At 72.1% G+C, this 112616-nt stretch carries 112 protein-coding genes and 1 pseudogene (2 of these 113 running past the window's edge); 70 read left to right on the top strand and 43 right to left on the bottom strand.

The annotated features are described in order from the left end of the window. The 16 genes from rsmH to ACFY04_RS01270 all read left to right on the top strand — a co-directional run. Nucleotides 1–354, top strand: partial view of a 16S rRNA (cytosine(1402)-N(4))-methyltransferase RsmH gene (gene rsmH, locus ACFY04_RS01345; protein WP_053702208.1) — the 3' portion only. The gene continues 576 nt to the left of window position 1, outside the view; the window shows 354 of its 930 coding nt (coding positions 577–930); its start codon lies beyond the left edge, outside the window; the stop codon is at nt 352–354. Beyond that, complete coding sequence (locus tag ACFY04_RS01340; protein ID WP_389113659.1) at nt 351–902, top strand: hypothetical protein; 552 nt, start codon at nt 351–353, stop codon at nt 900–902. Before rsmH ends, ACFY04_RS01340 begins: the two co-directional genes overlap by 4 nt. Nucleotides 903–1115: 213 nt before the next feature. Continuing rightward, entirely contained in the window at nt 1116–3137 is a 2022-nt protein-coding gene (locus ACFY04_RS01335; RefSeq protein ID WP_389113658.1) for a peptidoglycan D,D-transpeptidase FtsI family protein, read from the top strand. Nucleotides 3138–3181: 44 nt separating this feature from the next. Beyond that, nucleotides 3182–4906 carry a UDP-N-acetylmuramoyl-L-alanyl-D-glutamate--2,6-diaminopimelate ligase gene (locus ACFY04_RS01330; RefSeq protein WP_389113657.1) on the top strand — a complete coding sequence of 575 codons (1725 nt, stop codon included), beginning with the start codon at nt 3182–3184 and terminating at the stop codon, nt 4904–4906. Beyond that, nucleotides 4903–6333 carry a UDP-N-acetylmuramoyl-tripeptide--D-alanyl-D-alanine ligase gene (murF, locus tag ACFY04_RS01325; protein ID WP_389113656.1) on the top strand — a complete coding sequence of 477 codons (1431 nt, stop codon included), beginning with the start codon at nt 4903–4905 and terminating at the stop codon, nt 6331–6333. The genes ACFY04_RS01330 and murF overlap by 4 nt, the downstream gene beginning before the upstream one ends. After that, the gene (gene mraY / locus ACFY04_RS01320) at nt 6330–7400 is read left to right on the top strand and encodes a phospho-N-acetylmuramoyl-pentapeptide-transferase (protein ID WP_030012327.1); all 1071 of its coding nucleotides are present in this window, start codon (nt 6330–6332) and stop codon (nt 7398–7400) included. The genes murF and mraY overlap by 4 nt, the downstream gene beginning before the upstream one ends. Continuing rightward, complete coding sequence (gene murD / locus ACFY04_RS01315; protein WP_389113655.1) at nt 7382–8899, top strand: UDP-N-acetylmuramoyl-L-alanine--D-glutamate ligase; 1518 nt, start codon at nt 7382–7384, stop codon at nt 8897–8899. Before mraY ends, murD begins: the two co-directional genes overlap by 19 nt. 69 nt (nt 8900–8968) lie before the next feature. Continuing rightward, nucleotides 8969–10330 (top strand): putative lipid II flippase FtsW, encoded by a 1362-nt coding sequence (gene ftsW, locus ACFY04_RS01310; RefSeq protein ID WP_389113654.1) that lies wholly within the window; start codon nt 8969–8971, stop codon nt 10328–10330. 6 nt (nt 10331–10336) lie between these two features. Beyond that, nucleotides 10337–11431, top strand: a complete 1095-nt coding sequence (murG, locus tag ACFY04_RS01305) for an undecaprenyldiphospho-muramoylpentapeptide beta-N-acetylglucosaminyltransferase (RefSeq protein WP_314248798.1) — start codon at nt 10337–10339, stop codon at nt 11429–11431. Between the two features lie 31 nt (nt 11432–11462). Further along, nucleotides 11463–12335: a cell division protein FtsQ/DivIB gene (locus ACFY04_RS01300; RefSeq protein WP_389113653.1), complete on the top strand. Its 873-nt coding sequence runs from the start codon at nt 11463–11465 to the stop codon at nt 12333–12335. Between the two features lie 279 nt (nt 12336–12614). After that, entirely contained in the window at nt 12615–13820 is a 1206-nt protein-coding gene (gene ftsZ / locus ACFY04_RS01295; protein ID WP_389113652.1) for a cell division protein FtsZ, read from the top strand. Further along, the gene (gene pgeF / locus ACFY04_RS01290) at nt 13817–14605 is read left to right on the top strand and encodes a peptidoglycan editing factor PgeF (RefSeq protein ID WP_389113651.1); all 789 of its coding nucleotides are present in this window, start codon (nt 13817–13819) and stop codon (nt 14603–14605) included. The genes ftsZ and pgeF overlap by 4 nt, the downstream gene beginning before the upstream one ends. Beyond that, nucleotides 14592–15311, top strand: a complete 720-nt coding sequence (locus ACFY04_RS01285) for a YggS family pyridoxal phosphate-dependent enzyme (protein ID WP_389113650.1) — start codon at nt 14592–14594, stop codon at nt 15309–15311. Before pgeF ends, ACFY04_RS01285 begins: the two co-directional genes overlap by 14 nt. Before the next feature lie 149 nt (nt 15312–15460). Continuing rightward, nucleotides 15461–16078 (top strand): cell division protein SepF, encoded by a 618-nt coding sequence (locus ACFY04_RS01280; RefSeq protein WP_189736204.1) that lies wholly within the window; start codon nt 15461–15463, stop codon nt 16076–16078. A 60-nt stretch (nt 16079–16138) separates the two neighbouring features. Continuing rightward, nucleotides 16139–16435, top strand: coding sequence for a YggT family protein (locus ACFY04_RS01275; RefSeq protein ID WP_030012625.1), 297 nt, complete (start codon nt 16139–16141; stop codon nt 16433–16435). An 82-nt stretch (nt 16436–16517) separates the two neighbouring features. Beyond that, on the top strand, nt 16518–17738 hold the full coding sequence (locus tag ACFY04_RS01270; RefSeq protein WP_389113649.1) for a DivIVA domain-containing protein: 1221 nt from the start codon (nt 16518–16520) through the stop codon (nt 17736–17738). Nucleotides 17739–18017: 279 nt separating this feature from the next. On the opposite strand, the gene ileS is transcribed toward ACFY04_RS01270, so the two are convergent. Continuing rightward, nucleotides 18018–21176, bottom strand: coding sequence for an isoleucine--tRNA ligase (gene ileS / locus ACFY04_RS01265; RefSeq protein WP_389113648.1), 3159 nt, complete (start codon nt 21174–21176; stop codon nt 18018–18020). Between the two features lie 600 nt (nt 21177–21776). On the opposite strand from ileS, the gene ACFY04_RS01260 reads away from it, so the two are divergent. The 5 genes from ACFY04_RS01260 to ACFY04_RS01240 all read left to right on the top strand — a co-directional run bounded on the left by ACFY04_RS01260 (nt 21777) and on the right by ACFY04_RS01240 (nt 26372). Then, nucleotides 21777–22526, top strand: coding sequence for a TraR/DksA family transcriptional regulator (locus ACFY04_RS01260; RefSeq protein ID WP_373038763.1), 750 nt, complete (start codon nt 21777–21779; stop codon nt 22524–22526). A gap of 123 nt (nt 22527–22649) precedes the next feature. Then, on the top strand, nt 22650–23192 hold the full coding sequence (lspA, locus tag ACFY04_RS01255; RefSeq protein ID WP_258309950.1) for a signal peptidase II: 543 nt from the start codon (nt 22650–22652) through the stop codon (nt 23190–23192). Nucleotides 23193–23233: 41 nt separating this feature from the next. Then, nucleotides 23234–24175, top strand: a complete 942-nt coding sequence (locus ACFY04_RS01250) for an RluA family pseudouridine synthase (protein WP_389113647.1) — start codon at nt 23234–23236, stop codon at nt 24173–24175. Continuing rightward, a complete protein-coding gene (locus ACFY04_RS01245; RefSeq protein WP_389113646.1) occupies nt 24172–24642 on the top strand; it encodes a GNAT family N-acetyltransferase in 471 nt (156 codons plus the stop codon). Before ACFY04_RS01250 ends, ACFY04_RS01245 begins: the two co-directional genes overlap by 4 nt. Nucleotides 24643–24779: 137 nt before the next feature. Beyond that, nucleotides 24780–26372, top strand: coding sequence for a Na+/H+ antiporter (locus ACFY04_RS01240; protein WP_389113645.1), 1593 nt, complete (start codon nt 24780–24782; stop codon nt 26370–26372). 15 nt (nt 26373–26387) lie between these two features. Here ACFY04_RS01240 and ACFY04_RS01235 read toward each other — a convergent pair whose 3' ends face one another. Then, the gene (locus tag ACFY04_RS01235) at nt 26388–26891 is read right to left on the bottom strand and encodes an SRPBCC family protein (protein ID WP_389113644.1); all 504 of its coding nucleotides are present in this window, start codon (nt 26889–26891) and stop codon (nt 26388–26390) included. A 66-nt stretch (nt 26892–26957) separates the two neighbouring features. On the opposite strand from ACFY04_RS01235, the gene ACFY04_RS01230 reads away from it, so the two are divergent. Then, entirely contained in the window at nt 26958–27548 is a 591-nt protein-coding gene (locus ACFY04_RS01230; RefSeq protein WP_389113643.1) for a TetR/AcrR family transcriptional regulator, read from the top strand. Between the two features lie 27 nt (nt 27549–27575). Here ACFY04_RS01230 and ACFY04_RS01225 read toward each other — a convergent pair whose 3' ends face one another. Next, nucleotides 27576–28613, bottom strand: coding sequence for a mechanosensitive ion channel family protein (locus ACFY04_RS01225; RefSeq protein ID WP_389113908.1), 1038 nt, complete (start codon nt 28611–28613; stop codon nt 27576–27578). A 71-nt stretch (nt 28614–28684) separates the two neighbouring features. Between ACFY04_RS01225 and ACFY04_RS01220 the strand changes: the two genes are divergently transcribed. After that, the gene (locus ACFY04_RS01220; protein ID WP_389113642.1) at nt 28685–29254 is read left to right on the top strand and encodes a dienelactone hydrolase family protein; all 570 of its coding nucleotides are present in this window, start codon (nt 28685–28687) and stop codon (nt 29252–29254) included. Between the two features lie 60 nt (nt 29255–29314). Here ACFY04_RS01220 and ACFY04_RS01215 read toward each other — a convergent pair whose 3' ends face one another. From ACFY04_RS01215 to ACFY04_RS01195, 5 genes are all read right to left on the bottom strand, one after another. Continuing rightward, nucleotides 29315–30268: a zinc metalloprotease gene (locus ACFY04_RS01215; RefSeq protein WP_389113641.1), complete on the bottom strand. Its 954-nt coding sequence runs from the start codon at nt 30266–30268 to the stop codon at nt 29315–29317. Between the two features lie 232 nt (nt 30269–30500). After that, nucleotides 30501–32162 (bottom strand): alkaline phosphatase D family protein, encoded by a 1662-nt coding sequence (locus ACFY04_RS01210; protein ID WP_389113640.1) that lies wholly within the window; start codon nt 32160–32162, stop codon nt 30501–30503. Between the two features lie 130 nt (nt 32163–32292). After that, nucleotides 32293–33087 carry a thioredoxin domain-containing protein gene (locus tag ACFY04_RS01205; RefSeq protein ID WP_389113639.1) on the bottom strand — a complete coding sequence of 265 codons (795 nt, stop codon included), beginning with the start codon at nt 33085–33087 and terminating at the stop codon, nt 32293–32295. A 48-nt stretch (nt 33088–33135) separates the two neighbouring features. Further along, nucleotides 33136–33822, bottom strand: a complete 687-nt coding sequence (locus ACFY04_RS01200) for a hypothetical protein (protein WP_389113638.1) — start codon at nt 33820–33822, stop codon at nt 33136–33138. Between the two features lie 38 nt (nt 33823–33860). Next, nucleotides 33861–35186 (bottom strand): DUF2252 domain-containing protein, encoded by a 1326-nt coding sequence (locus ACFY04_RS01195; protein WP_314248816.1) that lies wholly within the window; start codon nt 35184–35186, stop codon nt 33861–33863. A gap of 173 nt (nt 35187–35359) precedes the next feature. Here ACFY04_RS01195 and dnaE point away from each other — a divergent pair, with 173 nt between their 5' ends. Further along, nucleotides 35360–38902 (top strand): DNA polymerase III subunit alpha, encoded by a 3543-nt coding sequence (gene dnaE / locus ACFY04_RS01190; protein WP_389113637.1) that lies wholly within the window; start codon nt 35360–35362, stop codon nt 38900–38902. Nucleotides 38903–38974: 72 nt separating this feature from the next. On the opposite strand, the gene ACFY04_RS01185 is transcribed toward dnaE, so the two are convergent. Then, nucleotides 38975–39139 carry a hypothetical protein gene (locus tag ACFY04_RS01185; protein ID WP_389113636.1) on the bottom strand — a complete coding sequence of 55 codons (165 nt, stop codon included), beginning with the start codon at nt 39137–39139 and terminating at the stop codon, nt 38975–38977. A gap of 220 nt (nt 39140–39359) precedes the next feature. On the opposite strand from ACFY04_RS01185, the gene ACFY04_RS01180 reads away from it, so the two are divergent. From ACFY04_RS01180 to ACFY04_RS01165, 4 genes are read left to right on the top strand one after another with little or no spacing between them, the layout of a single operon-like run. Beyond that, nucleotides 39360–40667 carry an NYN domain-containing protein gene (locus ACFY04_RS01180; protein ID WP_389113635.1) on the top strand — a complete coding sequence of 436 codons (1308 nt, stop codon included), beginning with the start codon at nt 39360–39362 and terminating at the stop codon, nt 40665–40667. A 28-nt stretch (nt 40668–40695) separates the two neighbouring features. Beyond that, on the top strand, nt 40696–41733 hold the full coding sequence (locus tag ACFY04_RS01175) for an ABC transporter ATP-binding protein (protein WP_389113634.1): 1038 nt from the start codon (nt 40696–40698) through the stop codon (nt 41731–41733). After that, nucleotides 41730–42599 (top strand): ABC transporter permease, encoded by an 870-nt coding sequence (locus tag ACFY04_RS01170; RefSeq protein WP_389113633.1) that lies wholly within the window; start codon nt 41730–41732, stop codon nt 42597–42599. Before ACFY04_RS01175 ends, ACFY04_RS01170 begins: the two co-directional genes overlap by 4 nt. 47 nt (nt 42600–42646) lie before the next feature. After that, complete coding sequence (locus ACFY04_RS01165; RefSeq protein WP_389113632.1) at nt 42647–43318, top strand: hypothetical protein; 672 nt, start codon at nt 42647–42649, stop codon at nt 43316–43318. Between the two features lie 156 nt (nt 43319–43474). On the opposite strand, the gene ybaK is transcribed toward ACFY04_RS01165, so the two are convergent. The 3 genes from ybaK to ACFY04_RS01150 form a co-directional block, all read right to left on the bottom strand. Further along, nucleotides 43475–43972 (bottom strand): Cys-tRNA(Pro) deacylase, encoded by a 498-nt coding sequence (gene ybaK / locus ACFY04_RS01160; RefSeq protein ID WP_389113631.1) that lies wholly within the window; start codon nt 43970–43972, stop codon nt 43475–43477. 10 nt (nt 43973–43982) lie between these two features. Beyond that, the gene (locus ACFY04_RS01155) at nt 43983–44720 is read right to left on the bottom strand and encodes an LON peptidase substrate-binding domain-containing protein (RefSeq protein ID WP_030009959.1); all 738 of its coding nucleotides are present in this window, start codon (nt 44718–44720) and stop codon (nt 43983–43985) included. 96 nt (nt 44721–44816) lie between these two features. After that, a complete protein-coding gene (locus ACFY04_RS01150) occupies nt 44817–46412 on the bottom strand; it encodes an oxidoreductase (protein WP_389113630.1) in 1596 nt (531 codons plus the stop codon). A 135-nt stretch (nt 46413–46547) separates the two neighbouring features. Between ACFY04_RS01150 and hisD the strand changes: the two genes are divergently transcribed. Genes hisD through hisF form a run of 8 tightly spaced genes read left to right on the top strand, consistent with a single transcriptional unit; the run spans nt 46548 to nt 52258 of the window. Further along, nucleotides 46548–47870 carry a histidinol dehydrogenase gene (hisD, locus tag ACFY04_RS01145; RefSeq protein ID WP_389113629.1) on the top strand — a complete coding sequence of 441 codons (1323 nt, stop codon included), beginning with the start codon at nt 46548–46550 and terminating at the stop codon, nt 47868–47870. Next, nucleotides 47867–48976: a histidinol-phosphate transaminase gene (locus ACFY04_RS01140; RefSeq protein ID WP_389113628.1), complete on the top strand. Its 1110-nt coding sequence runs from the start codon at nt 47867–47869 to the stop codon at nt 48974–48976. The genes hisD and ACFY04_RS01140 overlap by 4 nt, the downstream gene beginning before the upstream one ends. Beyond that, nucleotides 48973–49566 (top strand): imidazoleglycerol-phosphate dehydratase HisB, encoded by a 594-nt coding sequence (hisB, locus tag ACFY04_RS01135; protein WP_030009963.1) that lies wholly within the window; start codon nt 48973–48975, stop codon nt 49564–49566. The genes ACFY04_RS01140 and hisB overlap by 4 nt, the downstream gene beginning before the upstream one ends. Nucleotides 49567–49568: 2 nt before the next feature. After that, entirely contained in the window at nt 49569–49736 is a 168-nt protein-coding gene (locus tag ACFY04_RS01130; protein WP_389113627.1) for a hypothetical protein, read from the top strand. Further along, complete coding sequence (hisH, locus tag ACFY04_RS01125) at nt 49733–50383, top strand: imidazole glycerol phosphate synthase subunit HisH (RefSeq protein ID WP_301371711.1); 651 nt, start codon at nt 49733–49735, stop codon at nt 50381–50383. The genes ACFY04_RS01130 and hisH overlap by 4 nt, the downstream gene beginning before the upstream one ends. Continuing rightward, nucleotides 50383–51114 carry a bifunctional 1-(5-phosphoribosyl)-5-((5-phosphoribosylamino)methylideneamino)imidazole-4-carboxamide isomerase/phosphoribosylanthranilate isomerase PriA gene (priA, locus tag ACFY04_RS01120; RefSeq protein ID WP_314248824.1) on the top strand — a complete coding sequence of 244 codons (732 nt, stop codon included), beginning with the start codon at nt 50383–50385 and terminating at the stop codon, nt 51112–51114. The genes hisH and priA overlap by 1 nt, the downstream gene beginning before the upstream one ends. Continuing rightward, nucleotides 51111–51506, top strand: coding sequence for a RidA family protein (locus ACFY04_RS01115; RefSeq protein ID WP_389113626.1), 396 nt, complete (start codon nt 51111–51113; stop codon nt 51504–51506). Before priA ends, ACFY04_RS01115 begins: the two co-directional genes overlap by 4 nt. Continuing rightward, complete coding sequence (gene hisF / locus ACFY04_RS01110; RefSeq protein WP_030724523.1) at nt 51503–52258, top strand: imidazole glycerol phosphate synthase subunit HisF; 756 nt, start codon at nt 51503–51505, stop codon at nt 52256–52258. Before ACFY04_RS01115 ends, hisF begins: the two co-directional genes overlap by 4 nt. Before the next feature lie 154 nt (nt 52259–52412). Here the strand turns inward: hisF and ACFY04_RS01105 are convergent, their stop codons facing one another. Then, nucleotides 52413–53045, bottom strand: a complete 633-nt coding sequence (locus ACFY04_RS01105; protein WP_389113625.1) for a TIGR03085 family metal-binding protein — start codon at nt 53043–53045, stop codon at nt 52413–52415. Between the two features lie 91 nt (nt 53046–53136). On the opposite strand from ACFY04_RS01105, the gene hisI reads away from it, so the two are divergent. The 11 genes and pseudogenes from hisI to lgt all read left to right on the top strand — a co-directional run bounded on the left by hisI (nt 53137) and on the right by lgt (nt 62329). After that, nucleotides 53137–53505 (top strand): phosphoribosyl-AMP cyclohydrolase, encoded by a 369-nt coding sequence (gene hisI, locus ACFY04_RS01100; protein WP_030012381.1) that lies wholly within the window; start codon nt 53137–53139, stop codon nt 53503–53505. Nucleotides 53506–53520: 15 nt separating this feature from the next. Further along, nucleotides 53521–55011, top strand: coding sequence for an anthranilate synthase component I (locus ACFY04_RS01095; RefSeq protein WP_351159577.1), 1491 nt, complete (start codon nt 53521–53523; stop codon nt 55009–55011). Nucleotides 55012–55025: 14 nt separating this feature from the next. Continuing rightward, on the top strand, nt 55026–55706 hold the full coding sequence (locus tag ACFY04_RS01090) for a TIGR02234 family membrane protein (protein ID WP_389113624.1): 681 nt from the start codon (nt 55026–55028) through the stop codon (nt 55704–55706). A 111-nt stretch (nt 55707–55817) separates the two neighbouring features. After that, the gene (locus ACFY04_RS01085; RefSeq protein ID WP_030724546.1) at nt 55818–56069 is read left to right on the top strand and encodes an HGxxPAAW family protein; all 252 of its coding nucleotides are present in this window, start codon (nt 55818–55820) and stop codon (nt 56067–56069) included. 84 nt (nt 56070–56153) lie between these two features. After that, nucleotides 56154–56660 carry a DUF2752 domain-containing protein gene (locus tag ACFY04_RS01080; protein ID WP_389113623.1) on the top strand — a complete coding sequence of 169 codons (507 nt, stop codon included), beginning with the start codon at nt 56154–56156 and terminating at the stop codon, nt 56658–56660. A 172-nt stretch (nt 56661–56832) separates the two neighbouring features. Next, the gene (gene trpC / locus ACFY04_RS01075) at nt 56833–57642 is read left to right on the top strand and encodes an indole-3-glycerol phosphate synthase TrpC (protein WP_030012837.1); all 810 of its coding nucleotides are present in this window, start codon (nt 56833–56835) and stop codon (nt 57640–57642) included. A 9-nt stretch (nt 57643–57651) separates the two neighbouring features. Next, nucleotides 57652–57861: a tryptophan biosynthesis modulator TrpM gene (trpM, locus tag ACFY04_RS01070; RefSeq protein ID WP_351159567.1), complete on the top strand. Its 210-nt coding sequence runs from the start codon at nt 57652–57654 to the stop codon at nt 57859–57861. 205 nt (nt 57862–58066) lie between these two features. Further along, nucleotides 58067–59308 carry a tryptophan synthase subunit beta gene (gene trpB / locus ACFY04_RS01065; protein ID WP_301371719.1) on the top strand — a complete coding sequence of 414 codons (1242 nt, stop codon included), beginning with the start codon at nt 58067–58069 and terminating at the stop codon, nt 59306–59308. Further along, nucleotides 59305–60120, top strand: a complete 816-nt coding sequence (gene trpA, locus ACFY04_RS01060) for a tryptophan synthase subunit alpha (RefSeq protein ID WP_389113622.1) — start codon at nt 59305–59307, stop codon at nt 60118–60120. Before trpB ends, trpA begins: the two co-directional genes overlap by 4 nt. Nucleotides 60121–60228: 108 nt before the next feature. After that, nucleotides 60229–61020: pseudogene (locus tag ACFY04_RS01055) on the top strand (DsbA family protein); the annotation flags it as partial. A gap of 331 nt (nt 61021–61351) precedes the next feature. Then, nucleotides 61352–62329 carry a prolipoprotein diacylglyceryl transferase gene (gene lgt / locus ACFY04_RS01050; RefSeq protein WP_389113907.1) on the top strand — a complete coding sequence of 326 codons (978 nt, stop codon included), beginning with the start codon at nt 61352–61354 and terminating at the stop codon, nt 62327–62329. Between the two features lie 310 nt (nt 62330–62639). Here the strand turns inward: lgt and ACFY04_RS01045 are convergent, their stop codons facing one another. The 7 genes from ACFY04_RS01045 to ACFY04_RS01015 form a co-directional block, all read right to left on the bottom strand. Beyond that, nucleotides 62640–63455 (bottom strand): HpcH/HpaI aldolase/citrate lyase family protein, encoded by an 816-nt coding sequence (locus ACFY04_RS01045; RefSeq protein WP_389113621.1) that lies wholly within the window; start codon nt 63453–63455, stop codon nt 62640–62642. Beyond that, the gene (locus tag ACFY04_RS01040; RefSeq protein WP_389113620.1) at nt 63452–64645 is read right to left on the bottom strand and encodes a CaiB/BaiF CoA transferase family protein; all 1194 of its coding nucleotides are present in this window, start codon (nt 64643–64645) and stop codon (nt 63452–63454) included. The genes ACFY04_RS01045 and ACFY04_RS01040 overlap by 4 nt, the downstream gene beginning before the upstream one ends. Next, nucleotides 64642–65553, bottom strand: coding sequence for a ribokinase (gene rbsK, locus ACFY04_RS01035; RefSeq protein ID WP_389113619.1), 912 nt, complete (start codon nt 65551–65553; stop codon nt 64642–64644). Before rbsK ends, ACFY04_RS01040 begins: the two co-directional genes overlap by 4 nt. Continuing rightward, nucleotides 65550–66851 (bottom strand): ADP-ribosylglycohydrolase family protein, encoded by a 1302-nt coding sequence (locus ACFY04_RS01030; RefSeq protein ID WP_389113906.1) that lies wholly within the window; start codon nt 66849–66851, stop codon nt 65550–65552. The genes rbsK and ACFY04_RS01030 overlap by 4 nt, the downstream gene beginning before the upstream one ends. An 860-nt stretch (nt 66852–67711) precedes the next feature. Continuing rightward, nucleotides 67712–68857: an ADP-ribosylglycohydrolase family protein gene (locus ACFY04_RS01025; protein ID WP_389113618.1), complete on the bottom strand. Its 1146-nt coding sequence runs from the start codon at nt 68855–68857 to the stop codon at nt 67712–67714. Between the two features lie 7 nt (nt 68858–68864). Continuing rightward, on the bottom strand, nt 68865–70346 hold the full coding sequence (locus tag ACFY04_RS01020) for an ADP-ribosylglycohydrolase family protein (protein WP_389113905.1): 1482 nt from the start codon (nt 70344–70346) through the stop codon (nt 68865–68867). Nucleotides 70347–70933: 587 nt separating this feature from the next. Continuing rightward, entirely contained in the window at nt 70934–71920 is a 987-nt protein-coding gene (locus ACFY04_RS01015) for an ADP-ribosylglycohydrolase family protein (protein WP_301371725.1), read from the bottom strand. 259 nt (nt 71921–72179) lie between these two features. On the opposite strand from ACFY04_RS01015, the gene ACFY04_RS01010 reads away from it, so the two are divergent. The 3 genes from ACFY04_RS01010 (at nt 72180) to ACFY04_RS01000 (ending at nt 79276) form a co-directional block, all read left to right on the top strand. Next, the gene (locus ACFY04_RS01010) at nt 72180–72911 is read left to right on the top strand and encodes a VIT1/CCC1 transporter family protein (RefSeq protein WP_314248841.1); all 732 of its coding nucleotides are present in this window, start codon (nt 72180–72182) and stop codon (nt 72909–72911) included. Between the two features lie 373 nt (nt 72912–73284). Continuing rightward, entirely contained in the window at nt 73285–77823 is a 4539-nt protein-coding gene (gene gltB / locus ACFY04_RS01005; protein ID WP_389113904.1) for a glutamate synthase large subunit, read from the top strand. After that, nucleotides 77816–79276, top strand: a complete 1461-nt coding sequence (locus ACFY04_RS01000) for a glutamate synthase subunit beta (RefSeq protein ID WP_389113617.1) — start codon at nt 77816–77818, stop codon at nt 79274–79276. Before gltB ends, ACFY04_RS01000 begins: the two co-directional genes overlap by 8 nt. Nucleotides 79277–79406: 130 nt before the next feature. On the opposite strand, the gene ACFY04_RS00995 is transcribed toward ACFY04_RS01000, so the two are convergent. Together ACFY04_RS00995 and ACFY04_RS00990 are read right to left on the bottom strand one after the other, a co-directional pair. Then, nucleotides 79407–79592, bottom strand: a complete 186-nt coding sequence (locus ACFY04_RS00995; protein WP_389113616.1) for a hypothetical protein — start codon at nt 79590–79592, stop codon at nt 79407–79409. A gap of 115 nt (nt 79593–79707) precedes the next feature. Further along, nucleotides 79708–79839, bottom strand: a complete 132-nt coding sequence (locus ACFY04_RS00990) for a hypothetical protein (protein ID WP_389113615.1) — start codon at nt 79837–79839, stop codon at nt 79708–79710. Nucleotides 79840–80013: 174 nt separating this feature from the next. On the opposite strand from ACFY04_RS00990, the gene ACFY04_RS00985 reads away from it, so the two are divergent. Together ACFY04_RS00985 and ACFY04_RS00980 are read left to right on the top strand one after the other, a co-directional pair. Then, on the top strand, nt 80014–80850 hold the full coding sequence (locus tag ACFY04_RS00985; RefSeq protein ID WP_389113614.1) for a helix-turn-helix domain-containing protein: 837 nt from the start codon (nt 80014–80016) through the stop codon (nt 80848–80850). Then, the gene (locus ACFY04_RS00980; protein WP_389113613.1) at nt 80835–81035 is read left to right on the top strand and encodes a DUF397 domain-containing protein; all 201 of its coding nucleotides are present in this window, start codon (nt 80835–80837) and stop codon (nt 81033–81035) included. Before ACFY04_RS00985 ends, ACFY04_RS00980 begins: the two co-directional genes overlap by 16 nt. On the opposite strand, the gene ACFY04_RS00975 is transcribed toward ACFY04_RS00980, so the two are convergent. From ACFY04_RS00975 to tnpA, 3 genes are all read right to left on the bottom strand, one after another. Further along, entirely contained in the window at nt 81007–81555 is a 549-nt protein-coding gene (locus tag ACFY04_RS00975; RefSeq protein WP_389113612.1) for a GntR family transcriptional regulator, read from the bottom strand. The genes ACFY04_RS00980 and ACFY04_RS00975 overlap by 29 nt on opposite strands. Further along, nucleotides 81539–82348 (bottom strand): alpha/beta fold hydrolase, encoded by an 810-nt coding sequence (locus ACFY04_RS00970; RefSeq protein ID WP_389113611.1) that lies wholly within the window; start codon nt 82346–82348, stop codon nt 81539–81541. Before ACFY04_RS00970 ends, ACFY04_RS00975 begins: the two co-directional genes overlap by 17 nt. Nucleotides 82349–82462: 114 nt before the next feature. Continuing rightward, entirely contained in the window at nt 82463–82891 is a 429-nt protein-coding gene (gene tnpA / locus ACFY04_RS00965) for an IS200/IS605 family transposase (RefSeq protein ID WP_389113610.1), read from the bottom strand. A 51-nt stretch (nt 82892–82942) separates the two neighbouring features. On the opposite strand from tnpA, the gene ACFY04_RS00960 reads away from it, so the two are divergent. Next, a complete protein-coding gene (locus ACFY04_RS00960) occupies nt 82943–84157 on the top strand; it encodes an RNA-guided endonuclease InsQ/TnpB family protein (RefSeq protein ID WP_389113609.1) in 1215 nt (404 codons plus the stop codon). 43 nt (nt 84158–84200) lie between these two features. Here ACFY04_RS00960 and ACFY04_RS00955 read toward each other — a convergent pair whose 3' ends face one another. Both ACFY04_RS00955 and ACFY04_RS00950 read right to left on the bottom strand, forming a co-directional pair. Next, the gene (locus tag ACFY04_RS00955; protein WP_389113608.1) at nt 84201–84593 is read right to left on the bottom strand and encodes a DUF1048 domain-containing protein; all 393 of its coding nucleotides are present in this window, start codon (nt 84591–84593) and stop codon (nt 84201–84203) included. A gap of 2 nt (nt 84594–84595) precedes the next feature. Further along, nucleotides 84596–84925 carry a PadR family transcriptional regulator gene (locus tag ACFY04_RS00950; RefSeq protein WP_389113607.1) on the bottom strand — a complete coding sequence of 110 codons (330 nt, stop codon included), beginning with the start codon at nt 84923–84925 and terminating at the stop codon, nt 84596–84598. A 186-nt stretch (nt 84926–85111) separates the two neighbouring features. On the opposite strand from ACFY04_RS00950, the gene ACFY04_RS00945 reads away from it, so the two are divergent. From ACFY04_RS00945 to ACFY04_RS00935, 3 genes are read left to right on the top strand one after another with little or no spacing between them, the layout of a single operon-like run. After that, the gene (locus tag ACFY04_RS00945) at nt 85112–85519 is read left to right on the top strand and encodes a GntR family transcriptional regulator (RefSeq protein ID WP_389113606.1); all 408 of its coding nucleotides are present in this window, start codon (nt 85112–85114) and stop codon (nt 85517–85519) included. After that, complete coding sequence (locus tag ACFY04_RS00940; protein ID WP_389113605.1) at nt 85516–86409, top strand: ABC transporter ATP-binding protein; 894 nt, start codon at nt 85516–85518, stop codon at nt 86407–86409. Before ACFY04_RS00945 ends, ACFY04_RS00940 begins: the two co-directional genes overlap by 4 nt. After that, entirely contained in the window at nt 86406–87440 is a 1035-nt protein-coding gene (locus ACFY04_RS00935) for an ABC transporter permease (protein WP_389113604.1), read from the top strand. Before ACFY04_RS00940 ends, ACFY04_RS00935 begins: the two co-directional genes overlap by 4 nt. A 70-nt stretch (nt 87441–87510) precedes the next feature. Here ACFY04_RS00935 and ACFY04_RS00930 read toward each other — a convergent pair whose 3' ends face one another. Beyond that, nucleotides 87511–88473 carry a GlxA family transcriptional regulator gene (locus ACFY04_RS00930; RefSeq protein WP_389113603.1) on the bottom strand — a complete coding sequence of 321 codons (963 nt, stop codon included), beginning with the start codon at nt 88471–88473 and terminating at the stop codon, nt 87511–87513. Between the two features lie 112 nt (nt 88474–88585). Here ACFY04_RS00930 and ACFY04_RS00925 point away from each other — a divergent pair, with 112 nt between their 5' ends. Both ACFY04_RS00925 and ACFY04_RS00920 read left to right on the top strand, forming a co-directional pair. Then, the gene (locus ACFY04_RS00925; RefSeq protein WP_389113602.1) at nt 88586–89521 is read left to right on the top strand and encodes an NAD-dependent epimerase/dehydratase family protein; all 936 of its coding nucleotides are present in this window, start codon (nt 88586–88588) and stop codon (nt 89519–89521) included. 256 nt (nt 89522–89777) lie between these two features. Next, nucleotides 89778–91058, top strand: a complete 1281-nt coding sequence (locus ACFY04_RS00920) for a DUF1906 domain-containing protein (protein WP_389113601.1) — start codon at nt 89778–89780, stop codon at nt 91056–91058. A gap of 24 nt (nt 91059–91082) precedes the next feature. On the opposite strand, the gene ACFY04_RS00915 is transcribed toward ACFY04_RS00920, so the two are convergent. The 5 genes from ACFY04_RS00915 to ACFY04_RS00895 form a co-directional block, all read right to left on the bottom strand. Continuing rightward, a complete protein-coding gene (locus ACFY04_RS00915) occupies nt 91083–91388 on the bottom strand; it encodes a hypothetical protein (RefSeq protein ID WP_389113600.1) in 306 nt (101 codons plus the stop codon). Continuing rightward, the gene (locus ACFY04_RS00910; RefSeq protein WP_389113599.1) at nt 91388–91912 is read right to left on the bottom strand and encodes a pyridoxamine 5'-phosphate oxidase family protein; all 525 of its coding nucleotides are present in this window, start codon (nt 91910–91912) and stop codon (nt 91388–91390) included. The genes ACFY04_RS00915 and ACFY04_RS00910 overlap by 1 nt, the downstream gene beginning before the upstream one ends. A 35-nt stretch (nt 91913–91947) precedes the next feature. Then, on the bottom strand, nt 91948–92676 hold the full coding sequence (locus tag ACFY04_RS00905; protein WP_389113598.1) for a VWA domain-containing protein: 729 nt from the start codon (nt 92674–92676) through the stop codon (nt 91948–91950). A gap of 30 nt (nt 92677–92706) precedes the next feature. Then, the gene (locus ACFY04_RS00900) at nt 92707–92856 is read right to left on the bottom strand and encodes a hypothetical protein (protein ID WP_389113597.1); all 150 of its coding nucleotides are present in this window, start codon (nt 92854–92856) and stop codon (nt 92707–92709) included. Between the two features lie 69 nt (nt 92857–92925). Then, nucleotides 92926–93510 (bottom strand): PadR family transcriptional regulator, encoded by a 585-nt coding sequence (locus ACFY04_RS00895; protein WP_389113596.1) that lies wholly within the window; start codon nt 93508–93510, stop codon nt 92926–92928. Nucleotides 93511–93632: 122 nt separating this feature from the next. On the opposite strand from ACFY04_RS00895, the gene ACFY04_RS00890 reads away from it, so the two are divergent. The 5 genes from ACFY04_RS00890 to ACFY04_RS00870 all read left to right on the top strand — a co-directional run bounded on the left by ACFY04_RS00890 (nt 93633) and on the right by ACFY04_RS00870 (nt 97682). Further along, nucleotides 93633–94754 carry an LLM class flavin-dependent oxidoreductase gene (locus tag ACFY04_RS00890; RefSeq protein ID WP_389113595.1) on the top strand — a complete coding sequence of 374 codons (1122 nt, stop codon included), beginning with the start codon at nt 93633–93635 and terminating at the stop codon, nt 94752–94754. 3 nt (nt 94755–94757) lie between these two features. Then, a complete protein-coding gene (locus ACFY04_RS00885; protein WP_389113594.1) occupies nt 94758–95489 on the top strand; it encodes an SDR family NAD(P)-dependent oxidoreductase in 732 nt (243 codons plus the stop codon). Then, nucleotides 95486–96409 (top strand): alpha/beta hydrolase, encoded by a 924-nt coding sequence (locus tag ACFY04_RS00880; protein WP_389113593.1) that lies wholly within the window; start codon nt 95486–95488, stop codon nt 96407–96409. Before ACFY04_RS00885 ends, ACFY04_RS00880 begins: the two co-directional genes overlap by 4 nt. Nucleotides 96410–96416: 7 nt before the next feature. Then, nucleotides 96417–96965, top strand: coding sequence for a hypothetical protein (locus ACFY04_RS00875; protein WP_389113592.1), 549 nt, complete (start codon nt 96417–96419; stop codon nt 96963–96965). A 450-nt stretch (nt 96966–97415) separates the two neighbouring features. Beyond that, nucleotides 97416–97682 carry a hypothetical protein gene (locus ACFY04_RS00870; protein ID WP_389113591.1) on the top strand — a complete coding sequence of 89 codons (267 nt, stop codon included), beginning with the start codon at nt 97416–97418 and terminating at the stop codon, nt 97680–97682. Between the two features lie 186 nt (nt 97683–97868). On the opposite strand, the gene ACFY04_RS00865 is transcribed toward ACFY04_RS00870, so the two are convergent. Beyond that, nucleotides 97869–98174, bottom strand: coding sequence for a hypothetical protein (locus ACFY04_RS00865; RefSeq protein ID WP_389113590.1), 306 nt, complete (start codon nt 98172–98174; stop codon nt 97869–97871). A 65-nt stretch (nt 98175–98239) separates the two neighbouring features. On the opposite strand from ACFY04_RS00865, the gene ACFY04_RS00860 reads away from it, so the two are divergent. Continuing rightward, entirely contained in the window at nt 98240–98965 is a 726-nt protein-coding gene (locus ACFY04_RS00860; protein WP_389113589.1) for a class I SAM-dependent methyltransferase, read from the top strand. Here the strand turns inward: ACFY04_RS00860 and ACFY04_RS00855 are convergent. From ACFY04_RS00855 to ACFY04_RS00845, 3 genes are read right to left on the bottom strand one after another with little or no spacing between them, the layout of a single operon-like run. Then, nucleotides 98946–99971, bottom strand: a complete 1026-nt coding sequence (locus ACFY04_RS00855) for an acyl-CoA dehydrogenase family protein (RefSeq protein WP_389113588.1) — start codon at nt 99969–99971, stop codon at nt 98946–98948. The genes ACFY04_RS00860 and ACFY04_RS00855 overlap by 20 nt on opposite strands. After that, the gene (locus tag ACFY04_RS00850) at nt 99971–101116 is read right to left on the bottom strand and encodes an acyl-CoA dehydrogenase family protein (protein WP_389113587.1); all 1146 of its coding nucleotides are present in this window, start codon (nt 101114–101116) and stop codon (nt 99971–99973) included. Before ACFY04_RS00850 ends, ACFY04_RS00855 begins: the two co-directional genes overlap by 1 nt. Continuing rightward, on the bottom strand, nt 101116–101610 hold the full coding sequence (locus ACFY04_RS00845) for an enoyl-CoA hydratase-related protein (RefSeq protein WP_389113586.1): 495 nt from the start codon (nt 101608–101610) through the stop codon (nt 101116–101118). The genes ACFY04_RS00850 and ACFY04_RS00845 overlap by 1 nt, the downstream gene beginning before the upstream one ends. Nucleotides 101611–101774: 164 nt before the next feature. On the opposite strand from ACFY04_RS00845, the gene ACFY04_RS00840 reads away from it, so the two are divergent. The 3 genes from ACFY04_RS00840 (at nt 101775) to ACFY04_RS00830 (ending at nt 104592) form a co-directional block, all read left to right on the top strand. Next, nucleotides 101775–102557, top strand: coding sequence for an SDR family oxidoreductase (locus ACFY04_RS00840; protein WP_389113585.1), 783 nt, complete (start codon nt 101775–101777; stop codon nt 102555–102557). Nucleotides 102558–102778: 221 nt separating this feature from the next. Continuing rightward, entirely contained in the window at nt 102779–103408 is a 630-nt protein-coding gene (locus ACFY04_RS00835) for a TetR/AcrR family transcriptional regulator (RefSeq protein ID WP_389113584.1), read from the top strand. A gap of 26 nt (nt 103409–103434) precedes the next feature. Next, entirely contained in the window at nt 103435–104592 is a 1158-nt protein-coding gene (locus tag ACFY04_RS00830; protein WP_389113583.1) for an acetyl-CoA C-acetyltransferase, read from the top strand. Nucleotides 104593–104762: 170 nt separating this feature from the next. Here ACFY04_RS00830 and ACFY04_RS00825 read toward each other — a convergent pair whose 3' ends face one another. Next, nucleotides 104763–105404 carry an SIMPL domain-containing protein gene (locus ACFY04_RS00825; protein ID WP_389113582.1) on the bottom strand — a complete coding sequence of 214 codons (642 nt, stop codon included), beginning with the start codon at nt 105402–105404 and terminating at the stop codon, nt 104763–104765. A 424-nt stretch (nt 105405–105828) separates the two neighbouring features. On the opposite strand from ACFY04_RS00825, the gene ACFY04_RS00820 reads away from it, so the two are divergent. Further along, on the top strand, nt 105829–106032 hold the full coding sequence (locus tag ACFY04_RS00820) for a cold-shock protein (protein WP_030010141.1): 204 nt from the start codon (nt 105829–105831) through the stop codon (nt 106030–106032). A gap of 101 nt (nt 106033–106133) precedes the next feature. Then, nucleotides 106134–107816 (top strand): DEAD/DEAH box helicase, encoded by a 1683-nt coding sequence (locus ACFY04_RS00815; protein WP_389113581.1) that lies wholly within the window; start codon nt 106134–106136, stop codon nt 107814–107816. An 84-nt stretch (nt 107817–107900) separates the two neighbouring features. On the opposite strand, the gene ACFY04_RS00810 is transcribed toward ACFY04_RS00815, so the two are convergent. From ACFY04_RS00810 to ACFY04_RS00790, 5 genes are read right to left on the bottom strand one after another with little or no spacing between them, the layout of a single operon-like run. Then, a complete protein-coding gene (locus ACFY04_RS00810) occupies nt 107901–108836 on the bottom strand; it encodes a tyrosine-protein phosphatase (RefSeq protein WP_389113580.1) in 936 nt (311 codons plus the stop codon). A gap of 30 nt (nt 108837–108866) precedes the next feature. Beyond that, on the bottom strand, nt 108867–109949 hold the full coding sequence (locus ACFY04_RS00805) for an NAD(P)H-dependent flavin oxidoreductase (protein ID WP_389113903.1): 1083 nt from the start codon (nt 109947–109949) through the stop codon (nt 108867–108869). Between the two features lie 22 nt (nt 109950–109971). Further along, nucleotides 109972–110730, bottom strand: a complete 759-nt coding sequence (locus ACFY04_RS00800) for a CoA-transferase subunit beta (protein WP_389113579.1) — start codon at nt 110728–110730, stop codon at nt 109972–109974. Further along, nucleotides 110727–111578 carry a CoA transferase subunit A gene (locus ACFY04_RS00795; RefSeq protein WP_389113578.1) on the bottom strand — a complete coding sequence of 284 codons (852 nt, stop codon included), beginning with the start codon at nt 111576–111578 and terminating at the stop codon, nt 110727–110729. Before ACFY04_RS00795 ends, ACFY04_RS00800 begins: the two co-directional genes overlap by 4 nt. Continuing rightward, on the bottom strand, nt 111575–112324 hold the full coding sequence (locus tag ACFY04_RS00790; protein WP_389113577.1) for an enoyl-CoA hydratase family protein: 750 nt from the start codon (nt 112322–112324) through the stop codon (nt 111575–111577). Before ACFY04_RS00790 ends, ACFY04_RS00795 begins: the two co-directional genes overlap by 4 nt. Before the next feature lie 56 nt (nt 112325–112380). On the opposite strand from ACFY04_RS00790, the gene ACFY04_RS00785 reads away from it, so the two are divergent. Further along, nucleotides 112381–112616 carry the 5' end (the start) of an SDR family oxidoreductase gene (locus ACFY04_RS00785; RefSeq protein ID WP_389113576.1) on the top strand. The gene runs 529 nt beyond the window's last position, so only the first 236 of its 765 coding nucleotides appear in the window; it begins with the start codon at nt 112381–112383; the stop codon falls past the right edge of the window.

The following is a 112616-nucleotide window of genomic DNA, read 5'->3' as shown; positions in this document are numbered from 1 at the left end:
GGCGGCAACCCGGCGAAGCGGACCTTCCAGGCGCTGCGCATCGAGGTCAACGGGGAGCTCTCCGGGCTGGAGCGTGCCATTCCGGCGGCGGTGGACCGGATCGCGGTCGGCGGCCGGATCGCGGTGCTCTCGTACCACTCGCTGGAGGACCGCCTGGTCAAGCAGGTCTTCGCGGCCGGTGCGACCTCGACGGCCCCGCCCGGCCTGCCGGTCGTGCCGGAGAAGTACCAGCCGAAGCTGAAACTGCTCACGCGCGGCGCCGAGCTGCCCACCGAGGAGGAGATCGCCGAGAACCGGCGGGCCGCCCCGGCCAGATTCCGCGGCGTCGAACGCATCCGGGAGGCGCGACTGTGACCAAGGCCGGGAAGGTCGCCACGCTGACCCGCGGGCAGGCGGTCCGCCTCGGCCGGGCGCTCGGCGGCCGCCCGGCCCGCCCGCGGCCCGGCGGGCAGGCGGCCCGGATGCCGTTCGTCCTGCTGGTCGTGGCCCTGCTCGGCGGCGGCCTGATCAGCCTGCTGCTGCTGAACTCGGCACTGAACGAAGGCTCCTTCCAGCTCAGCAGGCTGACGAAGGAGACCACCGCCCTCACCGACGAGGAGCAGGCGCTGCAGCGCGACGTCGACGCCTACTCCGCGCCCGACGCGCTCCAGCGCCGGGCGCACGAGCTGGGCCTGGTCCCCGGCGGCAGCCCGGTCTTCATCGGCCCGGACGGCAAGGTCGCCGGCAGCGCGGCACCGGCCGAAGCCCCGCCGTCGCCCACCCCGAGCCCCCCGGCCGCAGCGCCGGCGGCCCCGGGCGCCTCCCCGGCCGCACCCGCGGCGTCGGCTCCGGCCTCGCAGAGCCCGGCAGCCGCGTCCCCGGCCCAGCCTTTGCAGCAGCCCACTCCCAACCCAGGTCGGTGATGTCGTGACGCGGATCCCTGCGGGGCCGTTCCCCACCCCGCCCTTCCTCCCCCAGCCGCCGCTGGGAGGTGCCCCCGGTTCCCCCGGCCCTGCCCGGACCCGGTCCTCCGGCGCCGCACAGACCGCAGATCCGGCCTCGCCGGCGGTCGAGGCGCAGGGTCCCGGGCGGAACCCCGGGAGGCCGGGCACGGCCCTGCCAGGGGCGGTGGCCGCGTGAGCCCGCAGGAGCCGCCCCGCCGACGGGTGCCCGGACCGGCCAGGCCGCCCCGGGCCGGCGACCGGGCCAGGGCCACCGCCCGCCCGGCCTCGCGCCCGGCGACCCGGCGGCCCGCGGGCCCCCGTACCCCGCACACGATCCGGCTCGGCAGCCCGCGGCCCCGGCTGCGCCTGGTCAGCGTCGGCCTGACCCTCGTCATGCTGGCCTTCGTGGTCCGCCTGCTCCAGGTCCAGGCCGTCGACGCCGCGGCGTTCTCCGCCGAGGCCTCCAAGAACCGCTACACCAGCGTCAAGCTGGCCGCCGAGCGCGGTGAGATCACCGACCGCCGGGGCGTGGCCCTCGCCACCAGCGTCGACGCGTACGACATCACCGCCGACCCGAAGATGTTCACCCCGCAGGACAGCAAGGCCCCGGACGCCCCGCAGCAGGCCGCCGCCCTCCTCGCGCCCATCCTCGGCAAGGACGCCAAGGAGCTCACCGAGCGGCTGAGCAGCAAGAACTCCCGGTACGTCGTCCTCGCCCAGCGCCAGACCCCGCAGGTCTGGAACCAGATCAAGGACCTCAAGCGGGTCTTCGCGGACAAGGCGGCGGCCGACAAGCGGAGCAACGGCCCCGGGGCCAACGTCCTCGCCGGCGTGTTCAAGGAGATCAGCAGCAAGCGCGTGTACCCCAACGGCGACCTCGCCGCGGGGATACTGGGTTACGTCAACGCCGAGGGCAAGGGCGCCGGCGGCCTGGAGTCCTCCCTCGACAAGAAGCTGTCCGGCAAGGACGGCGAGATCACCTACGCCCAGTCCGGCGGCCGCCAGGTCCCCACCGCCGACTCCAACGAGAAGCCCGCCGTCCCCGGCGAGGACATCCAGCTGACCATCGACCGCGACATCCAGTGGGCGGCGCAGAGCGCCATCGCCGAGCAGGTCCAGAAGTCCGAGGCCGACCGCGGCTACGTCATCGTCCAGGACACCCGCACCGGCGAGGTACTGGCCATGGCCAACGCCCCGGGCTTCGACCCCAACGACCTGACCCGGGCCCGCTCCGCCGCCATGGGCAACGCCGCGCTCCAGGACGTGTACGAGCCCGGCTCCACCGCCAAGGTCATGTCGATGGCCGCCGTGCTGGAGGAGAAGAAGGCCACCCCGGAGACCCGTGTCGAGGTCCCCAACCGGCTGCACCGCGGCGACCGGCTGTTCAAGGACGACATCGACCACCCGACCTGGTACCTGACCCTCAACGGGGTCCTCGCCAAGTCCTCCAACATCGGGACCATCCTGGCCACCGGCCAGCTCGGACCCACCCAGCCCGAGGCCAACCAGGTCCTGCACTCCTACCTGACCAAGTTCGGCATCGGCCGGCCCACCGGCCTGAACTACCCCGGCGAGTCCCGCGGCATCCTCGCCGACCCCAAGGACTGGTCCACCTCCCAGCAGTACACGATCCCCTTCGGCCAGGGACTCTCCCTCAACGCCATGCAGGCGGCCTCCGTGTACTCGGCCATCGCCAACGGCGGGGTCCGCATCGAGCCGACGCTGGTACGCGGCACCAAGGGCCCCGACGGCCGCTTCACCCCGGCCCCGGCCCCCGAGCGCAGCCGCGTGATCAGTGCCGAGACCGCCAAGACCCTCGCCGAGATGCTCGAATCCGTGGTCGACGACCAGGAGGGCACCGGCACCAAGGCGCGGATCCCCGGCTACCGGGTCGGCGGCAAGACCGGCACCTCCAACCGGGTGGATCCGGCCACCGGGCGCTACAAGGGCTACACCGCCTCCTTCGCGGGATTCGCACCCGCGGACAACCCGCGCATCACCGTCTACTGCGCCATCCAGAACCCCACGAAGGGCAGCTACTTCGGCGGCCAGATCTGCGGCCCCATCTACAAGAAGGTCATGGAGTTCGCGCTCAAGACCCTCCAGGTGGCCCCCACGGGAACCGCCCCCGCCGGGCTTCCCGTCACCTATGACGCCGCACCTCAGCCCGCCGCGCAGCCCGCCCCGCAGCCCAGTCCGCAGCCCGGTCAGTGACCCACAGCCCGGCCGGCCCGCCAGAAAAGCGTGAGGCACCATCAGTGACAACCATCACCCCGAAACCCGGGAACCCGACGACCGCCGAGGCCGAGGCCGGGGCCTCACTTCGCGGGCGGCCCGCCGCGCCCGGTACGCTCACCGCCGTGCCCCACGCTGATCAGCCCAGAGAGACCCAGAAAGCCCCGGCAACGCCGCCGGGAGCGCCCCGGCCCGCGTCCGCCAGCCCGAGCCCGCTGGGCGAGCTGGCCACCCTGCTGGGCATCCCGGCGCCCGGCGCGGCGCAGATCACCGGCATCACGCACGACTCCCGTGCGGTCCGCCCCGGAGACCTGTACGCGGCCCTGCAGGGAGCCAGGACGCACGGCGCCGACTTCGCCGCCCAGGCCGCAGGCCTCGGTGCCGCCGCCGTGCTGACCGACCCCGCCGGCGCCGAGCGTGCCGCCGCGACCGGCCTGCCGGTCCTGGTCGTCGCCGACCCGCGCGGCCGGATGGGCGGGCTCGCCGCCGCGATCTACGGCCACCCCGGCGAGGACCTCCTCCAGATCGGCATCACCGGAACCTCCGGCAAGACCACCACGGCGTACCTCGTCGAAGGCGGCCTGCGCGCGGCGGGCCGCAGCACCGGACTGGTCGGCACCGTCGAGATGCGCATCGGCGACGAGCGCATCAAGTCCGAGCGGACCACCCCCGAGGCCACCGACCTCCAGGCCCTCTTCGCGGTCATGCGCGACCGCGGCGTCGAAGCCGTGGCCATGGAGGTCTCCAGCCACGCCCTGGTGCTCGGCCGGGTCGACGGCTGCGTCTTCGACGTCGCCGTCTTCAACAACCTGAGCCCCGAGCACATGGAGTTCCACACCGACATGGAGGACTACTTCCAGGCGAAGGCGGGGCTCTTCACCCCCCGCCGGTCCCGCCTGGGCGTGGTCAACCTCGACGACGAGTACGGCCGCCGCCTGGCCAAGGAGGCCACCGTCCCGGTCGTCACCTTCTCGGTCGCGGGCGACCCGGCCGCCGACTGGCGCGCCGAGGACGTGGTCTTCGGCCCGGCGAGCTCCACCCTGACCCTGCTGGGCCCCGAAGGACAGCGCGTCCGCGCCACCGCCCCGCTGCCCGGCCCGTTCAACGTCGCCAACACCGTCGCCGCGATCGTCACGCTCGCCGCCGCCGGCATCGACCCGCAGACCGCCGCGGACGGCGTCGCCGCGGTCCCCGGGGTCCCCGGCCGGCTGGAGCGGGTGGACGCGGGACAGCCGTACCTCGCCGTCGTCGACTACGCGCACAAGACGGACGCCGTGGAATCGGTGCTGCGCGCGCTGCGCGAGGTCACCGAGGGCAAGCTGCACATCGTGCTCGGCTGCGGCGGCGACCGTGACACCACCAAGCGCGGCCCGATGGGGGCCGCGGCCGCCCGGTTCGCCGACGTGGCCGTCCTGACCTCCGACAACCCGCGCTCCGAGGACCCGCTCGCGATCCTCGCCGCGATGTTCGAGGGCGCCGTGTCCGTGCCGCCCGCCGAGCGGGGCACCGTCCTGGTCGACGCCGACCGGGCCGCGGCCATCGCGGCCGCCGTCGCCCGCGCCCGGCCCGGTGACACCGTGCTGGTGGCCGGCAAGGGCCACGAGCAGGGCCAGGACACCGCCGGTGTCGTACGCCCCTTCGACGACCGCGAGGTGCTCCGCGCCGCGATCGAGCACCAGGCGGTGCCCGACCGGACGGCCGCGCTCGATCAAACGATTAAGGCCCGACAGGCCGAGGTGAACCAGTGATCGCCCTTTCCCTCGCCGAGATCGCCGACATCACCGGCGGGCGGCCCCACGACATACCGGATCCGTCCGTCCAGGTCACCGGCCCCGTGGTCTACGACTCCCGCGAGGTCGCCCCGGGCAGCCTGTTCGCCGCCTTCGTCGGCGAGCGGGTCGACGGCCACGACTACGCGCAGCGCGCGGTCTCCGCCGGAGCCGTGGGCGTCCTCGCGACCCGGCCCGTCGGCGTACCGGCCATCGTGGTCCCCGACGTGGTGGCCGCGCTCGGCGCACTCGCCCGGGCCGTGGTCACCCGCCTGGGCACCGACGTAGTGGCCCTCACCGGCTCCGCCGGCAAGACCTCCACCAAGGACCTGATCGCGCAGGTGCTGCAGCACCACGCGCCCACCGTGTGGACCCCCGGGAACCTCAACAACGAGATCGGCCTGCCGATCACGACGCTGCGCGTCACCGAGGACACCCAGCACCTGGTCCTGGAGATGGGCGCCCGCGGCATCGGCCACATCCGCTACCTCACCGGACTGACGCCCCCGCGGATCGGTCTGGTCCTCAACGTCGGCACCGCCCACATCGGCGAGTTCGGCGGCCGTGAGCAGATCGCGCAGGCCAAGGGGGAGCTGGTCGAGGCCCTGCCGGCCGAGGCGGAGGGCGGCGTCGCCGTCCTCAACGCCGATGACCTGCTGGTTCGTGAGATGGCCGGGCGCACGAAGGCCCGTACGGTCCTGTTCGGCGAGGCCGAGGACGCCGAAATCCGGGCCACCGAAGTCCGCATGACGGACCGGGGGCAGGCTTCCTTCACACTGCACACACCGACCGGGTGCAGCGACGTGACCTTGCGGCTGTACGGTGAGCACCACGTGTCGAACGCGCTCGCCGCGGCCGCCGTCGCCCATGTACTGGGCATGTCCGTACAGGAGATCGCCACGGCGCTCTCCGGGGCGGGCACGCTGTCCCGGTGGCGGATGGAGGTCACCGAGCGGGCGGACGGTGTGACGATCGTCAACGACGCCTACAACGCGAACCCCGAGTCCATGCGGGCCGCACTCCGCGCGCTCGCCGCGATGGGCGGTGCCGGCAGGGCGAACGGGGGACGCACGTGGGCGGTGCTCGGCCCGATGGCCGAGCTCGGAGACGACGCTCTCGCCGAGCACGACGCGGTCGGACGACTTGTCGTCCGGCTCAACGTGAGCAAGCTCGTCGCAGTCGGGGGCAGGGAAGCATCCTGGCTGCAACTGGGCGCATATAACGAGGGTTCGTGGGGTGAGGAGTCGGTGCTCGTGTCCGACGCGCAGGCGGCGGTCGACCTGTTGCGCAGTGAACTGCGCCCGGGTGACGTCGTGCTGGTGAAGGCTTCCAGGTCGGCCGGTCTGGAGCGGGTGGCCCAGGGCCTTCTCGACAGCACTGTCGAGGGCGAGGTCGCCGACCGATGAGGCAGATCCTGTTCGCCGGTGTCATCGGCATGTTCCTCACCGTCACCGGCACCCCGCTGCTGATCAAGCTGCTCGCCCGCAAGGGCTACGGCCAGTTCATCCGCGACGACGGCCCCCGCGGCCACGCCGGGAAGAAGGGCACGCCCACCATGGGCGGTATCTCCTTCATCCTGGCGACGCTCATCGCGTACGCCCTGACGAAGGTCCTCACCGGTGAGGAGCCGAGCTTCTCGGGCCTGCTCGTCCTGTTCCTGATGGCCGGCATGGGCCTCGTCGGGTACCTGGACGACTACATCAAGATCGTCAAGCGGCGTTCGCTGGGTCTGCGGGCCAAGGCGAAGATGTCCGGCCAGCTGATCGTCGGCATCGCCTTCGCGGTACTGGCCCTCCAGTTCAAGGACTCGCGCGGGCTGACCCCGGCCTCCACCAAGCTGTCGTTCGTCACGGACTTCGGCTGGTCGATAGGTCCGGTGCTGTTCGTGGTCTGGGCGCTGTTCATGATCCTGGCGATGTCCAACGGCGTGAACCTCACCGACGGTCTGGACGGTCTCGCGACCGGCGCCGCCGTGATGGTCTTCGGCGCCTACACCTTCATCGGTGTCTGGCAGTTCCAGGAGTCCTGCGCCAGGGCCGGTGACCTCACCAACCCGAACGCGTGCTTCGAGGTGCGCGACCCGCTCGACCTCGCGGTCGTCGCCTCCGCCCTCATGGGCGCCTGCTTCGGCTTCCTGTGGTGGAACACCTCGCCCGCCAAGATCTTCATGGGTGACACCGGCTCGCTCGCCCTCGGCGGCGCGCTCGCGGGCCTCGCCATCTGCTCCCGCACGGAGTTCCTGATGGCGCTCCTCGGCGGCCTCTTCGTGCTCATCACGATGTCGGTCGTCATCCAGGTCGGCTCCTTCAAGATGACCGGCAAGCGGGTCTTCCGGATGGCGCCACTGCAGCACCACTTCGAGCTCAAGGGCTGGTCCGAGGTACTGGTCGTGGTCCGCTTCTGGATCATCCAGGGCATGTGCGTGATCGTTGGTCTCGGTCTCTTCTACGCGGGATGGGCAGCCGACAAGTGACGTCCTGGCAGGACAAGAACATCACCGTCGCCGGTCTCGGCGTGAGCGGCATCAGTGCCGCCCGCGCCCTGGCCGGCCTCGGCGCAGTGGTGACCGTCGTCGACAACGGTGACGGTGACGCGCACCGTGCCCGGGCCGCCGAGCTCGCGGCGGAGGGCATCACCGTCCGCCTCGGCCGCCTGGCGGACGGCGGGCAGGCGGGCGAGGTACTGCCCGAGGACACCGAGCTGGTCGTCACCTCGCCGGGCTGGAAGCCCGACAGCCCGCTGTTCGAGGCCGCCGCCAAGGCCGGCGTGGACGTGGTCGGGGACGTGGAGATCGCCTGGCTGCTGCGCGAGGTCGGCCAGGAGCTGCGCGCCGCGCGCTCCGGCGAGGACGGGGCCGCAGCCCCCCGCAGGGCCCCGGCCCCCTGGCTCGCGATCACCGGCACCAACGGCAAGACCACCACCACCCAGATGCTGGCGTCGATCCTGAAGGCCGCGGGGCTGCGCACCGCCGCCGTCGGCAACATCGGCACCCCGATCATCGACGTGGTGCTCGGCGAGCAGGAGTACGACGTGCTCGCCGTCGAACTCTCCAGCTACCAGCTGCACTGGGCGCCCTCGCTGCGCGTCCACTCGGCGGCCGTGCTGAACCTGGCCCCCGACCACCTCGACTGGCACGGCTCGATGCAGGCGTACGCCGCCGACAAGGGCCGGATCTACGAGGGCAACACGGTCGCCTGCGTCTACAACGTCGCCGACCCGGCCACCGAGAACCTGGTCATGGAGGCCGACGTCGAAGAGGGCTGCCGCGCGATCGGCTTCACCCTCGGCGCCCCCGGCCCCTCCATGCTCGGCGTCGTCGACGGCATCCTCGTCGACCGGGCCTTCGTGGAGAACCGGCAGAAGAACGCCCAGGAGCTCGCCGAGGTCGCGGACGTCAACCCGCCGGCCCCGCACAACATCGCCAACGCGCTCGCCGCCGCGGCCCTGGCCCGCGCCTTCGGCGTGGAGCCGCGCGCAGTCCGCGACGGGCTGCGCGACTTCCGCCCGGACGCCCACCGCGTCGCGTACGTGGACGAGGTCGGCTCGGTCACCTACATCGACGACTCCAAGGCCACCAACACGCACGCGGCCGAGGCCTCGCTCGCGGCCTTCGAGCCGGTCGTCTGGATCGCCGGCGGCCTCGCCAAGGGCGCGACCTTCGACGAGCTCGTGAAGAACGCCGCGAAGCGGCTGCGCGGCGCCGTGCTGATCGGCGCCGACCGGGCGCTCATCGCCGAGGCGCTGGCGCGACACGCCCCCGAGGTCCCGGTCGTCGACCTCGACCGGACCGACACTGGGGCGATGCTCGCAGCGGTCCGGGAAGCCGCCGCGCTCGCCGAGCCCGGCGACACGGTCCTGCTGGCACCTGCCTGTGCCTCGATGGACATGTTCGCGAACTACAACAAGCGTGGGGACGCATTCGCCGACGCGGTGCGCGAACTGGCCGCCGAGAACGCTGCGGACACGGCCTAGGCCGGGGCTCCGGGACAGGTTCCCTCCGGCCGGCAGCTCGCCTCGTACGAGTGGAGGGGAAGATCACAGATGCCGGCCAAGCAGATGCTGCCGGGGCGGCGGCCGTCCGCCGTGAAGGCGCAGGGCCGCAAACGCCCTGCGGTGCGTTCGAAGCGGCCTGCCGGGCGCGGGCCGCTGGCCCGGTTCCGGCGTACGCAGCGGCAGTTGCAGAAGGCCTGGGATCGCCCGCTCACCGCCTATTACCTGATTTTCGGCAGTTCCCTGCTCATCACCGTGCTCGGTCTGGTGATGGTGTACTCGGCCTCGATGATCAAGGCCCTCCAGCTCGGCCTCGGCGACGCGTACTTCTTCAAGAAGCAGTTCCTGGCCGCCCTCATCGGTGGCGTGCTCCTGCTGGTCGCCTCCCGGATGCCGGTCAAACTGCACCGGGCGCTCTCGTATCCGGTGCTCGCCGGCACGCTCTTCCTGATGGTCCTGGTCCAGCTCCCGGGGATAGGCGTCTCGATCAACGGCAACCAGAATTGGATCTCCCTTGGCGGTCCGTTCATGCTGCAGCCCAGTGAGTTCGGCAAGCTGGCACTGATCCTGTGGGGCGCCGACCTGCTGGCACGCAAGGGCGACAAGGGGCTGCTGAGCCAGTGGAAGCACCTGCTGGTGCCGCTGGTCCCGGTGGCCTTCCTGCTGCTCGGGCTGATCATGCTGGGCGGCGACATGGGCACCGCGATGATTCTCGGCGCCATCCTGTTCGGTCTGCTCTGGCTGGCCGGAGCCCCGACCCGGTTGTTCGTCGCGGTGCTCGCCTTCGCGGGTGCGATCGTCGCACTGCTCATCAAGACGAGCCCGCACCGGATGGACCGGCTCGAATGCCTCGGTGCGACAGAACCGGGCAAGAACGACCTTTGCTGGCAGGCCGTTCACGGGATCTACGCCCTCGCCTCGGGCGGATGGTTCGGTTCCGGCCTCGGTGCAAGTGTGGAAAAATGGGGGCAACTACCCGAAGCCCACACCGACTTCATCTTCGCCATCACCGGGGAGGAATTGGGTCTCGCGGGGACACTGTCGGTTCTCGCCCTGTTCGCGGCTCTAGGCTATGCGGGTATCCGCGTGGCCGGACGCACGGAGGATTCCTTCGTACGGTTTGCCGCGGGAGGCGTGACCACCTGGATCACGGCCCAGGCCGTGATCAACATCGGTGCGGTGCTCGGCCTGCTGCCGATCGCCGGAGTCCCGCTCCCGCTGTTCTCCTACGGAGGATCAGCCCTGCTGCCGACCATGTTCGCGGTCGGACTGCTCATCGCCTTCGCGCGTGAGGAGCCGGCGGCGCGCGCGGCCCTCGCGATGCGACAGCCGAAGACCGGCTGGTGGCGGACCGGGGTGAGATGGAAGTCGATGAGACGGCGCGTCAAGAAGCGTCCGTCCGGAGAGCGGTGAATTTCGGTGCATGTCGTACTCGCCGGTGGGGGGACCGCCGGCCACATCGAGCCGGCGCTCGCCCTCGCGGACGCCCTGCGCAGGCAGGACCCTTCAGTGGGCATCACCGCCCTCGGCACGGAGCGCGGACTGGAAACCCGCCTGGTGCCGGAACGCGGCTACGAGCTGGGCCTGATCCCCGCCGTTCCGCTGCCCCGCAAGCCGACCCCGGAACTGATCACCGTCCCCGGACGGCTGCGCGGCACCATCAAGGCCGCGGAGGAGATCCTCCTGCGCACCAAGGCCGACTGCGTCGTCGGGTTCGGCGGCTACGTGGCCCTGCCCGGCTACCTCGCGGCCAAGCGCCTCGGGGTGCCGATCATCGTCCACGAGGCCAACGCCCGGCCCGGACTGGCCAATAAGATCGGCTCCCGGTACGCGCACGCCGTCGCGGTCTCCACCCCCGACAGCAAGCTGCGCGGGGCCCGCTACGTGGGCATCCCGCTGCGCCGCTCCATCTCCACCCTCGACCGGGCCGCGGTCCGCCCGGAGGCGCGTGCCGCCTTCGGCCTGGACCCCAACCTGCCCACGCTGCTGGTCTCCGGCGGCTCGCAGGGCGCCCGCCGCCTCAACGAGACGATCCAGCAGGTCGCGCCGACCCTCCAGCGCTCCGGGATCCAGATCCTGCACGCCGTCGGGCCGAAGAACGAACTGCCGCGTGTCGACAACATGCCCGGGATGCCGCCGTATGTGCCGGTACCGTACGTGGACCGGATGGATCTCGCGTACGCCGCCGCCGACATGATGCTGTGCCGTGCGGGAGCGATGACCGTCGCCGAACTCTCCGCCGTGGGGCTCCCCGCCGCCTACGTCCCGTTGCCGATCGGCAACGGTGAACAGCGGCTCAACGCCCAGCCGGTGGTCAAGGCCGGCGGCGGCCTGCTCGTGGACGACGCGGAGCTGACGCCCGACTGGGTGCTGAGCCAGATCCTCCCGGTGCTGTCCGACCCGCACCGCCTGTACGAGATGTCCCGCGCCGCCGGTGAGTTCGGCCGCCGGGACGCCGACGAGCTCCTGGTCGGCATGGTCTACGAGGCGATCGCGGCCCACAGGTCCCGCTGAGGCGGGTAGCGCAGACGCAGGAGGCACAGGAGTGGCCGGAGGGACGACCGCGCGGCGCGGAACACCGTTTTCTGATCGGTCCGGTCCGGATGCCCGCAAGGGCACCGGCGCTCCCACGCCCCCGAAGGCTCCCAAGGGCTCCAAGGCTCCCAAGGCCCCGAAGCCGGCGCAGAGGTCCGACCCCAAGGGCCCTGGCGCACGCCTGCGCCGGGGCCCCGTGCTGGCCTCGCTGGCCGCCGCGGTGCTCCTCGCCGCGAGCGGCACCTGGGTGCTCTACGGCTCGTCCTGGCTCCGCGTGGAGAAGGTCACCGCCACCGGCATGGACGTGCTCACCTCCGAGCAGGTCCTCGGCGCCGCGGCCGTCCCGGTCGGCGCACCCCTGGTGAGCGTCGACACCGAGGAGATCGAGGGCCGCGTCCGCGGCCGGCTGCCGCGCATCGATTCGGTCGACGTGGTGCGGGCCTGGCCGCACGGCATCGGTCTGAAGGTGACGGAACGCAAACCCGTCCTGCTCATCAAAAAGGACGCCAACTTCGTGGAAGTGGACGCATCGGGTGTGCGATTCGACACGGTTCCGAAAGCACCCGCGGGTGTTCCGGTCCTCGAATTGAACGCCGGTCGATCGCCGAGCGCCCGCCGCTTCGACGAGGACCGGCTGCTGCACGAGGCCGTACTCGTCGCGGGCGCCCTCCCGGAACCGATCGCCAGGGAAACGGTGCAGGTCAAGGTGGGTTCCTACGATTCGGTCGTACTGGAGCTCACCCGGGGCCGGTCCGTGACGTGGGGGAGCGGTGAACAGAGCGACGCGAAGGGACGTGCGTTGAACGCTTTGTTGAAAGCCGCCCCCAAGGCCGTTCACTTCGACGTGAGCGTCCCCACCGCCCCTGCTGCGTCCGGGAGTTGACGTCCGGTCCAACAGCGGCGCACCCTGGTTGGCCAGCGATACGGGTGATCACATAGGGTGAAAAGAAAAACGGGAGGTTCGGCGTGTTCGTTGAACACGCGCTACTTGTCGACTTAGTGTCCTGTTCGGAAGAGTCCGAGGAACAGGCACACCCCTAACCCTAAACTTCAGGGTGAGGGTTCGGGTCGGCGCGTTCGGACCATCCCTATTTCGGCATCAGTCGTCGCAACGCAGGCCCGCGAGGCGGCGACACGTAACTCGAGGCGAGAGGCCTTCGACGTGGCAGCACCGCAGAACTACCTCGCAGTCATCAAGGTCATCGGTGTCGGCGGCGGTGGTGTCAATGCCATCAACCGAATGATCGAGGTCGGTCTCAAGGGCGTCGAGTTCATCGCCATCAACACGGACGCCCAGGCGCTGTTGATGAGCGACGCCGACGTCAAGCTCGACGTCGGCCGTGAACTCACCCGTGGCCTCGGCGCCGGCGCCAACCCGGCCGTCGGTCGCAAGGCGGCAGAGGACCACCGCGAGGAGATCGAGGAGGTCCTCAAGGGGGCCGACATGGTCTTCGTCACCGCCGGTGAGGGCGGCGGCACCGGCACCGGCGGCGCACCTGTCGTCGCCAACATCGCGCGCTCGCTGGGCGCCCTGACGATCGGTGTGGTCACCCGGCCGTTCACCTTCGAGGGCCGGCGCCGCGCGAACCAGGCGGAGGACGGCATCGCCGAGCTCCGCGAAGAGGTCGACACCCTCATCGTCATCCCCAACGACCGACTGCTGTCCATCTCGGACCGCCAGGTCAGCGTGCTCGACGCCTTCAAGTCGGCCGACCAGGTCCTGCTCTCGGGCGTCCAGGGCATCACCGACCTCATCACGACCCCGGGTCTGATCAACCTCGACTTCGCCGACGTCAAGTCCGTGATGTCCGAGGCCGGCTCGGCCCTGATGGGCATCGGTTCCGCCCGCGGCGACGACCGCGCCGTGGCCGCCGCCGAGATGGCGATCTCCTCGCCGCTCCTGGAGGCGTCCATCGACGGCGCCCGTGGCGTGCTGCTCTCCATCTCCGGTGGCTCGGACCTCGGTCTCTTCGAGATCAACGAGGCCGCGCAGCTGGTCAGCGAGGCCGCGCACCCCGAGGCGAACATCATCTTCGGCGCCGTCATCGACGACGCGCTCGGCGACGAGGTACGGGTCACCGTCATCGCGGCCGGGTTCGACGGCGGACAGCCCCCGGCCCGCCGGGACAACGTCATCGGCGCCGCGTCCACCAAGCGCGAGGAGCCGGCCCCGGCTCCGGTCCGCGCCGCCGAGCCGGCCCGCCCGGCCTTCGGCGGACTCGGCTCGGTCACCCCGCGCGAGGAGCCCCCGGCCCCGGCCGAGGCGGCCCCGGCCGAGGTCCAGGCCCCCGCGCCGCAGGTCCCCACGGCCCGGCCGTACCAGGACAGCCCGGCCGAGGAGCTGGATGTTCCGGACTTCTTGAAGTGACACCGGAGCAGCATCACGTGGGCGGCGCCCACTTCGCCTTCACCGACCGGTGGGGCGGAGTGAGCGCCGTTCCGTACGAGGAGCTCAATCTCGGCGGCGCGGTCGGAGACGACCCTGCCGCCGTTCTCGCGAACCGGGCACGGGCGGCGAAGTCCCTGGGCCTGGCGCCGGACCGGGTGGTCTGGATGAACCAGGTGCACGGCCGGGACGTGGCCGTGGTGGACGGGCCCTGGGGCACGGACGACGAGGTCCCGGCGGTGGACGCGGTGGTGACCGCCCGTCGGGGACTCGCCCTCGCGGTGCTCACCGCCGACTGCACGCCGGTCCTGCTGGCGGACCCCGTCGCCGGGGTCGTGGCGGCCGCCCACGCCGGGCGGCCGGGGCTGGTCGCCGGGGTGGTGCCCGCCGCCGTCGAGGCGATGGTCGCCCTCGGGGCCGATCCCGGGCGGATCGTCGCCCGTACGGGACCCGCGGTCTGCGGTCACTGTTACGAGGTGCCCGCCGAGATGCGGGAGGCGGTGGCCCAGGTGGTGCCCGCCGCCCGGGCCGAGACGAGCTGGGGGACACCGGCCGTCGACGTGGTCGCCGGGGTGCACGCCCAGCTCGCCGAGGCGGGGGTGGTGCACAGCGGCCGCTCCCCGGTCTGCACACTGGAGTCGCGGGACCACTTCTCGTACCGTCGCGACCGGGTGACCGGACGCCTTGCCGGATATGTCTGGTTGACGGAGCTTTCCCGGGGGACGACCCCCGGACCGCCGGGGGAAAAGAAGAATGACGGATCGTAAGTCGGAGCTCGCCGGGAACCTGGCGCGGGTGGAGGAACGTATCTCGTCCGCCTGCGCGGCGGCGGGGCGGGGGCGGGATGAGGTGACGCTCATCGTGGTCACCAAGACCTACCCCGCGAGCGACGTACGACTGCTGGCGGACCTGGGCGTCCGTCATGTTGCGGAGAATCGTGACCAGGATGCCGCCCCCAAGGCTGCGGCCTGCGCGGATCTGCCGCTCAGCTGGCACTTCGTCGGCCAGTTGCAGACGAACAAAGTCCGTTCCGTGGCGGGATACGCGCAAGTCGTGCAGTCGGTCGACCGGCCGAAACTCGTGACCGCCCTCTCGGCGGCCGCGGTGAACGCCGGCCGGGAGCTCGGGTGCCTCGTGCAGATCGCCCTCGACGCGGAGTCGGGGGAGCGCGGGGCCCGTGGCGGCGCGGCGCCGGAGCAGCTCGCGGAGTTGGCGGACCTCGTCGCCGGGGCTCCGGGACTGCGCATCGACGGCCTGATGACGGTCGCTCCGCTGTCCGGCCCCTACGCGGGACGCGAACAGGCCGCCTTCGAGCGGCTGATGGAATTGTCATCCCGCATGCGCGTGGACCATCCGGCTGCCACGATGGTGTCGGCCGGGATGAGCGCAGACCTGGAACAGGCCGTGGCGGCCGGTGCGACACATGTACGCGTCGGCACTGCGGTACTCGGCGCGAGACCCCGGCTCGGGTAACGTCGCGAAGAAAGTCGGACCACAGCAGAAAATATGGTCATTCCCGCTGATGGGCGGGCAGGCCTAGTGGATCGCGGGCAGTTGGTGACATTCGTGACACGGCGGCACCTGCAACAGGGCGATCCACCACAGAGCGGAGGACTCGGAGAATGGCCGGCGCGATGCGCAAGATGGCGGTCTACCTCGGCCTCGTGGAGGACGACCGGTACGACAACCCGGGGTACGACCCCGACGACGAGTTCGAGCCCGAGCCGGAGATGGAGCGGGCTCGGGAACGGGATCGCCGACAGCAGCCCGTGCATCAATCGCCCGTATCGGACGAACCTGTACGAGCCGCACAGCCTCCGGCGCAGCGCGAACCTATCCCAATTCCGGTGGAAAGCGGACGTCCTGCGCGAATCGCCCCCGTGGCATCCATCACACCTGATCGTACGAACCTGGAGAAGAACGCCCCCGTGATCATGCCCAAGGTCGTCTCCGAGCGGGAGCCGTACCGCATCACGACGCTGCACCCCCGGACCTACAACGAGGCCCGTACCATCGGGGAACACTTCCGTGAGGGCACTCCGGTGATCATGAATCTCACGGAGATGGACGACACGGACGCGAAGCGTCTCGTGGACTTCGCCGCCGGACTCGTCTTCGGTCTGCACGGCAGCATTGAACGCGTGACACAGAAGGTGTTCCTGCTGTCGCCTGCTAACGTCGATGTCACGGCGGAGGACAAGGCCCGCATCGCGGAGGGCGGGTTCTTCAACCAAAGCTAGACCGATCCGTCAGACACGGGGCCGGGAACACAGCGGGAGCAGGGGAGAGGGAAGCACGGAATGGGTGTCGCACTGCAAGTGATCTACTTCGCCTTGGGGTGCTTCCTCGTCGTGCTGATCTTCCGCCTGGTCATGGACTACGTGTTCCAGTTCGCACGTTCCTGGACACCCGGCAAGGCGATGGTGGTCGTACTGGAGGCCACCTACAGCGTCACCGATCCACCGCTCAAGCTTCTTCGGCGGGTCATTCCGCCGTTGCGTCTCGGGGGCGTGGCACTCGACCTGTCCTTCTTCGTTCTGATGATCATCGTTTACATCCTCATCAGTTTCGTGCGCACCGCTGCGAGCGGCTTGTGAACGATGTGCTTCCCCGCGGGCGCGGGGACAGTCCCGATACGGTCTTGCCGACTGCCGACGACTACGTAGAGGTGAAGAAGACATGCCGCTGACTCCCGAGGACGTGCGGAACAAGCAGTTCACGACCGTCCGCCTCCGAGAAGGCTATGACGAGGACGAGGTCGATGCCTTCCTCGACGAGGTCGAGTCCGAACTGACGCGCCTGCTGCGCGAGAACGAGGACCTGCGCGCCAAGCTGGCCGCCGCCACGCGTGCCGCCGCGCAGAGCCAGCAGCAGCAGGGCATGCGCAAGCCGGAACCCCAGGACCAGCGCGGCCCCGGCGCCCCCGTGCCCGCGGCCATATCCGGCCCGCCGCAGCAGCAGCAGCAGCCGCAGATGGGCCCGCCGCAGCTCCAGGGTGGCCCGCCGCAGCTTCCGCCGGGCCCCGGCGGCCAGGGCCAGCAGGGCCCCGGCCCGATGGGCGGCCCCATGGGCGGTCCCATGCAGCAGCACCCCATGGGTGGACCCCAGGGCATGCAGCAGCAGCCCATGGGCGGCCCCCAGGGCATGCAGCAGCAGTCGATGGGCGGCCAGAACCCGCTCGGCCAGCAGATGCAGCCCATGGGCCAGCAGATGCAGCCGATGGGGCAGCAGATGCAGCCCATGGGTCAGCCGATGCACCAGCAGCAGCCGCAGCTTCCGCAGCAGGGCGCCGGTGGCGACAGCGCCGCCCGTGTCCTGTCGCTGGCGCAGCAGACCGCCGACCAGGCGATCGCGGAGGCCCGCTCCGAGGCCAACAAGATCGTCGGCGAGGCGCGGTCGCGCGCCGAGGGCCTGGAGCGGGACGCCCGTGCCAAGGCCGACGCGCTGGAGCGGGACGCGCAGGAGAAGCACCGCGTCGCGATGGGCTCCCTGGAGTCCGCCCGCGCCACGCTGGAGCGCAAGGTCGAGGACCTGCGGGGCTTCGAGCGTGAGTACCGTACGCGTCTGAAGTCCTACCTGGAGTCGCAGCTGCGCCAGCTGGAGACCCAGGCGGACGACTCCCTGGCCCCGCCGCGGAACCCGGCCGGTCCCGCGCTGCCGCCGTCGCCCTCGATGGCTCCGGCCGGTGCGATGGGCCACTCCATGGGCGGTCCCTCGATGGGTGGCCCGTCCCCCATGGGCGGTCCCTCCCCGATGGGTGCCCCGTCCTACGGCGGCAACCAGCAGCAGATGTCCCCGGCGATGACCCAGCCGATGGCTCCGGTCCGGCCGGCTGCGCCGCAGCCGATGCAGGCGCCGTCGCCGATGCGGGGCTTCCTGATCGACGAGGACGACAACTAGGCGCCGCCGCCGTTCTGCGGTCGGCAGCCGCGCTCTACGGGCCGGGCCCGAGGTTCCCCACGGAACCTCGGGCCCGGCCCGTTCTGCTGCCCGCGTGCGGCGCCGTTGCGGGGGCGCCGCCCCCGAGCCCCCGAGCCCCCGCGCCTCAAACGCCGGCGAGGCTGGAGTTTTCAGCCCCGCCGGCGTTTGAGGCGCGGGTCCGGGCGGAGCCCGGGAAGAGGTGGGGCAGACGAAAGCGGCCCGTCCCCCCGGGAGGGAACGGGCCGCTCGGGCTGGGGGCTACGCCTTGCGGAGGCGGAACGTCAGGCCGAGGGACTCGTCCGTGAACGGCTCACCGTAGGCGGCATCGGCGTCGCCGGACGCGAAGTCCGTGGCGAGGACCTCGTCCGCGATCAGGGCCGCGTGGTCCGTCAGGGCCGTCACGACCTCCGGGTCCGCGGAGGACCAGCGGAGCGTGATGCGGTCCGCCACATCGAGGCCGGAGTTCTTCCGGGCCTCCTGGATCAGGCGGATCGCGTCACGGGCCAGCCCCGCCAGCCGCAGCTCCGGGGTGATCTCCAGGTCCAGGGCGACCGTCGCGCCCGAGTCGGACGCCACCGACCAGCCCTCGCGCGGGGTCTCCGTGATGATGACCTCCTCCGGCGAGAGGGAGATCTCCTCGCCGTTCAGCGAGATCACCGCCGAGCCGGCCCGCAGGGCCAGGGACAGCGCCGCCGCGTCGGCCGCGGCCACCGCCTTCGCGACGTCCTGGACGCCCTTGCCGAAGCGCTTGCCCAGCGCCCGGAAGTTCGCCTTCGCCGTCGTGTCGACCAGGGACCCGCCGACCTCGGACAGGGAGGCCAGGGAGGAGACGTTCAGCTCCTCCGTGATCTGGGACTGCAGCTCGGGGGAGAGCGCGTCGAAGCCCACCGCGCCGACCAGGGCCCGGGAGAGGGGCTGGCGGGTCTTGACGCCCGACTCCGCACGCGTCGCCCGGCCCAGCTCCACCAGGCGGCGGACCAGCTGCATCTGCTGGGACAGGGCCGGGTCGATCGCCGCGGTGTCCGCCACCGGCCAGGTGGAGAGGTGGACCGACTCCGGGGCGTCCGGGGTGACCGGGACGACCATGTCCTGCCAGACCCGCTCCGTGATGAACGGGGTCAGCGGGGCGAGCAGGCGCGTCACCGTCTCGACCACGTCGTGGAGGGTCCGCAGCGCGGCCGCGTCGCCCTGCCAGAAGCGGCGGCGCGAGCGGCGGACGTACCAGTTGGACAGGTCGTCCACGAACGCGGAGAGGAGCTTGCCCGCGCGCTGGGTGTCGTACGACTCCATCGCCTCGGTGACCTCGGCGACGAGCGTGTGGAGCTCCGAGAGCAGCCACCGGTCGAGGACCGTGCGGTCGGCCGGGGCCGGGTCGGAGGCGGAGGGCGCCCAGTTCGACGTACGGGCGTACAGGGCCTGGAAGGCGACCGTGTTCCAGTACGTGAGGAGGGTCTTGCGGACGACCTCCTGGATCGTGCCGTGGCCCACGCGGCGCGCCGCCCACGGGGAGCCGCCGGCCGCCATGAACCAGCGCACCGCGTCCGCGCCGTGCTGGTCCATGAGCGGGATCGGCTGCAGGATGTTGCCCAGGTGCTTGGACATCTTCCGGCCGTCCTCAGCGAGGATGTGGCCCAGGCAGACCACGTTCTCGTACGAGGACTTGTCGAAGACCAGCGTGCCGACCGCCATCAGCGTGTAGAACCAGCCGCGCGTCTGGTCGATCGCCTCCGAGATGAACTGCGCCGGGTAGCGCTTCTCGAAGATCTCCTTGTTCTTGTACGGGTAGCCCCACTGCGCGAACGGCATCGAGCCCGAGTCGTACCAGGCGTCGATGACCTCCGGGACGCGGACGGCCTCCAGCGAGCAGCCCTCCGCCGTGCAGGGGAAGGTGACCTCGTCGATGTACGGGCGGTGCGGATCCAGGTTCGAGTGGTCCCGGCCCGAGAGCTCGGACAGCTCGGCGCGGGAGCCGACGCAGGTGAGGTGGTTCTCCTCACAGCGCCAGATCGGCAGCGGGGTGCCCCAGTACCGGTTGCGGGACAGCGCCCAGTCGATGTTGTTGTTCAGCCAGTCGCCGAAGCGGCCCTGCTTGACCGAGTCGGGGAACCAGTTCGTCTTCTCGTTCTCCCGCAGCATCGCGTCCTTGACGGCGGTGGTGCGGATGTACCAGGACGGCTGCGCGTAGTAGAGCAGGGCCGTGTGGCAGCGCCAGCAGTGCGGGTAGCTGTGCTCGTAGGCGATGTGCTTGAAGAGCAGGCCGCGCGCGTCGAGGTCGGCGGTCAGCTTCTCGTCGGCCTTCTTGAAGAAGATGCCGCCGACCAGCGGGACCTCCTCCTCGAAGGTGCCGTCGGGGCGGACCGGGTTGACGACGGGCAGGCCGTACGCGCGGCAGACCGCGAGGTCGTCGGCGCCGAAGGCGGGGGACTGGTGGACCAGACCGGTGCCGTCCTCGGTCGTGACGTACTCGGCGTTCACGACGTAGTGGGCGGGCTCGGGGAACTCGACGAGCGAGAACGGACGCTCGTACGTCCAGCGCTCCATCTCCTTGCCCGTGAAGGTCTGGCCGGTGGCCTCCCAGCCCTCGCCCAGGGACTTCTCCAGCAGCGGCTGGGCGACGACCAGCTTCTCCGAGCCCTCGGCGCCGGTGCGCGTGGCCACCACGTAGGTGACCTCGGGGTGCGCGGCCACGGCGGTGTTGGACACCAGGGTCCACGGGGTCGTCGTCCAGACCAGCAGCGCCGCCTCGCCCGCGAGCGGGCCGGAGGTCAGCGGGAAGCGGACGTAGACCGAGGGGTCCACGACGGTCTCGTAGCCCTGGGCCAGCTCGTGGTCGGAGAGGCCGGTGCCGCAGCGGGGGCACCAGGGGGCGACGCGGTGGTCCTGGGTGAGCAGGCCCTTGTTGAAGATCTCCTTCAGCGACCACCACACGGACTCCACGTACTCGGGGTCCATGGTCCGGTAGGCGTCGTCCAGGTCGACCCAGTAGCCCATGCGGGTCGTGAGCTCGGTGAACGCGTCGGTGTGGCGGGTCACGGACTCGCGGCACTTGGCGTTGAACTCGGCGATGCCGTACGCCTCGATGTCCTGCTTGCCGTTGAAGCCCAGCTCCTTCTCGACGGCGAGCTCGACGGGCAGGCCGTGGCAGTCCCAGCCGGCCTTGCGGGCCACGTGGTAGCCGCGCATGGTGCGGAACCGGGGGAAGACGTCCTTGAAGACGCGGGCCTCGATGTGGTGCGCGCCGGGCATGCCGTTCGCGGTGGGCGGGCCCTCGTAGAAGACCCACTCGGGGCGGCCCTCGGACTGCTCCAGGGTCTTGGCGAAGGTCTTGCTCTCGCGCCAGAAGTCGAGGACGGCGTGCTCAAGGGCAGGCAGGTCGACCTGGGCGGGTACCGGGCGGTACTGCGGCGGTGTGGTCATGAGGCTGAACTCTTCCTCCGGCGGGGTGTCACTTCCGTCCGGAGGGACGAGAGCACTGCTGCTCCCGCGGTACCACCCTCCTTGGCCGCCGGACGGATCCGGTGGCCCCCTCATTGGGGTGCGAAGCCGGTTCTACTCGCCGTACGGGGATCCCGTGCGGGCTTTCTTCCGGCGGCTCAGGGGTGATCCTTCACATCGCGCTCGCCCCCGGGCTCTCACCGTCCCCGGGTCGCTCCTGGCTGCGTACGACGCTACTCGTCCCCGTCCATGCCTTTCGCTGGGCTCAGTGTACGGGCCCGGGGGGCGCACGGCAGACCGGTTTACGGGGGCCCGCGCGGGGGCCCCCGGCCCGGCGTGGCGGGGCTGCGGGGAGGGTCCGCGCGTGACCCCGGCGCGCCCCCGGCGTGACCCGAATGGGCGTGCGCTGCCGCTTCCGGCCCGGGTGGGGCGGGAGTGGCGGATTACCGGGGCTCCTGATGGGCACAACGGATGCAGGTTGACCTCGATGGATGCGTGCCCCGTTGCCGCGGGGCCGGTGTCGATTTATCGTTCCGGCACGATTCGCGAGCAAAGATCACAGTATGTGAAGGGGTCGCGGCCATGGTGGCGAAGAAGACCGCCGGGAGTACTGCCAAGAAGGCTGTCGGGAAGGCCGCCGGGAAGGCGGCGGTCTCAGAGGACGCGGCCCCCGCCAAGAAGGCGACCGCTGCCCGAAAGACCGCTGCCGGCGCGCTCGCTCCGGACGGGAAGGCGACCGCCGTCAAGAAGACGACCGCCGTCGAGAAGCGGACGGCCACGGCCAAGAAGGCCGCGGCCGAGGGGGCGGCACCTGCCGCGAAGAAGACGGGAGTCCGGAAAGTGGTTGCCAAGAAGAGCGCGGGTACGGCGAGGAAGACGGCCGCGGCCGCCACCAGCGGGCTCCCCAAGGCGCGGGCCACGGCGGCCCTGGCGCCCGGTGAGCTCGCCGTACGGCCCGGGGAGGACCCCTGGACCCCCAAGGAGGTCGAGGACGCCCGTGCGGAGCTCCTGTCGGAGGTGCTGCGGCTGCGGGCCGAGCTCGACGCCTCGGAGGCGGCGATCACCGGCCTGATGCGGGACTCCGGGGACGGCGCGGGCGACGACCAGGCCGACACGGGCACCAAGAACATCACCCGCGAGTCCGAGCTGGCGCTCGCGGCGAACGCCACCTCGATGCTGGAGCAGACCGAGCGGGCCCTGGAGCGGCTGGAGGCGGGCACGTACGGCCTCTGCGAGAACTGCGGGCAGCCCATCGGCAAGGCCAGGATGCAGGCCTTCCCGCGGGCCACGCTGTGCGTGGACTGCAAGCAGAAGCAGGAACGGCGGCACTAGCACGGTTGGGGAGGTGGGGCAGGCGGCGCGCGGGGACCCTGACGTACCCTCGTGTTCCGTCAGGGTCCAGGAGGAGCCTGGTTCGAGCTAGTTCGAGGGACTCACGTGGCAGAGGCGGAGCGCATCATCGGTACGCCGGAGGTCGGGGACGACACCCAGCCGGAGTCCGCCGGGCCCAAGGGGCGCCGTCGGATCACGGCTCTGCTCGTCGTGGCGGTGCTCGCCTACCTGCTCGACCTCGGCAGCAAGATGCTGGTCGTGGCGAAGCTGGAGCACCAGCCGCCGATCGAGATCATCGGTGACCTGCTGAAGTTCGAGGCGGTCCGCAACCCGGGCGCCGCCTTCGGCTTCGGCGAGGCCTTCACCATCATCTTCACCTGCATCGCGGCCTCGGTGATCGTGGTGATCGTGCGGCTGGCCCGCAAGCTCTACAGCCTGCCGTGGGCGATCGCGCTCGGCCTGCTGCTGGGTGGCGCGCTGGGCAACCTGACCGACCGGATCTTCCGTTCGCCGGGTGTGTTCCGGGGTGCGGTCGTCGACTTCATCGCGCCCGCCCATTTCGCCGTCTTCAACCTCGCGGACTCGGCGATCGTGTGCGGCGGCATCCTGATCGTCCTGCTGTCCTTCAAGGGTCTGGACCCGGACGGGACCGTCCACAAGGACTGATCGCGGGACGGCCCGTCCGCCCCGTCCTGCATACTCGACGGGTGAGTACGATTCCCGAGATCCGCACCCTGCCCGTTCCCGATGGCCTTGAGGGCGAGCGCGTCGACGCCGCCATCGCCCGTATGTTCGGTTTTTCCCGGACGAAGGCGGCCGATCTCGCGGCCGCGGGAAAGGTGTCGGTCGACGGCAGTGTCGTCGGGAAGTCCGAGCGTGTGCACGGTGGCGCCTGGCTCGAAGTCGAGATGCCCGAGCCGGCCCGGCCGGTCGAGGTCGTCGCCGAGCCCGTCCCCGGCATGGAGATCATCCACGATGACGACGACATCGTCGTCATCATGAAGCCGGTCGGCGTGGCCGCCCACCCGAGCCCCGGCTGGACCGGCACCACCGTCATCGGCGGCCTCGCCGCGGCCGGCTACCGCATCTCCACCTCCGGTGCGTCCGAGCGCCAGGGCATCGTGCACCGCCTCGACGTCGGCACGTCCGGCCTGATGGCCGTCGCGAAGTCGGAGCGCGCCTACACCTCGCTCAAGAACCAGTTCCGCGAGCGGATCGTGGACAAGCGCTACCACGCGCTGGTGCAGGGCCACCCGGACCCGATGAGCGGCACGATCGACGCGCCGATCGGCCGCCACCCCAGCGCGGACTACAAGTGGGCGGTGATCCAGGACGGCAAGGCCTCCGTCACCCACTACGACCTGATCGAGGCCTTCCGCGCCGCCTCGCTGCTCGACATCAAGCTGGAGACCGGGCGTACGCACCAGATCCGCGTGCACATGGCCGCGCACCGGCACCCCTGCGTCGGCGACCTGACCTACGGCGCCGACCCGACCGTCGCCAAGCGGCTCGGCCTGACCCGGCAGTGGCTGCACGCGGTGCGCCTCGGCTTCGAGCACCCGTCGGACGGGCAGTGGGTCGAGTTCGAGAGCACCTACCCGGCGGACCTGCAGCACGCGCTGGACGTGATCCGGGCGGAGAGCGAGTGACCTCGCCGGTCGAGGTGCGGGTCGCCGCCACGGAGGAGGACCTGCAGTCCTGCTTCGCGGTGCGGTCCGAGGTCTTCGTGGTCGAGCAGTCGGTGCCGGAGTCGATCGAGTACGACGCGTACGACGCGGACGCGGTGCACGTCCTGGCCGTGGGCGCGGACGGGGTGCCGCTGGGCACGGGCCGGCTGCTGTACGGGGACGCGGCGCTGGCGAAGACCGGCGGCGCGGAGGGCGTCGGCTCGCTGGGCCGGCTGGCCGTCGCCAAGTCCGCGCGCGGGCTGGGCGTGGGTGTGGCGCTGGTCCGCGCGATCGAGGCGGAGGCGGCCCGTCGGGGCCTGACGGCCGTCGACCTGGGCGCGCAGACGCATGCGCTGGGCTTCTACGAGCGGCTGGGGTACGTGGCCTACGGCCCGGAGTTCCAGGACGCGGGCATCCCCCACCGCGCGATGCGCCGCCCCCTGCCGTAACCGGGGCTCCGCCCCGGAATTTCCATCCCCGCCGGCGTTTGAGGCGCGGGCGCGGAGCGCCGTAGGGGGTTCCGGGCGGAGCCCCGACACGCTTCCGACCCGCACCGCCAAGCGCAGCGGACTGGCAGGGTGGGGGAGTGGATCAGCTTGCTCTGCTGTTCGTGCTCCTGCTCGGGGCCGTGGTCACGGTGCCGCTCGGGGACCGGCTCAAACTGCCCGCGCCCGTCCTGATGACCATCGGCGGGGTGATCCTCGCACTGGTGCCGGCCGTGCCGAACGTCGAGATCCCGCCCGAGTTCATCCTGCCGCTGGTGCTGCCGCCGCTGCTGTACGCCTCCGTGCAGCGCACGTCCTGGCGGCAGTTCGCCGCCAACGTCCGGCCCATCCTGCTGCTGGCCGTCGCCCTGGTGTTCGTCACCACCGGTGCCGTCGCCGCCGTCGCCAACGCCGTCGTGCCCGGGCTGCCGATCGCCGCCGCCCTCGCCCTCGGCGCGCTCGTCGCCCCGCCCGACCCGGTGGCCGCCACCGCCGTCGCCGGATCGCTCGGGCTGCCCCGCCGCATGGTGTCGATCCTGGAGGGCGAGGGGCTGTTCAACGACGTGACGGCGATCGTGCTGTACCACGTGGCCGTCGCCGCCGTCGTGAGCGGCAGTTTCTCCTGGCCCCAGGCGCTCAAGGAGTTCGTGCTCTCCGCCGTGGTGGCCGTGGCCGTCGGGCTCGCGCTCGGCTGGATCGCCAACCACCTCATGGGGCGGCTCGGCGACGCCACCCTGCAGATCGGGCTGACGCTGCTGGTGCCGTTCGTCGCGTACGTGGTGGCCGAGGAACTCCAGGGGTCGGGGGTGCTGGCCGTGCTGACGACGGCCCTGTTCCTCGCCGAGTACGCGAGCGACGCCGACGACGTGCTGGGGCGCCTCGCCGGGCACACCTTCTGGGAGGTCGTCGACATGCTGGTCACCGGCGTGGCCTTCGGGCTGATCGGGCTGGAGCTGCACAACGTGTTCGGCACGGCCGAGGACCGGGTGTGGGAGATGGCCGGGTGGGCGGCGATCGTGGTCGCGGTGGTGGTCGGCGTACGGCTGGTGTGGCTGCTGCCGGCCGGCTGGCTGGCCCAGAGACTGCACCAGCGGCGCGACTACGACGAGGAGATCCCGCTGAGCTGGCGGGAGAGCGTGGTGATGTGGTGGGCCGGGATGCGCGGGGTGGCCTCGGTGGCCCTGGCGCTGGCCATTCCGCTGCGGACGGACGCCGGTGAGCCCTTTCCCGGGCGGGACCAGATCATCTTCATCGCGTTCGCGGTGATCATGACGACCCTGGTGTGCCAGGGGCTGACGCTGCCGTGGCTGGTACGGCGGCTGGGGGTGGAGGCCGACACGGACGCCGAGCGGGACGCGGAGCGGCAGCTGGCGGTCCGCGCGGCCAAGGCCGCGAAGCGGCGGCTGAAGGAGATCGAGGAGGCGGAGGAGCTTCCGGAGGACCTGGTCGAGCAGCTGTACCGGCGCGCGTACGACGTGGGGGCCAGGATCAGCCCCGACATGGTGGACGAGGAACGGCGCGAGGCGTACGCGAAGCGCGTGGAGCGGCTCCACGACGTCCAGCGGATCCAGCGGGAGATGATGTCGGCGGCCCGCCACGAGGTCCTGGCCGCCCGCAGCGAACCCGGCTCCGACCCGGAGATCGTGGACCGGGTGCTGCGGCACCTCGACGTACGGAGCCTCCGCGCCCCTTAGGGGGTGGCCTGCCGGTCAGGCCGGCCGGGTCACGAGGCGTTCCAGTCCGCGCAGGAAGCGGACGTACGGGGACCAGCGGGCCGGGCGGGCGACCGTGCCCGTGCAGGCCAGTTCGGCGCGGTCCAGGCTGTCCTCCAGGACCGCGTCGTGCATCACGCGGATGGCCAGCGGCCAGGTGATGCGGCTGATGCCGCTGAGGTTCATCGCGATGGTGTGGCGCAGCACGGTGCGCTCGGCGTCGAGGGGCAGCGCGGTGTACTCGTGGAAGCCGTGGAAGCCCCGGGGTCCGGTGAAGGTGAACCGCACCCAGGTCCCCGGCACGTACGCGGCCACGGTGTAGCGCACCGGTCCGTGTCCGCCCGCCGCCCCGACCCCGAGGGGGCGGTCGAGCTCCATGTCCTCCCACAGGCGGCTGGGCCACAGCCGGTCGTCCTCCCCGCTGGACAGCGTGTCGATCAGTGCGCCGACCTCGCTCTCCTTCGCCGCGATCACGCGTTCGTGCAAGTTGTAGACGCCCATGGACGGTCCTCCCCACCGCATTATTAGAGAGGGGTCTCTAATAATCTGGAGAGTACTCTCTGATTCATGGCGAGACCACCCCGCTTCGACACCGACCAGATCCTCGACGCCGCCGTCCGGCTGGCCGCCTCCGCCGGGCCGGGCGGCGTGACGATGTCCGCCGTCGCCCAGGCGATCGGCGCGCCCAGCGGCTCCATGTACCACCGCTTCGCCGGGCGCAGCGCCCTGCTCGCCGAGGTGTGGCTGCGCAGCGTCGAGCGGTTCCAGGAAGGCTACTTCGCCAGCCTGCACAGCGACACCGACCCGCGCCGGGCCGCCCGCGCGGCCGCCCGGCACGTCGTGGGGTGGAGCCGCGCCCACCCCGAGGAGGCCGCCCTCCTGCTCTACGGCCCGTGGGAGTTCGGCCGCGCCGACTGGTCGGAGGAGCACACCGGCCGGGCCGATGCCGGCAACCAGCGGGTGTACGCCGCCATCGGTACCCTCGCCGCCACTCTGGGCGCGACCGGGCCCCAGGACCAGGACCGCGTCACCCTGGCCCTGATCGACCTCCCGCTCTCGGTCGTCCGCCGCCACCTGCGCGCCGGCGGCCCGCTGCCGCCGCACGCCGAGGACCTCGCCGAGGAGTGCGCGGCCGCGCTCCTGCCCGCCGCTTCCTAGGGGGTGTCTTGCCGGTCAGGACACCCCCTAGGGGGCTTCCGCGGCCGGGGTCGTGGCGATGCGGGGGAGGGCGTACGGGTGCTCGGCCACCAGCCAGGTGATCAGGCGTTCGCGGACCGCGCAGCGCAGCGTCCAGAGGTCGTCGGCGTCCTTCGCCGTGACCGCCGCGCGGACCTGGACCGTGTGCGGTGTGGTGTCCGTCACGGCCAGCCCGCCGCCGCGGCCGTCCCACTCCGGGATCTCCGTGAGGATGTGCCGGAGCCGTTCCCGCATCAGGTCGATCGGCGCGCTGTGGTCCAGGTGCCAGAAGACCGTGCCGGTCATCTGCGCGCCGCCGCGCGACCAGTTCTCGTACGGCTTGCTCGTGAAGTAGGACACAGGCATCGTGATGCGCCGCTCGTCCCAGGTGCGGACCGTCAGGAAGGTCAGGGTGATCTCCTCGACCCGGCCCCACTCCTTGTCGACCACCACCGTGTCGCCGATGCGGACGGTGTCGCCGAAGGCGATCTGGAGGCCGGCGAAGAGGTTGCTGAGCGAGGCCTGGGCGGCGATGCCCGCCACGATGCCGAGGACGCCCGCGGAGGCCAGCAGCGAGGCGCCGAGCGTCCGCATCGGGGGGAAGGTCAGCAGCATCGCCGCCGCGGCCACCACGACCACCACCGCCGTGACCACCCGCTGGATCAGGGTGACCTGGGTGCGGACCCGGCGTACCCGGGCCTCGTCCTCGGTCACCGCCGCGTAGCGCGCGTACGTCGAGTCGACGGCGGCCGTCGCGATGCGTACCGCGAGCCAGGCCGCGGAGGCGATCAGGACCAGAGTGAGGAACCGGCCGACGCCGAAGGCGTGGTCGGGCAGGATTCCGGCCCGCCGGTAGGAGGCTCTCAGCAGCGAGGTGCAGAGGACGACCTGGAAGGGCAGCCGGCAGTGGCGCAGCAGGCCCCACAGGGGGGTCTCGGTGTGCCGGGCGTCGGCCCGGCGCAGCAGCAGGTCCAACAGCCAGCCCGCGATCAGGGTGGCGGCCAGTGCGCCGCCGATGACCGTGACGGGGCGCAGGACGTTCTCCATCTCCATGGGTACGAACGTAGCGGGAAGCGGTCCGCGGGCTTCTCCTCCACGGCGGCTGGCACGATGGAGGCATGAACATCATGCTTTTCCATTCGACGTACGGGCTGCGGCCCGCGGTGCACGCGGCGGCCGACCGGCTGCGCGCGGCCGGGCACCAGGTCCAGGTGCCGGATCTCTTCGGGGGACGCACCTTCGGGACCGTCGAGGAGGGCATGGCCCACCGGGACGAGATCGGCCGTGACGAACTGCTGAAGCGCGCGGTGCTGGCCTCCGCCCCCTTCTCGGACCAGGGGCTGGTCTACGCGGGCTTCTCCTTCGGCGGTTCGGTCGCCCAGCACCTGGCGATGGCCGACGAGAAGGCGCGCGGGCTGCTGCTCCTGCACGGGACGGCGGACCTGGAGGACGGCGCCTCGGTGGACGAGCTGCCCGTGCAACTGCACATCGCGGACCCGGATCCCTTCGAGCCGCACGACTGGCTGACGGCCTGGTACCTGCGGATGCAGCGCGCGGGGGCCGACGTGGAGGTCCACAGCTACCCGGGTGCCGGGCACCTGTTCACCGACCCGGAGCTGGACGACTACGACGCCGAGGCCGCCGAGCAGCTCTGGAAGGTCGCCCTCGGCTTCCTCGACAGCCTGTAGGCGCGAAAGCGGAGGGGCCCGGCCCGGCGGATGCCGGACCGGGCCCTTGTCGCGGGGAGGTCAGCCCGCGCGGTACGCGGTCCAGCTGCTCGACATGCGAGCGACCTGGCCGGCGGTGAACTGGTACATGCAGGAGTCGTACGTGTAGTCCATGAAGTTGCGGATCGGGTCCACGCCCGGCTTGCTCGCGCAGCTGTCGCGCCCGGTCGGGCACTCGTACGCGGCGCTCTTCTCGGCCGGGGTGTCGGAGACGTAGTCGCCGTTGCCGTTACAGCCGCCCTGGAAGGTGTGGTAGAGCCCCAGCCAGTGGCCGACCTCGTGGGTGGCGGTGTCACCCTCGTTGTAGTTGGCCGAGGAGCCGCCCGGCAGCGAGCTGTCGAGCACGACCACGCCGTCCATCTTGGGGCTGGAGGCGTAGGACGTCGGGAAGGTCGCCCAGCCGAGCAGGCCGCCGGAGAGCTTGGCGGTGTAGAAGTTGAGCGCGCCCGGGCCGCCCTTGCGCAGGGTGTTCTTCATGTCCTTCTCGGCCTGGGAGCCGGAAGCCAGGTTGTACCAGGTGGCGTTGTCCGTGTAGTCGGTGGCCGCCAGGGTGAACTGGAAGTTCGTGTTGACGTTGCCGGTGCCCTGGCCGCCGTAGGCCGCGTTGAGGACCGCGAGCTGCTTGCCGACGTCCGTGGCCGTCAGCTTTCCGGTGGTGCCGGAGTGCACGACGTGGAAGTACACGGGGATGTTCACGACGGCCTCGGCGGCCGCCAGGCTGCGCTGCGGCTGGTTCTTGAGGGCCTTGTCCAGCTTCGACTTGAGGTCGGCGTCCATGGCCTTCGCCTGCGCGTCGCTGATCGCGTTGGGCTCGTCCGCGTGCTCGTCGTGGGCGCGGGCGACGCGGGCGTTCGCAGCGCCGGAGGCGGCGGGCTGGTCGGCGCAGACCTCGGCGGGGGACTTGGAGGCCGCAAGCGTGGTGGGGGCCGCGAGCGGCGTGAAGGCCAGGGTTCCGGCCAGAACCGCCGTGCCCATCAGGCGACGGCGGAGAAGGGGGGATATGCGGGCAACTGCACGCACGTGTGCTCCTCGCGTGGGGGGTTGTGGGGGATGGCGGCCTGAAGGATCTTCTTCAGCTGGCGCGAAGCTTATGTGTGCATGACATATTCAGGTCAAGTGGCTTACGTAAAAGATTTGTTGCTTCTGACGCACAAGGGGCGCCTGGTATGTACCAGACGCCCCATGTGACGGGAGATTTGACGGTCGATCAGCGAACGGGCTGATGCACCCGCTCCACTTTCTGGGTCCCGTTCAGCGTCCGGTATGACCGGCTCCACGCGGATGTGGCACCCGGCTGCCGCTTGTCGGACACCACGTAGTAGTCCATCTGCGAGCGCTCCGCCGTCACGTCCAGCACGCCGTAGCCGTGCGCGTCCATGTCGAGCCACTTCACGTGCCAGTTGGCGGCCTTGATGGCCGACTCGGCGACCAGCGAGAGGGTGTCCGGCAGGACGTGCAGCATGTCGTCGAGGTTGTCGGAGGTTACCGAGGTGACCACGAACTCGGTCGCCGCCGTGCCCGAGCCCGGGTACGTGGCCATGTTCATCGGGACCTCGTTCGCCCAGGCCATGTGGATGTCGCCGGTCAGGAACACGGTGTTCTTGACACCCCGGTCCTTCAGATGGCCCAGCAGCTCCTTGCGGTCGTCCGTGTAGCCGTCCCACTGGTCCACGTTGATCGCGAGGCCGCCCTCGGGCAGGCCGAGCAGCTTGGCCAGCGGCTTCAGCAGGTGCGCGGGCAGCGAGGCGAAGGCCACCGGCGAGATCATCACCGAGGTGCCCACCAGCTTCCAGGTCGCCTCCGAGCCCGCGAGGCCCGACTTGAGCCAGTCCAGCTGGGCGCGCCCGGTGATGGTGCGCTCCGGGTCGTCCACCGAGCCGCTGCCGACCTTGGTCTGCTGCGAGCGGAAGGAGCGCAGGTCCAGCAGGTGCAGGTCGGCGAGGGTGCCGAAGCGCAGCCGGCGGTAGACGGTGCCCGCGACGGAGGCGCGTACGGGCATCCACTCGAAGTACGCCTGCTTGGCGGCGGCCGCGCGGGCCGCCCACTCACCCTCGGCGCCCGGCGTGTGGTTCTCGGCGCCGCCGGCCCAGCTGTCGTTGGCGAGCTCGTGGTCGTCCCATATGGCGATGACCGGGTGCGCGTGGTGCAGGGCCTGCAGGTCGGCGTCCGTCTTGTACTTGCCGTGGCGGGTGCGGTAGTCGGCGAGCGAGACGATCTCGTGCTTCGGCTCGTGCGGGCGTACGACGTACTTCGCCTCCGGGTAGCCCCCGGACTGGTACTCGTAGATGTAGTCGCCCAGGTGCAGGATCGCGTGCAGATCCGTGCGGGCCGCCAGGTGGCGGTAGGCGGAGAAGTAGCCGGACTCCCAGTTGGCGCAGGAGACCACGCCGAAGCGGACCCCCTCGGTCGTCGCCTCGTGGGCCGGGGTGGTCAGGGTGCGCCCGACGGGGGAGACGGTGGCGCCGACCGTGAAGCGGTACCAGTACGGCGTCTGCGGCTGGAGCCCGCGCACGTCCACCTTGACCGTGTGGTCGGTGGCGGCGCTCGCCGTGACGGTGCCGGAGCCGACGATCCGGGAGAAGCCCTTGTCGGCCGCCACTTCCCAGCCCACCTGGGTGGCCGGGCCGAGCCCCGAGCCGGGTACGGCCTCGGGGGCCGGGGTGACGCGGGTCCACAGCAGGACCCCGTCGGGCAGCGGGTCGCCCGAGGCGACGCCGTGGAGGAAGGCGGGCGCGATGCCCGCCGCGTGGGCGGCCGAGGCGCCCAACGAGGTGAGGGGGGCCAGCGCGGCCGTGGCTGCAGCGGCCAGAACGACCGTGCGGCGGCGGGGAGTTGCCGCGGACTGGGAGGGGGTGAGATGACTGGTCACGGGCGATGATATTACCGACGGGTACACCAGCTGGACCAGGTGCGGGAATGCAAAGGGCGGACGAACTCTGGGAGTTCGCCCGCCCTTCGAAGCGGACCGTCCGGACGGTGATATCCGGAATGCCCCGGGATCAGCCCTGCAGTGCCTTGTCGATCGCCGCCGTGAACAGCTCCGCCGTCTGCGGCGTCTCGATCTTCTTGCCGTCCATCTTCAGCGTCGGCGTGCCCTTCACCCCGGACTTGTCGAAGGCCTTCGACATCTCCAGCGCCCACCGGTCGTACGTACCGTCCTCGACGGCCTTCTTGAACTCGGCGTTGCCCTTGAGCGCCGGGACCGTGTCCGCGACCTTCAGCAGGTAGTCGTCCTTGGCGAAGCTGTCGTCGGTCTCCTCGGGGTGCAGGTCCTTGGAGTAGAGCGCGCCCTTGTAGTCGAGGAAGGCCTGCGGGCTGACGTTGAGCGCCGCGCCCAGGGCGCTCAGCGCGTTCTTCGAGCCCTCGCCCTTGACGGCGTTGTCGATGAAGGTAGCGCCGATGTACTGGAGCTTGTACTTGCCCGCGTCCACGTCCTTCTTGACCTGCTCGCCGGCCGCCTGCTCGAAGGAGGCGCAGGCCGGGCAGCGCGAGTCCTCGTACAGCTCCAGGGTCTTCTTGGCGTCGGCCTTGCCGATGACGACCGTGGTGCCGTCCTCGCCCTCGGTGTTCTTCGGCTTGACCAGCTCGGCCTTGGCGGCCTTCTCCCAGTGGCCGGGCTGGTTGGCCTGCATGACCCCGTAGCCGATGGCGCCGATCAAGCCGAGCGCGACCAGGACCCCGCCCGCCACGATCACCTGGCGGCGCACCTTGTCCTTCTTGGCCTGGGCCTCGCGCTCGGCGCGCAGACGCTCGCGGGCCGCTGCCTTGTTCGCGTGGCTGTTGCGTGAACTCATCGTGATCTCCGTGGGGTGTGACGTGTGGAAGGGACTGCCGTACGTGCGTCAGGCGCGGGCGAGCGCGCCGAGCACGGGGGGTCCCCGCCGTCCCACGGAGTGTGCCGGGAAGCGGGTACGGGCCCCGGCGGCCGAGCGGAGCGACCGCAGCAGCGCCCGCGCCGGCCGGCGGGTCACCGCGACCGAAGCCGCCGCCAGCAGCAGCGGCCGGAACGCGAAGGCGGCCACCGCCCGCAGCAGCCGGCCCAGTGCCCGCTCGCCGTGGCGCAGCCAGGCGGCGGCCAGCAGTCCGACCGAGACATGGGCGCCGAGCAGCAGCCAGGGCGTGTACGGCCCCGGCGAGGACAGCAGCGCGGCCGCGTCGGCCGGGCCGGTCACCTCGGTCAGCGGCCCGCCCACCGGCGTGCCGCCGCACAGGGCGTCCAGGCCCATGGCGCGCAGCGGGCCCGCGACGGGTCCGCCGGCCGGGCCGTAGCAGAGGTGCTGGCCGGTGGTGAAGACGGTGTCGGCGGCCAGCTCCAGCGGTACGAGCAGCCCGGCGATGGGGCCGAAGCCCCGTTCGCGGCCCGCGAGCGCGTAGGCGATCGCGAACACACCCGCGAAGGCCCCGGCCACCAGCGTGGGCGGCAGCGGGACCTGGGACATCAGGACGTGCGAGCCCGAGGAGAGCAGTACGACGAGCGCGCTGAACAGCGCGGCCCGCAGCCCCCTGAGTCCCGTCCCGGAAATGTCCATCCTCGCGAGTGTGCCATGCGTTCCTGTGGAACAGGCGTTCAGGGAGTGAGACGCCCGTTACGGAAGAGGTCCACGAAGATCTGGTGGTCGGCGCGCGCCCGGGCCCCGTACGCGTGGGCGAAGTCCACGAGCAGCTCCGCGAAGCCCTCCTCGTCGGCCGCGATCGCCGCGTCGATGGCCCGCTCGGTGGAGAAGGGCACCAGGGACTGCCCGCTCTCGGCCTCGTCGGCCGACGCGTGCATGGTCGCGGTCGCCCGGCCGAGATCGGCGACGACGGCCGCGATCTCCTCCGGGTCGTCCAGGTCCGACCAGTCCAGGTCCACCGCGTACGGGGAGACCTCCGCGACGAGCTGCCCGGCCCCGTCCAGCTCCGTCCACCCCAGCCACGGGTCGGCGTGCGCCTGCAGGGCGCGCTGGGAGATGACCGTGCGGTGCCCCTCGTGCCGGAAGTACTCGCGCACCGCCCGGTCCGTGATGTGCCGGGAGGCCGCCGGGGTCTGTGCCTGCTTGAGGTAGATCACGACGTCGTTCTCCAGGGCGTCGCTGTGCCCCTCCAGCAGGATGTTGTAGGAGGGCAGGCCCGCCGAGCCGATCCCGACGCCGCGGCGCCCCACCACGTCCTTGACCCGGTAGGAGTCCGGCCGCACGAGGGACTCGTCGGGGAGGGTCTCCAGGTACCCGTCGAAGGCGGCCAGCACCTTGTAGCGGGTGGCGGCGTCCAGCTCGATGGAGCCCCCGCCGGAGGTGAAGCGGCGCTCGTAGTCCCGTATCTCCGTCATGGAGTCCAGGAGGGAGAAACGGGTCCGGGAGCGGGCCGAGCGCAGCGCGTCCAGCAGCGGGCCCTCGGCGGTGTCCAGGGTGAAGGAGGGCACCTCCTCGTTTTTGGCGCCGGCCGCGAGCCGGTGGATCCGCTCCCGGTAGGCGCCCGCGTAGATCCGCACCAGCTCGCTTATCTGGTCGTCGCTGAGCGCCTTGGTGTAGCCGATCAGGGCGACGGAGGCGGCGAACCGCTTCAGGTCCCAGGTGAAGGGGCCGACGTAGGCCTCGTCGAAGTCGTTGACGTTGAAGATCAGCCGGCCGTTGGAGTCCATGTACGTGCCGAAGTTCTCGGCGTGCAGGTCTCCGTGGATCCACACCCGGCCCGTCCGCTCGTCCAGGTAAGGGCCGCCGTGCCGGTCCCGCTCCAGGTCGGAGTAGAAGAGGCAGGCGGTACCCCGGTAGAAGGCGAAGGCCGAAGCCGCCATCTTGCGGAATTTGACCTGGAAGGCAGCGGGGTCGGCGGCGAGCAGCTCACCGAACGCGGTGTCGAAAACGTCGAGGATCTGCTCGGCGCGCTGCTCGTCGGTCGTCTCGGGGACCGCCATGGCGGGTTCCTCCTGGTGCACGGGCTGTTTCAGGTTCCGACCGACTGGACGCCGGATCGGCCCTCCTGGTTCTGCAACGCCCGACCGTACCGGTCAGTGCCCGTGATCTGTCACCCGGCCGACGTAGGATTCGAAGCTGCCCCCTCACCCCCCGCCCCCGGAGGACCCGCGCCGTGACAAAGCCGCCGTTCACGCACCTGCACGTCCACACCCAGTACTCGCTGCTGGACGGTGCCGCGCGGCTGAAGGACATGTTCAACGCGTGCAACGAGATGGGCATGACGCACATCGCCATGTCCGACCACGGCAATCTGCACGGGGCGTACGACTTCTTCCACACGGCGCAGAAGGCCGGCATCACGCCGATCATCGGCATCGAGGCGTACGTCGCCCCCGAGTCCCGGCGCAACAAGCGGCGCATCCAGTGGGGCCAGCCGCACCAGAAGCGCGACGACGTCTCCGGTTCCGGTGGTTACACCCACAAGACGATCTGGGCGTCGAACGCCACCGGTCTGCACAACATCTTCCGGCTGTCCTCCGACGCGTACGCCGAGGGCTGGCTCACGAAGTGGCCGCGGATGGACAAGGAGACCATCTCCAAGTGGTCCGAGGGCCTGATCGCCTCCACCGGCTGCCCGTCCGGCGAGGTACAGACCAGGCTGCGGCTCGGCCAGTTCGACGAGGCCGTGCAGGCCGCCTCCGACTACAAGGACATCTTCGGCGAGGGGCGCTACTTCCTGGAGCTGATGGACCACGGCATCGAGATCGAGCGCCGGGTCCGCGACGGGCTGCTGGAGATCGGCAAGAAGCTCGGCATCCCGCCGCTGGTGACGAACGACTCCCACTACACGTACGCGAGCGAGTCCGTCGCCCACGACGCCCTGCTCTGCATCCAGACCGGCAAGAACCTCTCGGACCCGGACCGCTTCCGCTTCGACGGCACCGGCTACTACCTGAAGTCGACCGACGAGATGTACGCGATCGACTCCTCGGACGCCTGGCAGGAGGGCTGCGCCAACACCCGGCTGGTCGCCGACCAGGTCGACACCGAGGGCATGTTCAAGTTCCGGAACCTGATGCCGAAGTTCGACATCCCGGACGGCCACACCGAGGTCAGCTGGTTCCGCGAGGAGACCATGCGCGGCATGCACCGCCGCTACCCCGGAGGCATTCCGGAGGACCGGATGCAGCAGGCCGAGTACGAGATGGACACGATCATCTCGATGGGCTTCCCCGGCTACTTCCTCGTGGTCGCCGACTTCATCATGTGGGCCAAGAACCAGGGCATCGCGGTGGGCCCGGGCCGTGGCTCCGCAGCCGGTTCGATCGTCGCGTACGCCATGGGCATCACCGACCTCGACCCGCTCACGCACGGCCTGATCTTCGAGCGCTTCCTGAATCCCGAGCGCGTCTCCATGCCCGACGTCGACATCGACTTCGACGAGCGCCGGCGCGTGGAGGTGATCCGGTACGTGACCGACAAGTACGGCGCCGACAAGGTCGCCATGATCGGCACCTACGGCACCATCAAGGCCAAGAACGCGATCAAGGACTCGGCGCGCGTCCTGGGCTACCCGTACGCCATGGGCGACCGGCTCACCAAGGCCATGCCCGCCGACGTCCTCGGCAAGGGCATCCCGCTCTCCGGCATCCTCGACCCGCAGCACCCCCGCTACGGCGAGGCCGGCGAGATCCGCGGGATGTACGAGAACGAGCCGGACGTCAAGAAGGTCATCGACACCGCCCGCGGTGTGGAGGGCCTGGTCCGCCAGATGGGCGTGCACGCCGCCGGCGTGATCATGTCCAGCGAGACCATCACCGACCACGTACCCGTCTGGGTACGGCACACCGACGGCGTCACCATCACCCAGTGGGACTACCCGAGCTGCGAGTCGCTCGGCCTGCTGAAGATGGACTTCCTCGGCCTGCGCAACCTCACGATCATGGACGACGCCGTCAAGATGGTGAAGGCCAACAAGGGGATCGACATCGATCTCCTGAGCCTCCCGCTCGACGACCCCAAGACCTTCGAACTGCTCGGCCGCGGTGACACCCTCGGCGTCTTCCAGTTCGACGGCGGGCCCATGCGCTCGCTGCTGCGCCTGATGAAGCCCGACAACTTCGAGGACATCTCCGCCGTCTCGGCCCTGTACCGGCCGGGCCCGATGGGCATGAACTCGCACACGAACTACGCCCTGCGCAAGAACAAGCAGCAGGAGATCACCCCGATCCACCCGGAGCTGGAGGGGCCGCTCGAAGAGGTGCTCGCGGTCACCTACGGCCTGATCGTCTACCAGGAGCAGGTCCAGAAGGCCGCCCAGATCATCGCCGGGTACTCGCTCGGCGAGGCCGACATCCTGCGCCGTGTGATGGGCAAGAAGAAGCCCGAGGAGCTGGCGAAGAACTTCGTCATCTTCGAGGAGGGCGCCAGGGGCAAGGGCTTCAGCGACCAGGCGATCAAGGCCCTGTGGGACGTCCTGGTCCCCTTCGCCGGCTACGCCTTCAACAAGGCCCACTCGGCCGCGTACGGCCTGGTCTCCTACTGGACCGCCTACCTGAAGGCGAACTTCCCGGCCGAGTACATGGCCGGCCTGCTCACCTCGGTCAAGGACGACAAGGACAAGTCCGCGATCTACCTGAACGAGTGCCGCCGGATGGGCATCAAGGTCCTGCCGCCGAACGTGAACGAGTCCGAGCCGAACTTCGCGGCCCAGGGCGACGACGTGATCCTCTTCGGCCTCACCGCGGTGCGCAACGTCGGCACCAACGTCGTCGAGTCGATCATCAGGACGAGGAAGGCCAAGGGGAAGTTCTCCTCCTTCCCCGACTTCCTGGACAAGGTCGAGGCCGTCGTCTGCAACAAGCGCACCGTCGAGTCGCTGATCAAGGCCGGCGCCTACGATGAGATGGGCCACACCCGCAAGGGCCTGGTCGCGCACCACGAGTCGATGATCGACAACGTGGTCGCGGTCAAGCGCAAGGAGGCCGAGGGACAGTTCGACCTGTTCGGCGGGATGGGTGACGAGAACGCGAGCGACGAGCCCGGCTTCGGCCTCGACGTGGAGTTCTCCGACGTCGAGTGGGAGAAGTCCTACCTGCTCGCCCAGGAGCGCGAGATGCTCGGCCTCTACGTCTCCGACCACCCGCTCTTCGGCCTGGAGCACGTGCTCTCCGACAAGACGGACGCCGGTATCTCCCAGCTGACCGGCGGCGAGCACTCCGACGGCGCCGTCGTCACCATCGGCGGCATCATCTCGGGCCTCCAGCGCAAGATGACCAAGCAGGGCAACGCCTGGGCCATCGCCACCGTCGAGGACCTGGCCGGCTCCATCGAATGCATGTTCTTCCCGGCGACCTACCAGCTCGTCTCCACCCAGCTGGTCGAGGACACCGTCGTCTTCGTCAAGGGCCGCCTCGACAAGCGCGAGGACGTCCCCCGCCTGGTCGCCATGGAGATGATGGTCCCCGACCTCTCCTCGGCCGGCACGAACGCCCCGGTGGTCCTCACCATCCCCACCGTCAAGGTCACGCCGCCGATGGTGACCCGTCTGGGCGAGATCCTGCGCCACCACAAGGGCAACACCGAGGTGCGGATCAAGCTGCAGGGGCCGCGGACCACCACCGTGCTCCGCCTCGACAAGCACCGCGTCCAGCCCGACCCGGCGCTCTTCGGCGACCTCAAGGTGCTGCTCGGACCGTCCTGCCTGGCCGGATAGCGCCCCCGGCGGTACGCGCGGAAGGGCCCGCCCGGTGAACCGGGCGGGCCCTTCCGCGTGCGAGTACGGCCGTCAGTTGTGGCCGAACTTCTTCTCCTTGCGCTTGTGCGCCATGTCCATCGGGCTCGGCGCCGAGGAGGAGGGCATCGACTCGGTCTCCGACGTGCCCTTGGTCGGATCCTGCGCCGACCGGGGCTGCTGCTTGGCGGGCTGCTTCTGGTTCTTGTTCTTGGCCATGGTGGAGCCTCCGTGAGGGTCTAGGGGCCAGGACCGCCTTCACACTCACACAACGGCAGAAACGGCGCATTTTGGATCATTACTGCGCGTAGTCGAGGCCTTCCGCCCCGTCGACCGTGAGATCCGCCACGCCGATGATCGAGTTCCGGCCTTCAACACCCTTGGGGTCGGGCAGACTCGGGGAACCGCCGCAAAGCACAGAGGACCCCCAGGGAAGAGGGTGGAACGCGTGGACCGCTGCGTCGTCCTGGTGGACGCCGGCTACCTGCTGGGTGCCGCCGCCAGCCTTCTCGCCGGGGAGCCCTCCCGCTCCCGGATCACGATCGACCATGCCGCCCTCATCCAGGGCCTGCGCGAGCGGGCCGAGGCCGACACCGAGCAGCCCCTGCTGCGCATCTACTGGTTCGACGGAGCGCCCGACCGGGTGCCCCAGCCCGAACACCGGCGGCTGCGCGTCATGCCCCGCGTCACCGTCCGGCTCGGCGCCCTGACCCGCAGCGACGGCCGCTGGGCGCAGAAGGGCGTCGACGCCGCCATGCACGCCGAGCTCACCGAGCTCGCCCGCAACCGGGCCTGCTCCGACGTGGTCCTGGTCACCGGCGACGGCGACCTGCTGCCCGGCCTGATGTCCGCCAAGGAACACGGGGTCGCCGTCCACCTGTGGGCCGTCCAGGCCGCCGACGGGGACTACAACCAGTCCGAGGACCTCGTCGCCGAGGCCGACGAACGCCGCGTCCTGGACCGGGCCTGGATCACCCGGGCCGTCCGCGCCAAGGACCTCACCGGACTGTGCTCCCCGCCGCCCGCGCCGCGCCCCGACATCGCCGCCATCCTCTCGGCCCCCCTGCCCGAGGCCGCGCTCGCCGAGGCGGCCCGCAACGGCGCCACCGCCACCGGGCAGGAGGACCGCGACGGGGTCCCCGTACCGGCGCCCACCACCCCCGGGGGCAAGCCCGTACCCACGCCCAAGGACCTCGCCGGAGCCCTGCGCGCCACCGGCCAGCAGAGCCACCCGCAGACCGGGCCGAGCGGCGCCCACGCCCCCGCCAGCGCCCTGCGCTGGTCCTCCGACAAGGGCTGGATCGACCGGGCCGGACCGCTGGGCGAGCCCGCCGAGACCGCCTCGCTGCCCACCCTCGCCCAGCTCACCAGCGCCGAACAGCGCTGGGCCGACCGCGAGGAGGACATCACCACCGTCGGCGGGGACCCGTTCGAGGTGGGACAGGTGTTCGCCCGGCGCTGGATGGAACGGCTCCCGGAGACCGTCCACCTGCAGAAGCTGGCCACGATGTACCCGCGGATCCCGCACCGGATCGACGGCGAACTGCTGCGCTACGCGGCCCGGTTCGGGCTCCTCGCGCACAAGGACGACCAGATCGACGAGCACGACCGGTACGCCATCCGCGCCGGGTTCTGGCGGGAGATCGACGTCCGCGCCGCCGCCGAACACGTGGCCGCCGTACCGGCCTCCGCGCCCGGAACCGCACCCGCCGACCTCGCGGCCCCGCTGACCCCGACGGCCGAGTAGGGCCGGGAACCCCGTAGGCTGCTCCCTCGTGAGTACGGGCACAGCACAGGCGCGAGAAGGCACGGCAGCGGCCGCGGGAGCGGCGCCGGACGTCATCTGCGCGGTGCGTGACCTGGTCAAGACCTATCCCGCGGTACGCGGCCGACGCGGGGCCCCCGCCCTGCCCGAGACCCGCGCCAACGACGGGATCTGCCTGGACGTCCGGCGCGGCGAGATCTTCGGCCTGCTCGGCCCCAACGGCGCCGGCAAGTCCACGCTGGTCCGCCAGCTCACCGGCCTCATGCGGCCGGACTCCGGCTCGGTGACCCTGCTCGGCCACGACCTCGTCGGCCACCCCGAGCGGGCCTCCCGGCTGCTCGCCTACCTGGGGCAGGAGTCCACCGCCCTGGACGAGCTCACGGTGGCGCTGGCCGCCGAGACCACCGGGCGGCTGCGCGGGCAGGGCGTCCGCTCCGCCCGGGCCGCGCGCGACGCCGTACTGGAGGAGCTCGGGCTGACCCCGATCGCCGGACGGCCCCTGAAGAAACTTTCCGGCGGCCAGCGCCGCCTCGCCTGCTTCGCCACCGCACTGGTGGGGGAGCGGCCCGTCCTGGTCCTCGACGAACCCACCACCGGCATGGACCCGGTCGCCCGGCGGGCCGTGTGGTCCGCCGTCGACCGGCGGCGCGCGCAGCACGGCGCGACGGTCCTGCTCGTCACCCACAACGTCATCGAGGCCGAGACCGTCCTCGACCGGGTCGCCGTCATCGACCAGGGCAAGGTCATCGCCTGCGACACCCCGGCCGGACTGAAGGCCACCGTCTCGGGCGAGGTCCGGCTGGAACTGGTGTGGCGCGAGGGTGCCCCGCTGGAGGTCCCGGAAGTCGCCCGGCTGCGCGACCGGGCCGTCGAGTCCGGGCGCCGCTGGGTGCTCCGGCTGGCGCCGGACGAGGCGAGGGCGGCGGTGGCCTCCGTCACCGGGGGCCCGGCCTTCGCCGCGCTCGACGACTTCACCCTGGCCACCCCCAGCCTGGAAGACGTGTACCTGGCCCTCGGCGGCAAGACGAAAGGGCTGGTGAAGTCGTGAGCGACCGTTCAACGGGGGCCGTCCGGGCCGTGCTCGCGCCCGATGCCGTGCCCTCACCCGCTGCGGGCGCCGCGCCGGCCGCCGCCGACGGCCGTGCACCGGCACCGCAGCCCGCGCCGCTGGCGCCCGGCGCACGCTTCTTCCCCTCCCTGGCCGCCGTTTACCGGGCCCAGCTGTCCCGGGCCCGGGTGGCCCGGATCCCGCTGCTGTTCGTCGCCACCTTCCAGTCCGTCGGGATCATGATCCTCATGCGGGGCGTGGTCGACGGGGGCTCGGAGGCCCGCGCCGTCGTCGCCGGCTCCTCGGTGCTCGTCGTCGCCTTCGTCGCCCTGAACCTGCTCGCCCAGTACTTCGGGCAGCTGCGGGCCGGCGGCGGGCTCGACCACTACGCCACCCTGCCCGTGCCGCCCGCGTCGGTGGTCCTGGGCGCGGCCGCCGCGTACGCCTCCTTCACGCTGCCGGGGACCCTGGTCACCGCCGTCTTCGGATGCCTGCTGTTCGGGCTGCCGATGAGCGGGCTGTGGATCCTGGCCGCGGTGGTACCGCTGGCCGGGGCCGCGCTGGCCGGGCTCGGCGCGGCGCTGGGACTGCTGGCACCGCGCCAGGAGCTCGCCACCCTCGCGGGGCAGCTCGGCATGTCGGCGGCGCTGCTCCTCGGGGTGCTGCCGCCGGAGCGGATGCCGGACGTGATCGTGTGGGCCCGGGACCTGCTGCCGTCCACGTACGGAGTCGAGGCGTTCGCCCGTACCTTCGCCCCGGAACCGGACTGGGCCGCCGTCGCCTTCGATCTGGGCGTGTGCGGGGCCGTCGGGGTCCTCTCGCTCACCGTCGCGACCTGGGCCTACCGCCGGGCCGCCGTCCGCTGACACGGTCCGCCGACGCCGCTGCCGGGCACACCTGGCACGATGTGGGGGTGACCGAAGCCGAGACCCCGCCGTCCCCCCTCGACCCGCCGTCGCTCCCGCCCGAGAAGCCGGGAGCCGCCGCCGGGGCGATCACCCCGGAGGACGTCCGGGACGGGGCCGTCGTCGCCCTGCTCCTCGGGGCGGCCGGACTGCTCCTCGGCCTGCTGTGGATGTGGCTGGCCCCGCGGGTGCAGTACGTCTCCAACGGGGAGGCCGTGTTCCTGCGCACCCCTGAGAGCGAGGCCCGGATCGCCTCCGACGGCACCTTCTTCCTGCTGTCGCTGGGGCTGGGCGTGCTCAGCGCCGTCGGCACCTTCCTGTGGCGCCGGGCCGGCGGTGTGCCGCTGGTGATCGGGCTGGCGGTCGGATCCGCCTTCGGAGCGCTGGTGGGGTGGCGGTTCGGGCTGTGGCTGGGGCCGTCGTCGGACCTGCTCGCGGCCGCGAAGCAGGCGGGCAAGGGGGTTCCGTTCGACGCGCCGCTGGAGCTGCTCGCGCACGGGGCGCTGCTGGCCTGGCCGATGACCGCCGTGCTGCTGCATCTGGGGCTGACCGCGTTGTGGACGCCGCGGGATCCGGATCCCGTGCCGGTGTTCGGCTGGTCGGGGTACTACCAGGCGCCGGCGTCGACGACGCCGCCCGCCGATGCCGCCCCGTCGGCTCCGGAGACCCCCCGCGCCTGACCGTGCCGGGTGCTGCGGGACCGCCGCTGCGCGGAGCTGGTCCCCACCCCGCCCTTTCTCGGTTTCCCGGGGCTCCGCCCCGGACCCCGCCGGGCGCTGCCCGGACCCGCGCCTCAAACTCCCCCAGCTACCGCTGGGAGGTGCCCCCGGGCGGGGCTAATGCTGACGGGCGATCGGGGCCAGGGTTGCGTCGGTGAGGGTGGTCAGGTCCGACGGGGAGAGTTCGATCTCCAGGCCGCGGCGGCCCGCCGAGCAGCAGATCGTGGGGTGCGCCGAGGCCGAGGCGTCGATCACCGTACGCAGCCGCTTGCGCTGCCCCAGCGGGGAGATGCCGCCGAGGACGTAGCCCGTGGTGCGCTCCGCCAGGGTCGGGTCGGCCATCGCCGCACGCTTGCCGCCGACCGCCGTCGCCAGGGCCTTGAGGTCCAGCGACCCCGAGACCGGGACCACCGCCACCGTCAGGACGCCGTCCACGTCCGCGACCAGGGTCTTGAAGACCTGGGCGGGCGAGACGCCGAGCGCCTGCGCCGCCTCCTCCCCGTACGAGGGATGGGCCGGGTCGTGCCCGTACGCGTGCGTGGTGAACGGCACGCCCGCCGCCGTCAGGGCGACGATCGCCGGGGTGCCTGCCGCCTGCTTGGACTTCTTCGCCATCGGTGTGCGCTCAGTTCGGGCTCGTCGGGGCACGGGTCAGGTCCACCGCCGGCAGGGACGGGAGGTGACGGATCACCGCCGTCTCCGTGCGCAGCAGCTTCAGCTCCTCCGCCAGCCGGGTCGCGGTGTCCGGGGCCTGGAGCAGCCGCTGCTTCGCCGGGATGTCCAGCACCGCCGCCGCTGCCACCAGGTAGGAGACCACCGAGGGCTCGTCGGGGAGCTCCGCGCCCGTCAGGGACCGCTCGCGGGCCCCGGCCAGCCGCTTCTGGTAGTTGCGGAAGGCCCGCAGCACCCCCTCGGCCAGGACGCCCGCGCCGTCGCCCGCGTCCTCCGGGAGCTCTTCCAGCTCCGCCGTCAGGAAGGGGCCCGAGGCGTCGACCGAGACCAGGCGGACCCGCGTCGTACCGGTCGCCAGGACCTCGAAGCTGCCGTCCTCCCGCTCCCGGACGGTCGCCGCGTCGGCGATGCAGCCCACCCGGTGGAAGGCCTGGATGGGGTCGGGGCCGAAGCCCGCCGCCGGGCCCCGCTCGGGCAGGGACGTCTGGTCCGGCAGGCCGGGCGCGGTCGGCGCGACCTCCCGGCCGTCGCGGATCGCGACGACCGCGAAACGGCGCGGCTCGTCCTCGCCCGTCTTCAGCAGCTCGCGCATCATGGCGCGATAACGCTCCTCGAAGATGTTCAGCGGGAGGACGAGTCCCGGGAACAGCACCGAATTCAGCGGGAAGAGGGGCAGGCGAACGGTGGTCACGAGGCACAGGGTAATCGCCCGGACCACCGAGGGTGTCCGGCGTTTGAGGGGCGGACGGCGTCACGTGCGCGATCCGCCGGACGACCCCCGCCGCCGTCACCCCCGCCGCAGGAGCCGGGAGGCCCCCGCCGCCACCGTCGTGGCCAGGATCCAGCCCATGACGACCAGGCCCGCCGCCCCCCACTGCCAGCCGCCCTCCAGCTTCCACTGGCCCTGCTGGCCGAGGTCGATCACCGGGAGCAGCAGGTCCAGCGCGTACAGGGCGGCGCTCCACTGCGGGTGCTCGTCCTCCTTGATCGCCGGCGGGTTCAGCTGCGAGAACAGCAGCGTCCCCGCCGCCCACAGCACCGCCATCCACAGCGCGGCCCGGCCCGGCCGGTAGCCGTAGACCACCGTCCAGTCCTGCAGGTACCCCCACGCCTTCGGCCCCGGCGGCAGCGTGGCCCGGCGCCGCCGCTGCTTGGCCAGCAGCACCTCGCGGGCGTCCTGGTCCTCGCCGCTGGCCCGCAGTACGGCGGCCAGCCGCTCGTACGGCTCCGGCGAGTACTCGGGAGTGGCCGCCTCCACCCACTCCAGGCGGCGGGAGAGCGGGAAATGACCCCGGGGCGCGAGGTTCTCGTAGACGAATCCCTCGATGGACACCCCGCCCGGGCCCGGCCAGCTCGTGGAGGTGTCGACCAGCTTGACCACCTTGGCGCCGGACACCACCACCCGCCCGTGCTCCGGCCGCTCGCCGACGAAACGGAACTCGGGAGTCTGGATCCGGCGCAGGGATATCTCCTGCTCGTCGGTGAGCGTGAACCGGGCGCCGTAGAAGTCGATGGCGTCCCCGAAGCGGCCGTCGTCCAGCCGCAGCCCGCCCCGGCACTCGAAGCGCTGGGCCCGCTGCCCGCGCGTGGGCGTCGGCCCCAGCCCGTACGGGGGAGTGGAGGAGCCCACGCCCGCCGCGTAGTCCAGCGCGATGGAGGTCAGGTACAGGGTGCGCTCGACCGTCAGCTGCGGGGCGTTCAGCGCGTACCGCCCGTACGGGTTGCGCAGGCGGGCCCCGCGCAGGTTCATCGACACGCCGACCTTCGCCCCGCGCAGGCTCACCTCCCCGTACGTCTCCAGCAGCTCGCCCTGGAAGTCCTGCGCGACGGACATCCCGTCCGCGGCGATCGCCCGCCCCTTGTTGTCCCGCTGCACCACGGCCTGGCTGACCAGCAGGTCCGTACCGATCTGCGCGTCCGTCAGCCGGATCCCGCGCGCCACCCGGCAGCGCGGCAGGTGCAGATCGCCCTCGGTGTGCAGCCGGGCGGCCTCCAGCCGCGGTATCGCGCAGTTGATCAGGCGCAGCGTGCCGAAGCGGGCCTCGGACAGCTGGATCTCGCTGTCGAAGCGGCAGGACTGGAGCTCCACGTACGGAGCCACCGCCCCACCGGACAGTTCCAGCCGCCCGCTGATCCGCACCCCGCGCAGCTTGAGGGAGGCCACCCGGCCCGGCACCGGCGGCGGCCCGTGCAGCAGCAGCCGGGCGACCACCCGGGCGCGCACGCTGCGCTCGGGCCCCCAGACGTGCTCGGCGTGCGGATCGTCCCGGTCGGCGGCGCGGGTGCTGAGATCGCAGATGCTGCCCGTGCGGTACGCGTCCCACATACGGCGTTCCGAAGCGGTGAGATCCGCCGGTTCCTCGTCCGTGCGCGCCTCGGTCACGGCGGCCCCCCTCCGCTGTCATCTACGTGTAGGGGAACGCTATCGGGCGCCTGTGACATCCGGGGCCGTCCGGGGCCTGTATCAGCCAGTGATACGGGCGGACGGTGGCGCGAAGCGGTCTGAGAGAATTGTGAGGTGATCTCTCGTATCGACCTGCGCGGTGCCGCCCTCCCCGAGGGCGGCGCCCTGCGCGATCTGCTGCCCCGTGCCGAGTTCGACGTAGAAGCTGCCCTGGAGAAGGTGCGGCCCATCTGCGAGGACGTCCATCATCGTGGCACGGCGGCGCTGATCGAGTACGCGCAGAAGTTCGACGGGGTCGAGCTCTCGCAGGTCCGGGTACCCGCGGAGGCCATCAAGGCCGCCCTGGAGCAGCTGGACCCGGCCGTCCGCGCCGCCCTGGAGGAGTCGATCCGGCGCGCCCGGATCGTGCACCGCAATCAGCGCCGCACCGAACACACCACCCAGGTGGTCCCCGGCGGCACCGTGACCGAGAAGTGGGTTCCGGTGGAGCGCGTGGGGCTGTACGCCCCGGGCGGCCGCTCGGTCTACCCGTCCTCCGTCGTCATGAACGTCGTACCGGCACAGGAGGCGGGCGTCGAGTCGATCGCGCTCGCGTCCCCGCCGCAGAGGGAGTTCGGCGGTCTGCCGCACCCGACGATCCTCGCCGCGTGCGCGCTGCTCGGCGTGGACGAGGTGTACGCGGTGGGCGGTGCACAGGCCGTGGCGATGTTCGCGTACGGGACCGAGGACTGCCTTCCCTCCAACATGGTGACCGGCCCCGGCAACATCTGGGTCGCCGCCGCCAAGCGCTACTTCACCGGGAAGATCGGCATCGACACCGAGGCCGGCCCGACCGAGATCGCCGTCCTCGCCGACTCCACGGCCGACCCGGTGCACGTCGCCGCCGACCTGATCAGCCAGGCCGAGCACGACCCGCTGGCCGCCGCCGTGCTCGTCACGGACTCCGCGGAGCTCGCGGACGCCGTCGAGAAGGAGCTGGCTCCGCAGGTCGCCGCGACCAAGCACGTCGAGGACCGGATCAAGCCCGCCCTCGCCGGCAGGCAGTCCGCGATCGTGCTGGTCGACAGCCTGGAGGACGGCCTCAAGGTCGTCGACGCGTACGGCGCCGAGCACCTGGAGATCCAGACCGCCGACGCCGCCGCCTGGGCCGCCCGCGTACGCAACGCCGGCGCGATCTTCGTCGGCCCGTGGGCCCCGGTCTCGCTCGGCGACTACTGCGCCGGCTCGAACCACGTGCTGCCCACCGGCGGCTGCGCCTGCCACTCCTCCGGCCTGTCCGTGCAGTCCTTCCTGCGCGGCATCCACATCGTCGACTACACGCGGGACGCCCTCGCCGAGGTCACCCACCACGTGGTGACGCTGGCCGAGGCCGAGGACCTGCCCGCGCACGGCGCCGCCCTGAAGGCGCGCTTCGGATGGAAGGTGCCCACCCAGTGAGCTTCGGCATCGACGACCTGCCCATCCGGGACGAACTGCGCGGCAAGTCTCCGTACGGCGCCCCCCAGCTCGACGTGCCCGTCCAGCTGAACACCAACGAGAACCCGTACGAGCTGCCCGAGGAGCTCGTACGGCGCATCGCCGAGCGCGTCGCCGAGGCGGCCCGCACCCTCAACCGCTACCCCGACCGGGACGCGGTCGAGCTGCGCACCGAGCTGGCCGCCTACCTCACCCGTACGGGCAAGCACCCGGTGGCGCGGGAGAACGTATGGGCCGCCAACGGCTCCAACGAGGTCATCCAGCAGCTGCTGCAGACCTTCGGCGGGCCCGGCCGCACCGCGCTCGGGTTCGAGCCCTCCTACTCGATGCACGCGCTGATCTCCCGCGGCACCGGCACCGGCTGGATCTCCGGCCCGCGCCGCGAGGACTTCACGATCGACGTGGAGGCGGCCGAGCAGGCGATCAGCGAGAACGCCCCCGACGTCGTCTTCATCACCTCGCCCAACAACCCCACGGGCACCGCGGTCGAGGCCCAGACGGTCCTCGCCCTCTACGAAGCGGCGCAGGCGGCCAAGCCCTCCCTCGTCATCGTCGACGAGGCCTATGTGGAGTTCAGCCACCGGGACTCGCTGCTGCCCCTCATCGAGGGCCGCCCGAACATGGTGGTCTCCCGGACCATGTCCAAGGCCTTCGGCGCGGCCGGTCTGCGCCTGGGCTACCTGGCGGCGCACCCCGCCGTCGTCGACGCCGTCCAGCTGGTGCGCCTGCCGTACCACCTGTCGGCCGTCACCCAGGCCACCGCACTGGCCGCCCTGGAACACACCGACACCCTGCTCGGCTACGTCGAGCAGCTCAAGGCCGAGCGCGACCGCCTGGTCGTCGAACTGCGGGCCATCGGCTTCGAGGTCACCGATTCCGACGCGAACTTCATCCAGTTCGGGAAGTTCGCGGACTCGCACACCGCCTGGCAGAAGATCCTCGACCAGGGCGTCCTGGTCCGGGACAACGGCGTACCGGGATGGCTGCGGGTCACCGCGGGCACCCCGGCGGAGAACGACGCGTTCCTGGAAGCGGTTCGCGCACTGAAGAAGGAGCAGCACGCATGAGCCGCATCGGACGGGTCGAACGGACCACCAAGGAGACCTCGGTCGTCGTCGAGATAAACCTCGACGGCACCGGCCAGGTCGACGTCTCGACGGGCGTGGGCTTCTACGACCACATGCTCGACCAGCTCGGCCGCCACGGCCTCTTCGACCTCACCGTCAAGACCGAGGGCGACCTGCACATCGACAGCCACCACACCATCGAGGACAGCGCGCTCGCGCTGGGCGCCGCCTTCAAGCAGGCCCTCGGCGACAAGGTCGGCATCTACCGCTTCGGCAACTGCACCGTGCCGCTCGACGAGTCCCTCGCCCAGGTGACCGTCGACCTGTCCGGCCGCCCCTACCTCGTGCACACCGAGCCCGAGAACATGGCGCCGATGATCGGCACGTACGACACGACGATGACCCGGCACATCTTCGAGTCCTTCGTCGCGCAGGCCCAGATCGCCCTGCACATCCACGTCCCGTACGGCCGCAACGCCCACCACATCGTGGAGTGCCAGTTCAAGGCCCTCGCCCGGGCCCTGCGCTACGCCGCCGAGTTCGACCCGCGCGCGGCCGGCATCCTGCCCTCCACGAAGGGCGCCCTCTAGCCGTGAACGGCCTGAACACCATCCTGATCGTCCTCGGCCTGTTCCTGGCCGGGGGCGTCTACTCCTTCCAGAAGCAGGAGATGCCCAAGTCGGTCATCATCCTGCTGGCCCTCGCCTCCGCGATGTGCCTCGCCGCCGGAGTCCTGCGAATCCAGGGAATTTGGGAATGAGCGCAGTCCGCCCCACCAAGAACGTCGTCGTCTTCGACTACGGCTTCGGAAACGTCCGCTCCGCCGAGCGGGCCCTCGCCCGCGTCGGCGCGAACGTCGAGATCACCCGCGACTACGACAAGGCCATGGACGCCGACGGACTCCTCGTCCCCGGCGTCGGCGCCTTCTCCGCCTGCATGCAGGGCCTCAAGGACGCCCGCGGTGACTGGATCATCGGCCGCCGGCTCTCCGGCGGCCGCCCGGTCATGGGCATCTGCGTCGGCATGCAGATCCTCTTCGAGCGCGGCATCGAGCACGGTGTCGAGACCGAGGGCCTGGACGAGTGGCCCGGCACGGTCGGCCCGCTCAGGGCCCCGATCGTCCCCCACATGGGCTGGAACACCGTCGAGGCCCCGGCCGACAGCCAGGCCTTCAAGGGCCTGGACGCCGACGCCCGGTTCTACTTCGTGCACTCCTACGCGGCGCGCGACTGGACCCTCGAAATCACCAACCCGCTGATCCGCGCCCCCAAGGTCACCTGGGCCACCCACGGCGAGCGTTTCGTGGCGGCGGTGGAGAACCGGGCCCTGTGGGCCACGCAGTTCCACCCCGAGAAGTCCGGCGACGCCGGCGCCCAGCTCCTCACCAACTGGATCGAGACCCTGTGATGACCGCACCCACGCTCGAACTCCTGCCCGCGGTCGACGTCCGCGACGGACAGGCCGTCCGCCTCGTGCACGGGGTGTCCGGCAGCGAGACCTCCTACGGCTCCCCGCTGGAAGCGGCCCTCGCCTGGCAGCGCTCCGGCGCCGAATGGCTGCACCTGGTCGACCTGGACGCCGCCTTCGGCACCGGTGACAACCGCGCCCTCGTCGCCGAGATCACCCGCGCCATGGACATCAAGGTCGAACTCTCCGGCGGCATCCGCGACGACGCCACGCTCGCCGCGGCCCTCGCCACCGGCTGCACCCGCGTCAACCTGGGCACCGCCGCCCTGGAGACCCCCGAGTGGGCCGCCAAGGCCATCGCCGAGCACGGTGACAAGATCGCCATCGGCCTCGACGTCCGCGGCACCACCCTCAAGGGCCGCGGCTGGACCAGCGAGGGCGGCGACCTCTACGAGACCCTCGCCCGCCTGGACTCCGAGGGCTGCGCCCGGTACGTCGTCACCGACATCGGCAAGGACGGCACGCTCACCGGCCCCAACCTGGAGCTGCTGAAGAACGTCTGCGCCGCCACCGACCGGCCCGTCGTCGCCTCCGGCGGCATCTCCTCGCTCGACGACCTGCGGGCGCTGTCCGAGCTGGTCCCGCTGGGCGTCGAGGGCGCGATCGTCGGCAAGGCCCTGTACGCCAAGGCCTTCACCCTGGAAGAAGCCCTGAAGGTGGTCTCCGCATGAGCAGCTCCCCCGACTCCGCGGTGCGCCGCATCTCCTCCGGCGGCCCGTACGAGGACGTCATCGCGTACTCCCGCGCCGTGCAGCTGCCCAACGGGCTCGTGCTCGTATCCGGCTGCACCGCGGCCGACGCGGGCGGCCCGTACGACCAGGCCGTCGCCGCCTTCGGTGTCGCCTTCAAGGCCCTCGCCCAGGCCGGACTCGGCCCCGAGGACGTGGTGCGCACCCGCATGTACCTCACCCACGCCCGCGACGTGGACGAGGTCGGCCGCGCCCACAAGGAACTCTTCGACGCGGTCCGCCCGGCCGCGACCATGCTCATCGTCTCCGGTTTCGTCGACCCCAGCATGGTCGTCGAGGTAGAGGTCGAGGCGTTCAAGGCGGTGGCGGAATGACCCTCGCCGTACGCGTGATCCCCTGCCTGGACGTGGACAACGGCCGGGTCGTCAAGGGCGTCAACTTCCAGAACCTCCGCGACGCGGGTGACCCGGTGGAGATGGCCAAGCTGTACGACGCCGAGGGCGCCGACGAGCTGACCTTCCTCGACATCACCGCGTCCTCCGGGAACCGCGAGACCACGTACGACGTGGTGCGCCGCACCGCCGAGCAGGTCTTCATCCCGCTCACGGTGGGCGGCGGCGTCCGCACCGCGGACGACGTGGACAAGCTGCTGCGGGCCGGAGCGGACAAGGTGGGCGTGAACACGGCCGCCATCGTCCGCCCCGAGCTGATCCAGGAGATCGCGGAGCGCTTCGGCCGGCAGGTCCTCGTCCTGTCCGTGGACGCGCGCCGCACGGCCGCCGGGACCTTCGAGGTCACCACGCACGGCGGCCGCCAGGGCACCGGCATCGACGCGGTCGAGTGGGCGCACCGGGCGGCCGAACTGGGCGCGGGCGAGATCCTGCTCAACTCTATGGACGCGGACGGCACCAAGGACGGCTACGACGTCGAGATGATCGCGGCGGTGCGCAAGCACGTCACGGTCCCGGTGATCGCCTCGGGCGGCGCGGGCCGCCTCGCCGATTTCGCCCCGGCGATCGAAGCGGGTGCCGATGCGGTCCTGGCGGCGTCCGTCTTCCACTTCGGCGACCTGCGCATCGCCGAGGTCAAATCCGCCCTCCGCGAAGCGGGCCACCCCGTCCGCTGACCTTCGCCTCCGGCGCGGCCTGCCGTTTCGCGGCGCTGCCCTCGTTGCCCCGGGTGCGGCCCGGTGGCCGCGGGGTGCCCTGGCCGGGCGGTGCGGGTCCTGTTCCGCCTGCGGCCGCCGGGCCGCACCCGGAACAGGACCCGCACCCGCCCGGTCAGATGCCCAGGGCCGCCACCGTCAGCTTGGCCACGGCCTCCTTCTCGCCGTCCAGCGTCACCGACGCCGCCGCCTGGCGGCCGAAGCAGAACAGCGTCAGCTCACCCGGCTCGCCCGTCACCGTCACCACCGGCGCACCCTTGTGCGCCACCGCCGTCCGCCCGTCGGGACGCCTCAGCACCAGGCCCACCGGCGAGCGGCGGCCCGTCAGGCGTGCCAGCTTCTCCAGCCGGGACCACAGCGCGTCGGAGAAGACCGGGTCCAGCTCCCGCGGGGACCAGTCCGGCTGCGCCCGGCGGACGTCCTCCGCGTGGACGTAGAACTCGACCGCGTTCGCCGCCTCGTCGATCTGCTTCAGCGCGTACACCGACATCCTCGGCGGGCCGGTCCTGATCAACTGGATCAGTTCCTCGTACGGCTTGGCCGCGTACTCCTCCATCGCCTTGTCCAGGCGGGCCTTCAGCACGTTCAGCAGCAGACCGCCCGCCGCGTCCGGCCGCCGCTCGCGGACCACCACGTGCGCGGCCAGCTCGCGACAGGTCCAGCCGGCGCACAGCGTGGGGGCCTCCGGACCGGCCGCCTCCAACAGGTCCGCCAGGAGCAGGCGTTCACGCTTCGCATGGGTAGACATGCGTGCCAGCCTACGGCGGGAACCCGCCGAACACCCGCCCATCAGGCGGACGCGGATCAATACCCCCGCCCCGGCCCGGCACAATGTCCACATGAGTACGTCCCCCCGCCCCGGCAACCTCGACCCCGCCATCGCCGCGCGCCTCAAGCGTTCCGCGGACGGGCTGGTCCCGGCCATCGCCCAGCAGTACGACACCGGTGAGGTGCTCATGCTCGGCTGGATGGACGACGAGGCCCTGCACCGCACCCTGACCACCGGCCGCTGCACCTACTGGTCCCGCAGCCGCCAGGAGTACTGGGTGAAGGGGGATACGTCCGGTCACTTCCAGCACGTGAAATCCGTCGCGCTCGACTGCGATGCCGACACCGTGCTCGTCCAGGTCGACCAGGTCGGAGCGGCCTGCCACACCGGGGCACGCACCTGTTTCGACGAAGATGTCCTCCTCCGCGCAGCCGACTAGGTAGGGTCCCCCGAAATGGATCTTGAGACGTTCCGCAAGCTCGCGGCCGACCGCCGCGTCATCCCCGTGAGCCGCAAGCTGCTGGCCGACGGGGACACCCCCGTCGGGCTCTACCGCAAGCTGGCAGCCGAACGCCCCGGCACCTTCCTCCTGGAGTCCGCCGAGAACGGCCGCTCCTGGTCCCGGTACTCCTTCATCGGGGTCCGCAGCGACGCCACCCTGACCGCCCGGGACGGCCGGGCGCACTGGATCGGCACCCCGCCCGTCGGCGTACCCACCGACGGCGACCCCCTCGACGCCCTGCGCGCCACCGTCGAGGCCCTGCACACCCCCCGCGACCTGGCGGGCGGCATGCCGCCCTTCACCGGCGGCATGGTCGGCTATCTCGGCTACGACATCGTGCGCCGCCTGGAGCGCATCGGCGAGCACACCGCCGACGACCTGGAGCTGCCCGAGCTGACCATGCTGCTCACCTCCGACCTGGCGGTCCTCGACCACTGGGACGGCACCGTCCAGCTCATCGCCAACGCCATCAACCACAACGACCTCGATTCCGGGGTCGACGAGGCGTACGCGGACGCCGTGGCCCGCCTCGACGCGATGGAGGCCGACCTCGCGCGGCCCGCCCCCTACGTGCCGGCCGCGCTGCCCGCCTCCGAGCTGCCCGAGTTCTCCGCCCTGTGGGGCGGCGAGAAGTACCAGGCGGCCGTCGAGGACATCAAGGAGCGCATCCGGGCCGGCGAGGCCTTCCAGGTGGTGCCCTCGCAGCGGTTCGAGACCCCCTGCCACGCCTCCGCGCTGGACGTCTACCGGGTGCTGCGGGCCACCAACCCGTCCCCGTACATGTACCTCTTCCGCTTCGAGAACGGCTTCGACGTGGTCGGCTCCAGCCCCGAGGCGCTGGTCAAGGTCGAGGACGGGCGGGCCATGGTCCACCCCATCGCCGGCACCCGCCACCGCGGCGCGACCCCGCAGGAGGACAACGACCTCGCCGACGAGCTGATGGCCGACCCCAAGGAGCGCGCCGAGCACCTGATGCTCGTCGACCTGGGCCGCAACGACCTCGGCCGGGTCTGCGAGCCGGGATCGGTGGAGGTCGTCGACTTCATGTCGATCGAGCGCTACTCCCACGTCATGCACATCGTCTCCACCGTGACGGGGCGGGTGGCCGAGGGGAAGACCGCCTTCGACGTGCTCACCGCCTGCTTCCCGGCCGGCACCCTCTCCGGCGCGCCCAAGCCCCGCGCCATGCAGATCATCGAGGAGCTGGAGCCCTCCCGCCGCGGCCTCTACGGCGGCTGTGTGGGCTACCTGGACTTCGCCGGGGACTCCGACACGGCCATCGCCATCCGCACCGCGCTGCTGCGCGACGGCACGGCGTACGTGCAGGCCGGAGCCGGTGTCGTCGCGGACTCGGTGCCCGAGCTGGAGGACAACGAGTGCCGGAACAAGGCGGCCGCCGTGCTGCGCGCGGTGGGAGCGGCGAACCGCCTCCACGGCTCCTGAGGGCGTAAGGGATAGTGGGGTACGTGAGTGCCGTACCCCCGCCCCGAAACGACGCCGACGCCGAGTCCGAGCCCGAGGCTCCCGACAGCCGCGGCGGCCGCCGCAGTGTGGCCGTCGCCCTGCTGCTCGGCGCCCTCGGCGCCACCGTCGTCCTGCTCGCCTCCGGCCGGACCTGGGCCCGGGGCACCGCCGCCATCGGCAGCGACTCGCTCCAGCTGACCGCCGACGGGCGGGCCGTCACGGGCCTCCCCGCGGCGCTGGCCATCGTGGGCCTCGCCGCGCTGGTCGCCGTCTTCGCCGTACGCGGCAAGAGCCGGCTGCTGGTGTCGGGGCTGCTCGCGCTCAGCGGCCTGGGCGCGGCCCTGTCGGCCGTTCTCGGCGCCGACGGCCGCCGCGCCCTGGACGCGCAGGCCGTCCGTACGACCGCCGACAGCGCCGCGCACGTGGCCGGGCTGACCCAGACGACCTGGCCCTACGTCACGGCCGCCGGCGCGGTCCTGATCCTGGCGGCCGGTCTGCTGGCCCTGCGCTTCGGCCGGAGCTGGCCCTCCATGGGAGGCCGCTACGAGCGTGACGGCAGCCCGCGCGCCCGGACTGTCGCAGCGGTTGATCCGGACCGGCCGGAAGATCTGTGGAAGGCTCTGGACCGCGGCGAGGACCCGACCACCGACCCGGGCGCCGGCCGGGCCCACTGACCCGACCCCCCTGGACGGCGAAGCCGCCCGGTGCGGGACAATGGTCGCCGAGCGTCCGACACAGACCGCACGTTCGACACAGCAGCGCGACAGAGCAACGAGGAGCAACTCATGGCGGGCACTAGCCACGGACACACCCCGGCCGCCTGGACCGGTGTCATCATCGCCTTCATCGGTTTCTGCATCTCCGGCGCCTTCATGGTGATCGCGAACCCGCTCGGCTTCTGGGCCGGCCTCGTCGTCGTCGCGCTCGGCGGTGTCGTCGGCCTGGGGATGCGGGCCGCGGGCCTGGGCGCGCCGAAGCCCGCCCACAAGGACCTCGCCGAGGTCATCGCCGCTTCCAAGGTTCCCGCCAAGGTCTGAGCGCGCGAGCGGCGCGGTCCGCAGCGACGCGGTTCGAAGCAACGCAGCCGAAAGGCGCGGCCCCGCCGGGCTGCGCCTTTTGTCATGAGCGGAGAGAATCAGCAGGTGGACGCCTCTCGTACCCCCGATGCCCCGCCGTCACCGGCACCCGTGCCCGCGGCGCCGGGGCGGCCCGCCGGGCGGCCGTCCCCGTCCCGGGCCCGGCGGCTCGCCGTCCCGGCGTTCTACCTGGCCGGGGTCACCGCGGCCTTCGCGTACGTGGGCGCCGTGGATCCCAACGAGCCCGGCCACTACCCAGTGTGCCCGACGTTCCGGCTGACGGGCATCCTGTGCCCGGGCTGCGGCGGCCTGCGCAGCGCGCACGCGTTCGCGCAGGGCGATCTGGTCACCGCTCTCGGGGCGAACGCGCTCGCGGTCGCGGGCTATTTCGTCTTCGCGGGGTTCATGGTCCTGTGGCTGGTCCGCGCGTTCCGCGGCGGGCCGACCCCGAGGATCGTCCTGCGTCCGAGGTACTGGTGGGCGCTCGGTGCGCTGGCACTGGTTTTCGTCATTGTCCGAAATCTCTCTTTCGGCTCAGCTCTGGCGCCCTGAGCCCCCTGGGCAGGCCCTATGAAGCACGGATTCCGAATGTCCAGTTACTGGGACAGCGTCAACCGCGTGCGGAGGGCAACGCCTCCTGCGGATACCATTTGAATGCCGGCCTTGCTTCTGTACTTGTCTGCAAGGCGGCCGACCGTCATCGACCCGGAAGGGGGCCGCTCGCGTGAGTGTGCTCGACGAGATCATCGAAGGGGTCCGCGAAGACCTTGCCGAACGGCAGGCCCGCGTGAGCCTCGACGAGCTCAAGGAGCGTGCCGCCAAGGCGCCCCAGGCCAAGGACGGCGTCGCTGCCCTGCGCGGCGACAGCGTCAAGGTGATCTGCGAGGTCAAGCGCTCCAGCCCCTCCAAGGGCGCGCTGGCCGCCATCGCCGATCCGGCCGGGCTCGCCGCGGACTACGAGGCGGGCGGTGCGGCGGTCATCTCCGTCCTCACCGAGCAGCGCCGGTTCGGCGGCTCGCTGGCCGACCTGGAGGCCGTCCGCGCCCGCGTGGACATCCCGATCCTGCGCAAGGACTTCATCGTCACGGCGTACCAGCTCTGGGAGGCCCGCGCCTACGGCGCCGACCTCGTCCTGCTGATCGTCGCGGCCCTGGAGCAGGAGGCCCTCGTCTCCCTCATCGAGCGGGCCGAGTCCATCGGTCTCACCCCGCTCGTCGAGGTTCACGACGAGGAGGAAGTGGAGCGCGCGGTCGCCGCCGGTGCCAAGATCATCGGCGTCAACGCCCGCAACCTCAAGGACCTCAAGGTCGACCGCTCCACCTTCGAGCGCGTCGTCGGCGAGATCCCGGACCACATCGTCAAGATCGCCGAGTCCGGCATCCGTGGCCCGCACGACCTGATCGCCTACGCCAACGAGGGCGCCGACGCCGTCCTCGTCGGGGAGTCCCTGGTGACCGGCCGCGACCCGAAGGCGGCCGTGGCCGACCTCGTCGCCGCCGGTGCCCACCCCGCCCTGCGCCACGGGCGGAGCTGACCCGTACCCATGGCCCACGACCGCTCCTGCGTCCGCACCCGGCCGGGCTCCCGCCCGGTCGCCGTGCCGACGGCTCACGCGCCCCTGGCGCGCGGCTGCCGCCCCCGCGGCTGCCGCGCCCCGGCCCGGCGCGTGCACGGGCGGCGGGTCCGGTACGTGATCGGCTCCGAGCCCGGTCAGGTCAACGGCATGCGATGGCGCCGCGGAGGCGCGCTGTAACGAGGGCCGCCGCGGTCCGGTACGCGAGACGTACCGCGCCGCGCGCAGCTCCCGTACGGCCTGATGTCCCGGGCCGCCGGCCCCGGACGCGGGCCGCTCCGCACCGTACGCACGACATCCCCCAGCGGGGTGTGCGCGGCACGGGCGGGCGGCGCAATACGGTGAACCCACCCCGCCGCATCTCGCACCCGTAGGAGCACTGGACATGTCCAGCGAGTTCTTCATTCCGGACCCGGAGGGTCACGTTCCCAACGCCGAGGGCTACTTCGGCGACTTCGGCGGCAAGTTCATCCCGGAGGCGCTCGTCGCCGCCGTGGACGAGGTCGCCGTCGAGTACGAGAAGGCCAAGGGCGACCCGGCCTTCGCGGCCGAGCTCAACGACCTCATGGTCAACTACACCGGCCGCCCGAGCGCCCTCACCGAGGTGCCCCGCTTCGCCGAGCACGCCGGCGGCGCCCGGATCTTCCTCAAGCGCGAGGACCTGAACCACACCGGCTCGCACAAGATCAACAACGTGCTGGGCCAGGCGCTGCTCACCAAGCGCATGGGCAAGACCCGCGTCATCGCCGAGACCGGCGCCGGGCAGCACGGCGTGGCCACCGCCACCGCCTGCGCGCTCTTCGGCCTTGAGTGCACCATCTACATGGGCGAGATCGACACCCAGCGCCAGGCCCTCAACGTGGCCCGTATGCGCATGCTGGGCGCCGAGGTCATCGCCGTGAAGTCCGGCTCCCGGACGCTCAAGGACGCGATCAACGAAGCGTTCCGCGACTGGGTCGCCAATGTGGACCGGACCCACTACCTCTTCGGTACGGTCGCCGGCCCCCACCCCTTCCCGGCCATGGTCCGCGACTTCCACCGGGTCATCGGCGTCGAGGCCCGCCGCCAGATCCTGGAGCGCGCCGGCCGGCTGCCGGACGCCGTCGCGGCCTGTGTCGGCGGCGGCTCCAACGCCATCGGCCTCTTCCACGCCTTCATCCCGGACGCCGGCGTCCGCCTGGTCGGCTTCGAGCCCGCCGGGCACGGCGTCGAGACCGGCGAGCACGCGGCCACGCTGACCGCGGGCGAGCCCGGGATCCTGCACGGCTCCCGCTCCTACGTCCTGCAGGACGAGGAGGGCCAGATCACCGAGCCGTACTCCATCTCGGCCGGCCTGGACTACCCGGGCATCGGCCCGGAGCACTCCTACCTCAAGGACTCCGGCCGCGGCGAGTACCGCGCCGTCACCGACGACGCGGCGATGCAGGCCCTGCGCCTGCTCTCGCGCACCGAGGGGATCATCCCGGCGATCGAGTCGGCGCACGCCCTCGCGGGCGCCCTCGACCTGGGCAAGGAGCTGGGCAAGGACGGCCTGCTGGTCGTCAACCTGTCCGGTCGCGGCGACAAGGACATGGACACGGCGGCCCGCTACTTCGGGCTGTACGACGGCGAGGGGGAGAACAAGTGAGCACCGGAAACCTCCAGCTGCTGAGCGACACCCTCGCCAAGGCGAAGTCCGAGGACCGCGCGGCCCTCGTCGCCTACCTGCCGGCGGGCTTCCCGACCGTCGACGGCGCCATCGAGGCGGTCAAGGCCGTCATCGAGGGCGGCGCGGACGTGGTCGAGATCGGCCTCCCGCACAGCGACCCGGTGCTGGACGGCGCGATCATCCAGACCGCCGACGACATCGCCCTGCGCGGTGGAGTCAAGATCGCCGACGTGATCCGCACGGTCCGCGAGGCGCACGAGGCGACCGGGGCCCCGGTCCTGGTGATGACCTACTGGAACCCCATCGACCGCTACGGCGTCGAGCGGTTCACGGCCGAGCTGGCGGCGGCGGGCGGCGCCGGCTGCATCCTGCCCGACCTGCCGGTGCAGGAGTCCGCGCTGTGGCGCGAGCACGCGGAGAAGCACGGTCTGGCCACCGTCTTCGTCGTGGCTCCCAGCAGCAAGGACGCCCGCCTGGCCACCATCACGGCGGCCGGCTCCGGCTTCGTCTACGCCGCCTCCCTCATGGGAGTCACCGGCACCCGCGAGTCCGTCGGCAACCAGGCCCAGGACCTGGTCCGGCGCACCCGCGCCACCACCGAGCTCCCGGTCTGCGTGGGACTCGGCGTCTCCAACGCCGTACAGGCCAAGGAGGTCGCGGGCTTCGCCGACGGCGTCATCGTCGGCTCGGCCTTCGTGAAGCTGCTCCTGGACGCGCCGGACCTGCCGGCCGGACTGGACGCCGTACGGGCGCTCGCCGGCGAGCTCGCGCAAGGCGTACGCCGGAGCTGACGCGCGTTCGATCACAGCCACGGATGTCTGATCGGGTTCTGTAGCCCGATCGGGTGGAAGTGCGGGCAGGGAGGCACGCGAGTGCCTCCCTGCTTCGTTTGGCGGAACGTGAGCGAGAAGAACGACGGTGCGAACCGCGATGCGACGAAACGATCGGCCCGGGAACGACTCCTCGTGGAGCGCGAGCGGCAGAAGACCCGGGACAAGCGCCGGCGGACCCTCGTCGTGGCGGCGGCGGTGGTCGGCGTCCTCGGCCTGGCGACCGTCGTCGGCGTGATCGCGGCCAACACCGGCAAGAGCGGCTCCGCCAAGGCGGGCCCGGTGGTCGCCCCCTCCGGGGCCACCGGAAAGGACGCCCTCGCCATCCAGGCGGGCAAGCCCGAGGCGAAGTCCTCCCTCACCGTGTGGGAGGACTTCCGCTGCCCCTCCTGCAAGTTCTTCGAGGACAACTACCGCGACGTCATCCACGACCTGGAGGCCAAGGGGCTGCTCAAGGTCGACTACCACCTGGTCACGCTCATCGACCGGAGGATGGGCGGCAGCGGCTCGCTGAAGGCGGCCAACGCGGCGGCCTGCGCGCAGGACGCCGGCAAGTTCACCGAGTACCACGACCTCCTCTTCCAGAACCAGCCGCAGGAGATCGACGACGCCTTCGGCAAGAACGCCAAGCTGCTGGAACTGGCGGGCAAGGTCGACGGGCTGGACACCCCCGAGTTCCGCTCGTGTGTCGAGGACGGCACCCACAACAGCTGGGTGGCCAAGTCGGACACCGCCTTCACCACCGGAGGGTTCCGGGGCACCCCGACCGTGCTGCTGAACGGCAAGGACATCCTTTCCGACCAGGCCAACCAGGTGACCCCGCAGAAGCTGAAGGAGCAGGTAGAGGCCGCGGCCAAGGGCTCGGGAGGCGCGGACGCCGGGGCCGGGGCCGAGAAGGCCTCACCGTCGGGCAGCGCGACCCCCGGATCCGGAGCGAAGGGCGGGGACAAGGCCGGGGACAAGGCCGGGGCGAAGGCCTCGCCGTCGGCCTCGCGTACGGGATCGGGCGGGTCCTCGTCCGGCGGATCCTCGTCCGGCGGCTCCTCGAACCGGTCCACCGGTGGGACCTCAGGCAGTTCCTCCAGCGGGTCCTCGGAGGACTGACCGCAGCCGGTTCCATGTCTGGATTTGGTTTCGTCTTGCCGGGCGGGTTGCGGTGCGCACCGCCCGGCAAGGTAGCGTCATGTCTGCCATGGACCTTGCTTACATCCCCAGTCCGTCGACCGGCGTGATCCATCTCGGACCGATCCCGCTCCGCGGCTACGCGTTCTGCATCATCATCGGCGTCTTCGTCGCCGTCTGGCTCGGCAACAGGCGATGGATCGCGCGCGGCGGAAAGCCGGGCACGGTCGCGGACATCGCCGTGTGGGCCGTGCCCTTCGGCCTGGTCGGTGGTCGCCTCTACCACGTGATCACCGACTACCAGCTCTACTTCGGCGCGGGCCGCAACTGGGTCGACGCCTTCAAGATCTGGGAGGGCGGACTCGGCATCTGGGGCGCCATCGCGCTCGGCGCGGTGGGTGCCTGGATCGGCTGTCGCCTGCGCGGGATCCCGCTGCCGGCCTGGGCGGACGCCCTGGCCCCCGGTATCGCGCTGGCCCAGGCCTGCGGACGCTGGGGCAACTGGTTCAACCAGGAGCTGTACGGCCGGGCCACCGACCTGCCGTGGGCGGTGGAGATCACCGCGGGCCCGAACCGGGACGCCGGCACCTACCACCCGACCTTCCTGTACGAGTCGCTGTGGTGCATCGGTGTCGCGCTGCTGGTCCTCTGGGCCGACCGCCGCTTCACGCTCGGCCACGGACGGGCCTTCGCCCTGTACGTCGCCGCGTACTGCGTCGGCCGCGGCTGGATCGAGTACATGCGCGTCGACGAGGCGCACCACATCCTGGGTGTCCGGCTGAACGTCTGGACCTCGATCGTCGTCTTCGTGCTGGCGGTCGTCTACCTGGTGCTGTCGGCGAAGCTGCGGCCGGGCCGCGAGTCGGTCGTCGAGCCGGACACCTCCGGCGGCAAGGACGGTGACGACGCGGCTCCGGCCGACGCGGACGCCACCGCCGAAGCCGCTGACGCGGAGAAGCCCGAGCCCGCCGAGGCCAAGACGCCCGTCCTGACGAAGGACGCCCCCGCCAAGGCCGGGTCCGAGGCACCCGAGCCGGGCAAGCGCTGACCTGATCGCTCCCCGAAGGGGGGTGCCGCGTACACCGCGGCACCCCCCTTCGCGTTCGCCGAGTCCAGCCCCGCCGGCGTTCGAGCGTGGTCGGGGCGGAGCCCCGGGACATGGCGCCGCGACAGATCCAGCCCCGCCGGCGTTTGAGGCGCGGGGTCCGGGGCGGAGCCCTGGGACACGGCGCCGCGCGCGGTCCCGGCGGGCGCCGCGCGGGTTTCGGGCGGAGCCCGGGAGGCGGTGTCGCGGCGGGTCAGCATGCGGCGTCCGGGGCGGAGCCCCGGGCGGGGGCTCCGCCCGGCGGAGGCCGGGGTCAGCGGGCGGCCATGCGAGCGGCGAGCGCAAGGGTGCGGTGCGCCGCGGCCACGACCGCCGGATCCACGAACCGGCCGTCGGGCAGCGCCAGCGCACCCGGCGTGGCGCGGGCCGCGCTCAGCACCTCCACGGCGGCGCTGACCTCCTCGTCCGCCGGGAGGTAGGCCCGCTCGATCACCGGGAGCTGGCGCGGATGGATCGCCGCCCGGCCGAAGAAGCCCAGGGAGCGGCCGCGGGCGCACGAGACGGCCAGCGACTCCAGGTCCCGGATGTCGGGGAACACCGACTGCGCCGGGGGCGTCAGCCCCGCGGCCCGGGCCGCGACCACCACCCGGGAGCGGCACCAGTCCAGGCCCGTCTCCGCGCTGACGGCCAGGTCGGCCCGCAGGTCCGCCTCGCCGAGGGAGAGCCCGCGCAGGGCGGGGTGCGCGCGGGCGATCTCGTACGCGCGCTCCACGCCCACGGCCGATTCGAGAAGGGCGTGCAGGTTCACCCCGCCGGTGCGCTCCGCGACGGCCGTGATCTGCCCCGGGGCGCTGATCTTGGGCAGCCGCAGCCCCGCGAGGCCGTGCAGCCCGCCGAGCGCGGTGAGGTCGGCGCCGCCCCAGGGGGAGTCCAGGGCGTTGACGCGGACGTGGACGGGGAGCGGGGGCCGCTCGGCGAGCAGCTCGGCGGTCGCGGCGCGGGCGTACTCCTTGCGCGAGGCCGGTACCGCGTCCTCCAGGTCGACGATGACGGCGTCCGCCCCGCAGCCGAGGGCCTTGGCGACCACCTCCGGGCGGTCGCCGGGCGCGTACAGCCAGGTCAGGATCACAGGGCTCCCTCGGTCCGCAGTGCGGTGATCTCGGCCTCGGTCAGCCCGAGCTCGGTCAGGACCTCGTCGGTGTCCGCGCCGTGCGGGCGGCCCGCCCAGCGGATCCCGCCCGGGGTCTCGGAGAGCCGGAAGAGGATGTTCTGCATGCGGAGCGGGCCCAGCTCCGGGTCCTCGACCTCGGTGATCGTGTCGAGGGCCGCGAACTGCGGGTCGGCCATCACGTCCCGCACGTCGTAGACCTGGGCGACGGCCGCCTCGGCGTCCTCGAACGCGGCGACCACCTCCTCGGCCTTGTGCCGGGCGATCCAGCCGCCGACCGCCTCGTCCAGCACGTCCGTGTGCCGGGCCCGCCCGGCGCCGGTCGCGAACCAGGGCTCGGCGATCAGCTCGGGCCGGCCCACCAGCCGCACGACCCGCTCGGCGATGGACTGCGCGGAGGCGGAGACCGCCAGCCAGCGCCCGTCGGCACTGCGGTACGTGTTGCGGGGGGCGTTGTTCGTGGAGCGGTTGCCGGTGCGCGGCTGGACGTAGCCGAGCTGGTCGTACCAGAGCGGGTGCGGGCCGAGCACGGTGAGGATCGGCTCGACGATCGCCAGGTCCACGACCTGGCCGTGCCCGGTGCGGTCCCGCCCGGCGAGGGCGGTCATCACGGCGTACGCGCAGGTCAGCGCGGCGATCGAGTCGGCGAGCCCGAAGGGCGGCAGGGTCGGCGGCCCGTCCGGCTCCCCGGTGATCGCGGCGAAACCGCTCATCGCCTCGGCGAGCGTTCCGAAGCCCGGACGGTGGGCGTACGGGCCGTGCTGGCCGAAGGCCGTGACGCGCGCCAGGACCAGGCGCGGGTTGGCGGCGGACAGCTCGGGCCAGCCCAGCCCCCACTTCTCCAGGGTGCCGGGGCGGAAGTTCTCGACGACCACGTCGGCGGTGGCGGCGAGGCGCAGCAGGGTGTCCCGGCCGCCCGGGGTGGACAGGTCGAGGGTCATCGTCCGCTTGTTCCGGCCGAGGAGCTTCCACCACAGGCCGATGCCGTCCTTGGCGGGGCCGTGGCCGCGCGAGGGGTCGGGACGGCCGGGGTGTTCGACCTTGACGACCTCGGCTCCGAAGTCGCCGAGCAGGGTGGCGGTCAGCGGCCCGGCGAAGAGGGTGGCCAGGTCGAGCACGCGCAGCCCTGCCAGCGGCCCGGTGGAGGTCACGAGGCGGCTCCGCGCTGCGCCGCGGCGAAGACGTCGGTCTCGGCGCGGGTCGGCATCGAGTCCTGGGCTCCCGGTCGCTGGACGGAGAGCGCGGCCGCCGCCGAGGCCCAGCGCAGGGCCTCGGGCATCGGCCGGCCCTCGCCCAGGGCCACGGCGAGGGCGCCGACGAAGGTGTCCCCGGCGGCGGTCGTGTCCATGGCCCGCACCCGGGGCGCGGGCACGGTCAGCGGCTCGCGGCCGCGGGCGGCGTACAGCGCCCCCGCCGCCCCGATGGTGATCACCACCTCGGGCACCTCGGCCAGCAGGGCCTCGGCGGCCTGCAGGGGGTCGGTGAGGCCGGTGAGGGCCGCCGCCTCGTGCTCGTTCGGGACGAGGAGGTCGGTGGCGGCGAGCAGATCGGCGGGCAGCGGCTGGGCGGGGGCCGGGGTGAGCACCGTACGGACGCCGTGCGCGCGGGCGGCGCGGGCCCCGGCGAGGACGGCGGAGAGGGGCAGTTCGAGCTGGAGGAGGAGGGAACCGGCGGCGGCGATCCGGGCCTCGTCCCCCGCCTCCAGACCGGTGACGGCGGCGTTCGCGCCGGGGATGACGACGATGCTGTTGCCGCCCTCGTCGTCCACCGTGATGTGGGCGGTGCCGCTGGCGCCCTCGACGGTGCGCAGGGCCGCCGTGTCGACCCGGGCCGCGGTGAGCGCGGAGCGCAGCCGTACGCCGAACTCGTCGGCCCCGACCGCGCCGATCATCACCACGTCCCCGCCGGAGCGGGCGGCGGCGACGGCCTGGTTGGCGCCCTTGCCGCCGGGGACCGTGCGGAAGGCCCGGCCGGTGACGGTCTCCCCGAGGCGGGGGGCCTTGGGGACGTAGGCGACGAGGTCCATGTTGGTACTGCCGAGCACGGCGATGGCCGTCATGAGCGTGCTGCCTCCTGTGCGGTGAGGTGGGCGAGGGCGTCGAAGCCGATGCCGTCGAAGCCGGGGACGGTGGTGGCGAGGCGGTTCTTGAGGGGCGCGGTCCAGCGGTGCGGGAGGGCCTCCGGAGAGCCGGCGAGCAGCCCGGCGAGGGCACCGGCCGTGGCCCCGTTGGAGTCGGTGTCCCAGCCGCCGGACACGGCGCGGCAGACGGAGTGGGTGAAATCCCCGTCGGCGTGGGTGAGGGCGGCGGCGATCAGCGCGGTGTTGGGGACGGCGTGGACCCAGTGGTAGTGCCCGTAGCGGGCGTGCAGCCGGTCGACGACGAGGTCGAAGTCCTCCGGCTCCGTGCGGGCCGCCCGGATCCCGAAGCGGACGGCCTCGGCGAGGCGCGAGCGGGGCGGTACGTGGGCCAGCCCGGTCCGGAGCGCGGTGTGGACGTCCGACCGGCCGGTGGCGGCGGTGGCGGTGGCGGCCGCGACGAAGAGGGCGGCGTAGACGCCGTTGCCGGTGTGGGTCAGGGCGGCGTCCCGGTAGGCCTGGGCCGCGGCTGCGGCCGGATCGCCCGGATTGGTCCAGCCGTGCACGTCGGCGCGGATGAGGGCGCCGATCCACTCGCGGAAGGGGTTGTGGTGGGTGGCGGTGACGGGCGGCTCCAGGCCGAGGAGGAGATTGCGGTAGGCGATGCGCTCGGCGGTGAAGGTCCGCCCGGCCGGCAGCTCGTCGAGCCAGAGGCGGGCCACGTCGGCGGTGGTGAAGCCCTTGCCGTGGCGCTGGAGCAGGAGCAGCCCGAGGAGGGGGTAGTTGAGGTCGTCGTCCTCGGGCATGCCGTCGATGTTCTCGGCGAGGGAGGTGGGGGCGGAGCGGCGGTTCCAGGGGTGCGCGGCCAGCACGTGCGGCGGGACGCCGCGTTCGCTGAACCAGTCGTTCAGCGGCCAGTTGCCGGCGGCGCGGGCCAGTGCCCGGATCCCCTCCAGGGACAGCTTCTCGACGGGCTTCCCGAGCAGACACCCGACGGCCCGCCCCAGCCATGCGGCTTCCAGCCGCTCCTCCAGCGGGCCGGCTTCCAGCCGTGCCCGCCCTGCGGGCGGCGGTGGCTCCGCGCCGGCGGGCCGTGGCTGTTCCGCTGCGCGGGGCGGCGCGGGGTGGGGTGCGGCGGGCCGCAGGTGTTCCCGCCTTGCGGGCGACGGGGCGGTGCCCCGTTCCCCGGTGCCCCGTTCCCCGCCGCCTGCGTGCGGGTGGGCGGCCGGGTCCGGCTGTCCGGCGGGCCGGGCGGACGGGGCTGCGTTCCTGGTGCCCAGCTGGGGCTGGTGGATCCGGCCGTCGGGGCAGGGGTGCGGCTGTGCCGCCGGGTGTCTGGGATCCCGGTGGGGCTGAGTGCTCGCTGTGCGGGCCGGGGCAGCGCCGGGGGCGACGGGCCGGGTGGGTTCCTGCCCTACGGGTGGCGCCCCTGCTGCGCGGGCCCGGGCAGCCTGGGTGCCGGCTGTCGGCGGTGGTGGTTCCGCTGCGCGGGCCGGCGCGGGGTCGGGTGCGGCGGGCCGCAGGGGATCCTGCCCTGCGGGCGGCGGGCTGGGGGCCGGGGCTGTGGTCGGGGGGTCGGCCGGGTGTGCGGCCCGATCCGGCAATGCGGCGGGGCCAGGGGGCCGGGCCGCGTACTCGGCGTCGGGCGCGGGGGGCCGGGCGTCGGGTCCGGGCTGTGGCGTGGGGGTCGGGAGTTCGGCGGGTGGCCGGGGGGATTCCGAGACCGCGACCGGGGCCGGAGGCCAGGTGGCTTGGATGGCGGGCCAGGACTGGGGCTCGTCGGCGGCCGAGCGGGGCGGGAGCTGCGCCAGGTCGTCGAGGAGGCGGGCGGCCAGTGCGCGCAGTTCCGGCGGGGCCGGGGTGGGGGAGGACCCGGCGCGTTCGGGGGCGGGACGGCCGCCCGCCGCGAGCCAGGCCCGGAGGGCGGCGGCCGGGTCCCGGCCGTCCTCCGCGGCCTGGCGCAGCTCGTGCCCGACGAGGTCCTCGGGCTGGGCCCAGGTGAGCCGGAGGGGCTCGCACGCCGGGCCGGGCCCCTGGGACGCCCCCGGCTCCGGCCGGGAGCGGCGCCGGGCCGGGGCCGGGGCGTCGGGGGGACCCGGCGGGTGCGCGGGAGCGGCCGGGGCCGGACCGGTGCTGCCGGTCACCGGGGGTCCGCGATCGCGGTGAAGGCCGACTCGTGGGACCGGCGGCGGGAGCGGTCGAGGGCGAAGATCTCCCGGGCCACCGCGGCCAGCGCCTCGGCCGGGGCGTGCAGGTCGAGGCGGCTGGCCTCGGCGACCTGCTTGGCCCAGTCGGCCGGGACCACGGCCTCGCCGCCCAGGGCCCCGGCGATCGCCCCCGCCATGGTGGCGATGGAGTCGCAGTCCCGGCCGTAGTTGACCGCACCGAGCACCGCGGTCTCGTACCGCCCGTCCGCGACGAGCAGCATCCCCAGCGCGACCGGGAGCTCCTCGATGGCATGGAGGCGGGAGGGACGGCGGGCGCCGAGCGACGGGTTGCGGTAGTCCGGCCCGACCGAGTCGTACGGGGTCACCGCCGCCCGCAGCGGGGCCAGCGCCGACTCGAAGTCCCGGTGGCCGGAGGCCACTTCGCGGACGGCCGAGATCGCGTCGCGCGTGCCGTCCTTGGCCAGGGACAGGGCCGTGTCCACCACCGAGGCGGCCGTCGCCCCCGGCACGCACGCGGCCGCCACCGCCGCCGCGAACACGCCCGCCGCCTCCCGTCCGTACGAGGACTGGTGCGCACCGGCGATGTCCAGCGCCTCCGCGTACGCGCCCGCCGGATTGCCCGCGTTGGCGATGCCCACCGGCGCCATGTACATCGCCGCGCCGCAGTTGACGATGTTGCCGCTGCCGGCCTCACGGGGGTCGGCGTGTGCGTAGTGCAGCCGGGTCACGATCCACTTCTCGGCGAGGAAGATCCGCTGCAACGGCAGTGCCTCGGCCTCCAGTTCCGGGATCCAGCGGGGCGTGGACATCAGGTCGGGGACCAGGTGCTCGGCGATCGCGTAGGCGTCGAGGTGGTCCCGTACGGCCTCGTAGACCCGTACCAGCGCGTGCGTCATCAGGGTGTCGTCCGTGACGTGCCCGTCGCCCTTGTGGTACGGCGCGATGGGGCGGGCCGTGCGCCAGTTCTCGTGCCAGGGGCCGACGATGCCGTGCACGCGGCCGCCGTGCCGTTCCACGATCTGGTCCGGGGTCCAGCCCTCCACCGGGCCGCCGAGCGCGTCGCCGACGGCGGCTCCGACGAGAGCGCCGCGGGCCCGGTCCTCCAACGTGAGCGTCATGTCCGAATCATCCCTTGGGTGAGGTGAGTTCCGTGGCCGCGAGGAGCGCGGCGAGTTCCACGAGGTCGGTGCCGGCGAGGCGGGGGAGGGCGCAGCCGGAGAGGGTGCGGCAGGCCTCGCGCCAGGCGGCGGGGATCGAGTCGCCGCCGCCGAGGACGCCGGTCAGCGCGCCGGCCAGGGCGGGGGCGGAGTCCGCGACGCGGGACAGGCAGGCGGCGGCCGGGACGGCCTCGGTCATCCTGCCGCGGGCGGCGGTGGCGAGGGCGAGGGCCACGGGGACGGTCTCGGCGGCGGCGATCCCGTAGCTGTAGACGTGGTCGACGATCTCGTGTTCGAGGGTGGGGACGATGGCGAAGGCGCCGCCGTCCTTGTGGGTACGGGCGAGGCGGACGGCATGCCGGGCGTTGCGGCCGATCTCGGTGGCCTCGGGGAGCTGGGCGAGGGCGGCGTCCACGGCGGCGTCGACGTCGGAGGTGGTGAGGGCGGTGGCGATGGCGGCGGCCATCGCGCGGGCGCCGTGCACCCCGTCGCCGTCCTGGGTGTAGCGGGCGTCGAACTCGGCGAGGTCGGCCGCCGCGCGGGCGTCGCCGGGGTGCACGACGGCGAGGACGCAGGCGCGGACGCAGGCGGCGTCGTCGAAGTAGTGCGGGTTGTCGTGGCCGGTGGCGGGCGGGCGCAGGCCGGTGGCGAGATTGCCGAGGCCGGCGCGGACGGAGATCCGGGCGCGGAGGGGGAGGACGGCGGACTCGACCTCGGGCGCGCGTTCCGCTGCCGCGGCGACCTCGGAGGCGAGGGCGTTCCACGCGAGGTCGATGGCGGCGCGCATGCGGCGGGACCGGGAGAGGTCGCTGAGCAGCACACCGGCGGCGGTGAGCACGGACTCGGCGACGAAGGCGGCCCATTCGGCGTCGTCGGAGGGGCCGAGGCGGAGGGGTTCGGGGGGCTGGTTGAGGGCGATGGGGACGGGGAGGGTGGTCGTGGCGTTCTGCTCGGCGAAGGTGTCGAGCTCGCGGGTCAGACGGCGGGTCCACTCGGGCATCCGGCTGGCGCGGTGGCGGGCGGCGGGCCACCCGGCCGCGTCGCCTGCGGCGAGCCCGAGGAGGAGGCCCTCGATGGGCCGCGGGCGCCCTGCGGGGAGCTCGGCGGAACGTTCCGGGGTCAGGACCCCGGTCCCGGCCCTGGCCCCGGTCCCGGCCACGACCCGGGACACCGTCTCGACCCCGGTCGTGTCCGCGGCCGCGGTCGTACGGGTCTGTGCCAGGGCGGGGTCGGCCGTGCCCGCAGCGTGCTGCCCGGCCCGGACCACGGCCCCGGTCCCGGCCCCGGGACTCCCGGTCACGGTCCCGGCCCCGGTTCGGAGCGTGCCCAGGGCGTGCTGCCCGGTCCGGACGACGATCCGGGATCCCGCCGCGGGAGCGGGCGCGAGGACGCTTCCCACCCCGCCCCCCTCCGCACCCGGGGGCAGTGCCGGTGCTGTGCGCGGTGGCATTCCGGCCGGGGCCGCGTGCCCCCGATCCGGCGCCAGGGTCGCCGACCCTGCGGTCAGGTCCCCTGGGTCCGGCTCCGCCGGTGCCGGACCCGGCCCCGCGACCAGGTCTGCGACGGCCGGGGTGAGGCCGCGGGGGCCCCGCTCCGCCGGGGCCGGGCCCGTACCCGGGGTCTGCTCGGCCGGGGGCGGCGCCAGCGCCTCCCCCCGGGCCTGACCGCCCGGGTCCAGGCCCCCCGATCGCCGCTCCGCCGGTGCCGGACCCGACCCCGTGACCAGGTCTGCGACGGCCTGGGCCGGGTGTGCTGCGGGCAGCGTGCGCGGCGGCGCCTGACCCCGGGTCTGACCGCCCGGGGTCAGGACCCCGGGCCCCCGCTCCGCCGGTGCCGTACCCGTACCTGGTGTCGTACCCGTACCCGTACCCGTACCCGTACCCGGGGTCGGGGTCGGGGGCGCCGGGGGCGGTGTCGGTGGCGTCCCGGCCGGGGGCAGGCCTCCGGGGCGCCGCTCGGGTGGGGGCGTACCCGGGGGCAGGGTTCCCGGGCCTCGGTCCGCCGGGGCGGGGGTGGTCAGGTCGTCCGGGGAGAGGGTCATCGGGCGGCCTCGCATTCCGGGGTCAGGAGGTCCGCGATGTCCAGGACGTGGTAGCCCCGCATCGAGGGGAGGCAGCTGCCGCGGACCGGGCCGATGGCCGAGGACCAGGCGGCGGGGATCGCGGCCGCCCCCGACAGCGCGCCGGCCAGGGCGCCCGCCACCGCCGCGGTGGTGTCGGCGTCGCGGCCCATGTTCACGGCGGTGAGGACGGAGGACGGGAAGTCGCCCCGGCAGGCGGCGAAGGCGCCGAAGGCCAGGCCCACCGCCTCCGGGGCCAGGTCGGTCCACGGGTAGCCGCCGATGACCACCGCCGAGCGCACCGCCCGTTCGCCGCGCGGGGCGGCGGTGACCGCCCGGCGCAGGGAGCGGGCAGTCCAGGAGTCGGACGGGATGACGGACAGGGCCGCCGAGATCACCGACGCGGGGGAGCCGCCCGCCATGGCCGCGGCCACGCCCGCCGCGACCGCCTGGCCACCGTAGATGCCCTCGCCGTCGTGGCTGACCGAGCCGTCGATGGCGACGAGCCGGGCCGCTTCCGCGGGCCGGCCCGCGGCGAAGACGCCGAACGGCGCGGCCCGCATGGCCAGGCCGTCCGACCACGCGTGCCGGTGCTGGGCGGAGATGGGCGCGGCCAGGCCCCGGCGGAGGTTCTCCAGGGTGCCGCGCTCCGAGAACCCGGCGCCCCGGAACGGGCCTTCGTCGAGGTCGGCGATCCAGTGGTGCCAGGCCCGCTCCACGTGGGAGACGGTGAGCGCCGAGCCGTGGCGGGCCAGCAGCAGCCCCGAGAAGATCGCGTACTCGGTGTCGTCCGTGCCCGCCGGGTCCTCCGACACGAAACCCTCGATGCGGCCCCACTTCGCCCGGATCTCCGACGGCTTCATGTTCTCCGCGGGGGCGCCCAGCGCGTCGCCCACGGCGAGTCCGAGAAGAGCGCCCCTGGCCCGTTCGAGGAGGACCTGCGGATTGCATGCAATCAGCTTCATCGGCTCCATGGCGCGCCTCTCCCACATTGGATGGGGCTCATCATGAGCCCTTGGGGGATTTGTGCCATGGCATGTGGTTTGTCGCTCGTCGCGAAACACCCCGCGAACACCCCCGTCACCCGGTCGCCGACCCGCAAAAGCCCAGGTAAGTACGGCCTTCCTTGCTGGCGGGCGGCAGAAATCGTGCGTAGTTTCGAGGTGTTCAGGGGGAGCGGGGCGACTCACGCAGCCCGTTCGCATATTTGGGGAGATACGCCGCATGTCCATCATCGACATCGAAGCACCGCTGCACACCGCGCACCGCGACAACCACACCCACCGCGACGTCAACGGTGGATGGCTGCGGCCGGCCGTCTTCGGTGCCATGGACGGGCTCGTCTCGAACCTCGCCCTGATGACCGGTGTGGCCGGCGGCGCCGTCGCTCCGCAGGTCGTCGTCATCACCGGGCTGGCGGGTCTCGCGGCCGGCGCGTTCTCGATGGCGGCCGGCGAGTACACCTCCGTCGCCTCGCAGCGCGAACTGGTCCTCGCCGAACTGGACGTGGAGCGCCAGCAGTTGCGCAAGCACCCGATCGACGAGATGGAGGAGCTCGCCGAGCTCTACGTCTCCCGCGGCGTCGAGCCGCCGCTCGCCCGCGAGGTCGCCATGCAGCTGTCGCGCGATCCCGAGCAGGCGCTGGAGATCCACGCCCGCGAGGAGCTCGGCATCGACCCCGACGACCTGCCCTCGCCGCTGGTCGCCGCGGTCTCGTCGTTCGGTTCCTTCGCGCTGGGCGCGCTGCTCCCCGTACTGCCGTACCTGCTCGGTGCCACCGCCCTGTGGCCCGCGGTGCTGCTCGCGCTGGCCGGGCTGTTCGCCTGCGGCGCGGTCGTCTCCCGGGTCACCGCGCGGTCCTGGTGGTACAGCGGCGCACGCCAGCTGGTCCTGGGTGGCGCGGCCGCCGGTGTGACGTACATCCTGGGAACCTGGATCGGCGGAGCCATAGGCTGACCGCAGCTGGAGTGAGACACTATGCAGTACGCAACATAAGTAGTCCGTTACTCGGCGGTTTCGAATCCGTGTCCGCCGGGAATCACACCAGGGCTCCGGGCAACGATGCCCGCCCTGCACCGGGACCTCCGCCTCGCGCGATACCTCCGTAGAGCGCCGCGAAAGTCCCCTCTTTCTGCCTCGCGCAGTCCGCATGCTGGAATGGCGTATCCGCTTCTCGGGATTGTCGTCATCATGTAATCTGCACGAAATTTCGCAGAGGGCCAACGTCGTCCCTCGGCTATGCACATATGCCACGACGACGACGGGAGAGCCGATGCGTTCCGCATCCACGCACTCCGCGACCGGCCCCAGCACCACCGCCTGGTCGCCCATGGACGGTCGCCCCGCCCAGCAGGGCATGTACGACCCGCGCAACGAGAAGGACGCCTGTGGCGTCGGATTCGTGGCGAACCTCACCGGCGAGGCCACCCACACACTCGTTGAGCAGGCCCTGACCGTATTGCGGAACCTCGAGCACCGCGGCGCGACCGGCTCCGAGCCGGACTCGGGCGACGGCGCCGGAATCCTCAGCCAGGTCCCCGACGCGTTCCTGCGCGAGGTGGCCGGCTTCGAGCTCCCCGCGGCCGGCGGCTACGCCGTCGGAATCGCCTTCCTCCCCGCCGACGGCACCGCACAGGCCGTCGCCGTGGAGCAGATCGAGGCCATCGCCGCCGAGGAGAACCTCACGGTCCTCGGCTGGCGCGAGGTCCCGGTCACCCCGGACCTGCTCGGCAACGGCGCCCGCGCCACCATGCCGGCCTTCTCGCAGCTGTTCGTCTCCAACGGGACGACGGGCATCGAGCTGGACCGCAAGGCCTTCGTGCTGCGCAAGCGCGCCGAGCGCGAGGCCGGTGTCTACTTCCCGTCGCTCTCCGCCCGCACCATCGTCTACAAGGGCATGCTGACCACCGGCCAGCTGGAGCCCTTCTTCCCGGACCTCTCCGACCGCCGCTTCGCCTCGGCCGTCGCCCTGGTCCACTCGCGCTTCTCCACGAACACCTTCCCGTCGTGGCCGCTCGCCCACCCGTACCGCTTCGTCGCGCACAACGGCGAGATCAACACGGTCAAGGGCAACCGCAACTGGATGAAGGCCCGCGAGTCCCAGCTGGCCTCCGAGGCCTTCGGTGACGGCGTCCTGGACCGGATCTTCCCGATCTGCACCCCGGACGCCTCCGACTCGGCCTCCTTCGACGAGGTCCTGGAGCTGCTCCACCTCGGCGGCCGCTCCCTCCCGCACAGCGTGCTGATGATGATCCCGGAGGCGTGGGAGAACCACACCTCCATGGACCCGGCCCGCCGCGCGTTCTACAAGTACCACTCCACGCAGATGGAGCCCTGGGACGGCCCGGCCTGCGTCACCTTCACCGACGGCACCCAGGTCGGCGCGGTCCTCGACCGCAACGGTCTGCGCCCCGGCCGCTACTGGGTCACCGACGACGGGCTCGTCGTCCTCGGCTCCGAGGTCGGCGTGCTCGACATCGACCCGGCCAAGGTCGTCCGCAAGGGCCGCCTGCAGCCCGGCAAGATGTTCCTCGTCGACACCGCCCAGAAGCGGATCATCGAGGACGACGAGATCAAGAACGAGCTGGCCGCCGCCGCCCCCTACGCGGAGTGGCTGGAGACCGGCGAGATCGAGCTGTCGGACCTGCCCGAGCGTGAGCACATCGTGCACACCCACGCCTCGGTCACCCGCCGCCAGCAGACCTTCGGCTACACCGAGGAAGAGCTGCGCGTCATCCTCGCGCCGATGGCCCGTACCGCCGGCGAGCCGCTCGGCTCCATGGGTACGGACTCCCCGATCGCGGCCCTGTCCGAGCGCCCCCGGCTGCTCTTCGACTACTTCACCCAGCTCTTCGCGCAGGTCACCAACCCGCCGCTGGACGCCATCCGCGAGGAGCTCGTCACCTCGCTGCTGTCCTCGCTCGGCCCGCAGGGCAACCTGCTGGAGTCGACCGCCGCGTCCTGCCGCAGCGTCACGCTGCCCTTCCCGGTGATCGACAACGACGAGCTGGCCAAGCTCATCCACATCAACGCCGACGGCGACATGCCCGGCATGAAGGCCGCCACGCTCTCCGGCCTCTACCGGGTCTCCGGCGGCGGCGAGGCCCTGGCCGCCCGGATCGAGGAGATCCGCGCCGAGGCCGACGCGGCCATCGCCAACGGCGCCCGCCTGATCGTCCTCTCGGACCGCCACTCGGACGCCGAGCACGCACCGATCCCGTCGCTGCTGCTCACCTCCGCTGTGCACCACCACCTCATCGCCACCAAGCAGCGCACCCAGGTGGGTCTGCTGGTCGAGGCCGGTGACGTCCGCGAGGTCCACCACGTCGCCCTGCTCATTGGCTACGGCGCGGCCGCGGTCAACCCGTACCTCGCCATGGAGTCCGTCGAGGACCTGCTGCGCGCCGGTACCTTCCTGTCCGGCCTGGAGCCGGAGCAGGCCATCAAGAACCTGATCTACGCGCTCGGCAAGGGCGTCCTGAAGGTCATGTCCAAGATGGGCATCTCCACCGTCGCCTCCTACCGCGGCGCCCAGGTCTTCGAGGCCGTCGGCCTGAACGACGAGTTCGTCGAGACCTACTTCAACGGCACCGCCACCAAGATCGGCGGCGCCGGCCTGGACGTCATCGCCAAGGAGGTGGCCGCGCGCCACGCCAAGGCGTACCCCGTCTCCGGCATCGCGGCCACGCACCGCGCGCTGGAGATCGGCGGCGAGTACCAGTGGCGCCGTGAGGGCGAGCCGCACCTGTTCGACCCGGAGACGGTCTTCCGCCTCCAGCACGCCACCCGCAACCGCCGGTACGACATCTTCAAGCAGTACACGGCCCGGGTGAACGAGCAGTCCGAGCGCCTGATGACGCTCCGCGGCCTGTTCGGCTTCAAGGCCGACCGCGAAGCCATCTCCCTCGACGAGGTCGAGTCGGTCGCCGACATCGTCAAGCGGTTCTCCACCGGCGCCATGTCGTACGGCTCCATCTCCAAGGAGGCGCACGAGACCCTCGCCATCGCCATGAACCAGCTGGGCGCCAAGTCCAACACCGGTGAGGGCGGCGAGGACCCGGACCGCCTGTACGACCCGGCGCGGCGCTCGTCCATCAAGCAGGTCGCCTCCGGCCGCTTCGGCGTGACCTCGGAGTACCTGGTCAACGCGGACGACATCCAGATCAAGATGGCGCAGGGCGCCAAGCCCGGCGAGGGCGGCCAGCTGCCCGGCCACAAGGTGTACCCGTGGGTCGCCAAGACCCGCCACTCCACCCCGGGCGTCGGCCTGATCTCCCCGCCGCCGCACCACGACATCTACTCCATCGAGGACCTGGCTCAGCTGATCCACGACCTCAAGAACGCCAACCCGGTCGCCCGCATCCACGTGAAGCTGGTCTCCGAGGTCGGCGTGGGCACGGTCGCCGCGGGTGTCTCCAAGGCCCACGCGGACGTCGTCCTGATCTCCGGCCACGACGGCGGAACGGGCGCCTCCCCGCTCACCTCGCTCAAGCACGCGGGCGGCCCCTGGGAGCTCGGCCTCGCCGAGACCCAGCAGACCCTGCTGCTCAACGGGCTGCGCGACCGGATCGTCGTCCAGACCGACGGCCAGCTCAAGACCGGCCGCGACGTGGTCATCGCCGCGCTGCTCGGCGCCGAGGAGTTCGGTTTCGCGACCGCGCCGCTCGTCGTCTCCGGCTGCGTCATGATGCGCGTCTGCCACCTGGACACCTGCCCGGTCGGCATCGCCACCCAGAACCCGGTCCTGCGCGACCGCTTCTCCGGCAAGCCCGAGTTCGTCGTCAACTTCTTCGAGTACATCGCGGAGGAGGTGCGCGAGATCCTCGCCGAGCTGGGCTTCCGCACGATCGAGGAGGCCGTCGGCCACGCCGAGCTCCTCGACACCACCAAGGCCGTCACGCACTGGAAGGCGCAGGGTCTCGACCTGGAGCCGCTCTTCTACGTGCCGGAGCTGCCCGAGGGCGCGGTCCGCCACGCCCTGATCGAGCAGGACCACGGTCTGGAGAAGGCCCTCGACAACGAGCTGATCGAGCTCGCCGCCGACGCGCTGAACGCCGAGACCGCCGAGGCGGCCCTCCCGGTCCGCGCCCAGGTCTCGATCCGGAACATCAACCGGACCGTCGGCACCATGCTCGGCCACCACGTCACCAAGAAGTTCGGTGGCGCGGGCCTGCCCGACAACACCATCGACCTGACCTTCACCGGAAGCGCCGGCCAGTCCTTCGGCGCCTTCGTGCCGAAGGGCATCACCCTCCGCCTGGAGGGCGACGCCAACGACTACGTCGGCAAGGGCCTCTCCGGTGGCCGCATCGTGGTCCGCCCCGACCGCGGCGCCGACCACCTCGCCGAGTACTCCACCATCGCCGGCAACACCATCGGCTACGGAGCCACCGGCGGCGAGATGTTCCTGCGCGGCCGCACCGGCGAGCGCTTCTGCGTCCGCAACTCGGGCGCGCTGGTCGTCTCGGAGGGCGTGGGCGACCACGGCTGCGAGTACATGACCGGTGGCCAGGCGGTCGTCCTGGGCGAGACGGGCCGCAACTTCGCGGCCGGTATGTCGGGCGGCGTCGCGTACGTCATCGACCTCGACCCGCACAACGTCAACGTCGGCAACGCGGGCGCCGTCGAGGCCCTGTCCGACACCGACAAGCAGTGGCTGCACGATGTGGTGCGCCGCCACGAGGAGGAGACCGGCTCGACCGTGGCCGCGAAGCTCCTGGCTGACTGGTCCGTCGCGGTGGACCGCTTCAGCAAGATCATCCCCACCACGTACAAGGCAGTGCTCGCCGCCAAGGACGCCGCTGAGCTCGCCGGACTCTCGGAATCCGAGACCACGGAGAAGATGATGGAGGCGGCGACCCATGGCTGACCCGAAGGGCTTCCTCACCACCCCGCGCGAGACCGCCTGTACCCGTCCCGTCGCCGACCGGCTGAAGGACTGGAACGAGGTCTACGTCCCGGGCTCCCTGCTCCCGATCATCAGCAAGCAGGCCGGCCGCTGCATGGACTGCGGCATCCCGTTCTGTCACAACGGGTGCCCGCTCGGGAACCTGATCCCGGAGTGGAACGACTTCTCGTACCGCGAGGACTGGACCGCCGCGTCGGAGCGCCTGCACGCGACGAACAACTTCCCGGAGTTCACCGGGCGGCTGTGCCCGGCCCCCTGCGAGTCGGCGTGCGTGCTCGGCATCAACCAGCCCGCCGTGACCATCAAGAACGTCGAAGTCTCGATCATCGACAAGGCGTGGGACAACGGCGACGTCACCCCGCAGGCGCCGGAGCGGCTGTCCGGCAAGACGGCCGCCGTCATCGGCTCGGGCCCGGCGGGCCTCGCCGCCGCCCAGCAGCTGACCCGGGCCGGCCACACCGTGGTCGTGTACGAGCGCGCGGACCGCATCGGCGGCCTGCTGCGCTACGGCATCCCCGAGTTCAAGATGGAGAAGGTGCACATCAACCGCCGCATCGAGCAGATGCGCGCGGAGGGCACCAAGTTCCGCACCGGCATCGAGATCGGCCGCGACCTCACCGCCACGGACCTGCGCAAGCGGTTCGACGCGGTGGTCATCGCGGCGGGCGCGACCGTCTCCCGCGACCTGCCGGTCCCGGGCCGCGAGCTGAACGGCATCCACTTCGCGATGGAGTACCTGCCGCTCGCCAACAAGGTGCAGGAGGGCGACTTCATGGCGCCCCCCATCACGGCCGAGGGCAAGCACGTGGTCGTCATCGGCGGCGGCGACACCGGCGCGGACTGCGTGGGCACCGCCCACCGCCAGGGCGCGGCCTCGGTCACGCAGCTGGAGATCATGCCCAAGCCGGGCGAGGACCGGAACGCCAACCAGCCCTGGCCGACCTTCCCGATGCTCTACAAGGTCACCTCGGCCCACGAGGAGGGCGGCGAGCGGGTCTACTCCGTCTCCACCACCCACTTCGAGGGTGACGAGGACGGCAACGTCCAGTCCCTGCACCTGATCGAGGTCGCCTTCGAGGACGGCAAGCTCGTCCAGAAGCCCGGCACCGAGCGCGTCCTCCCCGCGCAGCTGGTCACCCTGGCGATGGGCTTCACGGGCACCGACCAGGCGAACGGCCTGGTCCAGCAGTTCGGCCTGGAGCTGGACCCGCGCGGCAACATCGACCGCGACGCCTCCTACGCGACCAACGTGGACGGCGTCTTCGTCGCCGGCGACGCGGGCCGCGGCCAGTCGCTCATCGTCTGGGCCATCGCGGAAGGCCGCTCGGCCGCCCGCGGCGTGGACCGCTTCCTGACCGGCAGCAGCGCCCTCCCGTACCCGGTCAAGCCGACGGATCGTTCTCTGACCGTCTGACGTAGCAGTACCCCCCTCCCCTCCGGGGGAGGGACCCCTCATACGGTCCGTACAACGGCGTACGGAACTCCCGACACATCGCCCGCCACGTCCCCGACCAGGGGTGGCGGGCGCTGTGGCGTGTTCGGGGCTACTCGGGCTGGACGACCGTGGCGCCCCAGCGGGTGGACGGGGCCGAGGCCGTCACCCAGGCCCCGAAGCCGCCCTGGAGGCCGGTGCCGAGGGGAACGGTGACGCGCGCCGGGTCGCCTTCGGGGCAGTCGACCGTGAAGGGCGCCGGGTCGCGGTCCGGGTGGTCGTCGAGGTGGAAGGCCACCTCTATCGTGCCGCCGCCCGCGCAGCCGAAGGTGATGAACGTGTCCAGCCGGGACGAGAGGCCGCCCGAGACGAAGCCGCTGGAGCCGGCCTGCTCGGGTATCCAGATCAGCCCGTCAGGCCCGGGGTACCCGACGATCTCGCCCCCCCACCGAGGCCTGGGCCGTGCCGGCCGCCAGCGTCAGCGTGAGTGCCGCGGCCAGTGCGCCGATCGCGGCGGCCTTGCCGCGCCCGTGTGTCTGCTTCATGTGGTCCCCCATGGTGTCTTCGGTTCCGACTGACACCGACCACGCTAACCAGCGGCACTGACAGCGGCCTGTGGCGTTGGGTAGTCGTATCAATCCGTTCCGATGTTTCACCGACCTGGTCGGGACTACGCTTTTTCGCGGAGCAAGGGCACTGCGGAACCGGGGAGTTGGCTCGTGGCCAAGCAGAAGGATCTGAGCGGGGCGCAGACACCGGAGGAGTTCGCCCGCGAGGAACTGCGGCGCCACCGGGAAGCGGCCGGGCTGACCCAGGAGGGCCTGGGCGAGCGGATCTTCACGAGTGGCGCGTACGTCGGCCAGATGGAGTGCGGCACGCGGCGGCTGCGGCCGGAGATCGCGGAGCTGATCGACAGGGTGTTCGGCACCGGGGACTACTTCACTCGCCTGGCCAAGGCGTTCAAGTCGAAGTACGTCGAGTACTTTGCCGAGGCGGCCGAGCTGGAACGCTTGGCGACGGCCATCTTCGACTATGGCCCCACGTTGGTTCCCGGGCTGCTCCAGACAGGGGACTACGCGCGCGCCGTAATTCGGGCCGCTAGTCCCACTGCCCTGGCAGAGCACGTCGACACACTGGTCTCGGCACGCGTTGAGCGCTCACGGCTCCTCGGCGATCCGGAGACCCCCGAGGTCTGGGTCGTCCTGCACGAGGCGGTGCTGCGGACGGCGGTCGGCGGGCCTGCTGTGATGGCCGCTCAGCTGCGGTATATCTCGTCGTGTGTCCGGACCCATCGGATCACCGTGCAGGTAGTGCCGTTCTCCGCCGGAGCGCATGGCGTCCTGGACGCATCCGTGCGGATCATGCAGTTCGCCGACGCTCCCGATGTGGCGTACACCGAGGGACCTCACGCAGGGCAGTTGCTCGACTGTCCGGCACTGGTTCGGCGCCACTGGAGGTCATACGATCTTGCCAGGGCTGCCGCACTGTCGCCGGAGGTGTCCCTGACCTTGATTGAGTCGGTGGCGGAGGAGCACGCGAGATGCGCGCAGACGTGAACGGCCTGTCCTGGCGGACGTCCTCCTACACCAACGCCGAGGGTGGCAACTGCGTAGAGGTTTCCGACGACCTCCCCGGCGTCGTCCCCGTCCGGGACACCAAGCTCGCGGGTGCCGGTCCGGTGCTGGTGTTTCCGGCAGCCGCATGGGATCCGTTCATCCGGGCTCTGAAGGAGCGAGCCTGATCTCGTAGCGCAGCTGCTGGCGCCCGGCCGGCATGAGCATCACGTCCGCCTGGACGGGGCGGTCCGCCGCGTCGTAGGTGGTGCGGGCCAGGCGGAGCACCGGTTCGCCCGCGCCGAGGCGAAGTTGCTCACGTTCCTCCTCACGTGGCATCCGCGCCGTCACGTGCTCGACGACCCGTACGCCGACGTGCCCGAGGGCGGCCAGCAGCGTCACGGCGCCGCCGCGGATCTTCGCCGTGCCGGCCAGGGGGGTTCCCGCAGCGATGTCCGGGGGATAGTAGGTGTCCGTCAACTCCGTCGGCTCGCCATCGAGTTCAATGATCCTGCGGCGTACCACGACCGTGCTTCCGGCCGCCAGGCCGAGCATGACGGCGACGGCGGCGGGGGCTGCAGTTTCTCCCGCGTGCAGGATGCGCTGACCGCCCCGCCGCCCGGCCTCCGCAGCCTCCTCCGTCCAGGCGTCCGCCGCGCCGGGCGGGCGCGCGGTCAGATACGGCATCGACTCACTGGTCCACTCCATGGCCTCCACGGTATGGGCGCCGGCGCTCGTCGTCGGCCAGGGCGGCGACCTCGCGTACGGCTGTGGCGACGGCCGGGGCGTCCTTCCTCAGGATCGCTCCGTGGTTGCTGGGTACCTTCGCGCTGAGCTGGATGTTCGGCTTGCGCACGAACACCGGGTCGAGGCCCGCGCGGATGCGTTCCTGCTCGTCGCCCTTGCTCCCGAAGGACGTTCCCGAGGCCAGGACGTACCGCACCGGGACGGTGATGTCGTCCAGTACGGGACCCAGTTCGCGCTCGCGGGCGAGCCGGCCGACCTCGATGTTGCTGTCGGCCATCTCTTCGGCGGTCATCCGCGGGGTCAGGCCCGTCGGGCGAAGCAGTGGCATCAGCCAGCCCACCCGCTTGAAGAACCTGCGGATCCCCTGCTCCATCTCCTCGGTGAGCCAGTCGTACGGCTGCGTGCCGTCCACCAGGACCGCACCGAGGGCGCGGTCCGGGTTGCGGCTCGCCCAGTGGGCCCCGACGAACGCCCCGTAGGACCAGCCCACCACCAGCGCCCGGTCCACGTCCCTGGCCGCGAGCACGGCGTCGACGTCCCGGACGGCCGCCTCGAAGGAGTAGTCGGCCGAGCGCTGCGACTTCCTGCCGCGGGCCCGTTCGTCGTAGGTGATGTGCCGCCACCGGGGACCCAGGTCGGCGATGACCCGCCGCCAGTACCTCTGGGTGGCGAAGTGGCCGTTGAGGTAGACCACGGGTGTGCCGGGCCCGCCGGTGTCGGTGGCGGCCAGGGCCGTGTCGTCGACCGGCACCATGCCGGTCCATCTCTTGATCTTCGCAGGGAATCGCGGCCTTCAGGCCGGGCGGGAATGCGATCCTCGGGCCGGAGGCGCGAGGCGCCGGAGTTCTCTGCGCCTCCGTCGTGACGGTCAGGCTGGTCGCTTCTGGTTCTCGATGTAGTCCTTGACGATGCTCAGCGGTGCCCCGCCACAGGACCCGGCGAAGTATGAGGGTGCCCAGAAGGCGGACCCCGTACCGATCCGGTTGATCCGGCCGGTGTACTCGGCGCGCAGGTATCGGGAGCTGACCCCCTTCAGGCTGTTGACCAGCTTGGACAGGGCGATCTTCGGCGGGTAGTGGACCAGCAGGTGCACGTGGTCGCCCTCGCCGTTGAATTCTTTCAGCTCGGCCTCGAACTTCACACACACGTCCCGCATGACCTCCTCGCAGCGGGTCAGCATGGCGTCGTTGAAGACCTCGCGCCGGTACTTGGTGACGAACACCAAGTGAGCGTGGAGGTTGTGGATGACATGGTTTCCTCGGCGGATATCAAGGTCTGGTTCCCAGCGCGGTGACATCCACCAAGCGTATTGTGGTCAGGCGAACCTACTCGGAAGGGGGTGGGCTGGGTGATCCGTGCGTACAAGTTCCTCATGCGGCCCACCGTGGGTCAGGCGATCACACTCGGCGAGATGCTGCGGGATCACTGCGGCCTCTACAACGGGGCGTTGCAGGAACGCCGCGATGCCTACCGGCACGCCTCGAAGACGAGCATCAAGTACGGGCAGCAGTCCGCGCAGCTCAAGGAGATCCGGGCGTTTGCCCCGGAGCGTCACGGCCGGTGGTCGTTCTCCAGTCAGCAAGCGACGCTCCGCCGTCTCGACAAGGCGTTTGCCGCGTTCTTCCGCCGGGTCAAGTCCGGTGATACGCCGGGCCATCCGCGCTTCCGGGGCGTCAACTGGTTCGACACGGTGGACTTCCCCAAGGACGGGGACGGCTGCCGCTGGGACTCCACCTCGCACGACCCCGTCACCCGTGTCCGATTCCAAGGCGTCGGGCACGTCAAGGTCAACCAGCACCGGCCCGTCGTCGGCAAGGTCAAGACCGTCAGCGTCAAGCGCGAGGGCCGCAAGTGGTTCGTCGTGCTGACCGCCGAGCAGGCGCAGCCCGAACCGCTCCCCGCGACCGGCAGCGTGGCCGGCATCGACATGGGCATAGCCAACTTCCTCGCCGACTCCAATGGCGAGCTCGTTCCCAATCCCCGCCACGGCCGCAAGGCAGCCGCGAAGCTCGAAGCCGCACAGCAGGCTCTCAGCAGGTTCCCTCGGGTCCGCCGCGACAAGCGCACCGCCAACCACCGCCGGGCCGTCGAACGCGTTGCCGCCCTGCACCGCAAGGTCCGTCGCCAGCGGCTCGACCACGCGCACAAGACCGCTCTTGACCTCGTACGACAGCACGACTTCATCGCGCACGAAGACCTCAAGATCCGCAACATGGTCAAGGCACCCGCTCCGAAGACCGACCCAGAGACGCCGGGCAGCTTCCTGCCCAATGGGGCGGAGGCGAAGGCCGGACTGAACCGCTCGATCTCGGATGCCGGATGGGGGGTGTTCCTGACGATCCTCACGAGCAAGGCTGAAAGCGCCGGCAGGGAAGTGATCGCCGTGGACCCCCGCAACACCTCCCGCACATGCCCCGAATGCGGGCACGTCGACAAGGAGAACCGGCCCACACAGGAAAAGTTCCACTGCGTCTCGTGCGGCCACCAGGCGCACGCGGACACGGTGGGCGCGCTCAACGTTCTACGGGCCGGGCTGGTCCGTCGCAAAGCCCCACCGGCATAGCGAGAAGCCCCCTCGTTCACGAGGGGGAGGAGTCACAACGCCGTCATGCCGTGTCTCCGGCCTCCTCGGCCTCCTCGGCCTCCTCGGCGCGGGTGAGGGCTTCGGTCAGTTGCTTCTTCGCGCGGGCCGGGACGTAGCCACCCTCGGAGTAGTTCTGGGCGAACGCGTCGGCGAACTCCACCGGGTCCTCCCCGACGATCTCGCGTATCGGCGTTCCCTCCGCCGCGGCCTGCTCGAAGAGGTCGGCGAGGTCCTCGAACATCGACGCGTTGCTGTCGCCGTCGGCCGGCACGAAGTGCATCAGGTACCGCTCGATCGCCTCGACCGCCGTGCGCCGGCTCTCGGGGAGCTCCTTGACGCGCGCCTTGTACGCCCTCCAGCGCTTCTTCGGCCCGATCACCTTCGCGATGAAACCGCTCTTCTCACCATCGGACATCGTTACTCGCCCCCTTCGCGGAGCTGGTCCAGTCGTTCCGTGAGGAAGCTCCAGGTCCTCCAGAACTCTTCGAGGTACTCCCGCCCCTCGGCGTTGAGGGAGTACACCTTGCGCGGCGGTCCCTTCTCGGAGGGGACCTTCTCCACGTCGACGAGACCGCGCTTCTCGACCCTGATGAGCAGCGCGTAGACGGTCCCTTCGGCGATGTCGGAGAACCCCTGCTCCCGCAGCCATGCCGTGATCTCGTAGCCGTACGCGGGCCGGCCGGACAGGGTCGCGAGGACGATGCCCTCCAGCGTGCCCTTGAGCATTTCCGTCACCAGCTTGGGCATGGAACACCTCCTCCCTGAGCTATTCGGTGTTGCTGAGTACTGGTACACCGTAACGCTGACTACCGGTACCTAGCAATACCGAATAGCCCAGGGGATGGGCAACTCCGCTCCCTCGGGGGGTGGTTGACAGTGACCGCATACGTAGAGTCCTATAGTGCTAGGAAGCTAGATGAATAGAGGAGGACAGTGATCGAGTTTCACCTCGATGCCCGGTCCGGCGTCGCTCCGTACATGCAGCTCGTCCACCAGGTGCGTCAGGCCCTGCGGCTGGGGCTGCTGTCCGAGGGGGACCGGCTGCCGACCGTCAAGGACGTCGCGGTCAGTGTGGCGATCAACCCGAACACCGTGCTCAAGGCCTACCGGGAGCTTGAGTACGAGGGCCTGGTCGCGAAGAAGCCCGGGGTCGGCACGTTCATCTCCGGGACGCTCAGCGACGACTCGCTCTCCGAGCACGAGCCGCTGCGCCGGGAGTTGCAGCTGTGGCTCGACAGGGCGCGGACCGCCGGGCTGGGCGAGGAGAGCATCGAGGCCCTGTTCCTGAGCACCTTCCGCGCCCGCACCGGCACGGACCCGCACACCGAAGAGGAGAAATGACCGCCATATTGGAAGCCCGCGCGCTGGGCAAGCGGTACGGCCGCAAAGAGGCGCTGAGCGACTGCACCCTCAGTGTGCCGTCGGGGCGGGTCGTCGGTCTGGTCGGGCCCAACGGGGCCGGGAAGTCGACCCTGTTGCAGCTGGCCTGCGGGCTGATCGGCCCGACCTCCGGCACCATCGAGGTGCTCGGCGGCCGGCCCGCGACCGGGCCCGAGCAGCTCGCCAAGGTCGGGTTCGTCGCCCAGGACACCCCCACCTACGCCGGGCTGTCCATCGCCGACCACCTGAAGCTGGGCGCCCGGCTCAACCCGGGCTGGGACGCGCAGCTGGCGCAGGACCGGATCCGGCAGCTCGGCCTGGACCCCGCCCAGAAGGCGGGCAAGCTCTCCGGCGGCCAGCGCGCCCAGGTGGCGCTGACCCTCGCCGTGGCCAAACGGCCCGAGCTGCTGATCCTCGACGAGCCCGTCGCCGCCCTGGACCCGCTGGCCCGGCGGGAGTTCCTGCAGAGCCTGATGGAGGTCGTGGCCGAACACGGAACCACCGTCGTGCTCTCCTCGCACCTGGTGTCCGACCTGGAACGGGTCTGCGACCACCTGATCTCGCTGGTCGCCTCCCGCGTCCAGGTCACGGGCGACGTCGACGACCTGCTCGCCACCCACTTCCGGCTCACCACCGCCCGCCGCGAGGCGGCCACCATGCCCCGGGGCATGCAGGTCATCCAGGAGACGCACACCGAGCGGCAGAGCACGTTCATCGTGCGCTCCGACAAGGCGGTCCAGGACCCCTCCTGGGTCATGGAGCCGCTCGACCTGGAGGACCTCGTCCTCACCTACATGAGTCAGTCCGCGGCCGGGCCCGGCCCCCGACCCACCCGGGAGAACCAGCGATGATCTGGCTGACCTGGCGCCAGTACCGCGTCCAGACCCTCGCCGCGCTCGCCGTCCTGGCCGCGCTCGCGATATTCCTCGTGGTCACCGGCCTCCAGATGCGCGAGGTCTACGACAGCACCGTCGCCGGCTGCGGCAGCGACTGCGGAAGGGCCAGGAACGCCCTGGTCGTCGAGTACCAGACCCTGACCTACTACGTCACGAGCCTGCTGCTCGCCGTGCCCGGCATCATCGGGATCTTCTGGGGCGCCCCGTTGATCGCCCGCGAACTGGAGACCGGCACCCACCGGCTCATCTGGAACCAGAGCATCACCCGCGGCCGCTGGCTCCTGGTCAAGCTCGGGGGCGTCGGCCTGATCGCCGTCGCCGTCACCGGGGTGCTGAGCCTCCTGGTGACCTGGTGGGCGAGTCCCATCGACCGCGTCAACCTGGACCGGTTCACCCCGCTCATGTTCAGCGGCCGTGCGATCGTCCCCCTCGGCTACGCGGCGTTCGCCTTCACCCTCGGCGCCTCGGCCGGACTCCTGATCCGGCGCACCGTGCCCGCGATGGCCGCGACCCTCGTCGCCTTCCTCGCCGTCCAGATCCTCGTGCCCTTCGCGATCCGCCCGCACTTCGCGGCGCCGGAGCACACCGACGTCGCGCTCAGCTCCCTCGTCATGGCGCCGGTCGGCGGCGGCGAGGAATCCGGTGCGATGAAGGACGGCTGGAACGCGAACCACGTCCAGCTGAAGGGCTCCGGGGACGACGCCCACCTGCGGGTCGGGGTGCTCAGACCCGGCGTCTGGGTCGTGTCCGATCTCGGTGTGGTGCTCGACTCCGCCGGCCAGGAGGTCCGTGGTGCCGAGGGATGCGCGGATCCCAAGACCGACCCCTTCGAGTGCTTCGCCACCTCGAAGCACCACATAGCGGTCGACTACCAGCCCGCCGACCGCTACTGGACCTTCCAGTGGATCGAGACCGGGATCTTCCTCGCGCTGTCCGGCCTGCTGGCCGGGTTCTGCTCCTGGTGGCTGCGCCGGCGGGCGGCCTGACCGGGACGAGGGGATGAGGGGATGAGGGGCGGCCGAAGCCAACGCAACTGGCTTCGGCCGCCCCTCGACTCTACGGCCGTCGGGCCCGCGCCGTGGCGCGGTACACGCTCGGGGTCAGGCCCGTGTGGCGGGTCAGGTGGGTGCGGAGGGAGTCCGCCGTGCCGAGGCCGCTCCGGGCCGCCACCTGGTCCATCGGGAGGGTGGTGGTCTCCAGGATCTCGCAGGCGCGGTCCAGGCGCTGGTGCAGCAGCCACTGGAGGGGGCTGAGGCCCGTTTCGGCGCGGAAGCGGCGGGTCAGGGTGCGCGTGCTCGTGCCCGCGTGCCGGGCCAGCTCGGCCAGGGTCGTCGGCTCGTGCAGGCGGGCCAGCGCCCAGGCGCGGGTAGCCGCCAGGGAGGTGCCGCGCTCGGGCGGGAGCGGGGTCTCGATGAACTGGGCCTGGCCGCCCGGCCGTACGGGGGCCGCCACGACCAGACGGGCCGTGGTGTTCGCGACGGCGGCGCCGTAGTCGCGGCGCACCAGGTGCAGGCACAGGTCGATCCCGGCCGACATGCCCGCCGACGTCAGCACCCTGCCGTCCTCGACGAACAGCACGGCGGGCACGAGGTCGACCTCCGGGAAGAGCCGCCCGAATTCCTCGGACGCCGACCAGAAGGTCGTGGCGCGGCGGCCTTCCAGGAGACCCGCCTGCGCGAGGACGAAGGCACCCGTGCAGATGGAAGCGATGCGAGCGCCCCGTGCGGCGGCGGCCCGCAGCGCGTCCAGTACCCGGGGGTCGGGGCCTTCCCGGTCGGCCGTCCCCGTGACCATCACGGTGTCGGCCCCCTCGGCCGCCTCCAGGCCGTGCGGCACCACGACGTCCGTGCCGTACCGCGCCTGCACCACGCCGGGGACGAGCGTGCAGACCGTCACCTCGTACGCAGGCTGCTCACCGATGCTCGTCGCGCCGAACACCACCCCCGGGATCGACAGGTCGAAGGTGGTGACCGGCGGGCACGCGATGACCGCGACGCGGTGCGGGGGAGTGATCGTCATGGCTCGAATCTCCGGATTGCTGGCATTCCAGCCACTACTGTACGGCTGCGCCCGGAGCGAGGGTTGACCTGTCAATCACAGCAACTCGTAGTCCCAGCACAGGAGTACAGCCATGGTTCTGCACGTCATCACGGGCGCCGGTGCGATCGGCACCGCCACCGCACGTCTGCTCGCCGCATCCGGTGAGCGGGTCCGCGTCATCACCCGCAGCGGCGGCGGGCCCGATCATCCGCTCGTCGAGCGGGTCGCCGCCGACATCACCGACACCGGCCGGCTCGCCGAGCTCCTGCAGGGCGCCCGGACCCTCTACAACGCGGCCGCGCCCGGCTACCAGGACTGGCGGACCGCCTTTCCGCCCCTCGCCGCCTCACTGCTCGCCGCCGCCGAGCGGACCGGCGCCGACTACGTGATGCTGGGCAACGTGTACGGGTACGGAGCCGTCGAAGGCCCCCTCACGCCCGACCTGCCCATGAGGCCCAACTCCGACAAGGGGCGCGTGCGCGCGGCCATGTGGGAAGAGGCGCTGGCCGCGCACCGGGCCGGGCGGGTCCGGGTCGCCGAGGTGCGCGCCGGCGACTTCCTCGGGGCGAACGTCCTGGGACTCTTCCCCCTCCTGGCCGTGCCCGCCGTACTGGCCGGCGAGGAGGCCGTGCTGCCGGTCGGCCTCGACGCGCCGCACGCCTGGTCCTACACGGACGACGTCGCGCGGACCCTGATCGCGGTCGGCGGGCGGGGCGACGGCTGGGGCCGCGCCTGGCACGTGCCCTCCACCTCCGAACTGTCCCCGAGGGAGCTGATGGTGCGGCTGGCCGAGGCCGCCGGCGCGCCGGGCCCGAGGCTCAGGACCACGACGCGGGAGGAGCTCGACGCGGCGGCCGCGGCGGACCCGGTGATGGCCGAGATCCCGGAGATGGCCTACCAGTACGACGGCGAGCTGCGCCTCGACGCCTCCGACACCGAGCGCCTGCTCGGCGTACGGGCCACCGAACTGGACCACGTGCTGAAGGAGTTGATTTCCACCGGGCCGTCGGCGCAGACGGGGCGGTGAGACCGGCGGGCGCGGCTTCCCCGGCCGGCGGCGTACGGACCGACGGGGCCGGGCCCGATTCGCTCGTGCGGGTGACCCGATGGGGGAGGGCGGGGGACGCCCCCTGCCGGGCGCCGGGCGCACGGAGGGAAGGAACGGATCCTCGCGACCGACCCGGCCGGGCCGTGAGGACCGGCCGGGCCCTGGGCCGGACGGAGCATCTGCGGGGCCTCTCAGGACAGTTGAGGGGCCCCGCCGTCTGGTAACCATTTGGATCATGGCCCCCATCCGAACCCTGCTGAGCGGCCTGCTCGGCGCCGCGCTGCTGCTCCCCGTCCAGCCCTCCACCACCGCCGGCGACGGCCGGACCGTCGGCTACCACGGTCTGCGCGTCACCCTCCCGGCCGGCTGGCGGGTCGTCGACCTCGACCGGAACCCCGACGCGTGCCTGCGCCTCGACCTGCCCACCCTGTACCTCGGCCACGCCGGCACCCAAGCCGAGTGCACCGGCCGGGCCGTCGCCGGCCGCGCCGACACCCTGCACCTCGAACCCCTCGACGGGGCCCTGGAGCGCGCCGACGTCCCGACCGTCGCCGTGGACTCCTGGAACGTGCTGCGCGAGGCGCCGCACCGCTCCGACAGCAACGAGCTGCGGTACGCCCTGCGCCGCGCCGGGGTCATGGCCACCGTCTCCTACGGGGCCACGCCCGACGCCGTACGCGCCGTCCTGGCGCAGGCCCGCGCCGTGACGCCCACGCCCGGCCCGGCCCCCGTCGTGGCCGTGCCGGCCGCCGGAGGACCGAAGCCCCGCAGCGCCCAGGAGCCCTTCAAGGGCGAGGGCTTCGACGCCTGCACCGCCCCCACCCAGAAGGCCATGGACACCTGGCGGGCCGACTCCCCGTTCGGCGCGATCGGCGTCTACATCGGCGGCCGGGCCCGGGCCTGCGCCCAGCCGCGGCTCACGGCCCGCTGGGTGGAACGGCAGGCCGCCGCGGGCTGGCACCTGATGCCCATCTGGGTGGGCCCGCAGCCCTGGCACAACGCCGCCACCGGCCTGTCCACCGACCCCTCCGAGGCCAACGGACAGGGCGGGGAGGCCGCCGAGGGCGCGGCGGACGCGGCCCGGTCGCTGGGGCTGGCCGAGGGCACCGTGCTCTACAACGACCTGGAGAACTACACGGACCGCGCCACCTGGGACGCGCCGGTCGTGGCCTACCTGACCGCCTGGACGGACCGGCTGCACGAGCTGGGCTTCCGCTCCGCCGCCTACGTCTCGGTGAGCTCCGGGGTCAAGGCGCTGAGCGCCCACTATCACCAGGCCCCCCAGGCCATGCCGGACGTGCTCTGGGCCGCCCGCTGGAACCTTTCGGCCTCCGTCGGCAACGCCGACATGGGCCTGCCGGCGGGCACGGCCCAGTGGGCCGGCCCGCGCCGGGCCCACCAGTTCCGCGGCGACCACAACGCCACCTACGGCGGGATCACCCTCAAAATCGACCGCAGCCGGGTGGACGTGACCCCGGCCGCCCTCGGCCCGAAGGACAACCAGCCGCGGACCTAGGGGTGTCTTGCCGGTCAGGCCGGATCAGGTGGACTGGAAGTTCCAGAGCACGGCGGCCTCGTCGTCGTTCACGGCGATCAGACCGGCGTCCCAGTCGTAGGTGCTGAAGGGGTCGTGGCTGCGGGAGGGCTGCGCGTAGAAGTCCGGACGGTCGCCTTTCCAGCCCCGTGGGTCCCGGGTTTCGAGGCGCGTGATCGCGCCCACGTCGAGCCACCAGTCGTCGTGCTCGCGCGGGGCGACGCCGACGAATGTGCAGACCCACTCGTACAGCCTGAGCGCGTCCGACCACGTCCGCGCGTCGGGCCGGCCTTCCTGCACGTCCCGTTCCATCAGCCAGCCGCACTGTTCTCGGCCGTTTCCTCGCGCGGTGGTTCGTCGTCGTCGCCCCGGCGCAGGGTGCGCAGGCCGTGCTCCGGGGTCCACGACCGCACCACCAGCTCGTCGCCCTCCACGCGGACGCGGACGACCTCCGTCAGGTCGGCGTAGAAGAGGTGGAAGGGGTGCGGGGTCGCCGTCTCCTCCGCGTACCGGTGCAGTTCGGGCGGGTCCACGAGCTCCACCGCGCGCCCGGAGATCCGTACGTCCCCGTCCGGCATGTCCTCGCCCGCGCCCGGGTTGGTGTGCAGGGCGAAGCGCGGGTCGTGCTGGAGGTCCCTGGCCTTCATCGAGCCGAACATCATGCCGAGCCACAGCTCCCCGCCCCGGATGTCGACGTTCAGACCGGTCGCGCGGGGGGAGCCGTCCTTGCGCAGGGTGGCCAGGACGTGGTGCGGGTACTGCGCGAAACGGGCCTGGACGGCCGCAGCGAACTCCGGTTCCGCCGTCTCGAAGACTGCCCAGCTGGTATGCGTCATACGTCCATCAAAGCGCGGGTACCGGCGGGCGCAGGTCAGGCGCGCACGATGCCCGCACTCCGCGCCGCCGCCAGCCAGGCCGGGAAATCCCCGACCAGGCGGTCGTAGAGCTCGCCGTCCGGCACCGTGCGGGGGTCCGCTCCCGCGTGGAAGTAGCCCGCGTTGTCCACGGCCCGCTGTGCCGGGACGGGCAGCTCGTCCAGCCGGCGCAGGAAGTCGAACTGTGTGCTGCGCGTGTTGCCGAAGCCGACGAACTGCCAGAAGAGCGGCAGCCGGGCCGCCTTGCACAGGTAGCGCTCCGCCGCGAGCTTGTTGATCGGCCCGCCGTCGGTCTGGAAGACGACCAGGGCGGGGGCCGTCGACCCCGAGTCCAGGTAGTGGTCGACGACCGCGTCCATCGCCGCGTGGTACGCCGTCTTGCCCATGTGGCCCAGCCGGGAGGCGATCTCGGTGACCCGGCCCTCGTGCCCGGCCAGGGAGATCTCCTCCACCGCGTCGACCTCGGTGGAGAAGAAGACCACCGGCACGCGGGCGTCGTCGTCCAGGTGCGCGGACAGCCCCAGCACCCGGTCCGCGAGGGCCTGCACGCTGCCGTCCTCGTAGTACGGGCGCATCGACCCGGAGTAGTCCAGCACCAGGTAGACCGCGGCCCGTCCGCCCTCCATGCCGTACTTGCGCAGGGAGACCCCGGCGCTCTTGTAGAGGCTCACGAGCGCCGGAGCCGTCTCCTCGACCTTGCGGAGGTTGATCGCACTGCCCGTCATGGGGCGAGCGTACGGCAGCGCGCCGGCCCGTCAGCCCGGCAGCCCGTCGGCCCGTCGGCCCGCCATGGTGAAACCGAGGTCGGCCGCCGGCCGCGCCCGGTGCGCGGCCGGAGCGCCGAGCAGGTGGGCGGAGCCGGCCGCGCCCACCTGCTCGGCGGCCGGCGCCGTAGACCACGTCATCGTGCTCGGCCGGGTCGCCGGCCCGACCGCGCACCGCGACGGGCCGCCGCTGGTGTACTTCCGGCGTTCCTACGGCAGCTTGCCGAGCCCCTTGAGCTCGTCGATGTCGGCGAGCATTCCCGCCGCGAGGTCGCGCTCGGAGGCGTAGTGCCGCTCGGCCCACTTGAGGGTGAGCGTCGGGTACGCCCAGGCGCTCTCGTCCTTCGCGCCCTCCCCGTCGGCCACCGCGCGACGGCGCATCTTCTCTGCGAACTCCTGGTGCCGGACGAGGATTTCGCGCATCTGCTCCGGCTCCAGCAGATGGCCCAGCCACAGTCGCAGCATCGGCCCGTGCTTGAGGACGGGCGGGTCGACGGGGGCCTCGCGGGCCCACTTCCGTACGGCCGTCATGCCCTCGTCCGTGATCCGGTAGACCCGCTTGTCGCGCGTCCCGGTGTCCTGGGCGACCATCCGCGAGGACGCGTAGCCCGCCTTCTCCAGGCGCTTGAGCTCGCTGTAGATCTGGCTGAACGACGGGCTCCAGTAGAAGAACCGCAGCGACCAGTCCGACCACTTCTTCAGGTCGTAACCGGAGAGCTCCTCTCCGAAGGAGAGCAGCCCGAGCACCGCCCAGCTGGTCGCGGGGAGCGCGCGCCTGTTCGTCTCGTCTGCCACGCAGCGCAGTCTACGACCGGCCCTCACGGCACCCTTCCCCCTGCGCAATATGACTGCTAGAAGTATTTCTATTCGAAATATTCGACCTACGGGCTCGAAGTACCGGATGGAGGGACCTCACCGTGAAGTTCTCGATGATCTTCGAGGCGCAGCTCGTCGACCCCACCCCCGAACGCGAACGCCAGGTCATCCACGACTGCGTCGAACAGGCCGTCCACGCCGAGGAGATGGGCTTCGACCGGATCTGGGCCGTCGAGCACCACTCCCTGACCCGGTACGCGCACATGAGCGCCTCCGAGATCTTCCTGACCTGGGTGGCCGCCCGCACGCGCCGGATCCGGATCGGCCACGGCGTCGTCACCATGCCCTTCGGCTACCAGCACCCGGTGCGCGTCGCCGAGCGCGCCGCCATGCTCGACGTGCTCTCCGGCGGCCGCGTCGACATCGGCGCCGGGCGCGGCGCCACCCGCCAGGAGATGTCCATGTACGGGGTCAGGCCCGAGGACACCTACCCGCAGATGGAGGAGGCGCTGCGGATCTTCTCCTCGGCCTGGAAGGAGGAGACCTTCGAATGGCACGGCTCCCTCGACATCGGCCCCGGCGCGATCCTGCCCCGCCCGGTCCAGGACCCGCACCCGCCGCTGTTCATGGCCTGCTCCAAGCACGACACCCTCAAGCTGGCCGCCGAGCTCGGCATCGGGGCCCTGGTGATGGGCTTCGCAGGCGCCGACGACGTACGCGCCATGCGCAAGGTCTACGACGAGGCCATCGCCACGCGCAGCGGCGAGCGCCTGGTCTCCACCGAGGCCAACGACCACCTCTCCGCGCTCTGCCCGACCATCGTCCTCGACGACGCCGAGCGGGCCCTGCGGCTGGGCACGCGCGGGCAGCGCTTCTTCGCCGAGTCCATAGCGCACTGGTACGGGAACGGCCCCGAGCCCACCGGGTACGCGGAGGAGGAGGACCACGTGGGGGCGCTGGCCAAGGGCCGGGAGGAGCTCGTCGCCCGGCTGCACGAGGCGAACATCCCCGCCCGCCCCGTCGACACCGGCACCTACAACGCGGAGCACGCGTACGGCAGCGCCGAAACCGCCATCGCCTACGTCGAGCAGCTGCGCGAGATCGGCGTCGACGAGGTGATGTGCCTGATCCAGATGGGCACCGTCCCCCAGGAGGCGTGCATGGAGACCATCCGGCAGTGGGGCGAGAAGGTCATCCCGCACTTCCGCGCGCTGGAGGGCTGAGCCGTGGGGGAGCAGCTCGGCGGAAAGGCCGTCGTGATCACCGGCGCCGGGCGTGGCCAGGGCGCCGCCGAGGCCCGGCTGTGCGCGGAGGCGGGGGCCCGGGTCGTCGTCACCGACATACGGGAGGACGAGGGCCGGGCGGTGGCCGCCGAACTCGGCGACCAGGGACTGTACGTCCGCCACGACGTGGCCGACGCGGCGAGCTGGGCGACGGTGGTGAAGGAGACGATCCGCGCCTTCGGGACGATATCGGCGCTGGTCAACAACGCGGCCCTGTGGCGCACCGCCCACGTGGAACAGCAGCGGCCGGCGGACTTCGAAGCGCTTCTGCGGGTCAACCTGCTCGGCCCGTTCCTCGGCATCCAGGCGGTCGCGCCGGTGCTGCGGGCGGGCGGGGGCGGCTCGATCGTCAACATCTCCTCCACCGCCGGACTGGTCGGGATACCGGGCCACGCCGCCTACGGATCCGCCAAGTTCGGGCTGCGCGGACTGACCCGGTCGGCGGCGCTCGACCTCGCCGGGGACCGGATCCGGGTCAACTCGGTGCACCCGGGGGCCATCGACACCCCGATGGTGGCCCAGGCGGTGGCGGGCCGGGACTGGTCGCACGTACCGCTGGGGCGCATCGGCCGCCCGGAGGAGGTCGGGCAGCTGGTCCTCTTCCTCTGCTCGGACGCGTCCTCGTACGTGACGGGCAGCGAGTTCACCGTGGACGGGGGGATGACGGCGGCATGAGCGGCCTCCATGCACCCGACCCCCTCTCACCGCAGGCCAGGCAGCTGTGCGACGCGATGACCGCCGGCTTCCCCGGTCCGGGCGACATCCGCGCCCTGCGGGCGGCCGCGGCGTCCGGGTCCGGCCGCGAGGGCCCGGCCGTGGCCTCGGTGTCCGACGCCGTCGCGGGCGGGGTCCCGGTCCGCATCTACGATCCCGCGCCCGGCCGCTCCGGCCGGCCCCTGGTCGTCTTCCTGCACGGCGGCGGCTGGGTGATGTGCGGCCTGGACAGCCACGACGCGACCTGCCGCTCCCTGGCCGCGGCCGCGGGAGCGGTGGTCGTCTCGGCGGACTACCGGCTGGCCCCGGAACACCCCTGGCCGGCGGCGCCGGACGACGCGCTCACCGTCCTGCTCTGGGCCCGGGACCAGTCCCGGGCGCTCGGCTGCGACCCCGGCCGGGTGGTGCTGGCGGGGGACTCCAGCGGCGGCAACCTCGCGGCCGTGACGGCCCTGCGCGCGCCGGAACTCGTAGCGGGACAGGTGCTGTTCTATCCGCCGCTGGACGCCTGGATGGAATCCGCCTCCGTGGAGACGTACGCGGAGGGCTACTTCCACACCGCCGCCCACATGGCCTGGTACTGGGACCAGTACGGCGGCGACCCCGAGCACCCGCACGTCTCGCCGCTGCGCGCCCCCGGCCTGTCGGGCCTGCCGCCCGCCCTGATCGTCCTCGCCGACTGCGACGTGCTGCGCGACGAGGGCCTCGCGTACGCCCGCCGGCTGGCGGCGGCCAGCGTCGACTGCACGCTCCAGCTCCACCCGGGGGTCTTCCACGGCTTCCTGGGCCTGCCGCTGCCGGCGGGCGCCGCCGCGCTCGGGGCGGCCGCGGCCTGGGTGGCGGGGGCAGGCAGGACGGGGCGGCCGGCCTCCCAGGCATGATGTGTCCATGGCTGAACTGATACGGAGACTGCCGGGCGCGGTCCTGCGCAACTGCCTTCTCCTGGCGGTGGAGTCCGGTGCGATCTGGCTGCTCCGGGGACCCGGGGGAGCCTGGATCCCGGTCCTGCTGGCCGTCTTCGTCGCCGGCGCGGCCGTACCGCACGGAACCGGCGCGGAGTTCGTCGCCCGCACCTCCGTCGCACTCCTCGCGGTCGGCATCGCGGTGGCCGGCGGGATCACCTGGGACCGGCACACCCTCCACGACCGCGGCCGGGAGGAACAGGCGGTCGTCGCCGAGCGGACCACGGCGCAGGACGGCTCGACCACCTCCCCGTCGCTGCGGCTGCGCACGGAGGCCGGACGGGACCTGCCCGGACCGGTGGAAAAGGACCTCCCGGTCGGCGCCCGGCTGACCGTGACGGTGGACCCCGACGGCCCGGCCTGGGCCGTGGGCGGCCGCCCGGACCGGCCGCTCTGGCCGGCGGCCGGCACCGGGGCCCTGATCCTGCTCCAGACCACCCTCGTCGGCCGGCTCTCCCTGCGCCCCCGGAACTAAGGGCCGCCGGCCGCGGGACCGCCCGCCGGGGGCTTGTGCCCGCCGGGCGCCCGGGTGAGCCCGCGATGCCCGCGGGGACGGGCACGAGCGCGCCGTCCATGCCGCGCCGCTCCAACGCGGCCCGAGCCGCCTGGGCGGCCTTGCCGCGAACGGTGGCGGCACTCTCCCGCTTCCCGCGCCTTCTCCGGCCATCCGGATCGACGGCCGCCGCGCCCGGCGATTTCGCGACGTCGCCATTTGTCAAGTCCCGAAATCCAGGGACGTGAAGCATTTCGCCGTGCCGGGCCTAATTGAGTCATGGGATCACGCAGAGCAGGTGACCCACCCGCGCCGTCCGGAAAAGCTCTGGCGGCCCGGATTGCGGGACAAAAATCCCGCTGCCGGAAAGGCCCATGCGACAGCAGGACCATTCGGCAATCCTTTTGTCCTTTCTCACCGGAGGTAATTCTCATGACTCACGCATTCGTCACCCGGCGTTTCGCCATCCTTACGGCCGCGACCGCTCTGGCCGCAGCAGGTGCACTGCTGCCCTCCAGCGCATTCGCCGCGCCGGCGACGCCGAACGTCAGCACCGCAACCACGATGACACTCAAACACGGTGGCCACGGGCACGGCCACGGGCACGGGCACGGGCACGGGCACGGGCACGGGCACGGGCACCACGGCCACCACGGGCATCACGGCCACCACGGCCACCACGGCCACTGGTACTGGTAAGTCAGCGAGATGCGAGGAAGCCATCGTTGACAAGAACAGTTGAGCTCCGGTCCAGACTGGATGGCAAAGCCATGCAGTCTGGACCGCCGAATGCGTGCAGCGGGAAAGCGGAAGGCGCAGGCCGTTTCGCACGGAACTGCACCGGGACTTCGCTTGCGCACTGCGGCTTCGCGAAAGGCCCCGCGCCTACTTGATCGTGTAGGAGCAGCCCTTCACGGTCGTCCCGCCATCGCTCTCCGCGACCTTCTTCCCGTCGACCTTGATGACGCACGGGGCCTGCTGCAGCTTGCCGTCGGGGCCCGTGCCGCCGACCTCCGGGGTCACCTCGAGGGTCGCGCCGCCGGCCTTGGCGGGGGCGGACGAGGCGCTCGCGGAGGCCGCGGGGCGCTCGCTCTCCCCGGCCGGCTTCGGCTCCGCGCTTCCGCAGCCGGTGAGCAGTACGGCCGCGGCGGCGCACACGGCCACCCCGGCCACCCCGGTCACGCCGGTCATCGTCCTTCGCGTGGTGCAAGTACCTTGATCTTGTTGCCGATTGCGTGATCGAAAACAATGGACGCATGACAACACGTGCCCGTTCCTTCGACGCAGCAGCCGCTTCGTACGCGGCCCACCGCCCCAGCTACCCCCCGGCCCTCTTCGACGCCGTCGAGTCCCTCACCGGGCGCCCGCTCGCCGGGGCCCGGGTGGCCGACGTAGGAGCCGGGACCGGGATCGCCACCGCGCTCCTGCACGAGCGCGGGGCCGAGGTCGTCGCCGTGGAGCCCGGGGACGGAATGGCCGCCGAGTTCCGCCGCACGTACCCCGGGATCCCGCTCGTGCGCGGCGACGGGGACCGGCTGCCGCTGGCCACCGGCGCGTTCGACCTGCTCACCTACGCCCAGGCCTGGCACTGGACCGACCCGGCCCGCTCGGTGCCCGAGGCCCGGCGGGTGCTGCGCCCCGGCGGCGCGCTCGCGCTCTGGTGGAACGACACGGACGCCACCGTGCCGTGGATCGCCGAACAGGAGGAGCGGCTGCGGGCCTTCTTCGAGGTCAAGGGGGAGACCTACCGCACCCTGCCCGAGGGGCTCGGCGCGTTCACCACCCGGTCGGTGACGTGGTCCCGGCGCATCACCCTGGACGACCACCTCGCCAACCTCGCCAGCCACTCCGCCTTCCTGGTCCTGGGCGAGGCCCGCACCCGCGCGTACTTCGCGGGGGAGCGGGAGCTGCTGAACCCGCTCTTCCCGGACGGCATCGTCGAGGAGCAGTACGTCGTGAACCTCAGCGTCGCGGTGGTGTGAGGGACCGCAGGACCTCGGCCCGGCAGGCCGCCGGCGCTCCCCAGGCGTCCCGCAGGGGGCGGGCCTTGCGCAGCCACAGGGACAGGTCCAGCTCCTCGGTGTAGCCCACCGCACCGTGGAGCTGGAGCGCGGTCATCGCCGCCCGGTAGGACGCCTCGCCGGCCGCCAGTTTCGCCGCCGCCACCTCGCCCGGGTCGAGCGACAGCGCCGCCGCCCACACCAGCGGGCGGGCGAACTCCAGGTCGAGCAGGGTGTCCGCCAGCCGGTGCTTCACCGCCTGGAAGGTCCCGATCGGCGTCCCGAACTGCGTGCGCTGCTTGACGTACTCCACCGTCCTGGCCAGCAGTGCCTCGCCGACGCCCAGGCACTGGGCCGCCGTCAGCAGCCGGGCCCAGCGTCCGGCCACCTCGGCCGCCCGGGCCACCGCCGGGCCCGCCGCCAGCAGCTCACCCGCGCCGGCCGGCGGGAGGGACAGCCGGCGTGCGGGGTCCGTCGACCGGAGCGGCTCACCCGCCGGGCCCGCGCCGCCGCCCGCATCGCCCGCGCCGCCCGCCACTCGCAGTTCGCCCGCCGGGGACACCGTGAAGCAGTACGTCGCCGCGTCCGCGTCCAGGGCGTACGGGCTCCCGCCCGACAGGGTCAGCGTGGCCGAGGTCCCGCCCTGTGCCAGCCCCGGCAGGAACCGCTTGGCGAGCGCCTCGTCCGCCAGCTCCGCCAGCAGCACCGACACCGCGGCGCTCTCCACCACCGGCCCCGGCACCCCGGCCCGGCCCAGCTCCACGAAGCCGAGGGACAGCTCCGGCGGGAGCAGGCCCGCCCCCTCGTAGGGCTCCGGGACGGCCAGCGCGAACAGCCCCGTCGCCGCGAGCCGGGACCACACCGTCCGCCCGGGCCCTGCGTCGCCGTCCGCCCAGGCCCGTACCGCCGCCGGGACCTGTGCCGAGCCCAGCAGGGAGCGCAGCGTACGGGCGAAGTCCGACTGCTCGTCGGTCGGCAGGAAGCGCATCAGCGGCGGCCCTTCGGAAGGCCGAGCAGCCGCTCGGCGATGATGTCGCGCTGGATCTCGTTCGTCCCGGCGTAGATCGGCCCGGCCAGGGAGAAGATCCACGGCTCGGCCCACTCGCCCTCCGCGAGCTCCGCGTCCGCGCCCAGCAGGTCCAGCGCCGTCTCGTGCAGGGCGATGTCGTACTGCGACCAGAACACCTTGTTCAGGCTGGACTCGGCGCCGATCGTCCCGCCCGCCGCGAAGCGGGAGGCGTTCGCCCAGGTGAACAGCTCGTACGCGCGGGCCCCGACCACCGCGTCCGCCACCCGGTCCCGCAGCGCGGTGTCGGACGGGTCCCCGTGCGTGCGCCACAGCCCGACCAGCCGGTCCGCCGCGGCCAGGAAACGGCCGGGGGAGCGCAGGGTCAGCCCGCGCTCGTTGCCGGTCGTCGACATGGCGATCCGCCAGCCCTGCCCCGGCTCCCCGATCACGTCCTCGTCCGGAACGAAGACCTGGTCCAGGAAGAGCTCCGCGAAGGCCCGCTTGCCGTCGAGCCGGCCGATGGGCCGCACCGTCACCCCCGGCGCCCGCAGGTCGAACATCAGATAGGTCAGCCCCAGGTGGGGTTTCGGGGTGTCCGGGTCGGTGCGGAAGATCCCGAAGGCGCGGTCCGCGAAGGCCGCCCGCGAGGACCAGGTCTTCTGCCCGGTCAGCAGCCAGCCGCCCTCCGTACGGACCGCCCGCGACGTCAGCGAGGCCAGGTCGGACCCCGACCCGGGCTCCGACCAGGCCTGCGCCCAGATCACCTCGCCGCTCGCCATCGACGGCAGCACCCGCGAGCGCTGCTGCGCGTTCGCGTGGTCGAAGAGGGTGGGAGCGAGGAGGTTGATGCCGTTCTGCGAGACCCGGCCGGGCGCGCCCGCGGCCCAGTACTCCTCCTCGAAGACCAGCCACTTGACGATGTCCACGCCCCGGCCCCCGTACTCCTCGGGCCAGGAGACCACCGACCAGCGCTCCGCGTGCAGCAGCGCCTCCCACTCCCGGTGCGCCGCGAAGCCCTCGGCCGTCTCCAGGGAGGGCAGGGGCCGGGCCGGGACATGGGCGCGGAGCCAGTCGCGGGCCTCGGCCCGGAAGGCCTCCGCGTCCGCCGTGTGCGTGAGTTCCATCAGATGTTCGCCTCCTTCAGGGCGGCGATGCCGATGCCGCCGAGCGAGTCCGCCGCCGTCTCCGCGTTGTGCGCGTGGGCGAGGTGGTGCAGGCCGAACACCGAGTCCATGCCGGTGTGCAGGCCCTGGAGGTCCCACATCCCCAGGTACACCTCCGACTCGCGCGCGAAGCGGGACTCGGCGCCCGGCCGCCCGGTGTGGTCCCACCACAGGCCGGCCCGCCGCTCGAAGGGCAGGTGGGCGTCGCGCCCGGGGGTGCCGATGTCGTGGCCCGCGGAGAAGTGCTCGCCGGCCCCGGCGAGGACGACCACCTTCACCTCGGGGTCCCCGGCGGCCCGGTAGGAGGCATCGTCCAGCGCGTACGTCATCGCGCTGTTCTGCGCGTTGCGGTAGCGGGGGCGGTTCATCGTCACGTACGCGACCGGGCCGCGGCGCTCGTAGAGCACGGGTGTGTCGTCGGGCGAGCGGTCGTGGGGCCTGTGGTCGTCGGGCATGCGGCGTCCATCCTTCACGAGCGAAGCTTCCCTAACAAGTGTTTGGTAGGTTAACGTACGGCCATGAGCAGCGTCGAGGAGTTCCGCACCGAGGTCGGCTCGGACGAGATCCAGCGCAATCTCATCGCCGAGCGGATCCTCGGCCTTCCCAAGGAGGTACCGGCGTGACCGCTCCCGACTACGTCCCCGGGCACGGACTGCTGAAGGACCGCACCGCCGTCGTCACCGCCGCCGCCGGGGCCGGGATCGGCGGGGCCACCGCCCGCCGCCTCCTGGAGGAGGGCGCCCGCATCGTCATCGGCGACGCCCACGCCCGCCGCCTGAAGGAGACCGAGGAGGCGCTCGCCGCCGAGTTCGGCGCCGGCCGCGTCACCTCCCTGCCCTGCGACGTCACCGAAGAGGACCAGGTCCAGGCCCTCTTCGCGCTTGCCGAGCACACCCACGGCCGCCTCGACATCGTCGTCAACAACGCCGGCCTCGGCGGCACCGCCGCCCTCGTCGACATGACCGACGACCAGTGGTCCCGCGTCCTCGACGTCACCCTGAACGGAACCTTCCGCTGCACCCGCGCCGCCCTGCGCGCGTTCAAGGCGTCCGGCGGCGGCGGAGTGATCGTCAACAACGCCTCCGTCATCGGCTGGCGCGCCCAGACCGGCCAGGCCCACTACGCCGCCGCCAAGGCCGGGGTGATGGCCCTGACCCGCTGCGCGGCCCTGGAGGCCGCCGAGTTCGGCGTACGCGTCAACGCGGTCGCCCCGAGCCTGGCCATGCACCCGCACCTGGTGAAGGTCACGAGCCAGGAGCTCCTGGCCGAACTCACCGCCCGCGAGGCCTTCGGCCGGTACGCCGAACCCTGGGAGGTCGCCAACGTCATCGTCTTCCTGGCCAGCGCCTACTCGTCGTACATGACCGGCGAGACGGTGTCGGTCAGCAGCCAGCACGCCTAGGGGGTGTCGTGCCGATCAGGCCGGGCTCGCGGGGCCCGGCACCGCGCCTCGCCGCGTTGTCCCCGGTCGGCGACGCTCCGCGTCGCCTCCCTCGTCCGCCTTGCGATCCTTCCCCTCGGCCCTGCGGGCCTGGGGAGACCCCATGGCACCGGACCCCGCTCCCTGATCCGGCCTGATCGACAAGACACCCCCTGGCAGATGCCTTGGCCGAGAATGGACGCGTGCCAACGAACAAGCCGACATCCCAGAAGAAGCCGCAGGTGACGGCCTCCCCCGAACGGCGTCGTGAACTCCTCGACACCGCCGCCGAGGTCTTCGCCGCGCAGGGCTACAACGCCACCACCGTCCGTAAGATCGCCGACGCCGCCGGCATGCTCGCCGGCAGCCTCTACTACCACTTCGATTCCAAGGAATCGATGCTCGACGAGATCCTCTCGGCCTTCCTGACCGAACTGTGGGACGGGTACGACACCGTCCTCGCCGCAGGTCTCGGCCCCAGGGAGACGATCGAGGCCCTCGTCACCGAGTCCTTCCGGGAGATCGACCGGCACCGCGCCGCCGTCGCCATCTACCAGAAGGAGTCCCGCACCCTCTCCGCCCAGCCCCGCTTCCACTACCTGTCCGACTCGCAGCAGAGGTTCGAGAAGGCCTGGCTGGGGACGCTGGAGCGGGGCGTCGAGGCCAAGGTCTTCCGCGCCGACCTCGACATCCGCCTCACCTACCGCTTCGTGCGCGACACGGTGTGGGTGGCGGCCTCCTGGTACCGGCCGGGCGGACAGCACAGCCCCGAGGAGATCGCCCGCCAGTACCTGTCGATGGTGCTGGACGGGATCGCACTGCGCCCCACCTGACCGACCCGACCGTCTGAGGAGTCCCGATGCCCGAGGCCTACATAGTCGATGCGGTACGCACGCCCGTGGGGCGGCGGGGCGGCGGCCTGTCCGCCGTCCACCCCGCCGACCTGGGCGCCCACGTCCTGAAGGCACTGATCGAGCGGTCCGGGGTGGACCCGGCCGCCGTGGAGGACGTGGTGTTCGGCTGCCTCGACACGGTGGGGCCGCAGGCCGGGGACATCGCCCGGACGGCCTGGCTGGCGGCCGGCCTGCCCGAGGAGGTGCCCGGGGTCACCGTCGACCGCCAGTGCGGGTCCTCACAGCAGGCCGTGCACTTCGCGGCGCAGGGCGTCCTGTCCGGCACCCAGGACCTGGTGGTCGCGGGCGGCACCCAGAACATGTCGATGATCCCGATCGCCTTCGCCTCGCGGCAGGCGGCGGAGCCGCTCGGCCTCACGGAGGGACCGTACGCAGGCTCGGCGGGCTGGCGGGCGCGGTACGGGGATGCCCCGGTGAACCAGTTCCACGGCGCCCAGCTCATCGCGCAGAAGTGGGGGATCACCCGGCAGGACATGGAGGAGTTCGCGCTCCGCTCCCACCGGCGGGCCGTCCGGGCCATCGACGAGGGCCGCTTCGCACGCGAGACGGTGGCGTACGGAGACGTGGGCGTGGACGAGGGCCCGCGCCGGGACACGACCCTGGAGAAGATGGCCACCCTCAAGCCGGTGGTCGAGGGCGGCACCATCACGGCCGCCGTCTCCTCGCAGGTCTCGGACGGGGCGGCGGCGATGCTGATCGCCTCCGAGCGGGCGGTACGGGAACACGGCCTGCGGCCGCGCGCCCGCATCCACCACCTCTCGGTACGGGGCGAGGACCCCATCCGCATGCTGTCCGCGCCGATCCCGGCCACCGCCTACGCGCTGAAGAAGACCGGCATGTCGCTGGCCGACATCGACCTGGTGGAGATCAACGAGGCGTTCGCCCCGGTGGTGCTGGCCTGGCTGAAGGAGACCGGGGCCGACCCGGAGCGGGTCAACGTCAACGGCGGCGCGATCGCGCTCGGCCACCCGCTGGGGGCGACCGGGGTGAAGCTGATGACCACCCTCCTGCACGAACTGGAACGCACCGGCGGCCGCTTCGGCCTCCAGACCATGTGCGAGGGCGGCGGCCAGGCCAACGTGACGATCGTCGAGCGGCTGTAGGCCCCCGGCCCGGAGCGGCATCCGTCGGCCGGAGGCCGGCGCGGGCCGCCGAAGCCTGTGAGGCCCCTCGGGCCGAGCGGTGCGAGGGGGCCGTCAGGGGAGGGGCCATGTGCGAGGGCGGCGGCCAGGCCGACGTCACCATCAGCGAACGCGTGCAGCCGCCGTACCGGTCAGTCCGGGAGCAGGGCGAAGCCGAGGAGGACGGCCGCCTCGACGCGCACCGAGCCCGGGGTGAGGGCGCCGTCCTCCTCGGGGTCCCCGCCCTTTCGGCGGCCGTGGCTGTAGCCGCCCAGCGACTCCGGGTCGACGTCCTCGATGTGGATGACCGGCCCCAGCCGCACCCCGCACGCCTCCGCGTACACCTCGGCCTTGCGCCGGGCGGCCGCCACCGCCCGGTGCCGGGCCTCGTCCCGCATCGCGGGCTTGTCCTCCACCTCGAACCGCACGGCGTCGACGCGGTTCGCGCCGGCCGTCACCGCGTCCTCGATCAGCAGCTCCAGCCCGGCCAGCGCCTCCGTCCGCACGGTGTACGTGGCCACGCAGCCGTAGCCGTGGAAGGTCCGGTCCGCGCCGTAGCCCTTGTACTGCGAGGTGAGCTGCAGTCGTGAGCCGGACACGTCGGAGTCCGGTATGCCGTGTTCGCGCAGGACGTCCCGCAGCCGGGTGACCGCCGCGCCCGCCTCGGCGAAGGCCGCCTTCGGTGTCGGGGCGAGGAGATCGACCGCCAGGTCCACGTGGGCGAGCCGGGGTTCGGCGGACACGCTGCCCGCGCCGAGCACACTGAGCCCCCAGGGCTCCTTGATCGCTGCCATTCCATGATCAAACCAGCTGGGGCGGACGGCCGCCAGGGACTTCCGCCGCCGGTGCGCCCCGTACCGGACGACCCGGTCCGACCCGTAGGGATGAATCTTTTCGCTGACGGCGGAGCCGGGCCGCCGGGTCCGGCCGGGCGTCCGGGAGGCCCAGGACTGCCCACGACCCAAGGGGGACGGGGGCTCCGGCCCGCCGGGCGGCCCACCGGAGCGGTCGGAACACCGCGGGCCAGCCGGGCGGAGGACGCAGGTCACACCCCTCGCCTCGGGACTCACCGCAGCGAGGTGTGCTAGCTTAGAGCTCGTTGCAGTTGTGGTACCCATGAACTTTATGTGCGCCTGACGGGAATGCTCCGCAGGCGCTTTTATTGTTTTGCCGGAATCTCCGGATGGGGCCCTTTGCCGCCTATTCAGGAGATTTAAAATGGCACTTGGCACCGTGAAGTGGTTCAACTCGGAAAAGGGCTTCGGCTTCATCGAGCAGGACGGTGGCGGCCCGGACGTCTTCGCCCACTACTCGAACATCGCCACCCAGGGCTTCCGTGAGCTCCAGGAGGGCCAGCGCGTGTCCTTCGACGTCACCCAGGGCCAGAAGGGCCCCCAGGCGGAGAACATCATCCCCGCCTAAGTTCTTCAGCATGCCGGGGTCCGCACCGCGAGGTGCGGGCCCCGGCTTGTCTGCTGTTTCGACCTTTGTTTTACCTGCCGGTTTCAGGAGGGCTTTCTCGCATGACCAGCTCCAGCTCCGCACGACCCAGCCGCCGCCCCACCCGGGGTCGAGGTGCGGCCCAGGGGCGTCCGAAGTCTGGCGCGGGACGGCAGAAGTCCGCGCCCGTTGCCCGGCCCCAGGAATTCACCATGCCCGAGCCGATCGACCCGGCGCTGCCGCCGGTCGAGTCGTTCGGGGACATGGACATGCCCGAGGCGCTGCTGAAGACCCTCGCCGCCCAGGGCGTCACCGAGCCGTTCCCGATCCAGGCCGCGACGCTGCCGAACTCCCTCGCCGGCCGTGACCTGCTCGGCCGCGGCCGTACCGGCTCCGGCAAGACGCTGGCCTTCGGCCTGGCGCTGCTGGCCCGTACCGCCGGCCGCCGTGCGGAGCCGAAGGCGCCGCTCGCGCTGGTCCTCGTACCGACCCGTGAGCTCGCGCAGCAGGTCACCGACGCCCTGGCCCCGTACGCCACGGCCGTCAACCTGCGCATCGCGACCGTCGTCGGCGGCATGTCGATCAACCGGCAGTCGGGCGCCCTGCGCCGTGGCGCCGAGGTGCTCGTCGCCACCCCCGGCCGCCTGAAGGACCTCATCGACCGCGGTGACGCCGACCTCTCGCAGGTCTCCATCACCGTCCTCGACGAGGCCGACCAGATGACCGACATGGGCTTCATGCCGCAGGTCACGGCGCTGCTCAAGCAGGTCGAGGCCGGCGGCCAGCGGATGCTGTTCTCGGCGACGCTGGACAAGAACATCGACAAGCTCGTCAAGATGTTCCTGACCGACCCGGTCGGCCACTCCGTCGACCCGTCGGCCGGTGCGGTCACCACCATGGAGCACCACGTCCTGTACGTCATGGACGAGACCGACAAGAAGGCCGTGGCGACGCGTATAGCCGCTCGTGACGGCCGGGTGATCATGTTCGTCGACACCAAGCGCGGGGTCGACCGCATGGTCAAGAAGCTGCTGGCGGACGGCGTACGCGCCTCCGGCCTGCACGGCGGCCGCTCCCAGCCGCAGCGCAACCGCACCCTCGACTGGTTCAAGACGGGCGAGGTGACCGCGCTGGTCGCCACCAACGTCGCGGCCCGCGGCATCCACATCGACGACCTCGACCTCGTCGTCAACGTGGACCCGCCCACCGACCACAAGGACTACCTGCACCGCGGCGGCCGTACCGCCCGTGCCGGTGAGTCCGGCAGCGTGGTCACCCTGGTCCTCCCCGACCAGAAGCGGGACATGACCCGTCTGATGTCGGACGCCGGGATCTCCCCGCGCACCGCGCAGATCAAGTCCTCCGACGACGAACTGGCCCGGCTGACCGGCGCCAAGGAGCCCTCGGGCATCCCGGTCGTGCTGGAGGTTCCGCAGCCGACCGCGCCCAAGCAGCGCTCCGGCTCCGGTACGGGCTCCGGCTCGCGCCGCCGCTCGGGCGGCGGGCCGCGCACCGGTGCCGCCACGGGCGGCGCTCCGGCGGCCGGCGGTCGTAGCCGTCGTTCCGGTGGGGGCGCCTCCGGGCAGGCCCCGGCGGCCTCCGCTTCGGGCCAGGCCCGGCGCGGCGGCCAGGGCGGCGGCGCGGCGGCCGGTGGCTCCGGCGAGCGCGGCCGGCGCGGGACGGGCGGCGCCGGTGGCGGCGCGGCCGCGGCTTCCTCGCGCAGCCGGGTCGGCTCCGGGGGCCAGGGCCGCCGCCGGGCGGTCTGACCCCGCACCACACCCACACGACGACGCCGGGCAGCGCGAGAAGCGCTGCCCGGCGTCGTGCTGTCCGCTGCGCTGCCGCCGTCGCTACCGGACCATTTTGGCCTGCAGCTTCGCCAGCGTCCGCAGATCCAGGCCGAGGCCCTGGGTCAGATAGCCGTAGAAGCTGCCGTAGTCGGCCTCCAGCTGCGCCGTCGCCGAGTCCAGGTAGTCCTGGCGGACCTCCTGGAGCGGGATCAGCAGGTCCGGGTTCTGCATCCGGCCCGACTGCTTGAGGCCTGCCCGCACTCGGGCGTCGTAGGCGGCGCGGAAGGTGTTCGACGCCAGGTAGTCGCGCTCCGCGGTGTCCTCGGGGACGGCGAGGGCACGCAGCAGGACGTAACTCATCCAGCCGGTCCGGTCCTTGCCGGACGTGCAGTGGTACAGGACCGGGCCCTGCCGGCCGTCGGCGATCTCCCGCAGGGTCGCCGCGAACTGCGCCCGGTTCTCGGGGCTGCTCACGAAGGTGCGGTAGATGTCGCGCATGTAGGCCTCGGCGCGGCCGCCGCCGAGCATCTGCTCCTGGACGACGGGATCGCCGCTGCCGATCGCGCCGACGAGGGTTCCGTAGAGGCCGAGGTCACTGACGGGGCGCGAGGTGGGGGAGAGCCCGGTGGGCAGCCGGTCGGCGCCGTCGTACTGGAGCTCCATCGGAATGCGGAAATCGACGACCTTCGTGAGGCCGAGACCGGAGACGGTGGTGACGTCGGCGTCGGTCAGCTTGCTCAGTGCGTCGGAGCGGTAGACCAGCCCCTGGCGGACCTGGCCGCCGGTCCAGGTGCGGTAGCCGCCGATGTCCCGGAGGTTGACGGCGCCCTGCAGGGGGATCTGGCGAATCGTTTCGGCTTGTGGCTGGTGCTGGTGGTGCCGGGCGCTGACCCCGGCTCCGGGCGCCGCCGCCGCGTACGCGGAGGCGGGCAGGGTCCCGATGGCGAGAGCGGCGGCGGCCGCCGCGGTCGCCAGGCGGATGCGGGCACGGCTCATAGGGGCGACTCCTGTGACGGAGAAGGGGGATCACCCTGCTGGTGGCAGGGTGCGGAGCGAGTGCAGTGCTTCGAGTGATTCCAGTGCCTGTTGTGCTTCGGCCATGACGCGGGAGACGAGTTCCGCACAGGACGGAAGATCGTCGATCACCCCTGCGACCTGGCCCGATGCCATGACGCCGAGGTCCGTACGGCCCTCGACCATGGACGCCTTGAGGAGCATCGGGGTGTTCGCGGCGAGCAGGACCTGGCTCCAGGACAGGTCCTTGCCGTGTTTCATCGCGAGGCCGTCGCGGACCATCTGCGGCCAGCTCAGCCCGGACAGCTTCCGGAAGCCGGCCGCGTGCCGGACCGCCCGGACCAGCGCCCGGGTGCGGCCCGCCCGCTCCAGGGAGTCGACCAGCTCGGTACGGAGCATGCGGTGCGGCAGCCCGTCGACGGCCGTGGTGACGGTGACGTCCTTGACCGTGGCCTTCAGGTACTCGGCCTTCACGGCGTCCGGGACGGTCGAGTCCGAGGTCAGCAGGAACCGGGTGCCCATGGCGATGCCCGCGGCCCCGTACGACAGGGCCGCGACCAGGCCGCGCCCGTCGCTGAAACCGCCCGCCGCGATCACCGGGATGTCCACGGCGTCCACGACCTGCGGCAGCAGCACCGTCGTGGCCACGTCCCCCGTGTGACCGCCGCCCTCGCCGCCCTGCACGATCACCGCGTCGGCGCCCCACGCGGCCACCTTCTCGGCGTGCCGCCGGGCCCCGATCGACGGGATGACGACCACGCCCGCGTCCTTGAGCCGCCCGATCAGCTCCTGGGACGGCGCCAGCGCGAACGAGGCGACCCGCACCCCCTCGTCGATGATCAGCTGGGCGCGCTCGGCCGCGTCCCCGGCGTCCGCCCGCAGATTGACCCCGAAGGGGGTCCCGTCCGGCGTGCGGGACCTGACCTCGCGGACCGCCGAACGCAGCTGGTCCAGCGTCATCGTGGCCGAGGCCAGGATGCCCAGCGCCCCCGCGTTGGCCGCGCCCGACACCAGGCGGGGGCCGGCGACCCAGCCCATGCCCGTCTGCACGAGGGGGTGCTCGACCCCGACCAGCTTCGTGAAGGCCGTCTCCACCGCCATCGTCCTCGCCATCGCGTCAGACCCGCACTTCCCGGTCGCGCAGCCCCTTGGGGTCGATCACCTCGCGGATCAGCCGCAGCTCCTCGGCGGTCGGCTCGCGGGTGTACGGGACCTCGCCGGTGATCGCCGGCTCGAAGCCGCTCGCCGCCAGGACGTCCTCCACGGTGACGCCGGGGTGCAGGGAGGCCAGGCGCATCGAGTGACCGGGCCCGGCGAAGTCGAAGACCCCGAGATCGCTGACCACCCGGGGGAGGCGGTGGAAGCGGGTCACCCCGGCCGCCTCCGCACGGTCGTAGCCGACCCCGCTGACCATGTCGACGCGCTCGACGAACACCCGCTTCGAGTGCTTGGGCACCCAGTAACTCACCGGGTTGTTCAGGGTGTTCACGGGGGCGCCGCGCACCCCGAGGAGCTGGCGGGCCGGCCGCTCCCAGTCGCCGATGCAGGAGATGTTCTGATTGCCGAACCGGTCGATCTGACTGGCGCCCATCATCACGTGCCGCCGGCCGCCGGTGACCATCGTCAGGTGGCGCCGGTAGGGGAGCCAGCCCTCGGCCGTGCCGTCGAGCCCGACGAGCATCGCCTCGCCGTCGGTCAGCAGCAGATCGGGGGAGAAGGTCCGCTTCGCGAGCCGGGCCCCGAAGGAGGGGATCAGGCCCATCGGGCTGGCGAGCACCTCGCCGTTGTCGCGCCAGGCCTCGGCACAGGCGATCACGCAGTACTCGGCGCGGGAGACGGTGAGCGGGGCGGTGGTGGTGGCGTCGGTGGTCCTCACTGCTGCTCCTCGTGCCAGGTCCGGACGGCCAGCTGGTAGTCGTGCTCGCCCGCCCCGGACAGGAAGCGGTCGGCGAACTCGTTCCACGGGGTGGCCGCGTACAGCCTCTGGAAGGCCTCGTCGCGGTCGTAGTCGGGGACGCAGGAGGTGAAGTGCGCGCCGTTCGGGGTCTCCACGACCCCGGTCACGGAGTGCCGGCTGACGAGGAGGGACTGCGGGGGGCCGGACTTGGTGAGCTCGACGGTCTCGACGAGCTGCTCGCAGGAGACGTAGGCGGCGTCGGCGGCCTCGCAGAAGAGGTCGTCGAAGTACGGGTCCGGGCCCAGGTACTGGGCGTTGCCGAGGCGGTCGGCGCGGTTGAGGTGGACCAGCGCGGCGTCCATGCGCAGGGCCGGGACGGCGACGAGCTCCTCACCGTCGTCGTAGGGGGAGGTGACCGTACGCAGCTCCGGGTTGACCCGCATCACGTCGGAGCCGAGGCCCGCGCGGACGGGGAGGAAGGGGAGCCGGTTGGCGGCGGCGTGCAGGCCCCACATGAACATGGCCTCGTCGAGCTCGGTGAGGGTGAAGGCGGCGCGCTCGCGGGCGGCCCGGAAGTGCGGCTCCAGCGGGATGGAGTCCAGGGTGGCGAAGGGGGCGACCAGTCTGCGGATCCGGCCGGCGGCGGCCAGCAGGCCGACGTCGGGGCCGCCGTAGGAGATCACCGTGAGATCGGTGATCTCGGACCGGAGCAGTGCCCGCACCAGGGCCATGGGCTTGCGCCGGGATCCCCAGCCGCCGATGCCGATGGTCATCCCGCTGTGCAGCTGCCCGGCCACCTCGTCCGGGGTCATGGACTTGTCGGTCATGCGCGCTCTCCCTTCCCGAAGGTGTCGCGGACCCGGTCGGCCACCCCGCTGAGGTTGGCCTCGAAGGTGAAGCCCTGCTCGAAGCGGTAGCTGCGGCGCACGTCCACGGGGTCGATCCCGTTGATGGCCGCCTTGGCGAGCCGGATCAGGTAGCCGTCCTTCTTCGCGATCTCAGCGGCCAGCTCCAGGGCGGCGGCGCGCAGCTCCGCACGCGGGACCACCTTCCAGACCGAGCCGTGGGCGTGCAGTTCGGCGGCGGTCGCGGTGCGCGAGGTGTAGTACAGCGCGCGCATCAGGTGCTGCGGGACCAGCCGCGCCAGGTGGGTGGCGGCGCCGAGCGCGCCCCGGTCCAGCTCGGGCAGCCCGAAGGCGGCGTCCTCGGAGGCCACGATCGCGTCGGCGTTGCCGACGAGCCCGATGCCGCCGCCCAGGCAGAACCCGTTCACGGCCGCGACGACCGGCACCTCGCACTCGTACACGGCGGCGAAGGCCTCGTAGCAGCCCCGGTTGGCGCCGACCAGGGCGGCGTGTCCGGTGTCGCGCTGCATCTCCTTGATGTCGACGCCGGCGTTGAAGCCGCGGCCCTCGGAGGCGAGGACGACGCACCGGATCTCGGGGTCGCGGCCGGCCGCCCGCAGGGCGTCGGCGAGGTCGTACCAGCCCTGCACCGGGAGCGCGTTGACGGGTGGGAAGTCGACTGTGACGAGTGCGATGCCCTTGTCGGGGCTTGAGGTGGAGACACCCATGAGCGGATCAGCTACCTTTCCACCAAACATTTGTTAGGCGAGGAAGGTAGCAGCCTATGGAGCTCGACGGGAGGGTTGTCGTCGTCACCGGAGGAACCCGGGGCGTCGGCGCCGGGATCGCCCGGTCGTTCCTCGCGGCCGGCGCGGACGTGGTCGTCTGCGCCCGGCGGCCACCGGACCAGGAGGTGACGGCGGACGGCCGGAAGGCCGCCTTCACCCAGGTCGACCTGCGCGATCCCGCCGCCGTGCACGAGCTCTTCGGCGCGGTCGCCGGCCGGTACGGGCGACTCGA

This window comes from Streptomyces sp. NPDC001549 (assembly GCF_042894025.1).
GTDB classification, from domain to species: Bacteria; Actinomycetota; Actinomycetes; order Streptomycetales; family Streptomycetaceae; genus Streptomyces; species Streptomyces kutzneri.
This window is presented reverse-complemented; position numbering and strand designations above follow the sequence as displayed.

Bases quoted from the DNA above. Each gene is read 5' to 3' on its own strand.
- mraY (WP_030012327.1), top strand. From the start codon at position 6,330: ATGAGGCAGATCCTGTTCGCCGGTGTCATCGGCATGTTCCTCACCGTC.
- murD (WP_389113655.1), top strand. From the start codon at position 7,382: ATGGGCAGCCGACAAGTGACGTCCTGGCAGGACAAGAACATCACCGTC.
- ftsW (WP_389113654.1), top strand. From the start codon at position 8,969: ATGCCGGCCAAGCAGATGCTGCCGGGGCGGCGGCCGTCCGCCGTGAAG.
- ACFY04_RS01285 (WP_389113650.1), top strand. From the start codon at position 14,592: ATGACGGATCGTAAGTCGGAGCTCGCCGGGAACCTGGCGCGGGTGGAG.
- ACFY04_RS01280 (WP_189736204.1), top strand. From the start codon at position 15,461: ATGGCCGGCGCGATGCGCAAGATGGCGGTCTACCTCGGCCTCGTGGAG.
- ACFY04_RS01275 (WP_030012625.1), top strand. From the start codon at position 16,139: ATGGGTGTCGCACTGCAAGTGATCTACTTCGCCTTGGGGTGCTTCCTC.
- ACFY04_RS01270 (WP_389113649.1), top strand. From the start codon at position 16,518: ATGCCGCTGACTCCCGAGGACGTGCGGAACAAGCAGTTCACGACCGTC.
- ileS (WP_389113648.1), bottom strand. From the start codon at position 21,176: ATGACCACACCGCCGCAGTACCGCCCGGTACCCGCCCAGGTCGACCTG.
- ACFY04_RS01260 (WP_373038763.1), top strand. From the start codon at position 21,777: ATGGTGGCGAAGAAGACCGCCGGGAGTACTGCCAAGAAGGCTGTCGGG.
- ACFY04_RS01235 (WP_389113644.1), bottom strand. From the start codon at position 26,891: ATGGGCGTCTACAACTTGCACGAACGCGTGATCGCGGCGAAGGAGAGC.
- ACFY04_RS01230 (WP_389113643.1), top strand. From the start codon at position 26,958: ATGGCGAGACCACCCCGCTTCGACACCGACCAGATCCTCGACGCCGCC.
- ACFY04_RS01225 (WP_389113908.1), bottom strand. From the start codon at position 28,613: ATGGAGAACGTCCTGCGCCCCGTCACGGTCATCGGCGGCGCACTGGCC.
- ACFY04_RS01220 (WP_389113642.1), top strand. From the start codon at position 28,685: ATGAACATCATGCTTTTCCATTCGACGTACGGGCTGCGGCCCGCGGTG.
- ACFY04_RS01215 (WP_389113641.1), bottom strand. From the start codon at position 30,268: ATGGGCACGGCGGTTCTGGCCGGAACCCTGGCCTTCACGCCGCTCGCG.
- ACFY04_RS01205 (WP_389113639.1), bottom strand. From the start codon at position 33,087: ATGAGTTCACGCAACAGCCACGCGAACAAGGCAGCGGCCCGCGAGCGT.
- ACFY04_RS01200 (WP_389113638.1), bottom strand. From the start codon at position 33,822: ATGGACATTTCCGGGACGGGACTCAGGGGGCTGCGGGCCGCGCTGTTC.
- ACFY04_RS01195 (WP_314248816.1), bottom strand. From the start codon at position 35,186: ATGGCGGTCCCCGAGACGACCGACGAGCAGCGCGCCGAGCAGATCCTC.
- ACFY04_RS01185 (WP_389113636.1), bottom strand. From the start codon at position 39,139: ATGGCCAAGAACAAGAACCAGAAGCAGCCCGCCAAGCAGCAGCCCCGG.
- ybaK (WP_389113631.1), bottom strand. From the start codon at position 43,972: ATGGCGAAGAAGTCCAAGCAGGCGGCAGGCACCCCGGCGATCGTCGCC.
- hisB (WP_030009963.1), top strand. From the start codon at position 48,973: ATGAGCCGCATCGGACGGGTCGAACGGACCACCAAGGAGACCTCGGTC.
- hisH (WP_301371711.1), top strand. From the start codon at position 49,733: ATGAGCGCAGTCCGCCCCACCAAGAACGTCGTCGTCTTCGACTACGGC.
- priA (WP_314248824.1), top strand. From the start codon at position 50,383: ATGACCGCACCCACGCTCGAACTCCTGCCCGCGGTCGACGTCCGCGAC.
- ACFY04_RS01115 (WP_389113626.1), top strand. From the start codon at position 51,111: ATGAGCAGCTCCCCCGACTCCGCGGTGCGCCGCATCTCCTCCGGCGGC.
- hisF (WP_030724523.1), top strand. From the start codon at position 51,503: ATGACCCTCGCCGTACGCGTGATCCCCTGCCTGGACGTGGACAACGGC.
- ACFY04_RS01105 (WP_389113625.1), bottom strand. From the start codon at position 53,045: ATGTCTACCCATGCGAAGCGTGAACGCCTGCTCCTGGCGGACCTGTTG.
- hisI (WP_030012381.1), top strand. From the start codon at position 53,137: ATGAGTACGTCCCCCCGCCCCGGCAACCTCGACCCCGCCATCGCCGCG.
- ACFY04_RS01095 (WP_351159577.1), top strand. From the start codon at position 53,521: ATGGATCTTGAGACGTTCCGCAAGCTCGCGGCCGACCGCCGCGTCATC.
- ACFY04_RS01085 (WP_030724546.1), top strand. From the start codon at position 55,818: ATGGCGGGCACTAGCCACGGACACACCCCGGCCGCCTGGACCGGTGTC.
- ACFY04_RS01080 (WP_389113623.1), top strand. From the start codon at position 56,154: ATGAGCGGAGAGAATCAGCAGGTGGACGCCTCTCGTACCCCCGATGCC.
- trpM (WP_351159567.1), top strand. From the start codon at position 57,652: ATGGCCCACGACCGCTCCTGCGTCCGCACCCGGCCGGGCTCCCGCCCG.
- trpB (WP_301371719.1), top strand. From the start codon at position 58,067: ATGTCCAGCGAGTTCTTCATTCCGGACCCGGAGGGTCACGTTCCCAAC.
- lgt (WP_389113907.1), top strand. From the start codon at position 61,352: ATGGACCTTGCTTACATCCCCAGTCCGTCGACCGGCGTGATCCATCTC.
- rbsK (WP_389113619.1), bottom strand. From the start codon at position 65,553: ATGACGGCCATCGCCGTGCTCGGCAGTACCAACATGGACCTCGTCGCC.
- ACFY04_RS01025 (WP_389113618.1), bottom strand. From the start codon at position 68,857: ATGACGCTCACGTTGGAGGACCGGGCCCGCGGCGCTCTCGTCGGAGCC.
- ACFY04_RS01020 (WP_389113905.1), bottom strand. From the start codon at position 70,346: ATGCCACCGCGCACAGCACCGGCACTGCCCCCGGGTGCGGAGGGGGGC.
- ACFY04_RS01015 (WP_301371725.1), bottom strand. From the start codon at position 71,920: ATGAAGCTGATTGCATGCAATCCGCAGGTCCTCCTCGAACGGGCCAGG.
- ACFY04_RS01010 (WP_314248841.1), top strand. From the start codon at position 72,180: ATGTCCATCATCGACATCGAAGCACCGCTGCACACCGCGCACCGCGAC.
- gltB (WP_389113904.1), top strand. From the start codon at position 73,285: ATGGACGGTCGCCCCGCCCAGCAGGGCATGTACGACCCGCGCAACGAG.
- ACFY04_RS01000 (WP_389113617.1), top strand. From the start codon at position 77,816: ATGGCTGACCCGAAGGGCTTCCTCACCACCCCGCGCGAGACCGCCTGT.
- ACFY04_RS00990 (WP_389113615.1), bottom strand. From the start codon at position 79,839: ATGAAGCAGACACACGGGCGCGGCAAGGCCGCCGCGATCGGCGCACTG.
- ACFY04_RS00980 (WP_389113613.1), top strand. From the start codon at position 80,835: ATGCGCGCAGACGTGAACGGCCTGTCCTGGCGGACGTCCTCCTACACC.
- ACFY04_RS00975 (WP_389113612.1), bottom strand. From the start codon at position 81,555: ATGGAGTGGACCAGTGAGTCGATGCCGTATCTGACCGCGCGCCCGCCC.
- ACFY04_RS00970 (WP_389113611.1), bottom strand. From the start codon at position 82,348: ATGGTGCCGGTCGACGACACGGCCCTGGCCGCCACCGACACCGGCGGG.
- tnpA (WP_389113610.1), bottom strand. From the start codon at position 82,891: ATGTCACCGCGCTGGGAACCAGACCTTGATATCCGCCGAGGAAACCAT.
- ACFY04_RS00955 (WP_389113608.1), bottom strand. From the start codon at position 84,593: ATGTCCGATGGTGAGAAGAGCGGTTTCATCGCGAAGGTGATCGGGCCG.
- ACFY04_RS00950 (WP_389113607.1), bottom strand. From the start codon at position 84,925: ATGCCCAAGCTGGTGACGGAAATGCTCAAGGGCACGCTGGAGGGCATC.
- ACFY04_RS00940 (WP_389113605.1), top strand. From the start codon at position 85,516: ATGACCGCCATATTGGAAGCCCGCGCGCTGGGCAAGCGGTACGGCCGC.
- ACFY04_RS00935 (WP_389113604.1), top strand. From the start codon at position 86,406: ATGATCTGGCTGACCTGGCGCCAGTACCGCGTCCAGACCCTCGCCGCG.
- ACFY04_RS00930 (WP_389113603.1), bottom strand. From the start codon at position 88,473: ATGACGATCACTCCCCCGCACCGCGTCGCGGTCATCGCGTGCCCGCCG.
- ACFY04_RS00925 (WP_389113602.1), top strand. From the start codon at position 88,586: ATGGTTCTGCACGTCATCACGGGCGCCGGTGCGATCGGCACCGCCACC.
- ACFY04_RS00920 (WP_389113601.1), top strand. From the start codon at position 89,778: ATGGCCCCCATCCGAACCCTGCTGAGCGGCCTGCTCGGCGCCGCGCTG.
- ACFY04_RS00915 (WP_389113600.1), bottom strand. From the start codon at position 91,388: ATGGAACGGGACGTGCAGGAAGGCCGGCCCGACGCGCGGACGTGGTCG.
- ACFY04_RS00910 (WP_389113599.1), bottom strand. From the start codon at position 91,912: ATGACGCATACCAGCTGGGCAGTCTTCGAGACGGCGGAACCGGAGTTC.
- ACFY04_RS00905 (WP_389113598.1), bottom strand. From the start codon at position 92,676: ATGACGGGCAGTGCGATCAACCTCCGCAAGGTCGAGGAGACGGCTCCG.
- ACFY04_RS00900 (WP_389113597.1), bottom strand. From the start codon at position 92,856: ATGACGTGGTCTACGGCGCCGGCCGCCGAGCAGGTGGGCGCGGCCGGC.
- ACFY04_RS00880 (WP_389113593.1), top strand. From the start codon at position 95,486: ATGAGCGGCCTCCATGCACCCGACCCCCTCTCACCGCAGGCCAGGCAG.
- ACFY04_RS00875 (WP_389113592.1), top strand. From the start codon at position 96,417: ATGGCTGAACTGATACGGAGACTGCCGGGCGCGGTCCTGCGCAACTGC.
- ACFY04_RS00870 (WP_389113591.1), top strand. From the start codon at position 97,416: ATGACTCACGCATTCGTCACCCGGCGTTTCGCCATCCTTACGGCCGCG.
- ACFY04_RS00865 (WP_389113590.1), bottom strand. From the start codon at position 98,174: ATGACCGGCGTGACCGGGGTGGCCGGGGTGGCCGTGTGCGCCGCCGCG.
- ACFY04_RS00860 (WP_389113589.1), top strand. From the start codon at position 98,240: ATGACAACACGTGCCCGTTCCTTCGACGCAGCAGCCGCTTCGTACGCG.
- ACFY04_RS00855 (WP_389113588.1), bottom strand. From the start codon at position 99,971: ATGCGCTTCCTGCCGACCGACGAGCAGTCGGACTTCGCCCGTACGCTG.
- ACFY04_RS00850 (WP_389113587.1), bottom strand. From the start codon at position 101,116: ATGGAACTCACGCACACGGCGGACGCGGAGGCCTTCCGGGCCGAGGCC.
- ACFY04_RS00845 (WP_389113586.1), bottom strand. From the start codon at position 101,610: ATGCCCGACGACCACAGGCCCCACGACCGCTCGCCCGACGACACACCC.
- ACFY04_RS00830 (WP_389113583.1), top strand. From the start codon at position 103,435: ATGCCCGAGGCCTACATAGTCGATGCGGTACGCACGCCCGTGGGGCGG.
- ACFY04_RS00825 (WP_389113582.1), bottom strand. From the start codon at position 105,404: ATGGCAGCGATCAAGGAGCCCTGGGGGCTCAGTGTGCTCGGCGCGGGC.
- ACFY04_RS00820 (WP_030010141.1), top strand. From the start codon at position 105,829: ATGGCACTTGGCACCGTGAAGTGGTTCAACTCGGAAAAGGGCTTCGGC.
- ACFY04_RS00815 (WP_389113581.1), top strand. From the start codon at position 106,134: ATGACCAGCTCCAGCTCCGCACGACCCAGCCGCCGCCCCACCCGGGGT.
- ACFY04_RS00810 (WP_389113580.1), bottom strand. From the start codon at position 108,836: ATGAGCCGTGCCCGCATCCGCCTGGCGACCGCGGCGGCCGCCGCCGCT.
- ACFY04_RS00795 (WP_389113578.1), bottom strand. From the start codon at position 111,578: ATGACCGACAAGTCCATGACCCCGGACGAGGTGGCCGGGCAGCTGCAC.
- ACFY04_RS00790 (WP_389113577.1), bottom strand. From the start codon at position 112,324: ATGGGTGTCTCCACCTCAAGCCCCGACAAGGGCATCGCACTCGTCACA.